This is a genomic window from Acinetobacter sp. YH12027 (genome assembly GCF_013420085.1).
GTDB classification, from domain to species: Bacteria; Pseudomonadota; Gammaproteobacteria; order Pseudomonadales; family Moraxellaceae; genus Acinetobacter; species Acinetobacter amyesii.
The window spans coordinates 1-115343 of the sequence record NZ_VOYW01000006.1; the positions used below are offsets into that span (position 1 = coordinate 1).

105 protein-coding genes, 6 tRNA genes, 1 pseudogene and 1 riboswitch (1 of these 113 running past the window's edge) are annotated in these 115343 nt (G+C 42.5%); of the genes and pseudogenes, 57 read left to right on the forward strand and 55 right to left on the reverse strand.

Annotated elements, in window-relative coordinates; genetic code table 11:
• Nucleotides 1-67 (reverse strand): annotated as a pseudogene (locus tag FTT94_RS16815) (helix-turn-helix domain-containing protein); the annotation flags it as partial.
• A gap of 276 nt (nt 68-343) precedes the next feature.
• Between FTT94_RS16815 and FTT94_RS02380 the strand changes: the two are divergent.
• The 3 genes from FTT94_RS02380 to FTT94_RS02390 all read left to right on the forward strand — a co-directional run bounded on the left by FTT94_RS02380 (nt 344) and on the right by FTT94_RS02390 (nt 4792).
• Complete coding sequence (locus tag FTT94_RS02380; protein ID WP_180170170.1) at nt 344-1174, forward strand: M48 family metallopeptidase; 831 nt, start codon at nt 344-346, stop codon at nt 1172-1174.
• A 229-nt stretch (nt 1175-1403) separates the two neighbouring features.
• A complete protein-coding gene (locus FTT94_RS02385; protein WP_180170171.1) occupies nt 1404-3815 on the forward strand; it encodes a YgiQ family radical SAM protein in 2412 nt (803 codons plus the stop codon).
• A 434-nt stretch (nt 3816-4249) separates the two neighbouring features.
• Nucleotides 4250-4792 (forward strand): DUF2726 domain-containing protein, encoded by a 543-nt coding sequence (locus FTT94_RS02390; RefSeq protein ID WP_078189487.1) that lies wholly within the window; start codon nt 4250-4252, stop codon nt 4790-4792.
• Between the two features lie 81 nt (nt 4793-4873).
• Here the strand turns inward: FTT94_RS02390 and FTT94_RS02395 are convergent, their stop codons facing one another.
• The 6 genes from FTT94_RS02395 to mdtD form a co-directional block, all read right to left on the reverse strand.
• Entirely contained in the window at nt 4874-5230 is a 357-nt protein-coding gene (locus FTT94_RS02395) for a RidA family protein (RefSeq protein WP_180005213.1), read from the reverse strand.
• A 29-nt stretch (nt 5231-5259) separates the two neighbouring features.
• Nucleotides 5260-6576, reverse strand: a complete 1317-nt coding sequence (gene shiA, locus FTT94_RS02400) for a shikimate transporter (protein ID WP_180170210.1) — start codon at nt 6574-6576, stop codon at nt 5260-5262.
• A gap of 235 nt (nt 6577-6811) precedes the next feature.
• Nucleotides 6812-7867 carry a DNA polymerase IV gene (gene dinB, locus FTT94_RS02405; protein ID WP_180170172.1) on the reverse strand — a complete coding sequence of 352 codons (1056 nt, stop codon included), beginning with the start codon at nt 7865-7867 and terminating at the stop codon, nt 6812-6814.
• A gap of 63 nt (nt 7868-7930) precedes the next feature.
• Complete coding sequence (locus FTT94_RS02410; protein WP_180170173.1) at nt 7931-8944, reverse strand: MBL fold metallo-hydrolase; 1014 nt, start codon at nt 8942-8944, stop codon at nt 7931-7933.
• A gap of 59 nt (nt 8945-9003) precedes the next feature.
• Nucleotides 9004-9789 (reverse strand): GH25 family lysozyme, encoded by a 786-nt coding sequence (locus tag FTT94_RS02415; protein ID WP_180170174.1) that lies wholly within the window; start codon nt 9787-9789, stop codon nt 9004-9006.
• Between the two features lie 77 nt (nt 9790-9866).
• The gene (mdtD, locus tag FTT94_RS02420; protein ID WP_180170175.1) at nt 9867-11258 is read right to left on the reverse strand and encodes a multidrug transporter subunit MdtD; all 1392 of its coding nucleotides are present in this window, start codon (nt 11256-11258) and stop codon (nt 9867-9869) included.
• A gap of 200 nt (nt 11259-11458) precedes the next feature.
• On the opposite strand from mdtD, the gene FTT94_RS02425 reads away from it, so the two are divergent.
• Both FTT94_RS02425 and FTT94_RS02430 read left to right on the forward strand, forming a co-directional pair.
• Nucleotides 11459-11596 carry a hypothetical protein gene (locus tag FTT94_RS02425; RefSeq protein WP_162689750.1) on the forward strand — a complete coding sequence of 46 codons (138 nt, stop codon included), beginning with the start codon at nt 11459-11461 and terminating at the stop codon, nt 11594-11596.
• A gap of 156 nt (nt 11597-11752) precedes the next feature.
• A complete protein-coding gene (locus tag FTT94_RS02430) occupies nt 11753-12718 on the forward strand; it encodes a hypothetical protein (protein WP_111884840.1) in 966 nt (321 codons plus the stop codon).
• Between the two features lie 84 nt (nt 12719-12802).
• On the opposite strand, the gene FTT94_RS02435 is transcribed toward FTT94_RS02430, so the two are convergent.
• On the reverse strand, nt 12803-13423 hold the full coding sequence (locus FTT94_RS02435; RefSeq protein WP_078189478.1) for a TIGR00730 family Rossman fold protein: 621 nt from the start codon (nt 13421-13423) through the stop codon (nt 12803-12805).
• Between the two features lie 320 nt (nt 13424-13743).
• Between FTT94_RS02435 and FTT94_RS02440 the strand changes: the two genes are divergently transcribed.
• From FTT94_RS02440 to FTT94_RS02465, 6 genes are all read left to right on the forward strand, one after another.
• Nucleotides 13744-15315, forward strand: coding sequence for a TerC family protein (locus FTT94_RS02440; RefSeq protein ID WP_180170176.1), 1572 nt, complete (start codon nt 13744-13746; stop codon nt 15313-15315).
• Nucleotides 15316-15704: 389 nt separating this feature from the next.
• Nucleotides 15705-16172 carry a YchJ family protein gene (locus FTT94_RS02445; protein WP_168378244.1) on the forward strand — a complete coding sequence of 156 codons (468 nt, stop codon included), beginning with the start codon at nt 15705-15707 and terminating at the stop codon, nt 16170-16172.
• Nucleotides 16173-16231: 59 nt separating this feature from the next.
• Entirely contained in the window at nt 16232-16876 is a 645-nt protein-coding gene (locus tag FTT94_RS02450; RefSeq protein ID WP_078189475.1) for a trimeric intracellular cation channel family protein, read from the forward strand.
• 144 nt (nt 16877-17020) lie between these two features.
• A complete protein-coding gene (locus FTT94_RS02455) occupies nt 17021-18340 on the forward strand; it encodes an MFS transporter (RefSeq protein ID WP_180005205.1) in 1320 nt (439 codons plus the stop codon).
• Between the two features lie 163 nt (nt 18341-18503).
• Nucleotides 18504-20723: a DNA topoisomerase IV subunit A gene (gene parC / locus FTT94_RS02460; protein ID WP_180170177.1), complete on the forward strand. Its 2220-nt coding sequence runs from the start codon at nt 18504-18506 to the stop codon at nt 20721-20723.
• Between the two features lie 149 nt (nt 20724-20872).
• The gene (locus FTT94_RS02465; RefSeq protein WP_168378241.1) at nt 20873-22552 is read left to right on the forward strand and encodes a long-chain-fatty-acid--CoA ligase; all 1680 of its coding nucleotides are present in this window, start codon (nt 20873-20875) and stop codon (nt 22550-22552) included.
• 58 nt (nt 22553-22610) lie between these two features.
• Here FTT94_RS02465 and FTT94_RS02470 read toward each other — a convergent pair whose 3' ends face one another.
• On the reverse strand, nt 22611-23000 hold the full coding sequence (locus FTT94_RS02470) for a hypothetical protein (RefSeq protein WP_180088837.1): 390 nt from the start codon (nt 22998-23000) through the stop codon (nt 22611-22613).
• A gap of 108 nt (nt 23001-23108) precedes the next feature.
• Here FTT94_RS02470 and FTT94_RS02475 point away from each other — a divergent pair, with 108 nt between their 5' ends.
• Together FTT94_RS02475 and ppa are read left to right on the forward strand one after the other, a co-directional pair.
• On the forward strand, nt 23109-23507 hold the full coding sequence (locus tag FTT94_RS02475) for an MAPEG family protein (RefSeq protein ID WP_078189470.1): 399 nt from the start codon (nt 23109-23111) through the stop codon (nt 23505-23507).
• Between the two features lie 114 nt (nt 23508-23621).
• The gene (gene ppa, locus FTT94_RS02480) at nt 23622-24158 is read left to right on the forward strand and encodes an inorganic diphosphatase (protein WP_168378239.1); all 537 of its coding nucleotides are present in this window, start codon (nt 23622-23624) and stop codon (nt 24156-24158) included.
• Nucleotides 24159-24260: 102 nt separating this feature from the next.
• Here the strand turns inward: ppa and FTT94_RS02485 are convergent, their stop codons facing one another.
• Nucleotides 24261-25556, reverse strand: a complete 1296-nt coding sequence (locus FTT94_RS02485; RefSeq protein ID WP_168378238.1) for an OprD family outer membrane porin — start codon at nt 25554-25556, stop codon at nt 24261-24263.
• Nucleotides 25557-26272: 716 nt separating this feature from the next.
• Between FTT94_RS02485 and FTT94_RS02490 the strand changes: the two genes are divergently transcribed.
• Complete coding sequence (locus FTT94_RS02490) at nt 26273-27049, forward strand: TorF family putative porin (RefSeq protein WP_180170178.1); 777 nt, start codon at nt 26273-26275, stop codon at nt 27047-27049.
• A 396-nt stretch (nt 27050-27445) separates the two neighbouring features.
• Entirely contained in the window at nt 27446-28180 is a 735-nt protein-coding gene (locus FTT94_RS02495) for a TorF family putative porin (RefSeq protein ID WP_180170179.1), read from the forward strand.
• Between the two features lie 43 nt (nt 28181-28223).
• On the opposite strand, the gene FTT94_RS02500 is transcribed toward FTT94_RS02495, so the two are convergent.
• Nucleotides 28224-29714 (reverse strand): YifB family Mg chelatase-like AAA ATPase, encoded by a 1491-nt coding sequence (locus FTT94_RS02500; RefSeq protein WP_180170180.1) that lies wholly within the window; start codon nt 29712-29714, stop codon nt 28224-28226.
• A 66-nt stretch (nt 29715-29780) separates the two neighbouring features.
• Nucleotides 29781-30008: an accessory factor UbiK family protein gene (locus FTT94_RS02505; RefSeq protein WP_078189551.1), complete on the reverse strand. Its 228-nt coding sequence runs from the start codon at nt 30006-30008 to the stop codon at nt 29781-29783.
• A 278-nt stretch (nt 30009-30286) separates the two neighbouring features.
• Here FTT94_RS02505 and glnK point away from each other — a divergent pair, with 278 nt between their 5' ends.
• The 7 genes from glnK (at nt 30287) to FTT94_RS02540 (ending at nt 36470) form a co-directional block, all read left to right on the forward strand.
• Nucleotides 30287-30625: a P-II family nitrogen regulator gene (gene glnK / locus FTT94_RS02510; RefSeq protein ID WP_067763174.1), complete on the forward strand. Its 339-nt coding sequence runs from the start codon at nt 30287-30289 to the stop codon at nt 30623-30625.
• A gap of 61 nt (nt 30626-30686) precedes the next feature.
• Entirely contained in the window at nt 30687-32093 is a 1407-nt protein-coding gene (locus FTT94_RS02515) for an ammonium transporter (protein ID WP_180062768.1), read from the forward strand.
• Nucleotides 32094-32231: 138 nt separating this feature from the next.
• Nucleotides 32232-32690 carry a transcriptional regulator NrdR gene (gene nrdR / locus FTT94_RS02520; RefSeq protein ID WP_067763170.1) on the forward strand — a complete coding sequence of 153 codons (459 nt, stop codon included), beginning with the start codon at nt 32232-32234 and terminating at the stop codon, nt 32688-32690.
• Between the two features lie 36 nt (nt 32691-32726).
• A complete protein-coding gene (gene ribD, locus FTT94_RS02525) occupies nt 32727-33830 on the forward strand; it encodes a bifunctional diaminohydroxyphosphoribosylaminopyrimidine deaminase/5-amino-6-(5-phosphoribosylamino)uracil reductase RibD (protein WP_180170181.1) in 1104 nt (367 codons plus the stop codon).
• Nucleotides 33827-35119 (forward strand): DNA adenine methylase, encoded by a 1293-nt coding sequence (locus FTT94_RS02530; protein ID WP_078189462.1) that lies wholly within the window; start codon nt 33827-33829, stop codon nt 35117-35119. The genes ribD and FTT94_RS02530 overlap by 4 nt, the downstream gene beginning before the upstream one ends.
• A gap of 33 nt (nt 35120-35152) precedes the next feature.
• A complete protein-coding gene (locus FTT94_RS02535) occupies nt 35153-35812 on the forward strand; it encodes a riboflavin synthase (RefSeq protein ID WP_078192598.1) in 660 nt (219 codons plus the stop codon).
• 112 nt (nt 35813-35924) lie between these two features.
• Nucleotides 35925-36470, forward strand: coding sequence for a VTT domain-containing protein (locus tag FTT94_RS02540; protein ID WP_078189460.1), 546 nt, complete (start codon nt 35925-35927; stop codon nt 36468-36470).
• A gap of 63 nt (nt 36471-36533) precedes the next feature.
• Here FTT94_RS02540 and FTT94_RS02545 read toward each other — a convergent pair whose 3' ends face one another.
• The 4 genes from FTT94_RS02545 to FTT94_RS02560 form a co-directional block, all read right to left on the reverse strand.
• Complete coding sequence (locus FTT94_RS02545; protein ID WP_180055472.1) at nt 36534-36752, reverse strand: hypothetical protein; 219 nt, start codon at nt 36750-36752, stop codon at nt 36534-36536.
• A 142-nt stretch (nt 36753-36894) separates the two neighbouring features.
• Complete coding sequence (locus FTT94_RS02550; protein WP_180170182.1) at nt 36895-37533, reverse strand: hypothetical protein; 639 nt, start codon at nt 37531-37533, stop codon at nt 36895-36897.
• A 39-nt stretch (nt 37534-37572) separates the two neighbouring features.
• The gene (locus FTT94_RS02555) at nt 37573-37980 is read right to left on the reverse strand and encodes a DNA polymerase III subunit chi (protein WP_078189457.1); all 408 of its coding nucleotides are present in this window, start codon (nt 37978-37980) and stop codon (nt 37573-37575) included.
• Entirely contained in the window at nt 37973-39421 is a 1449-nt protein-coding gene (locus tag FTT94_RS02560) for a leucyl aminopeptidase (RefSeq protein WP_180010689.1), read from the reverse strand. Before FTT94_RS02560 ends, FTT94_RS02555 begins: the two co-directional genes overlap by 8 nt.
• Before the next feature lie 159 nt (nt 39422-39580).
• Between FTT94_RS02560 and lptF the strand changes: the two genes are divergently transcribed.
• The 4 genes from lptF to FTT94_RS02580 all read left to right on the forward strand — a co-directional run bounded on the left by lptF (nt 39581) and on the right by FTT94_RS02580 (nt 44616).
• Nucleotides 39581-40681, forward strand: coding sequence for an LPS export ABC transporter permease LptF (gene lptF, locus FTT94_RS02565; protein ID WP_180004700.1), 1101 nt, complete (start codon nt 39581-39583; stop codon nt 40679-40681).
• A 1-nt stretch (nt 40682) separates the two neighbouring features.
• Nucleotides 40683-41753 carry an LPS export ABC transporter permease LptG gene (gene lptG / locus FTT94_RS02570; protein ID WP_180170183.1) on the forward strand — a complete coding sequence of 357 codons (1071 nt, stop codon included), beginning with the start codon at nt 40683-40685 and terminating at the stop codon, nt 41751-41753.
• A 122-nt stretch (nt 41754-41875) separates the two neighbouring features.
• The gene (gpmI, locus tag FTT94_RS02575; RefSeq protein ID WP_180084517.1) at nt 41876-43423 is read left to right on the forward strand and encodes a 2,3-bisphosphoglycerate-independent phosphoglycerate mutase; all 1548 of its coding nucleotides are present in this window, start codon (nt 41876-41878) and stop codon (nt 43421-43423) included.
• Nucleotides 43424-43440: 17 nt separating this feature from the next.
• The gene (locus tag FTT94_RS02580; protein ID WP_180035951.1) at nt 43441-44616 is read left to right on the forward strand and encodes a S41 family peptidase; all 1176 of its coding nucleotides are present in this window, start codon (nt 43441-43443) and stop codon (nt 44614-44616) included.
• A gap of 22 nt (nt 44617-44638) precedes the next feature.
• Here the strand turns inward: FTT94_RS02580 and FTT94_RS02585 are convergent, their stop codons facing one another.
• Genes FTT94_RS02585 through FTT94_RS02595 form a run of 3 tightly spaced genes read right to left on the reverse strand, consistent with a single transcriptional unit; the run spans nt 44639 to nt 48309 of the window.
• A complete protein-coding gene (locus tag FTT94_RS02585) occupies nt 44639-46066 on the reverse strand; it encodes a sigma-54 dependent transcriptional regulator (RefSeq protein ID WP_180116056.1) in 1428 nt (475 codons plus the stop codon).
• Between the two features lie 19 nt (nt 46067-46085).
• Nucleotides 46086-47651: a PAS domain-containing sensor histidine kinase gene (locus tag FTT94_RS02590; RefSeq protein WP_180110454.1), complete on the reverse strand. Its 1566-nt coding sequence runs from the start codon at nt 47649-47651 to the stop codon at nt 46086-46088.
• A 22-nt stretch (nt 47652-47673) separates the two neighbouring features.
• Nucleotides 47674-48309: a response regulator gene (locus FTT94_RS02595; protein ID WP_078189449.1), complete on the reverse strand. Its 636-nt coding sequence runs from the start codon at nt 48307-48309 to the stop codon at nt 47674-47676.
• Nucleotides 48310-48521: 212 nt separating this feature from the next.
• On the opposite strand from FTT94_RS02595, the gene FTT94_RS02600 reads away from it, so the two are divergent.
• Nucleotides 48522-49571: a serine hydrolase gene (locus FTT94_RS02600; protein WP_180004717.1), complete on the forward strand. Its 1050-nt coding sequence runs from the start codon at nt 48522-48524 to the stop codon at nt 49569-49571.
• Nucleotides 49572-49698: 127 nt separating this feature from the next.
• On the opposite strand, the gene thrC is transcribed toward FTT94_RS02600, so the two are convergent.
• The 4 genes from thrC to xerD form a co-directional block, all read right to left on the reverse strand.
• The gene (gene thrC / locus FTT94_RS02605; protein ID WP_180170184.1) at nt 49699-50838 is read right to left on the reverse strand and encodes a threonine synthase; all 1140 of its coding nucleotides are present in this window, start codon (nt 50836-50838) and stop codon (nt 49699-49701) included.
• A 62-nt stretch (nt 50839-50900) separates the two neighbouring features.
• Nucleotides 50901-52205: a homoserine dehydrogenase gene (locus FTT94_RS02610; RefSeq protein ID WP_078192857.1), complete on the reverse strand. Its 1305-nt coding sequence runs from the start codon at nt 52203-52205 to the stop codon at nt 50901-50903.
• 130 nt (nt 52206-52335) lie between these two features.
• Nucleotides 52336-53148 (reverse strand): DsbC family protein, encoded by an 813-nt coding sequence (locus FTT94_RS02615; RefSeq protein ID WP_180024244.1) that lies wholly within the window; start codon nt 53146-53148, stop codon nt 52336-52338.
• 96 nt (nt 53149-53244) lie between these two features.
• A complete protein-coding gene (xerD, locus tag FTT94_RS02620) occupies nt 53245-54162 on the reverse strand; it encodes a site-specific tyrosine recombinase XerD (protein WP_180170185.1) in 918 nt (305 codons plus the stop codon).
• 172 nt (nt 54163-54334) lie between these two features.
• On the opposite strand from xerD, the gene FTT94_RS02625 reads away from it, so the two are divergent.
• From FTT94_RS02625 to ftsW, 5 genes are all read left to right on the forward strand, one after another.
• A complete protein-coding gene (locus FTT94_RS02625) occupies nt 54335-54598 on the forward strand; it encodes a FeoA family protein (protein ID WP_111884859.1) in 264 nt (87 codons plus the stop codon).
• A complete protein-coding gene (feoB, locus tag FTT94_RS02630) occupies nt 54595-56460 on the forward strand; it encodes a ferrous iron transport protein B (protein WP_180170186.1) in 1866 nt (621 codons plus the stop codon). Before FTT94_RS02625 ends, feoB begins: the two co-directional genes overlap by 4 nt.
• 36 nt (nt 56461-56496) lie before the next feature.
• Nucleotides 56497-56748 carry a DUF6587 family protein gene (locus FTT94_RS02635; protein ID WP_180008057.1) on the forward strand — a complete coding sequence of 84 codons (252 nt, stop codon included), beginning with the start codon at nt 56497-56499 and terminating at the stop codon, nt 56746-56748.
• 158 nt (nt 56749-56906) lie between these two features.
• Complete coding sequence (gene murD / locus FTT94_RS02640; RefSeq protein ID WP_180049850.1) at nt 56907-58253, forward strand: UDP-N-acetylmuramoyl-L-alanine--D-glutamate ligase; 1347 nt, start codon at nt 56907-56909, stop codon at nt 58251-58253.
• 21 nt (nt 58254-58274) lie between these two features.
• Complete coding sequence (ftsW, locus tag FTT94_RS02645) at nt 58275-59471, forward strand: putative lipid II flippase FtsW (protein WP_078192579.1); 1197 nt, start codon at nt 58275-58277, stop codon at nt 59469-59471.
• Here the strand turns inward: ftsW and FTT94_RS02650 are convergent.
• The 7 genes from FTT94_RS02650 to FTT94_RS02680 form a co-directional block, all read right to left on the reverse strand.
• On the reverse strand, nt 59460-59720 hold the full coding sequence (locus FTT94_RS02650) for a zinc ribbon domain-containing protein (protein ID WP_180160393.1): 261 nt from the start codon (nt 59718-59720) through the stop codon (nt 59460-59462). The two genes, ftsW and FTT94_RS02650, sit on opposite strands and share 12 nt — an antisense overlap.
• An 85-nt stretch (nt 59721-59805) precedes the next feature.
• Nucleotides 59806-60723, reverse strand: coding sequence for a tRNA glutamyl-Q(34) synthetase GluQRS (gene gluQRS, locus FTT94_RS02655; protein WP_373686011.1), 918 nt, complete (start codon nt 60721-60723; stop codon nt 59806-59808).
• A 4-nt stretch (nt 60724-60727) separates the two neighbouring features.
• Nucleotides 60728-61255 (reverse strand): RNA polymerase-binding protein DksA, encoded by a 528-nt coding sequence (gene dksA, locus FTT94_RS02660; protein WP_078189438.1) that lies wholly within the window; start codon nt 61253-61255, stop codon nt 60728-60730.
• Nucleotides 61256-61464: 209 nt separating this feature from the next.
• Nucleotides 61465-62268, reverse strand: coding sequence for a 3',5'-cyclic-AMP phosphodiesterase (gene cpdA, locus FTT94_RS02665; RefSeq protein ID WP_180170188.1), 804 nt, complete (start codon nt 62266-62268; stop codon nt 61465-61467).
• Nucleotides 62269-62278: 10 nt separating this feature from the next.
• Nucleotides 62279-62899 carry an NUDIX domain-containing protein gene (locus FTT94_RS02670; RefSeq protein ID WP_180039952.1) on the reverse strand — a complete coding sequence of 207 codons (621 nt, stop codon included), beginning with the start codon at nt 62897-62899 and terminating at the stop codon, nt 62279-62281.
• A gap of 76 nt (nt 62900-62975) precedes the next feature.
• Complete coding sequence (thiC, locus tag FTT94_RS02675) at nt 62976-64871, reverse strand: phosphomethylpyrimidine synthase ThiC (protein ID WP_078189435.1); 1896 nt, start codon at nt 64869-64871, stop codon at nt 62976-62978.
• A gap of 116 nt (nt 64872-64987) precedes the next feature.
• Nucleotides 64988-65114: riboswitch (TPP riboswitch) on the reverse strand.
• 102 nt (nt 65115-65216) lie between these two features.
• Nucleotides 65217-66185, reverse strand: coding sequence for a hypothetical protein (locus tag FTT94_RS02680; RefSeq protein ID WP_257231084.1), 969 nt, complete (start codon nt 66183-66185; stop codon nt 65217-65219).
• Between the two features lie 332 nt (nt 66186-66517).
• Between FTT94_RS02680 and FTT94_RS02685 the strand changes: the two genes are divergently transcribed.
• Both FTT94_RS02685 and phoU read left to right on the forward strand, forming a co-directional pair.
• A complete protein-coding gene (locus tag FTT94_RS02685; RefSeq protein ID WP_078192574.1) occupies nt 66518-67873 on the forward strand; it encodes a TolC family outer membrane protein in 1356 nt (451 codons plus the stop codon).
• Between the two features lie 83 nt (nt 67874-67956).
• Nucleotides 67957-68673 carry a phosphate signaling complex protein PhoU gene (gene phoU / locus FTT94_RS02690; protein WP_180170190.1) on the forward strand — a complete coding sequence of 239 codons (717 nt, stop codon included), beginning with the start codon at nt 67957-67959 and terminating at the stop codon, nt 68671-68673.
• 59 nt (nt 68674-68732) lie between these two features.
• On the opposite strand, the gene FTT94_RS02695 is transcribed toward phoU, so the two are convergent.
• Nucleotides 68733-70529, reverse strand: coding sequence for an ABC transporter ATP-binding protein (locus FTT94_RS02695; RefSeq protein WP_078189432.1), 1797 nt, complete (start codon nt 70527-70529; stop codon nt 68733-68735).
• Nucleotides 70530-70701: 172 nt separating this feature from the next.
• Between FTT94_RS02695 and FTT94_RS02700 the strand changes: the two genes are divergently transcribed.
• A complete protein-coding gene (locus FTT94_RS02700) occupies nt 70702-71328 on the forward strand; it encodes an alpha-ketoglutarate-dependent dioxygenase AlkB (protein ID WP_180008049.1) in 627 nt (208 codons plus the stop codon).
• 230 nt (nt 71329-71558) lie between these two features.
• On the opposite strand, the gene FTT94_RS02705 is transcribed toward FTT94_RS02700, so the two are convergent.
• Nucleotides 71559-72335 carry an IclR family transcriptional regulator gene (locus FTT94_RS02705; RefSeq protein WP_168378212.1) on the reverse strand — a complete coding sequence of 259 codons (777 nt, stop codon included), beginning with the start codon at nt 72333-72335 and terminating at the stop codon, nt 71559-71561.
• A gap of 464 nt (nt 72336-72799) precedes the next feature.
• Here FTT94_RS02705 and FTT94_RS02710 point away from each other — a divergent pair, with 464 nt between their 5' ends.
• Genes FTT94_RS02710 through FTT94_RS02720 form a run of 3 tightly spaced genes read left to right on the forward strand, consistent with a single transcriptional unit; the run spans nt 72800 to nt 76136 of the window.
• On the forward strand, nt 72800-74899 hold the full coding sequence (locus tag FTT94_RS02710) for an FUSC family protein (protein WP_180170191.1): 2100 nt from the start codon (nt 72800-72802) through the stop codon (nt 74897-74899).
• Nucleotides 74892-75098 (forward strand): DUF1656 domain-containing protein, encoded by a 207-nt coding sequence (locus tag FTT94_RS02715; protein ID WP_180022052.1) that lies wholly within the window; start codon nt 74892-74894, stop codon nt 75096-75098. Before FTT94_RS02710 ends, FTT94_RS02715 begins: the two co-directional genes overlap by 8 nt.
• Before the next feature lie 33 nt (nt 75099-75131).
• Entirely contained in the window at nt 75132-76136 is a 1005-nt protein-coding gene (locus FTT94_RS02720) for an HlyD family secretion protein (RefSeq protein ID WP_180170192.1), read from the forward strand.
• Nucleotides 76137-76241: 105 nt separating this feature from the next.
• Here FTT94_RS02720 and ruvX read toward each other — a convergent pair whose 3' ends face one another.
• Both ruvX and FTT94_RS02730 read right to left on the reverse strand, forming a co-directional pair.
• Entirely contained in the window at nt 76242-76685 is a 444-nt protein-coding gene (ruvX, locus tag FTT94_RS02725) for a Holliday junction resolvase RuvX (protein WP_111884874.1), read from the reverse strand.
• On the reverse strand, nt 76678-77232 hold the full coding sequence (locus FTT94_RS02730) for a YqgE/AlgH family protein (RefSeq protein ID WP_078189425.1): 555 nt from the start codon (nt 77230-77232) through the stop codon (nt 76678-76680). Before FTT94_RS02730 ends, ruvX begins: the two co-directional genes overlap by 8 nt.
• A 308-nt stretch (nt 77233-77540) precedes the next feature.
• Here FTT94_RS02730 and FTT94_RS02735 point away from each other — a divergent pair, with 308 nt between their 5' ends.
• On the forward strand, nt 77541-78266 hold the full coding sequence (locus FTT94_RS02735) for a hypothetical protein (RefSeq protein ID WP_180170193.1): 726 nt from the start codon (nt 77541-77543) through the stop codon (nt 78264-78266).
• A gap of 61 nt (nt 78267-78327) precedes the next feature.
• Here FTT94_RS02735 and recN read toward each other — a convergent pair whose 3' ends face one another.
• Nucleotides 78328-79989: a DNA repair protein RecN gene (gene recN / locus FTT94_RS02740; RefSeq protein ID WP_180170194.1), complete on the reverse strand. Its 1662-nt coding sequence runs from the start codon at nt 79987-79989 to the stop codon at nt 78328-78330.
• Nucleotides 79990-80587: 598 nt separating this feature from the next.
• Between recN and FTT94_RS02745 the strand changes: the two genes are divergently transcribed.
• The 3 genes from FTT94_RS02745 (at nt 80588) to FTT94_RS02755 (ending at nt 82776) form a co-directional block, all read left to right on the forward strand.
• A complete protein-coding gene (locus tag FTT94_RS02745; RefSeq protein WP_067763086.1) occupies nt 80588-80911 on the forward strand; it encodes a pyrimidine/purine nucleoside phosphorylase in 324 nt (107 codons plus the stop codon).
• 177 nt (nt 80912-81088) lie between these two features.
• A complete protein-coding gene (rlmB, locus tag FTT94_RS02750) occupies nt 81089-81847 on the forward strand; it encodes a 23S rRNA (guanosine(2251)-2'-O)-methyltransferase RlmB (protein ID WP_078192567.1) in 759 nt (252 codons plus the stop codon).
• A gap of 8 nt (nt 81848-81855) precedes the next feature.
• Nucleotides 81856-82776 carry a DMT family transporter gene (locus FTT94_RS02755; RefSeq protein WP_373685427.1) on the forward strand — a complete coding sequence of 307 codons (921 nt, stop codon included), beginning with the start codon at nt 81856-81858 and terminating at the stop codon, nt 82774-82776.
• Nucleotides 82777-82790: 14 nt separating this feature from the next.
• Here the strand turns inward: FTT94_RS02755 and coaE are convergent, their stop codons facing one another.
• The 4 genes from coaE to pilB are packed head-to-tail and all read right to left on the reverse strand — an operon-like array spanning nt 82791 to nt 87231.
• Entirely contained in the window at nt 82791-83393 is a 603-nt protein-coding gene (coaE, locus tag FTT94_RS02760) for a dephospho-CoA kinase (protein WP_180074129.1), read from the reverse strand.
• 9 nt (nt 83394-83402) lie between these two features.
• Complete coding sequence (locus FTT94_RS02765) at nt 83403-84263, reverse strand: A24 family peptidase (RefSeq protein ID WP_180170195.1); 861 nt, start codon at nt 84261-84263, stop codon at nt 83403-83405.
• Nucleotides 84263-85489 carry a type II secretion system F family protein gene (locus FTT94_RS02770; protein WP_078192563.1) on the reverse strand — a complete coding sequence of 409 codons (1227 nt, stop codon included), beginning with the start codon at nt 85487-85489 and terminating at the stop codon, nt 84263-84265. The genes FTT94_RS02765 and FTT94_RS02770 overlap by 1 nt, the downstream gene beginning before the upstream one ends.
• A 32-nt stretch (nt 85490-85521) precedes the next feature.
• Nucleotides 85522-87231, reverse strand: a complete 1710-nt coding sequence (pilB, locus tag FTT94_RS02775; protein ID WP_180055454.1) for a type IV-A pilus assembly ATPase PilB — start codon at nt 87229-87231, stop codon at nt 85522-85524.
• Between the two features lie 275 nt (nt 87232-87506).
• Between pilB and tpiA the strand changes: the two genes are divergently transcribed.
• The 13 genes from tpiA (at nt 87507) to FTT94_RS02840 (ending at nt 95729) form a co-directional block, all read left to right on the forward strand.
• Nucleotides 87507-88298: a triose-phosphate isomerase gene (tpiA, locus tag FTT94_RS02780; protein ID WP_180170196.1), complete on the forward strand. Its 792-nt coding sequence runs from the start codon at nt 87507-87509 to the stop codon at nt 88296-88298.
• Nucleotides 88299-88311: 13 nt separating this feature from the next.
• Complete coding sequence (gene secG, locus FTT94_RS02785) at nt 88312-88641, forward strand: preprotein translocase subunit SecG (protein WP_078192560.1); 330 nt, start codon at nt 88312-88314, stop codon at nt 88639-88641.
• Nucleotides 88642-88693: 52 nt separating this feature from the next.
• Nucleotides 88694-88778 (forward strand) — tRNA-Leu (locus FTT94_RS02790).
• Nucleotides 88779-88826: 48 nt separating this feature from the next.
• Nucleotides 88827-88903, forward strand: a tRNA-Met gene (locus FTT94_RS02795).
• Nucleotides 88904-88976: 73 nt separating this feature from the next.
• Nucleotides 88977-89053, forward strand: a tRNA-Met gene (locus FTT94_RS02800).
• A gap of 58 nt (nt 89054-89111) precedes the next feature.
• A tRNA-Met gene (locus FTT94_RS02805) sits at nt 89112-89188 on the forward strand.
• 90 nt (nt 89189-89278) lie between these two features.
• A tRNA-Met gene (locus FTT94_RS02810) sits at nt 89279-89355 on the forward strand.
• A gap of 216 nt (nt 89356-89571) precedes the next feature.
• Nucleotides 89572-90096, forward strand: a complete 525-nt coding sequence (rimP, locus tag FTT94_RS02815; RefSeq protein ID WP_078192559.1) for a ribosome maturation factor RimP — start codon at nt 89572-89574, stop codon at nt 90094-90096.
• A gap of 35 nt (nt 90097-90131) precedes the next feature.
• The gene (nusA, locus tag FTT94_RS02820) at nt 90132-91616 is read left to right on the forward strand and encodes a transcription termination factor NusA (protein ID WP_078192558.1); all 1485 of its coding nucleotides are present in this window, start codon (nt 90132-90134) and stop codon (nt 91614-91616) included.
• Between the two features lie 10 nt (nt 91617-91626).
• Nucleotides 91627-94320 (forward strand): translation initiation factor IF-2, encoded by a 2694-nt coding sequence (gene infB, locus FTT94_RS02825; RefSeq protein ID WP_111884116.1) that lies wholly within the window; start codon nt 91627-91629, stop codon nt 94318-94320.
• Entirely contained in the window at nt 94320-94727 is a 408-nt protein-coding gene (locus FTT94_RS02830; RefSeq protein WP_078189413.1) for a ribosome-binding factor A, read from the forward strand. The genes infB and FTT94_RS02830 overlap by 1 nt, the downstream gene beginning before the upstream one ends.
• Nucleotides 94728-95019: 292 nt before the next feature.
• Nucleotides 95020-95319, forward strand: coding sequence for a tetratricopeptide repeat protein (locus FTT94_RS02835; protein WP_180026542.1), 300 nt, complete (start codon nt 95020-95022; stop codon nt 95317-95319).
• On the forward strand, nt 95277-95729 hold the full coding sequence (locus FTT94_RS02840) for a hypothetical protein (protein ID WP_218955976.1): 453 nt from the start codon (nt 95277-95279) through the stop codon (nt 95727-95729). The genes FTT94_RS02835 and FTT94_RS02840 overlap by 43 nt, the downstream gene beginning before the upstream one ends.
• Nucleotides 95730-95747: 18 nt before the next feature.
• Here the strand turns inward: FTT94_RS02840 and FTT94_RS02845 are convergent, their stop codons facing one another.
• The 12 genes from FTT94_RS02845 to FTT94_RS02900 form a co-directional block, all read right to left on the reverse strand.
• Nucleotides 95748-96149, reverse strand: coding sequence for a Na+/H+ antiporter subunit G (locus FTT94_RS02845; RefSeq protein ID WP_168378199.1), 402 nt, complete (start codon nt 96147-96149; stop codon nt 95748-95750).
• A gap of 12 nt (nt 96150-96161) precedes the next feature.
• Complete coding sequence (locus FTT94_RS02850; protein WP_078189410.1) at nt 96162-96437, reverse strand: monovalent cation/H+ antiporter subunit F; 276 nt, start codon at nt 96435-96437, stop codon at nt 96162-96164.
• On the reverse strand, nt 96434-96955 hold the full coding sequence (locus FTT94_RS02855; RefSeq protein WP_180170197.1) for a Na+/H+ antiporter subunit E: 522 nt from the start codon (nt 96953-96955) through the stop codon (nt 96434-96436). The genes FTT94_RS02850 and FTT94_RS02855 overlap by 4 nt, the downstream gene beginning before the upstream one ends.
• A 1-nt stretch (nt 96956) precedes the next feature.
• Entirely contained in the window at nt 96957-98765 is a 1809-nt protein-coding gene (locus FTT94_RS02860) for a monovalent cation/H+ antiporter subunit D (RefSeq protein WP_078189408.1), read from the reverse strand.
• Nucleotides 98765-99130 carry a Na+/H+ antiporter subunit C gene (locus FTT94_RS02865; protein WP_078189407.1) on the reverse strand — a complete coding sequence of 122 codons (366 nt, stop codon included), beginning with the start codon at nt 99128-99130 and terminating at the stop codon, nt 98765-98767. Before FTT94_RS02865 ends, FTT94_RS02860 begins: the two co-directional genes overlap by 1 nt.
• A gap of 1 nt (nt 99131) precedes the next feature.
• Nucleotides 99132-101972 (reverse strand): monovalent cation/H+ antiporter subunit A, encoded by a 2841-nt coding sequence (locus tag FTT94_RS02870; protein WP_180170211.1) that lies wholly within the window; start codon nt 101970-101972, stop codon nt 99132-99134.
• A gap of 344 nt (nt 101973-102316) precedes the next feature.
• On the reverse strand, nt 102317-103720 hold the full coding sequence (locus FTT94_RS02875; RefSeq protein ID WP_180170198.1) for an AAA family ATPase: 1404 nt from the start codon (nt 103718-103720) through the stop codon (nt 102317-102319).
• A gap of 46 nt (nt 103721-103766) precedes the next feature.
• Nucleotides 103767-105269: a UvrD-helicase domain-containing protein gene (locus FTT94_RS02880; protein WP_180009538.1), complete on the reverse strand. Its 1503-nt coding sequence runs from the start codon at nt 105267-105269 to the stop codon at nt 103767-103769.
• 9 nt (nt 105270-105278) lie between these two features.
• On the reverse strand, nt 105279-106061 hold the full coding sequence (gene hisIE, locus FTT94_RS02885) for a bifunctional phosphoribosyl-AMP cyclohydrolase/phosphoribosyl-ATP diphosphatase HisIE (RefSeq protein ID WP_180012102.1): 783 nt from the start codon (nt 106059-106061) through the stop codon (nt 105279-105281).
• 97 nt (nt 106062-106158) lie between these two features.
• Nucleotides 106159-107460: an NAD(P)/FAD-dependent oxidoreductase gene (locus tag FTT94_RS02890; protein ID WP_180021485.1), complete on the reverse strand. Its 1302-nt coding sequence runs from the start codon at nt 107458-107460 to the stop codon at nt 106159-106161.
• A gap of 102 nt (nt 107461-107562) precedes the next feature.
• Complete coding sequence (locus tag FTT94_RS02895) at nt 107563-108450, reverse strand: SDR family NAD(P)-dependent oxidoreductase (RefSeq protein ID WP_180114136.1); 888 nt, start codon at nt 108448-108450, stop codon at nt 107563-107565.
• 401 nt (nt 108451-108851) lie between these two features.
• Complete coding sequence (locus FTT94_RS02900) at nt 108852-110129, reverse strand: O-acetylhomoserine aminocarboxypropyltransferase/cysteine synthase family protein (protein WP_180005477.1); 1278 nt, start codon at nt 110127-110129, stop codon at nt 108852-108854.
• A gap of 319 nt (nt 110130-110448) precedes the next feature.
• Between FTT94_RS02900 and ettA the strand changes: the two genes are divergently transcribed.
• The gene (gene ettA, locus FTT94_RS02905) at nt 110449-112110 is read left to right on the forward strand and encodes an energy-dependent translational throttle protein EttA (RefSeq protein WP_180073466.1); all 1662 of its coding nucleotides are present in this window, start codon (nt 110449-110451) and stop codon (nt 112108-112110) included.
• A gap of 63 nt (nt 112111-112173) precedes the next feature.
• On the opposite strand, the gene FTT94_RS02910 is transcribed toward ettA, so the two are convergent.
• Nucleotides 112174-112584 carry an SEL1-like repeat protein gene (locus FTT94_RS02910; protein WP_180170199.1) on the reverse strand — a complete coding sequence of 137 codons (411 nt, stop codon included), beginning with the start codon at nt 112582-112584 and terminating at the stop codon, nt 112174-112176.
• Between the two features lie 353 nt (nt 112585-112937).
• Here FTT94_RS02910 and FTT94_RS02915 point away from each other — a divergent pair, with 353 nt between their 5' ends.
• Nucleotides 112938-113909, forward strand: coding sequence for a cation diffusion facilitator family transporter (locus tag FTT94_RS02915; protein WP_180170200.1), 972 nt, complete (start codon nt 112938-112940; stop codon nt 113907-113909).
• Nucleotides 113910-113934: 25 nt separating this feature from the next.
• Here the strand turns inward: FTT94_RS02915 and FTT94_RS02920 are convergent, their stop codons facing one another.
• The 3 genes from FTT94_RS02920 to gltX all read right to left on the reverse strand — a co-directional run.
• On the reverse strand, nt 113935-114276 hold the full coding sequence (locus tag FTT94_RS02920; protein ID WP_078189395.1) for a hypothetical protein: 342 nt from the start codon (nt 114274-114276) through the stop codon (nt 113935-113937).
• 154 nt (nt 114277-114430) lie between these two features.
• Nucleotides 114431-114506 (reverse strand) — tRNA-Glu (locus FTT94_RS02925).
• Nucleotides 114507-114597: 91 nt separating this feature from the next.
• A protein-coding gene (gltX, locus tag FTT94_RS02930; RefSeq protein WP_180064867.1) for a glutamate--tRNA ligase crosses the window boundary here: on the reverse strand, nt 114598-115343 show its final stretch. 763 nt of this gene lie beyond the right edge of the window; the window shows 746 of its 1509 coding nt (coding positions 764-1509); its start codon lies off the right edge, out of view — the gene reads right to left on this strand; the stop codon is at nt 114598-114600.

Consider the following 115343-nt stretch of genomic DNA (forward strand, 5'->3'; position numbering starts at 1 on the left):
GCTTGGCCAGAAAAATGAGTCGTTCTCGCTGTTCTAAACTAAGTGGTACAGAAACAATTCGAGGCATGTGTGAACATCTGTTAACTAAAAAAACTTTTTCGCATGATTAGTTATTTTTGTCAACTTACAATTTTGGTCTAATATGCCTTTTAAAAGGTGCCTCATAATAATGAAATACATCACAATATTATAAATAAATTATTTTTGGTTATCATTTTTAAAAGTTTGAAAAATAATAAATATATGATAAATATGAATTATTTGTTTTTTTGAATATTTTTGCATTTGTTTTTAGATAGAATTATATATATAGATCAATATTGGTATTAAAATTAAGGCGATTATGAAAAATATAACTATTTTAATGATGGCTTTGGTTTTTATCTTAATCTCAGCTTGTACAAGTACCACGAATTTAGGGACAGCAGGCGCAGAGCGAAAACAGTTTTTTATCGTTCCTCAAAAGTTATTAACTAAACAGGCGGATAGATCGTATCAACAATTTATTCATCAAGCGAAAGACAAACAACTTTTGATCATTGATCCGAAATTGGATCAGGTTTTAAATAAACTCAAAAAAAATGCGGAGTTTTACCGTCAAGGTTCGAGTCAATGGGATTGGCAAGTCAGTGGGAATTTAAATAAAGATTTAAATGTACATGGTTTTCCAAGTGGGAAAATTGTCATTAACACGGGTTTGTATTGGAGTTTAAAGCTGAATGAAGATGAATTGGCATTTGTGATGGCGCATGAAATGGCACATGCTCTGCGTGATCATCATCGTGAGAAGATTTCCCTGCTGTTTGCAAGTCAGGTGGCGATGATTTCTTCAACTGCGGGTATCGGTACGCTTGCTACTGCGGCCAGTAGTGTGACTGGGCAAGCTGTTTTTTTGCCTAAAGTTTCAAAATTTGAACTGGAAGCTGATGTCCTTGCACTTGATCTGATGTCGAAAGCGGGCTTTGATCCAAATGCAGCATTGAGTTTTTGGCAAAAATATCAGCAGGAAACGACACGCCGTCAAATGCTTGATGTAAAACCATTGATGACTCAAGACAGTATAGATAAGCGTAAGATTTATATTGAAAAATATTTACCTGAAATGCACATTCAATTTCAACAGGCACAGGCTGTAATGTTGAATAAAAATGCGATAACTCATGGCACATTCTAGATTGATTTAAACTAAAGCAAAGTTACAAATGATTTATTTAAATCTTGTTTTATAGTCGTGCTACAGCACTATTACATCTGATGGCTATATAAAACAATTCAATGATTCTGTAGCTATTGTATAAATTATAATCAAGCATGATGAATGGAATTCATGGTAAAATGATCGGCTTTCATCTTCTTTGATCTTTTTTCAGATCATTCCATCTGCCAGCCGAGAATTGCTAGCCATGTCTACTGCTTATACTATGCAGACTGCGCCAAAAGCGTTGTTTGATTACGACAAATATTGGGCGTCTTGTTTTGACCCTGCGCCATTTTTGCCGATGTCACGCGAAGAAATGGATCAACTCGGTTGGGACAGTTGCGACTTTATTTTGGTTTGTGGCGATGCGTATATCGATCATCCATCATTTTGTTCAGGCATTATCGGCCGTACCCTTGAAGCGCAGGGTTTCCGTGTCGGGATTATTGCTCAGCCGGACTGGACCAATGTAGAAGCATTTCGTGTGTTGGGTAAACCGAATATTGCTTGGGGCGTAACAGCCGGCAATATGGATTCGATGATCAACCGTTATACGGCTGACCGTAAAATCCGTTCGGATGATGCGTATTCTCCAGATAATCAACCGAATAAACGTCCAGACCGCGCAGCTACGGTATATTGCCAGCGTGTGCGTGAAGCTTATCCAGATGTGCCTGTATTATTGGGCGGTATTGAAGCCTCGCTGCGCCGTATTGCACATTATGATTATTGGTCAGATAAAGTCCGCCGTTCAGTATTGATGGACTCGAAAGCCGACCTATTGATGTATGGTAATGGTGAATGTTCAATCACGGAAATCATGCATCGTTTGGCCCGCGGTGAAAAAATCCAAGAGATTACGGATGTCCGCGGTACCGCATTTATTGTGAATAAAAATAACCGGGCTTCAAAAGCGAAGTTTGTTGAAATTGCTTCGAATGATGTCGATGCAATTGGCCGTGTCGATCCGATCATTAACCCTTATGTAATGACCGAAGACCTTGAAGGCTGTGAAATCGAAAAAGGCAAAGACAGCGTTACGCAATATCAAGGCTTCCAAAAAGAAGCGGTAGCAAATCCGATTGTCCGTGAAGGCGATAACTTAGACGCCGACACGCAAATCGTGCAGCTGCAGCCTGCATCAAAAGCCATTAAGCATAAATTGCCGCCGCGTGAATTGGCGGTGATTCGTTTACCTGCCTATGAAGATGTGGCGAATGATCCTGTACTGTATGCACATGCCAACCGTATTTTGCACTTGGAAACCAATCCGGGCAATGCGCGCGCGATGGTGCAAAAGCATGGTGAGCGTGATGTTTGGCTGAATGCGCCGCCGATTCCATTGACTACGGAAGAAATGGATTATGTGTTTGATTTGCCGTATGCACGTCTGCCGCATCCAGCTTATGGTGAAGCGCGTTTTCCTGCCTTTGACATGATTAAGTTCTCTGTGAACATTATGCGCGGCTGTTTTGGCGGCTGTACCTTCTGCTCAATTACAGAGCATGAAGGGCGTATCATTCAAAACCGTTCTGAAGAATCGATTTTGCGTGAAGTTGAAAAAATTCGTGATACCGCACCGGGCTTTACTGGAATTATCTCGGATTTAGGTGGTCCAACGGCCAATATGTACCGTTTGGCATGTAAAGATCCTGAGATTGAAAAGAACTGTCGTAAGCCTTCGTGTGTATTCCCGGGTGTATGTCAAAACTTACATACCGATCATGCGCCTTTAACCCAGTTATACCGTAAAGCGCGTTCATTGCCGGGGATTAAAAAGATTCTGATCGGTTCCGGTTTACGCTATGACCTTGCGGTGTTAAACCCTGAATATGTCAAAGAATTGGTGACACATCACGTTGGCGGTTACTTGAAGATTGCGCCTGAACATACCGAAAAAGGTCCATTATCGAAGATGATGAAACCGGGGATCGGGACCTATGACCGTTTCAAACAAATGTTTGATCGTTTCAGTAAGGAAGCAGGGAAAGAGCAGTATCTCATTCCTTACTTTATTGCAGCGCATCCGGGTACGACGGACTATGACATGATGAACTTAGCGATTTGGCTGAAGAAGAATGGTTTCCGTGCCGATCAGGTGCAAACCTTCTATCCATCACCAATGGCGACTGCAACGACCATGTATTACACCGGTAAAAACCCGCTGGCTAAAGTGGCGCGTTATACCGAAAATGTCGATATCGTGAAAGGTGAAAAACGCCGCCGTTTGCATAAAGCCTTCTTGCGTTATCATGATCCAAACAACTGGCCATTGCTACGTGAAGCGCTCAAAGAAATGGGGCGTCAGGATCTGATCGGGAACTCAAAACAGCATTTGATTCCGACGTATCAGCCTGCGGGTAGTGCTGAGGGCCAATACCAATCTGCACGTAAAAAGAACTCAAGCATTGCGGGTGATTCACAAAAACGTACAGGCGAACAAGGTAATCGGACGAAGGCTGCTCAATCGCGTCCTTCAAATACCAAGAAGCGTCCTGAGCGTGGTCAAATTTTGACGCAGCATACTGGTCTGCCGCCGCGTGAAACGGGTGAAGCGAAAAAACCTTTTGGCGGTTCGAAACCCAAAGGAAAATCGAAGCCTAAATCACGCGCTTAAAATGATGAAATAAAAAAAGACACTTCGGTGTCTTTTTTTATGGCTGATATGCTCGGCAGCATCAGACAGTTTGCATTTTTATATGTTGTTACAAGCTCAATGCCATATGTGCGTCGGTTATCTCAATGAAATACGAGCAAAATTTGACAGCTTATCGGAATTGTCAGACAGTGAGAGGAAATGCACTTGCTGTCGTTTTAGCGAATGATCTAAAGTATCAATATATAGCAATGGATGCTATTACTCTGAACGAAGTGGCATGTGATGTTTGACGCTTTAAGTTTGCAACTTTTTGTCAGTTTAAATACGTATTGTGTGAAAGTTAGAGTTATTTTTTTTAATAGGAAATTAAAAAAATAATACTGGTTGTATACTTCGTATTCATAAGAAGTATGTCAAAAACCAAAAATATAAGAAATATAAAGGATTATGAGATGACTATATACATAGTAATAGGGAGTATTTTACTCTTCTGTGTGCTCATAATGGCTTGGAAAAGTTTAGAAGGTGATTCTAAGCAACAAGATAGCGCATTGAAACAACGTGCTATTTTCAACATTAATGAGCAATTAACCTACACGCGTTTAAAAGAAATTTTGCCTAAGCATACAATCCTTGCGCATGTGTCTTTTGATGCACTGTTGACCACGAAATATTATCGGACGCGGAACAAGTATCGAAATATGGTGGCGGACTTTGTCGTCCTCGATGAACAGCACCAAATCTTAGCGATCGTCGCTTTAGATGATCCAATGGTACTCAAACGGATGCAGCAGTCGCAATATCAAGATGCTTTGCTCGCTTTGGCAGGCTATCGTGTCATTCGTTATGATGATGTGCCTGAGTACGTTCAATTACGCGAAGATTTCTTAAATGAGCAGCGTGTACAAGCGCCATTTGTACCGGTTAATGATTTGAAAAAATATCATTTATATTCAGATTTGGAACGTAAAAAGATCAAAATTATTGGATCTTAGGGATTCAAAGAGCAAAGCCTTTTGCAAAAAAAAGCGTGTCTTTAGACATGCTTTTTTTTAATGGTTATTTAGGCTTAATGATTATTCAGGCTTAACGGCTACGACGGTTAATTCTACCAGTACACGCGGGTCGTATAATTTGGCTTCAACACAAGTTCTGGGTAATGCTTCAATGTCTGACACCCACGCATCCCATACCTCATTGAATGCGGCATAATCCTGTTCAATATCTTTCAGATAAATGGTCACTGACATAATCTGGCTTTTATCTGTACCGGCATCTGCAAGAAATTGATCAATGATCTCAAATGTTTGCTGTGTTTGTCCTTTGATGTCTAAATCAAGGTCTGTTGCCAATTGACCTGCTAAATGGATCAATTGACCGGAAATAGCGATTTCGGAGAAGCGTTTTGAAACATGCAGGCGTTGGATGGTCATGCGGAATATCCTGAAAGCAAAAAGGTCACTTAATCTTGAGTTTTAGGCATTGTAGCTGCAACTAAGGCCGTCAATAAACAGCCGACAGCAAGGTAAATTGCCACATAATGCCATGAACCATCACCCCAAATCACCAAAGCTGCTGCAATCATTGGGGTAAAGCCACCACCGATAATACTGGCCACTTGATAGCCGACACCTGCGCCACTGTAGCGATAGGCGGTACCAAACAAGGAGGTAAAAATCGGCTGGTGTACACTCACCACCATATCATGGGCAATATTGGCAAGGAAAATTGCACCGACAATAATCAGCCAAGTATTTTGAGCATCAAGGGCCATGAAGAATGGAAAGGCAGAAAGCGCACCAATTAAGCCACCCAGCACACACATCTTACGATGATCAAATCGATCTGCTAACCACGCAAAGAAGGGAATGCTGAAGCAGCTAATTGCACCAATCATTAAGGTGATATTCAGGAAGAACTGTTTGTCCATGCCCAATTGAGCAGTGGAATAATTCAGTGCAAAGTTCGTCACCAAATACATGGTGAGTAACTCGGTTAAGCGCAGCGCAATAATGTAGAAAAAGGCTTTGGGGTGTTGGCTAATCGCTTGCAGAATCGGTAATTTTTGCGGCGTTTGCTGAGCTTTGACCACATGGTCGACAAATTCTTGTGATTCGTCTTGATCACGTCGAATCCACATTGCGATAGCCAGCAAGACAATACTGGCAATAAAGGGAATTCGCCACGCCCAATCGGCAAAAGCATCTTCACCCAAAGTGGCAATAATCAAAGACACAGCGCCTGTTGCCAGAACGAGTCCGACGCCATAGCCAATTTGTACACCACTACTGTAAAAGGCTTTTTTGCCTTTCGGGGCATTTTCTACAGCCATCAGGGCAGCGCCGCCCCATTCACCACCGACAGCAAAACCCTGTATTGCCCGAAGTGTTACGAGTAGGATCGGGGCCCACCAACCGATGGCCGCAAAATTGGGCAGTAAACCAATGCCGACCGTCGAAATCCCCATCAGGATGACGGTGAGCACCAACATTTTCTTACGACCCAGCTTGTCACCAAAATGTCCAAACACAATGCCGCCTAAGGGGCGGAACAAGAAGCCAACGCCAAAGGTCGCCAAGGCTGCCAAGGTTCCCATATTGTTGCCAATACTGGGGAAAAACTGATCTTTGAAAATGAGTGCGGCAACAATGCCATAAAGTAAAAAATCGTACCAATCGACTACGGCACCAATGAAGCTACTTAATGCGGCTTTACGAGCGCGTTGTTCTTGATTTTGTGAAATATTTTGAGGGTTTAGAGCAGATTTTGCAGAAGGCATACAGCGGGGTATTCCATGATTGACAACAGAGTTGCCCTGTAATATTCGGATTTGATCGTCACGCCAATCACAGGACAGCATGCTGAAAGTAAAGGTGATTTTCAGCATCTCAGCGCATACACGGATAATGTAGTGCGCTGATAGAGTACTCTAATTTTAGGCTTTGTGAATAGCAAATTGCTTTAATTTTGTTCTTCTGCCTAAATCTTAAGCAAATACGATCTTCTTGAAGTTTTTAGAGCAGCGAAAGTTGTGCTTCTTGGTTTTGTGCACTTAATTGATAGACACCTACGCCAATCAGACGAAATTGATCGTCCTCAGAAATATGCATTTCATGCAGTAATTGCTGCAATACCTGCGCAAGGTCTTCACGATGATTCAGTGACGTTTTAAAACTTTTACTGTGCTGTAGCACTTGGAAATTCTTCAGTTTTAATTTGGCCGATACACCGCGCGCACTTAACTGCTTTTTTTCTAAACTAGACCAAACTTGGTCAATCAGTTTGGGCCAATAGGGCTGACATTGGCTCAGGGTGAGATCATCATCAAAAGTGGTTTCTTTGGAAATCTGCTGACGCTCGCGGCTAGATTGGACCGGTCGTTCATCAATCCCTTGTGCATACAGATAAAGTTGTCGTCCATATTTACCGAAATGATGAATCAGAACGGCTTCTTCAATTTGTTGTAAATCACCCAATGTATTGAGTTGCATGGCTTTTAATTTTTCTTGAGTGACTTTTCCCACACCAGGAATTTTTTTCAGTGCCAAGTCATGGATGAAATGCAGAACTTGTGATGGTTTGATAATACAAATGCCATTGGGTTTGTTCCAATCAGAAGCGACTTTAGCCAAAAATTTGTTGGGCGCGACACCTGCGGAGGCAGTTAAACCAGTGCTTTGTAAAATCTCTGCCTGAATTCGCATAGCGACTTCGGTGGCGCTCGGAATGTGTTGTAAATTTTCTGTGACGTCCAAATAAGCTTCGTCTAAAGATAGCGGCTCAATCAGCGACGTATAGCGTTGAAAAATGGCATGAATTTGCGCCGAAACAGCACGATATTTTTCAAAATTAGGTTCGATCACCACGACCTGTGGGCAGAGTTTACGGGCCTGTGCCATCGACATTGCTGAGCGTAAACCAAACTCACGTGCAGGATAGGATGCGGCACAGATGACTGCACGAGGGTGATGTGAAGACACAACAACAGGAAGCTGCTTGAGTTCTGGACGTTCCCGCAGCTCTACTGATGCAAAGAATGCATCCATGTCGATATGTATGATTTTCCTCATACCTAGTTAGATCAGTGCCTAAAAATTGAATTTCAGTATCGCACAGTCAATCCAGCACTTTCCTCAATTTTTTAACTCGAACGACACAGGTTGACTGAGTAAAACCACCTTGGTGTTTTGAGCTGCTGCTGACTGTATCAATAGATTTAGGCTTTGATGGGTGTCATCGGCAAAGCGAGGCAAAAATTCGAGCTCTGGATTCAGTGGTTTGAAAAAATTATCCCAATGAATTGGAATCACGGTGCTGGGTTGAAGAGTCGCTAAGGTTTCTTTGAAATATTGCTGTTGAAACGCTGTCGTTTGCTTGGAAAGTTGGGCAATGCCTAAAAATAAAGTATCGACTTTTAGTTTTTGCAACTGTTTGGGCACAGCACCTGTACTGGCTTTGACTAAACTGTAATGCGGCCCATGTTGGATGAGATAATCATACGATCCACCTTCTTTAAACTGACTAAAATGTGTAGGGAGTTGCAGTGGCTGCGAAATTTCTCCCCCCAAATCATCATTAACGGCCGTTGGCGGAGTATGTTGCGAGGGGATGGCAGTAATGGTGAATTTACCGATTTGCATCGGCTGCCAAGCTTGAACTTCGTGTAATTGTGATTCAGCGACTGGCATCGACCGTGCGATATTTAATGTGCTTTTAGAGCCGACAATCATGGCCTTGGGGAGCTGGTGGGCCAACATTGGAATATCGAGTGCATGATCATAATGTGAATGAGTCACGAAAATAGCACGAGCGCGTTTTAAGTCGTATTGGTCGATATAGCTGTGTAATAAAGGCTGATCACTTTGAATCTGAGTGAATATGGTCTGACTGAGCGATGGACGAGTAAAGAAGCCATCGATGAGGAGTTGCTCTTGGCCATCGTCAAAAAGTAAGGTCGAAACACCAAAGAATTTGACGTGATAGGGCGCTGCTGAGTGTGTATATGTAGTGCTTTGTGCGGGATATTGATAATGCCACGTTTTAAACATTGCCAAGGTCCCTGAAGGTTGGATCAAGTAAGCCAATATCCCGATGGCGAGGATTATAAAGACTGAAAATATAATAAGAAAAATTTTTAAAATACGCATCCTGCGACTCAGTTTTCATGGATTATTTTGTTCGATGTTGTCCTGAGTCGGTGAATAAATCAACGGAGTTTGATCGGCGTAACGCCATTTTTGTCTAAAAAATCAGTCCATGCCTTGGCATCACCTGAAAATACATTTAAATCGACGCTGGTCGAGATGCCTTGAATTTGTCCTTGATTGGTATGTTGCCAAATCAGCCATTTCGGATTGTTTTTTAGATCGGGTGGGCCTTTATATTCGCGGACCCACAGCGGCGTCTGTTTAAACTCGCCAGCTAAGACAATATTATAAAAAGACTTCGAAGTATAAAAAATCGGTTGTTTGCCATAATGGCGGTGCAAGCGATCATGCATATAGCTGATTTCTTTGAGTAACTGCTCTTTGCTGTAGGTGTTAATGCAGTTGGTGTCATATTCCAAATCAATCACGGGAGGAAGGGCATCGGCTTTTTTCGGCACGGAAGCAATAAAATTTTCCGCCTGAATCTTGCCATCACGGCACAGACGGTAAAAATGATAGGCCCCAACTAAAAAGCCGTTTTCCCGTGCTTGTAACCAGTTGTCTTGAAATTTTCGATCTTTAAAATCGCCACCTTCTGTGGCTTTGAGATAAACGAATTGGTATTTTTTAGGTGAAATTTTTGACCATTGAATATCTTTTTGATGATGAGAAACATCAAAACCTTTGACGGGATATTCTTCTGCAGATGCAGGGCGATGCGGCATCACGGCTAAATAACCTAATCCAGCCACCACCATGACGCCGCTGATAGTGCTGAGTGCAATAATCGGGCTGTATTTTTTGAGTGAACTTTTAGAGGTACGTGATTTGGCTTTTTTAGGCATGAAAATGTATCCAAGTATCCATTTTATCATAACCCTTTAAGGGCTGATCTGTCATAGATTTGCCCGATGACACAGGTTTAGACATCCACATGTTTAGGAATCTGCCAAAAAATCGCTGCGGTAATCAGGTTAATGCAGCCGAGTAAAATCAAGGTGCTATGGAATGCTGTTTCGATTTGTGCAGGACCATAATAGGCCGTAAACACGTTGACTAAAGTCCCTGCCAAAGCCACACCAATACTCATGGATACCATCATAATCATCGACAAGAAACTGTTGCCACTGCTGGCATCTTGTTGGGGTAAATCTTTGAGGGTTAAGGTATTCATCGAAACGAATTGCAGCGAGTTTAAAATACCAAAAATAAAAAAGTGTAAGGCACGTAACCACGTGGGGGTTTCAGCCGTAGAGAGTGCAAAACTGCAAATACAGGCACCGACCAAGAAAGTATTTACCAATAACACTTTACGATAGCCAAAGCGTTGAATAATTTGACGAATAATCGGTTTGGATGCCAATGAACCGAGTACCGTCGGTATCATCAATAAACCTGTGATAAATGGCTCAAAGCCAAAAGCCACTTGTAGCATTAAGGGAATCAAAAATGGCATGGCATTGCCGCCAAGGCGGGCAAAGAAGTTGCCGATAATACCAATGGCATAGATCCGATTTTGAAATAATTTACTGCGAAACAGCGCATTGGCGTGGGTATGTGCATGAAAGGCATAGATCAAACTGGCGATGATGCCTGCTGCGACTAAAAGCAGGCTCCACCATAGCGGCAGATGCGGGCTGGCAAAGTTTTCAATGCCTAACGATAACCCCGCCATGGCGACGACCAATAAGACAAAACCCATAAAGTCGAAGCGTTGTACGCTCGGTTCGGTCACATTGGGCATGGCTTTAAAGGTAATAAGTACTCCTAACAGTCCCATTGGAATGTTTATTAAAAAGATCCAATGCCATGTTGCGACTTCCACCATCCAACCGCCAAGGGTAGGACCAATTAAGGGGCCCATTAAACCAGCAAGGCTCATCAGACTCATAGCCGATAAAAACTGTGTCCGAGGAATCACTTTGAGCATCGCCAAACGCCCAACAGGCAGCAGTAATGCGCCACCTATACCTTGAATTACCCGATAAACCAGCAGCTCATTCAGGCTATTGGCCATGCCGCAGCCTAGCGATGCTAACGTAAAAATAATAATGGCTGTGAAATACGTATTTCGTACACCAAAACGATCGGCCAACCAACCACTTAAAGGAATACACGCCGCAACGGACAAGACATAGGCCACGACCACACTATGCATTTGTAGCGGGTCTTCGCCCAAACTTCTTGCCATCGCTGGGATTGCTGTATTGACGATGGTCGTATCCAGGCCTTGCATAAAAAAGCCAATAGAGACCAAAAGCACTAGAAGTCTAAATTCGGGTTGTAAAGCCTGATGCGTTGGCGTGCTATTCATAAGTCAATAAAGCTGAGATTTTTAAACAGTTTAAATGAATATTGCCATTTGGATGTAGTAAAAGCTTTGCATAATTGAGCCAAAAAATTGCAAGAAAAATGCAATGAAAGTTTAATCTCTATGCAAACTAATGTTTATAACTTGGTCATATTTAAATAAAAGACGAATGAAAACATGAAACTACAAGTTTCGGCACTGATGTGATTAAACAAGGCGATGTGGGACCTGAAGATCTGATTTTTATTGCCGCCAAAGATTCGCCTAATGCTCAACCTTTGTTGGTGGTTAGAAATGAAGTGAACGGTAGCACTGCGGTTTATCAGATTAAATTGAAATAATTAAATTTTAAATTTTTGTTTTATTTAAAGTTTTTATTTTGATGTCGAGAAAAGCACGGCACAAAATTGTATGAACGCCAGATAAACTGTCATAATGCGCTCAAGTCCTTCATTTATTGGAGGGCTTTTTCTTTATGGCAAAGGTGTTTTGTTTTCATGACAATCGAAATTCTGATGGTCATAGGCTTCTGTCTCGCGGCCTATTCTATTGTCGGTAATGATGTGCCACAGACATTGGGAACCTTTATTTCATCCAATGCGCATCGCCCTTGGTGGCTGTTGTGGATCTATGTCAGCAGTATTCTAGCCATTGTATTGGTTTATGGTTGGTACAGTTCTGGCGTGGGGGATGCATCTTATGGTCGTTTAGAAACGATTCCATTTCCCGCAGAAGGGGTAACGTGGCTCTATATTGTGCCACCGATCTTACTGATCATTTTGACTCGCTACGGTATTCCAGTCAGTACCACATTCTTAGTGTTGACGATTTTCTCTCCGAGTAGTCTCGGGTCGATGTTAACCAAGTCGATGATGGGTTACGCGGTTGCTTTTGTTGTCGCGATTATTATTTACCGTTTTGTGATTAAAGGCATTTCGGTTTATTTCAGTAAAACACGTGATGAAACACCCTCGAATATTTGGGTGGGACTACAGTGGGTTTCGACTGCATTTTTATGGAGTCAGTGGCTGATTCAGGATTTGGCCAATATTTTTGTCTATGTCCCTCGTCAGGTACCGCTGGAGTTCCTGATTTTTGCAATTGTGGTGTTTATCGTACTGCTTGGGATCATTTTGTACCAACGTGGCGGGGCGATTCAGGGCATTATCGACACCAAAACGGGTGTGGCTGATATCCGCTCGGCAACCATTATCGACTTTATGTATGCCTTGATTTTATTGGTGTTCAAAGAGTGGAGTAATATTCCAATGAGTACCACTTGGGTATTCTTGGGCTTACTTGCAGGACGTGAATTTGCTATGTCCATGCATTTACATGAAGTGAATAAATATCGAACTTCACGAAATGTCAGCAAAGATGCGATGAAGTTGATGCTTGGTTTACTGATGAGTATTTTCTTAGCGACAACCTTGCCATGGTTCTATCGTGTGGTGTCAGGTTAAGTCGACACGATCTTGATTTGAAGTAACATCGAGCAATAAAAAAAGGGGAATACTTTATTCCCCTTTTTGACATCTAAAATACAGTTAGACCACGAAATTTTTTGGGCAATCTAAATTTTTTAGTGCACTAAAGATCTGCTTCGAAGAATTACATACGATCAGTTTGGCACGATGCTGCGGCGGCAAGAAACCTTCAGCGACCGCATGGTCTAATTGTGCAATTAGTGCATCATAGAAGCCATTGACGTTATAAAGCATCATCGGTTTTTGGTGTTGATTCAACTGTCCCCAAGTGGCGATTTCTAGAATTTCTTCGAATGTACCGAGACCACCGGGCAGGGCAACAAAGGCACTTGCACGTTCTGCCATCATGGCTTTACGCTCATGCATACTGCGCACGACGTGTAGTTCAGTCAAATGATTATGTGCAATTTCATAATCCAACATAAACTCAGGAATCACGCCAACGGCTTCGCCGCCATGTTCGACCACAGCGTCAGCGACTTGACCCATCAGGCCAATACTGGCGCCACCATAGACCAGACCAAAACCATGTTCAGCCAAGCCTTGCGCCAACGCGATGGCTTTTTCTTGATAAATTGGATTGTTCCCAGAGCGGGAGCCGCAATACAGTGCGATTAAAGGTTGTGTTGTAGCAGGAGAAGGATTACCACGTTTTTCTGTCATTTTTAATCCGCTATTCATTACGTTTTAATTTTACCTTAGCATGTTATTTTTTATGACACTACATTGGCAGCTAAATATGACAATTTAATGTCATCACTGGGTTTAAATTCTTCCATACTGAGATTGTACTTTGGTAAAAAAGGGTGAATTTTTACCTTAACTTGCTATACTTAAAACTTCATTTCAAGCTAAAGAACCGTCATGGGTAGTGGTTGTTGTCACTCAGCACACATCAAAATATTAGAAAGAACGCCATTAAAAGCGTTTGCGCATGTCCAATGCATTTCATCTTCAAATCAGCATGATCTACGTGTGAATAACATTCAGGAGATACAACCATGATCTTTGAATGGATGTCCGATCCTTCTGCATGGGTGGGTTTATTAACACTGGTGGTGCTTGAGATTGTTTTAGGTATCGATAACCTGGTTTTTATTGCGATTCTTGCGGAAAAATTACCGCCAGAACAGCGTAATACTGCACGGATTGTCGGCTTATTGCTTGCATTGTGTATGCGATTGGTCTTACTGGCCTCGATCGCATGGGTGGTGACTCTAACCAACCCACTGTTCCATATTTTCGACCATCCATTTTCCGGTCGAGATCTAATTTTACTGTTTGGTGGGGTGTTCTTACTGTTTAAAGGCACCATGGAACTGCGTGAACGTCTTGAAAACAAGCCCATGCTCAAGGAAGAAAATCCTGTGCATGCGACGTTTTGGATGGTGATTGTGCAGATTGTGGTGCTCGATGCCGTGTTCTCGCTCGATAGCGTGATTACCGCTGTCGGGATGGTGAAACACCTTTCTGTCATGATGATTGCGGTCATTATTGCTGTCGGCATTATGCTGTGGGCATCTAAACCACTGATGAACTTCGTGAACCGTCACCCAACGGTGGTGATTCTGTGTCTGTGTTTCTTGATGATGATCGGTTTCTCGCTCTTAGTCGAAGGCTTTGGTTTCCATATTCCAAAAGGTTACTTATACGCGGCCATTGGTTTCTCTGTCATGATTGAGTTCTTGAACCAAACCATGCGTCATAATCAGGAAAAAATGGTGACAACCACAGACTTACGTTATCGCACAGCCTCAGCGGTGATGCGTATGCTTGGTGGGAGAAATGTTGCAGACAATCAAAATGAAAATGAAGATGTGCTTGCAACACGTGCCTTTGCCGATGAAGTCTTTGATGAAGACAACGGGGTTTACCACAGTGTCATGGTACAAGGGGTACTGGGTTTATCTGAACGTCCAGTGAAGTCAGTGATGACACCTCGTCCTGAACTAGAATGGATTGACTTGGATGAAGCGCCTGAGGCGATTCGTGCTCAATTACTCAGTACCACGCATTCACGTTTGATTGTGGCACACGGCGAGTTAGACAATATCGCGGGTGCGGTACTGACTCATAAAGTCATGAATGACTATATTGAAACAGGCGTACTTGATTTTGAAAAGCATCTCCGTGAGCCTGTAGTGGTGCATGAAAATGCACAAGTCTTGATGGTGATGGAACAACTGCGTCAAGCGCCGTTGCAAATGGCCTTGGTGTTGAACGAATACGGTTCAATTGAAGGGATTGCAACACCAATTGATGTCTTAGAAGCGATTGCTGGTGAGTTTCCCGATGAAGATGAACCAGAGACAGCAGCAGAAAGTCTCGATGATGGTTCATTGTTACTCGATGGCTCAACCGACATTCGTCATGTGTCTTTATTGCTGGGTCGTGACTTGGTGGATGATGCTGAACAGTATTCGACATTGTCCGGATATATCTTATTTCATTTGGGCCGTTTACCAGCCAATGGTGAAAAATTCAAAGCGGATGAACACATTTTTGAAGTGGTTACGATGGATGGTCATAAGATTGAAAAAGTGCATGTCATTCCCATGCCAACTGAAGATTAAGTTGCGTATCGGGGGGTAATCTATATAGATCACTGATGTTACGCACGTAAAAGTAATTACGCATTTTTAAAATGATTTTTAAGTCTATTCGACGGAGTCTTACATCTAGGGTTTAAATAAAGGGATTAGCCTTCGGCTGGAGGTACTTTTGTTTCGGCAAAAGTACCCAAAACCATTGTCATCCGCAAAACTCGTTCACTACCGTCAAATTATTCAAAGCATTGCAAAAACATTTTTGATTAGAAGTAGTCCTGTCTCAAACACTTGCGGATGACCTTACCGTGTATCATTCTTTTATTTGAATCGATACGGATCTACTGATGAAAATTGTGTGGAAAGATCCGTTAAAATAGCCTGCATTGTCAGGCTATTTTTTTATGGAAACAAACATGTCACAAGTCCAATGTCCATGTGGCAAAGGTGAGTATGCCAACTGTTGTCAGCCCTTACATGCGGGGCGTGAAAATGCACAGAGCGCAGAGCAGTTGATGCGTTCACGTTATAGTGCTTTTGCACAGCATGAGATTGATTATATTGTACAAACAACTGCGCTTGGACAGCAGCAAGCCTTAGATGTCAGTGCCATTGCAGCGTGGAGTCAGGCCAATCAGTGGTTAAAGCTTGAGGTTGTCCAAGCCCAAGAAAAACTCGATAAAAACCATGCTCAAGTTGAATTTAAAGCCCATTATCACGATGGGCAGCAAGCGCAGGTACATCATGAAATTTCACACTTTGTGAAGTTCGAGCAACGCTGGTATTTCCTTGATCCGACCACAGAGATGCAAATCACCATGAAGCAGCCGTGTATTTGTGGTTCTGGACGAAAATTTAAACAATGTTGTGCGCAATTTTTATAACATTTGAGCAGATTTAGCTTAGAATAGCGCGCATCTCAACCCTCAGTGGAAGAAGGGCGATGTTACTTACCGTTATTTATATTATCGCAATCACGGCAGAAGCAATGACAGGTGCATTGTCTGCGGGTCGGCGGAGTATGGACTGGTTTGGGGTAACATTGATTGCCTGTGTCACGGCACTGGGGGGCGGTTCGGTTCGTGATGTGCTACTTGGGCACTATCCACTGACGTGGGTTAAGCATCCTGAATATCTCATGCTGACCTGCTTTGCTGCATTTGTCACCATCCTGATTGCAAAGTGGATGCGTCATCTGCGTAATATCTTCTTGGTTCTCGATGCCTTGGGTCTCATTGGTTTTACCATCATTGGCTGTCAAATCGCTTTAGAAATGGGACATGGTTTTGTCGTTTCTGCGGTAGCAGGGGTACTAACGGGCGTCTCTGGCGGTATTTTACGAGACATCCTGTGTAACGATGTCCCGCTGGTGTTCCGTCGTGAACTTTATGCCAGTATTTCTTTTGTGTCCGTGATTTGTTATTGGCTCTGCATTGAGATTGGCTTATCGCTAGAATTAACCGTCATTGCGACGCTCATTTTCGGTTTCACCTTACGTCTGATCGCCATTTACTTTGGCTTAGAAATGCCTAAATTTATTTATAAAGATGATGATGATCAGTCAGTATCTTCAAAAGATTTGTCGTAGCCGCGTTGCTATAACATCACATTAAAATGCTAAAAAGACGGATCAATGGTCGGTCTTTTGCATGGATCTATACTAAAAAACGCAAAATCATACATCCTGTTGGGAAAGCAGTGTTCATCCTTCCACCAGTTCAGAGATCTTGTTATGGACTTAGTCTCACGTATACAACGCTTACCCATCGGTAAGTTTCACTACACTTTACTTTGGGTTATTGGCCTTGGCTGGATGTTTGACGCCATGGATACGGGGCTCATTTCCTTTATCTTAGCGAAAATGGCTGAAGATTGGGCCATGACGCCAAATGATAAAAGTTGGGTGGTCTCGATTGGTTTTGTTGGGATGGCGATTGGCGCGGTGTTTTCTGGAGGACTGGCAGATCGCTTCGGCCGAAAAACAGTGTTTGCATGGACATTGGTGATTTATAGCTTAGCCACCGCTGCATGTGCGTTTGCACCTAATCTAACTTGGTTGTTGGTATTTCGTTTTATTGTCGGCTTAGGTTTAGGGGGGCAACTCCCTGTCGCGGTGACTTTGGTCAGTGAATATATTCCGGCGCAAGTGCGTGGCCGTTTTATTGTCTTACTAGAAAGTTTTTGGGGACTAGGCTGGTTGGTTGCTGCATTGGTCTCACGCTTTATTATTCCTGATTTTGGTTGGCATGCAGCGTTTCTAATTGGCGGTATTCCTGCATTATATGCAATCGTGATTTGGAAAATGGTGCCCGAATCGGTGCCTTATTTAATCAACCGTGGACGTTTTGATGAAGCGCATGCATTGGTGAAAAAGATTGAAGCCAAATGTGGTGTGCAAGTTGTTGAAATTTTTGAGGTCAAACCGGTTGCAGAAAAGCACAACATCAGTTTTTCACAGTTGTGGTCAGGCATTTTTGCACGTCGTACTTTAATGCTCTGGCTCATTTGGTTCGGTATCGTCTTTTCTTACTATGGCATTTTTACGTGGTTACCAAGTTTATTGGTCAAAGAGGGCTACACCATTGTTCAATCCTTTGAATATGTCTTGGTCATGATTTTGGCACAATTGCCAGGTTATATTGCAGCGGCATGGTTGGTCGAAAAATTGGGTCGTAAAGCTACTTTGGCTGGCTTCATTGGGATGTGTGCCATTTCGGCATATTTCTTCGGTCAGTCTGGCAGTGTGACAGAGATTGTGATTTGGGGCTGTTTAATGTCTTTCTTTAATCTCGGTGCTTGGGGCGTACTTTATACCTATACACCAGAACAATATCCGGCCAATATTCGTGCCTTTGGTTCGGGCTGGGCGGGTGCCATTGGTCGGATCGGGGGCATTGCCGCGCCTTTTGCTGTGACACATATGATGGATATGGATCATGGTTTTAGCTATGTCTTTATGATGTTTACTGCAGTCTTAATTGCAGTTGCAGTGGTGATTTTGGTTTTAGGTGAGGAAACCAAAGGCAAAACTTTAGAATCCATTGGTCTATAGAGACTGTTGAATTTTTAGTTGATCATGGTGAATAAAATGGATATTTTTACGCCATAAGACACAATTTGTCGCAGAGTGTTAGATCATCCCCTTGTATAGGGGACACCTGCGACATAGCATAAGAACCCAATAAAGAACGAACAATTTAGGATTACAGGTTGTTATGACAAGCCTTGCGCATCATGCGACAGAAAACCGTTCCGTAGCAGAATTTACCGAACAAGCATATCTCAACTACGCCATGTACGTGATTATGGATCGTGCATTGCCACATATCAGTGATGGTCTAAAACCCGTTCAGCGTCGTATCGTCTATGCGATGAGTGAACTCGGGTTAAAGCCAACGGGTAAGCCAAAAAAATCTGCACGTACGGTTGGTGATGTACTGGGTAAATACCATCCTCACGGTGACTTAGCTTGTTATGAAGCCATGGTCCTCATGGCGCAGCCGTTTAGTTATCGCTATCCATTTATTGAAGGTCAGGGAAACTGGGGCTCACCAGATGATCCGAAATCCTTCGCAGCGATGCGATATACCGAAGCAAAACTGTCTGCTTATAGTGATTTATTATTGTCTGAGTTAGGACAAGGGACTTGTGATTGGCAGGATAACTTTGATGGTTCGATGAAAGAGCCAGTGAATTTACCGGCACGTATTCCAAATATTTTACTCAACGGCACAACGGGTATTGCAGTGGGTATGGCAACCGATATTCCACCGCACAACTTACGTGAAGTGGTGAAGGGCACCATCGCCTTAATTCGCAATCCAAACTTAACCGATGAAAAAGTCGCAGAATATATTCCTGCACCTGATTTGCCTACACGTGCGGAAATTATTACTTCTCCAGAAGAATTACTCAAAATTCAAACCACGGGTCGCGGTAGTTATCGAACTCGTGCGGTGTACAGTATTGAGAAAAATGAAATCGTGATTACGGAGCTGCCGTATCAGGTTTCAGGTTCGAAAGTGATCACGCAGATTGCAGATCAAATGCAGGCGAAGAAGTTGCCATTGGTCACGGACTTACGTGATGAGTCAGATCATAAAAACCCAACACGTTTAGTGATTGTCCTACGTTCAAACCGTATTGATGCTGAATCGGTGATGAGTCATCTATTTGCAACCACCGATCTAGAGTCGAGCTATCGTGTCAATATGAACATGATTGGCGCCGATGGTCGTCCGCAAGTGAAATCGATCCGCCGTATTTTGTTGGAATGGATTGAAATCCGTAAAAATACCGTAACACGTCGTTTGACTTATCATCTGAATAAAATTGAAAAACGGTTACATATACTTGCAGGCTTAATCATTGCCTATCTGAATATTGATGAAGTGATTCGTATTATTCGTGAAGAAGATCAGCCTAAACCGGTGTTGATGACGCATTTTAATATCGATGAAATTCAAGCCGAAGCGATTTTAGAACTCAAGTTACGTCATTTGGCAAAACTTGAAGAAATGGAAATGCGCCGTGAACAAGAAGAATTGGAAGCCAAAGCTGCCATTATTCGTGAACAATTGGCGAATCCTGAATCATTAAAAGCATTGATCATTAATGAACTGAAAGAAGATGCGAAGAAATTTGGTGATGACCGCCGTTCTCCAATTGTGAAACGTGCAGAAGCCCATGCGATTAATGAACAAGATATGCTTCCTGCAGATCCTGTGACTGTGGTGTTGTCTGAAGCGGGTTGGATTCGCTCGGCGAAAGGTCATGAAGTCGATGCTGAGAACTTAAATTTCCGTGCAGGTGACCAATATCTCAGCCATGCGCAAGGTAAATCAAATCAACGCGTTTATGTCTTAGATGATGCCGGTCGAAGCTATGCTTTGGGCATCAATACCTTGCCATCCGCGCGTGGTTTAGGTGAGCCTCTGAGTTCTAAACTTGCACCTGCAAGTGGGGTCGGCTTTAAACAAGTGTTTATTGCCGAAGATGAAACAGAAGTCTTGGCGATGAGTAGTAAAGGCTATGGCTTTAAAACCCAAGCCAAAAACCTCGATACCAATGCAAAAGCAGGTAAAGCCTTCCTTAGCTTGTCCGAAGGGGCGGCAGTTATGAATTTAACGGCGATTGAGAATGCAACACATCTTGCACTCCTCAGTTCTGCGGGGCGTTTGCTGTTGGTTGAACTTGATGAATTACCAGTATTGAATAAGGGTAAAGGTAATAAATTGATACAACTTGAGGCAAAAGATCAAATTGTATCCATGACAACTTTGAATTTAGATGAAATAATTCAAGTGCTTGCAGGAAATCAACAATTAAAGCTTAAAGGCGACGATCTGCAAAAATATGTGGGTAAACGTGCATCGAAAGGCGTGTTGTTACCACGTGGATATCAAAAAGCAAATAAACTGTTCATTCAAAGATAATACTAGCATCCATGGAACGAAATACGTTATATATGCTGTTATTCGTGAAATGGATGCAATATTAAGCACAAACAAGTTAAATAATGACCGCTTAATATTGAAAAAAAACAGTTGGATTATTAAGGATTACGACAGGAGAATTGGGCGTTATGGAAAAGATTTGGTTCGCTGAATACCAAAAGACAGGGATTCCAGAAACTGTAGAATTACCCGCAGAAAATACCTCATTGGTCGATATTTTTGAGCGTAATTTCCAGAAGTTTGGCTCAAGAGATGCCTTTATCTTTATGGATAAAGTCTTAACTTTTAAAGAACTTGATGAAGCTAGCCGTAAATTTGCAACTTATTTGCAAAGCTTAGGTTTGGCTAAAGGTTCACGCGTTGCAGTCATGATGCCGAACGTTCTTCAATATCCTGTTGTCGCATTGGGTGTATTCCGTGCTGGCTTGGTATTGGTCAACGTGAATCCACTGTATACCTCTCGTGAACTTGAGCATCAATTGAATGACTCTGGAACAGAAGCTCTTGTTATTATTGAAAACTTTGCATCTGTTTACCAAGCGATTATTGGTAAAACCCCAGTAAAACACGTGATCGTGGCATCTGTGGGTGACATGCTTGGTACGCTGAAAGGTACATTGGTTAACTTTGTATTACGTTCAGTACGTAAACAAATTCCAGCTTGGAACATTCCAGGTCATATTCGCTTTAATGCAGCAATGTCTAAAGTGAGTGCAAACAATTACAAACGTCCAAACTTAACTTTAAGTGATACTGCGGTACTTCAGTATACCGGTGGTACAACTGGCGTATCTAAAGGCGCAGAATTGACCCATCGTAACCTTGTGTCAAACATGTTGCAGTGTGATGGTATTTTCCAAAGTAAATTTGGTCAGAAAGATGGTCAGCCAGATGATCGTATCTTCTGTGCATTACCGCTGTATCACATCTTTGCATTTATGGTGTGCGCACTTTACGGTATGTACAAAGGTCAGGCGAACGTATTGATTCCTAACCCGCGTGATCTACCTGCGGTAATGAAAGAATTACGTAAATACCAACCTTCATTCTTCCCAGCAGTGAACACTTTGTTTAATGCTTTGGTGAACAATGAAGAGTTCAAGCAGCTTGACCATAGCAAGCTAAAAATGGCGATGGGTGGTGGTATGGCAGTACTTCCTTCGACGGCAGAAGCGTGGAAGAAAGTTACCGGTACCAATATTATCGAAGGTTATGGTTTATCAGAAACTTCACCTGTTGCAACCGCAAACCCTCCAGCATCAATGGAATTCAGCGGTACGATTGGTATTCCATTGCCACTGACTGAAGTTGCTATTTTAGATGATGATGGCAATGAAGTTGCTCAAGGTGAGCAAGGTGAAATTTCGATTCGTGGTCCTCAAGTCATGAAAGGCTATTGGAACCGTCCAGATGAAACTGCCAAAGTAATGACGGCGGACGGTTTCTTCCGTACAGGTGACATTGGTGTCATGGATCCACGCGGTTATGTGAAGATTGTAGACCGTAAAAAAGACATGATTTTGGTGTCTGGCTTCAACGTTTATCCTTCTGAAATTGAAGAAGTTGTTGCAAAACATCCAAAAGTGCTAGAAGTTGCTGCGATTGGTGTTCCTGATGAAAAATCAGGTGAAGTACCTAAATTATTCGTTGTGAAAAAAGATCCATCTTTAACGACTGAAGAAGTTTTGGCATTCGCAAAAGAAAACTTAACTGGCTATAAACGCCCACGTTATGTTGAATTTATGGATGAATTACCAAAATCAAACGTTGGTAAAATTCTACGTAAAGATTTGCGTAAAACCGCATAATACGATGCATAAAAAAAGCGCCTTCGGGCGCTTTTTTTATCGCTTTAAATTTAGCTCATTAAAGCTTGCCTTTATTCATCGACCAGCGATCAAAGTAGCGACGTCCTACTCCAAAAACACCTAAGAAAATAAACATCGCACCGAACTGACGACTAAAGCCGGATTGGTTATAGCTGCCATAGGTTAAAATATTGTCGACTAAACAATATAGTGCAATGACAATGACCCAATGCCAAAGGGGAAGTTGCTTGATGGAAACTGCATAGAATGCAATCCACATGATGACAAAGCTGAAAACAGTCGACCAGACATTTAAGTTGGCGCAGATCACAGCTAGTAAAAATGCAGTCACAGGAATGACGATTTTTAAGACACGATCGACGCGAAGCTGATGGCGTTTTTGCTCTTCAAGAACTTCAAATAATTGATCTCGATCAGAAGTGCTCATAGAGGATCCTTTCATCTGCCGATTATAAAAACACTATATTTAACAAAAATTATTCACGAAATGCCATGGTATTATAGCAGCCATAAAAATCTTCCTGAGAAAAAACACATGCACAGCATCAGTGGGATCATCTATCTCATTTTGGCCGCTTGTTTATTGCCATATGTATTTACATTTATTGCGAAGCGAGCTGCAGGTTTTAAGTCGAGTGATAATCAAAATCCACGTGAAGTTTTAGCGCGCTCTACAGGATTGGCGAGCCGCGCACATGCAGTGCAGCAAAATAGTTTTGAAAGTTTACCTTTATTTATTGCGGCTATTCTAATGGCTGAATACATGGTGATTCATCAGCAATACATCATGACCTTTGGGATTGCCTATCTCGTTTTACGCGTTATTTATGGGCTATGTTATTTAGCGAATTGGGCAACTTTACGTTCAATCATTTGGACCTTGTCGATGTTATGCCCAATTTGCCTGATGTTATTGGTCATTAAATTAAGCTAAATGTTCAGCTTGATGATTAAATTATCAGCATGATCGCTAAAATCACAAAAAAAGCGATAAAACCGTTATAATTGTGCCGGATTAAAAGATTTAACTTGTTTAAAGAGTGATGCTATGAGCTACAGCAATATCCCAGCGGGTAAAGATGCACCAAACGACATCTATGTCATTATTGAAATTCCTGCAAATGCAGCACCAATCAAATACGAAATCGATAAAGATTCTGATGCGTTATTTGTAGACCGTTTCATGGGTACTGCAATGTTCTACCCAGCGAACTATGGTTATGTTCCAAATACATTATCTTTGGATGGTGACCCATTAGACGTACTTGTGGTAACTCCACATCCAGTAGAGCCAGGTTCTGTAATTCGTTGCCGTCCTGTTGGTAAATTGAACATGGAAGATGACGGTGGTGTTGACGCAAAACTTGTTGCTGTTCCACACGACAAATTGACTCCGCTTTATAAAGATGTTCAAGAATATACCGATCTTCCTGCATTGTTGATCAATCAAATTGAGCATTTCTTCCAACACTACAAAGACTTAGAGCCTGGTAAATGGGTTAAGTTAAGTGGTTGGGAAGGTGCTGATGTTGCGAAACAAGAAGTACTGAGCTCAATTGAAGCTTACCAAGCTGCGAACAAATAATATTGTTTTAAGCTGAGCATCGCTTTTATATGAAAACGATGCTCATAAAAAAACCTGCACAGTGTGCAGGTTTTTTTTCGCTATCTTAGACTAGCTGCGAAATTAAAATAATTTCACAGGGATGTCTAAGAATACACGTAATTCATTGGTGTCAGCCATATATACGTCATTGTATGCTTGGTCTGCACGGTAGTGTGAATAACGTAAACGAAGGCTAGCATCTTTAGCAAAACCTGATTGAACAGTATATTTCACTTGGTTAAAGAATTCGCTTTCTTTAGCATCGTCTGATGTCTCTACACCATTTTTAATAGTTTTGATATCCCAGCCGTATACATAAGCAGTCGTCCAATTTAAACCTGGCACGCCGTAATCAGCAAAGTTTAAGTTGTATTGAATTTGTGCCGATTTCTCATGGTTACCAATAAAGTCAGAAAGGTACGAGTTGGCTACATAAATAGATTGCGCACCGTCAGCATTGCTACCATAGTCATAACCTGTGTTACCAGTGTTTTGTTGGTAAGCCAGCATGACTGAGTGAGCGCCTTGATTTAATGTACCTGCCAATGACCATAGATTGTTGCTTCGGCCATCTACATTTGTATCACCAAGTGATGAAGAATAGGTTGAAGCTGCTTTGTCCCATTCTGTGTGATAACCACTAAAGTCTAAATTTAAAGAGCGTTTTTCAGCTAACGGAATAGTGTAATTAGCATTAATGTAATGACGATCCAACGCATTTTTGCTATCTAAGCCATAGTAAGATGCATTAAGTTGGTCGTTAAACTTATATTTTGCACCCCAAACCACAGCACGATCTAGATCGTTACCGTCAGAATTAATTTGGTCTGAATATTGGTTTTTAGTGAATTTACCCGCAATAACTTCTAGATTTTCAACTTCATGGCTTGTCGCTAAAACGCCTGTGAAGTATTCAGGTACCATACGTGCTGTATTAGATGCAAGCACTGGAATATCAAGAACTTGGGTACCGTATTCAACAGTAGTATTTGATACTCGAGCTTTAACACTTGCGCCACCACGTGCCCAGTGATCATACGCTGAGCCGTCGTTATGTTGTGGAATCATGCCATTACCAGCATGTTTGTTTTCACCGATTTTAAATGAACCATCGCCTACAACATTGGCACCAAAGCCAACAACACCTTGAGTGAAGCCTGACTCTAATTTCACGATTGCTGATTGTGCAAAAGAACTTGTATCGTCACCGCGATTTACATCTTGTTTATCGCGTTTAATGTAACCTGTACGGAACAATACAGAGCCTTCGGCATCTTCCACAAAGCCTTTAGATTCGCTTTGTTCGCTAGCAAAAGCAGTAGAAATAAGAGCAGCGTTTACTAATACTGCAAGTGTTAGTTGTTGAGCTTTAAGCATTGGGAGAGAGCCTCATGCAAATTTGGTTAATATGTAGTGCGATTGTATATTTTTTCTTAAAAAAATCACTATTTTTAATGCGCTTATTACACTAAAGTTAGAAAACATTCAGACAATCGGTCAATCTGTAATAAGCAAATGTTTCGTATGTTATTGTTGTTTAACAAATAGTTTATTTAAATTGAATATATATTAATCTAAAGAGAAGTTTATTCATTGCTTATCATAAAAAAATATAAAAAATGGTAAAAACTTTCATTTAACTTGCTGATTTATCATTACTCTTCGCGACAATTTGTGCTGAATTTAAATTGGTATTTTGATCAAAAAGTATAAAAACTGCTGAGGTGCATGGCATCTATATTCAGGCACAGTAAGCACCGTTGGCGTGTTTTTTGTAAATAGAGAATGACTTTTAGCGAAGTCGTCAGAAATGTTTTCCTTAAAAATCTAGCTTAATAAAAGATGATATTAATCGTGATAAATACATATAAATGAAAACATTAAATCATTGTTAAAGACTTGAACGTTATAAAAGATATTTTATGAATCAAAAGCTTGGTTTTTACTGTTTTATATAATCTTACCTTTGTTTTTAAATGATTTAATTTATCAAAATAAGAAAAAAGGGGCTATACAGTGCGGTAAAATCGATTAAAATCGGCGCTAAATTTTACTCAACCCAATCCACGATCGATCCGATGTGGGGACTAAACATGATTCAATTTTATAAAAAAGCAATTTTAAGTATTTTAGTGACCCTAGGTACAGTCCCTGTATTTGCAGAACAAACTGAGCAAGCTACAACGGCACAAGGGAATTGGTCTGGAAGTGTGGGCGTGGTAAACAAATATGTGTACCGTGCGAGTGAAGAAAATGATCAAGCAGCATTACAAGCCGGACTTGAATATGCACACAACAGTGGGCTGTTCGCGGGTTATTGGGGTTCTACACTCAACTATGACCCTACGGACGATAGTCAGTCACATGGTTTTGAACATGATTTCTATGTCGGATATGGACGTGAAGTGAATGAAGATTGGAGCTATAAGTCACAAGTGATGGCTTATGTCTATCAAGGTGGCGGTTCAGTGTATAACGATGACCGATCTGAAAAGCGTCGCACGACGGGCGTCGAATTTATTCAGGACATTAGTTATAAAGATTTAACTGCAAGCATGGCTGTATTGTTGTCTGATGTTAATTATGGCAACGCAGGTGATGTATATCTGAATGCTGCTTATAGCTATGCATTACCTTATGATGTTTCATTAAATTCATCGCTCGGCGTTTCTGTTTTTAATGACAGTCGTGATGACAGCCTATTAACAACCACAGAAGATGTGGTGTTCACTGAAGCACGTTTAGGCTTGAGTAAGCCGATTGCTGATACTGGATTTGAAATTGCTGCTGACTATGTATGGGGCGGTAAAGATCGTGAAGGTGAGCAATTAGACGATAACGTTGTGGTTGGATTGACCTATTCTTTCTAACATTAACGAGTTGATCGTATTCGGTCATATTCTTGAAAGTGCATAATGGTGATTGTGCACTTTTTTTATGCATTTTTGAGATCGGTGTTGAAAAAATATACTCAAAAAAGCGCATTTTTAAAATCCTATTACAACTATCAACCCGAAGATTTAAATAATCTAAATAGATGAAAATCTGCATTCTAAAATAAATTAAAGAGAAAAAAGGTCAAATAGAATAATTAAAAAATAATAAATAAAAACAGTAATATATTGGTTTTTGATAAACCAAAATGGTGGCTATTATAAAAAAAATATGCGCTTATTTTTAAACATGGCACAGCGCTTGCTAATACCTCATTGAGTTCAACGAAATAACCAAAAAATACGTCGTCGCACGATGTGGGGGAACAAACCATGAAATTTGCACTTAAAGCTTTATCAATCGCTGTACTAGGAGCAGCATCGACGTTTACATTTGCTGAAGCACCTGCTTCAGAGCATTCTGTATCTGGAAATATCGGCGTACTGTCTAGCTATAATTTACGTGGTATTACCAATGTGCCTGAAAATAAAGATGTGACAATCCAAGGTGGTTTGGATTATAGCCATGCATCAGGCTTCTATGCAGGTTGGTGGGGTTCAACATTAAACTATGGTGATGACCCGAATGGTTTTGAAAATGATTTTTATGCGGGCTATAACGGTTCAATTAATGATGATCTTGGTTACACAGCAGGTCTAACTTACTACTATTACTATGATATTGATACAAGTGATGCAAACGGTTTAGAAACAATGCTTGGGCTAAGCTATAAAGATTTTGGCTTAACAGCGCAAACTTTGCTTGAAGATGTTTCATGGGGTAATGCAGGTGATACTTATATCAAAGCATCATATAGCTATGCACTTCCTAAAGACTTCAGTCTAGATACCGCGCTTGGTTTATATGCATATCAAGATTCAGGTGATTTTGAAGATATTTTAGGAACAACAGAAAGCTTTGGTTTCCGTCACTTTGATATTGGTCTAAGCAAGCCTTTAGCAGATACAGGTGTTACCGCAAGCATGAATTACACAGTTGGTGGTTATGACCGTGCGGATGAAAAACAAAAGAATAAAGTCGTATTTGGTTTGAAATACGAATTCTAATGTTAAAAAGCATTAAAAATGGCGACCTTAGGTCGCCATTTTTTTAAGCATTGAGTTGGCTTCGATAGGACAGCGCTTCAGAAACGTGTTGAGCTTGAATGTGTTCACTTTGAGCCAAGTCGGCAATGGTTCTGGCAACACGTAACACCCGATGATAGGCACGCGCAGATAAATTCATTCTCTGCTGGGCTAACTGTAAAATATTCTGTGCAGTAGCATCCAAAACTGCTTGTTGCTCCAATTGCGTCGGCGTCAGTGCCATATTGGATTTTTGCTGGCGATCTATTTGTAACTCATAGGCACGAATGACACGATGCCTAACCGTACTTGAGCTTTCAACCTCTTGCGAACTTTGTAATTCATGCGCTGCTAGTGGCGGGACATCTATATGTAAATCAATACGATCTAATAATGGACCTGAAATACGGTTTTGATAGCGTTTAATACTTTCAGCACTACATTGACAGCGGCAGTCTTGGTTAAAGGCATAGCCACATGGGCAAGGATTCATTGCTGCGATCAATTGAAAATTCGCAGGGAAGGTGATTTGACGAGAAGCCCGTGAAATCACAATTTCTTTGGATTCGAGTGGTTGCCGTAATACCTCCAACACCTTTCGATCAAATTCAGGCAGCTCATCTAAAAATAAAACTCCTAAATGTGCCAAGGTGATTTCACCCGGTTTAGGATTTGATCCGCCTCCGACGAGGGCGATCGCAGACGCAGTATGGTGCGGCGCACGAAATGGACGCTGCCCAAAATGATGATTTGCACCTGCAATGGAATAAATACTCGCGACTTGCAAATTTTCTTGCATATCTAAGGGCGGAAGAATGCTGGCTAAACGCGAGGCGAGTAGAGTTTTACCTGTGCCTGGAGGGCCACGAAATAGCAGGGAATGACCGCCAGCCGCCGCAATTTCTAAAGCACGACGTGGTCTCAGTTGACCTTTCACATCAGATAAATCAAAGGGATAACTGTGTTGATTGGCTGACGATGTCGAGGGGTGGCTGCTGATTAAGGCTGAACGACTCAAATGTTCACATACATCCTTAAGATGCTGAGCAGGAAAGACTTGGAACTCCGGCAGTTGCGCCGCTTCATCGGCATTGAGTGCCGGTAGAATCAGATGATGCCCGATATGCTGACAGGCAATGGCTATACTTAAGATGCCACTGACAGGTCGTAAATAACCATCAAGTGCCAATTCTCCAATAAATTCAAAACCATCTGCTGCATTTTCAGGAAGTTGTCCCGACGCGATCAGAATCCCTAAAGCAATGGCGAGATCTAAACGTGAACCATCTTTGGGTAAATCTGCGGGTGCTAGATTAATGGTCAGACGTTTGGTCGGAAACTGAAAGCCGCTATTAATAATCGCAGAGCGGACACGGTCTTTACTTTCACGGACGGCGGCCTCAGGTAGGCCCACAATGGTCAATGACGGTAGGCCTTGGCTGACATGAACTTCAACTTCAATTTGGGGTGCATTTAAGCCGAGCAAACCCCGAGTATAGATTTTGGCAAAAGACATATTATTGTTCCGTTATGGTGCATTATTTTTAATCGTTATGCGTCTTTTGTTGCACTAAAAAGGTGCTTATTTTTTGTTCTGAATTTTTTGTTCGAGTTCTTCGACGTGTTTCAACAATTCATTTAAACGTAAATTGGCATTATTCAGTGCAGTACGTTGGCGTTCGATTTCTTCTTTCGACACGAGATCCATTTTGCTCACAGCTTCATTGAGTAAGCTGCGAAGATTATGTTCGACGTCTTTTTTCGGCTGATCGATTTGTTCTAATATCGCTTGTAATAAGGTTTCAATCATTGTTTTGACCATCCTCAGTGAATTGGTGGCAGCAGTTTAACATCGCCACATTCATGACCATAGTGCTTTTATTTAAATATGCGTTTAATCGATCAGTAAAATCGTAATTCTTCTAGTAAAAACGTCTATTTTTATAAGCATACGCAAGATTATCCGTATAAAATAGGTTATAAAGAAATCTCATGCTGGGCTGACTATTTTCCCCCGACTGTAGTCATATTGGCATGAAAATTGAACATAAAACCTTACAGGTGAAATAAGCCGAAGGAAAACAAAACATGAAGCTCGTAACTGCAATTGTAAAACCTTTTAAATTAGATGACGTGCGTGAAGCACTCTCTGAAAATGGTGTTCAAGGGATCACTGTCACTGAAGTTAAAGGCTTCGGTCGCCAGAAAGGTCACACTGAACTTTATCGTGGTGCTGAATATGTGGTTGATTTCTTACCAAAAGTAAAAATCGAAATCGCAATCAGTGATGAAATGGTCGATACCGTAATTGAATCAATTACTCGTGTTGCAAGCACAGGAAAAATTGGCGACGGTAAAATTTTTGTAAGCAATCTGGAACAAGTCATCCGTATCCGTACTGGTGAAACAGGTGCAGATGCCGTTTAAAAAATTGGCATGAAGTTTGCTGAGTAGCTAATAACTCAGAAAATCAGGTCGGGGGATACGAATGAAAAAAATGCTAATTGCACTCGGCTTGTCCAGTGCACTTTTAGGTGGTTCTGTTGCGTGGGCTGAAGAAAGCGCAACAGCACCTACAGAAGAAGTCACAGTAGTTGATACTGCAAATACAACAACGCTAAATACAACAGAAGCTGCAGTTCCAGTTGAAGCAGCGCCAGCACCTGCAGAACCAGCACCTACAGAAGAAGAACCTAAGCTCGATACAGGTGATACAGCATGGATTTTAGTATCCACTGCACTTGTTCTACTTATGACAATTCCCGGTTTAGCATTGTTTTACGGCGGTATGGTCCGTAAGAAAAATGTACTCAGCACCATGGCACACAGTTTCGTTGCGGCAGGTGTCGTGAGCTTAACGTGGGTGATTGTGGGTTATACCTTAGCATTTGGTGAAGGTAATGCCTTTATTGGTAGCTTAGACAAATTTATGTTGTCGGGTATCACCACAGAAGCCTTGTCCGGTACGATTCCAGAGATTCTTTTTGTTATTTTCCAAATGACATTTGCCATCATTACCGTTGCCATTATTAGCGGTTCGATTGCAGAACGTATGAAATTCGGTGCTTTCGTTGCGTTCATCGCAATTTGGAGTATCGTGGTTTATGCACCAATTACCCACTGGGTATGGGGCGGTGGTTGGTTAGGTAACGACGGTGCGCTTGATTTTGCGGGTGGTACGGTTGTTCACATCAACTCAGGTGTTGCGGGTCTCGTTGCAGCGTACATGCTTGGTAAACGTATGGGGCTTGGCCGTGAATCTATGGCACCACATAATCTAACGCTAACTGTCATCGGTGCAAGCCTTGTATGGGTAGGTTGGTTCGGTTTCAACGGTGGTTCTGCACTAGGTGCAAATGGTTCCGCTGGTTATGCATTGGTGGTAACACAAGTTGCAGCAGCAGCAGCAGCAGTGGCATGGTTAATTACTGAAAAAGTGGTTCGTGGTAAAGCGTCTGTCTTGGGCGGTGCTTCTGGTGCAGTAGCAGGTCTTGTGGTGATTACACCTGCGGCAGGTTTCGTAACAGTTGGTGGTGCTTTAGCGATGGGTCTGATCGGTGGTGTGGTTTGCTTCTGGGGGATTACTGCGCTGAAACGTGCGTTGAAAGCGGATGACTCTTTGGATGCGTTTGGTCTACATGGTGTCGGTGGTATCGTGGGTGCGATCCTTACAGCATTCTTTGCCAGCGAATTCATCATGGGTGATAAAGCACCGAGCGACTTAATGCATCAATTATGGGTTCAAGTCGAAGGCGTACTAGCGACTATTGCTTACTCAGCAGTGATGACATTCATTATCTTGAAAGTGATTGATCTAGTGATTGGCATCCGTGTTGAAGCTGATGACGAACGTATGGGTCTAGACTTAAGTCAACATGGTGAACGTGTAGAATAATAAGATCACAGTAAATCAATATATTGTGTAAAACAGCCCGAAAGGGCTGTTTTTTTTCCATATCTAGCGTAAAGCTCTACAAATTTCAAAATTTTTGCTACACTCTAAATCCATTCGGATTTGTTCAATTTAACCGCTATGCATTGTCCATTTTGCAACGCTGAAGACAGTAAAGTGATTGACTCACGTCTTGCTGCTGAAGGCTGTCAGATACGCCGCCGCCGTGAATGTATTAGTTGCGGTGAACGTTTTACAACTTTTGAAAGCTATGAAGTGGTGATGCCGCGTGTCATCAAGTCTGATTCAAAGAGCGAACCTTTTGATGAAGCCAAGCTCCGCCGCTCGCTCATGCATGCCTTGCAAAAGCGTCCAGTAACGCAAGAGCAAATTGAAACGGTACTCAGTGATATTCAATTGCAAATTCGCCGTTTGGGTGAACGTGACGTGAAATCACGCACCATTGGTGAAATTGTCATGCAGTCTTTGTTTGCTTTAGATCATGTGGCTTATGTACGTTTTGCTTCTGTGTATCAAGACTTCCAAGATGTAGAAGCTTTTCGTCGTCAAATTGAACAAATGCAGCAGCGTGAGCACTAATGCACATCTGCTTCCATTTTTATCATGAGTGATTACATGTCTGAGTTAGATCAAGTGACTTTGCAGCAGCATCAACAGTGGATGCGGCGTGCAATTGCATTGGCACAGCAGGGGCAATACAGCACTCGTCCCAATCCCAATGTGGGCTGTGTGATTGTCAAAGATGGTCAATTGGTTGGTGAAGGCTTTCATCCCAAAGCGGGTCAGCCGCATGCAGAAGTCTTTGCAATGCGTGATGCAGGTGAGTCCGCACGTGGCGCAACCGCTTATGTGACTTTGGAGCCTTGCGCACACTATGGACGTACGCCACCTTGTGCCAAAGGCTTGGTGGAAGCAGGTGTTGCTCAAGTCGTTGTGGCCTGTCCCGATCCGAATCCATTGGTTGCGGGTAAAGGTGTACAAATCCTACGTGATGCTGGCATTGAAGTGATTACGGGTATTTGTGAAGCAGAAGCGCATCAATTGAACTTGGGCTTTTTAAAAGCCATGGCGACGGGCATGCCTTATGTCCGCCTCAAAGTCGCATCGAGCCTTGATGGACGCACAGCGATGGCCTCGGGTGAGTCTAAATGGATTACCGGTGCAATGGCGCGACAAGATGTACAACATTGGCGTGCGATATCAGGTGCTGTGATTACTGGGATTGAAACAGTATTAGCAGATGATTGCTTACTCAACGTACGTCAACTCGATGATGCTGTTGATATGCGAAGCGTGGTTCAGCCGAAACGTATCGTGCTAGATCGCCAAGGCCGCTTGCCATTAAGCGCAAAAATATTGCAGCAACCTGAAACCGTGATGGTCATGGGGCCATATCGTCAGGAACTTGCTGACTTGGGCGTGGTACAATTTGAAATTCAGCCTTTGGTCGATCTGTTAGCAGCATGCGTTCAACAGTTCCAAATTTATGATGTCCTTGTGGAAGCCGGTGCGACACTTTCGACCGCTTTCTTACAAGAACATTTGATCGATGAAATGATCAGTTATGTTGCACCGACCTTGTTGGGTCAGTCAGCACGTGCGATGTTTAATGCGGAATTTGACCGCATGGCAGAGCAGCTTCGATTTAAGCTGAAAGATGTCACTCAATTGGGTGATGACATTCGCTTAAGGTTAATCCCTTCTCAAGAGACGCTATGAATTCAGAGTCTACGGTTTATCACAAACGTCGTCATGCGGCTCGTACCACAGACGAATATCTTTTCCATCAGTTGGTTCCTTATTTGGGAAACAAACGCCGCCTATTACATCTGATTTTAGAAGCACTTGAGCAAACGGGAACCTTAAAACGCGAAGATGGTCGTGCGCCGATATTTGCAGACTTTTTTGCAGGTTCGGGTGTGGTATCACGGTTGGCTCGTCAAAACGGCTATCGTGTTATTGCCAATGACTGGGAACCCTACAGCCATGCCTTGAACAGCGCGATTCTCTCTTGCGTTGAAGCACCTGCTTTTAAAGAGTTGGGTGGCTATCAGAAAGCGATTGATTATCTGAACCGTTTGCCAGAAGTTAAAGGTTGGGTGACCCATAACTTGTGTCCACGTAATGATGAAATCTACGATCCTGCACGTGACCGTTTATTCTTTAAACGTCGTAACGGCATGCGCATCGATGCGATTCGTCAGCAAATTGCAACTTGGCAAGCTCAAGGCGCAATTGATGATGTGGAAATGAGTGCTTTATTAGCACCGTTATTGTATTCAGCAAGTTTTGTCAGCAATACCAGCGGTGTATTTAAAAGCTTCCATCATGGTTGGGGCGGTAAAACCCAAGCGGCCTTGGATCGTATCGGTTCTTTGTTATGGCTGACTCCAAGTCGTTTTTGTGAAATTGGTGATCCGAAAAAACCCGCCGCTGAAATGTGGTGTGTCGACGCACAGCATTTGGCTAATCAAATGAGTGGCTTTGAAGTGGATGTGGCTTATCTCGATCCACCGTATAACCAGCACGCTTACAGCAGTAACTACCATGTGTTGAATGCTTTAACGTTATGGGATCAGGTGGATTTACCAACACCAGACACCAAGGGTTTTAAGAGCGGAATCGATCGTGCATGGCGTAAAGAACGTCCAAGTCCATATAATTCTTCGAAGCATGCGAAAGAAGCTTATGAAAAATTATTAGAAACCATCAATGCACGTTACATCCTGACGAGCTATTCAACCGATGGTAATATCAGCGCCACAGATTTGTTACAAGCCAATTTAAAACGTGGCCGAGTAAGCTTATTGACGCAAGATGTACCACGTTACCGCGTGAGTAAGCAGCGTCAGTCTGAACGTGCACGCGTACTAGAGTTTATTGTCATCACGGATACGCATGCCAAATCAGGTCCACCAATCCGTCAGTTGTTGAGTCAATTGCACCATTTTGCAGAATTAGGTGGTGTCGATACCTCTGGCGTGAGCACGCAACTTGATTTGTGGTAAAAATCATCGCCCCATATTTTTCAGGGATTGAACATGTTTACAGGCATTATTGAAAGTCTAGGTAAAGTTGAAAGCATTCAAAACGTGGGTGGCGATGTCCGCTTGCGTATCCAGACAGATTTAGACATGTCGGATGTGCATTTGGGGGATTCTATTGCCACCAATGGCATTTGCTTAACCGTGATTGACTTTGGTAGCAATTGGTATGCAGCTGATGTATCACGTGAAAGTTTAAATCGGACCACTTTGGAACACTGGAAAGCAGGGCAGGCAGTAAATGTGGAAAAAGCCATGTTGCCGACCACGCGTTTTGGTGGACATATTGTCAGTGGTCATGTCGATGCAGTGGGTGAAATCACTCAAGTTCGTTCAGATGCACGTTCAATTTATTTTGAAGTGACCGCACCGAAAGAAATTGCACGCTATTTAGCAGAAAAAGGCTCTGTGACCGTGGATGGTATTAGCCTGACGATTAACCATTTACGTGGCAATGTGCTGAGCTTAAATTTAATTCCGCACACGGCTGAACGAACCAATATCGGTACGTGGAAAGCTGGGGCTAAAGTGAACTTGGAAGTGGATGTTTTAGCACGTTATATTGAGCGTTTATTGCTCGGAGATAAAGCCGCTGAGACCACGGCGCAATCTAAAATTAGCTTAGATTTTCTCGCTGAAAATGGCTTCTTGAAATAAGTTGATACCGAAGAAAACCAAACAGTCTGATTGAAAAATTAGACTGTTTTTTTATTTTTGGTGATAATGCGTCGCGGTATTTCAAATACGATGAATAATCAGACAGGTGATAATGATTGATTTCTTACTGAATCTGGAACAGTGGTTACCCATGTTATTGGAAAATTATGGTGTGTGGATTTATGCCATTTTATTTCTGGTGATATTTTCAGAAACGGGTTCAGTATTTATGTTCTTCCTGCCAGGAGACAGCCTGTTGCTTGCCATCGGCGCATTATGCTCAACAACGGAAGTGGTGCATTTACACACCATGGGGCTGATGTTATTTGTCGCATCGGTCTTGGGCTACTGCGTCAATTACTATACGGGCAGCGTGTTAGGTATTAAGTACTTTAATAAGCACACACGTTACTTTAAGCCCGAATATATGGTCAAAACCAATAAATATTTTATGAAGCATGGCGGTAAAACGATTTTAGTCGCACGCTTTGTACCCTTTGTGCGTTCTTTTGCGCCTTTTGCCGCTGGGTCTGCGCGCATGAGCCTCGGTACATTTATGTTTTATAACGTGCTGGGTGGTTTCATCTGGATTGGATTACTACTCGGTATCGGTTATTTCCTAGGACATACTGTTTCTGCAGTTGCAGATTTGGTCTAAGCCAAACTTAGACATAAAAAAAGCCCACTGTTGTGGGCTTTTTTTTATGGAGTCGATGACGATTTAGTGTTTTGTAACGGTCACCACATCAAGGGTTTGAAAAAGCGAGCTGCGGGGCAGGTGCTGAATGCTAAAACCGCCTTTTTCTGATTCTCGGCTGAGATAAACCGAAATACTGTGAAAGTCTGAATGACTCAGCCAAAGATCTTTGGCACGAATGTCCCATTGTTCTCCAGCAGATAGAGAGGATATTTTCTGGGTAATCTGGTGAATGATGTCCATATTGAATTCCCATCTGGATGCATGATTATATCTTTAGGATGCCTGAAGCATTGTGTTTTGAGGGACAATGCTTCAGCCATATGAACATCATGTTGCAAATACATGTCAGTTTAATGACAGTGACCAGACTTCGATCGACAGCTTACGATGCTTGGGACGATGTAGATTCTGTCGAAAAATTGGAGTTTTCTAAGATATAGTCAATTTCTTCTTGTGCAGCAGCTTTCAATTTTGCACGGAAATCACTGACGGCTATTTCGATTTGCGTTTCTGCCTCAAGTTCCAAACGCACGCGTACACTTTCAAGTTCTGACAACATTTGTCCTTCGCTAACCGATAAGCTTTGGCTTAATCCCGCTAAACCCGTTTCAGGGTTTTTATGATAGCGAGCGGCATAGTGTTGTACTTCACGATCAAGATTATGCTGCATCATGGTGAGCGCTTGCGTTTGTGCAGCAAAGCGTAACTCTTCGTCACGTTTCAGTTGTTCTGCATAGGCTTGTTCAGCTTCACGTTTTTCTTCTAAGGCTTTTTCTAAAGCCAATTGTTTACGAATGCGAGCATCTTCAATCAGCTGTGCTTTCAAATCTGCATAGGCAGACTCAATTTTGTCAAAAGACATTTGCTGTTGCTGTTGGTCATTGACCAGCCAGTGTTGAATGTCTGTACTGGGATTGAGTACATCGCAAACGCGACCAAGGTCATCAATAAAGGTCTGACGAATAGCTTCAGGTACTTTTAACCAGCGCTGTTTAAAGTCTGGACCGACATTCAATGCCATGGTGCATCTCCTTGCAAATAGGGTAAAACCAATATCACGTTAAAGTTTATGGGTCTGTGGTTGAACGCCCAAACGTCGATATTGTTTATATTTTTCACGCCCGATAATTTTAGCGGGTTCGTTATTTTCAATAATTTCGATAATGTGACTAAAACTTGCGAACTGTTCAAGTGCTTGATCGTTAAAATTAAACACAATCCAGTCGGCTTGCTCAGGCAATTGGGCAGAAATACAGACCGTTGCCTCGGCTTGATCGATACCATGGGGAATGAAACCTGTGTGATCGAAACTCCACAGGCGTTCATCAAGTTGTTGCTGTAAGTCTGGGTCAGCACAATGTAGCCAAATACGTACAGGCTGACGCAGAATCTTACGGCATAAACGACAAGTGCTTTCGACTTGTCGTTCAGGACTTTTTTCAAATAAATAAAAGCTAACTTTAGCCATTCGATTGAGCACGATTCGCTAAGAATTGCATTAATAATGGTACAGGACGACCTGTTGCGCCTTTATTTGCACCAGAGTTCCATGCAGTCCCAGCAATGTCTAAATGCGCCCAACGGTATTCACGCGTAAAGCGTTGAAGGAAACATGCAGCGGTCACAGAGCCTGCTTTTGGACCACCAATGTTGGCAATATCTGCAAATGGAGAATCAAGTTGTTCTTGATAATCTTCAATCACGGGCATGCGCCATACGCGGTCAAAGCTATGTTGACCCGCAGCAGTCAATTCAGCCGCAAGTTCATCATCAGGGGTGAACATACCGGTAAGGACTGAACCTAATGCCACAACACATGCACCAGTGAGGGTTGCAATATCAATCACCAGTGCAGGGTTAAAGCGTTTTACATAGGTCAAGGTATCGCACAGCACCAAACGACCTTCGGCATCGGTATTTAAAATTTCAACGGTTTGACCGCTCATGGTAGTTACGATGTCACCCGGGCGAGTGGCATGACCAGACGGCATGTTTTCTGCAGCAGCAATTGCGCCGACTACATGAATTGGTAATTTCGCTTCACACAGCGCACGGATGGTACCCAAAACTGATGCAGAACCGCACATGTCGAATTTCATTTCGTCCATGCCTGCACCCGGTTTAAGTGAGATACCACCCGTATCAAAAGTCACGCCTTTACCAACAAGCACCACAGGTGCTTCTTCACGATTTGAAAGGTATTCGATGGTAATAATACGGCCTGGACGGTCAGAACCTTTGCTCACAGCAAGGAAAGCACCCATACCGAGATCAGCCATTTGCTGTTCATCGAGTACAGTCACTTTGAGTTGATCCGGAAATTCAGCTGCAAGTGCTTGAGCTTGTTCGGCCAAATATTCAGGGAAGCAGATATTGCCCGGACGGTTACCTAAGTCACGAGTAAAACTTTGACCTGATTGCACTGCAGAAATTAATTCAAGCTGTGCAGTGGTTAATGGACTTTCAGCAGCGATTAAATGGATCTGCTCCAAAACAAATTCATTTTTTTTAGACTTGTATTCATCAAATGCATAAGCCGCTTGGGTCAGGCTAAGTGCAAATAAATAATGTTGTTCTTGTGGTAGAGCAGAGATATCGACACTGATCTGTTTGAATTTTTTTTGTGACGCTTTAATAATGGTTTGTGCAATTTTTGCAAATTTATTGACCTGTAATTCAGCAACTTTGCCGAGGCCTAAAAGAGCGCTATTGCGACAAGCGGCAATGTTCGCCACCAAAGGCAGGCTTTCATTGAGTGCTGCTTTAAATTGAGTTGCTTCAATTAAATTATCTAAATCATTGATTTGATATGAAGTAGCTGCATTTGTAACGTGCTCAGAATCTACTAATATCAACAAATATTGGCTGGACGCATTCGCTTGGAATGACGTATTAATAGAAAGTTTCATGTGCGGTATTTATACCTTTTTAAATTTATAAACCATTAAACCATTGAAACATTTATATGAATAGAGTTTCAATGAGCAACAAGGGTATAGGTTTTATATTTTCTACATTCGGGTAAACTAACGCTAGTTTTTATTGGCCCTATTTTTGGAAGAATTAATTTGATTATTCGGCGTTATCTGGTCAAGCAAGTGGTGTCGACATCACTGGTTGTGATTGCCTTATTGACCTTGATCATGATGGGTGGTCGTTTGATCAAGTACTTTGGTGTGGCGGCTCAGGGCCGTTTAGATGCAAGTATTTTATTTAGCATCATTGGCTACCGTTTGCCTGAATTTTTAACCTTAATTCTTCCGCTCGGTTTCTTTATTGGTCTGATGTTGGTCTTTGGTCGTCTGTATGTCGATCATGAAATGGCTGTGCTCAATGGTAGTGGTGTCAGTCGTAATCAATTGTCACGTTTATTGGTGCCGATGACCGTGGTCTTTATGGCTGTTCAAGCATTTTTGATGCTGTGGGCGTCACCTTGGGGCATCCGTCAGTTTGAAGCATTAACGACTTCACAAGCTGTACGAACTGGCTTTGATTTGGTTCGACCGAAAGAGTTTATTTCCTCTGGGCCCTATACCATTTATGCAGGGGACTTGTCAGAAGACCGTAAAAACTTAAAAGATATTTTCTTCTATCAGCGTGCAGAAAAAGAGGGCAAGCCTGATGTCATTATTTTGGCAAAAGAAGCGACCCGCGTCGAAGTGCCCGATGACAATGCCAATGTGGTTGATTTAGTTGAAGGCCGCCGTTACGAAATCTATCCGGGGCAACCGCGTTATTCTCAAGCTGAATTCCAAAGTTATCGTTTACGTTTAGAAAATGATAAAGAAGCAAAATTTGAAAGTACCGAAGTAGAAGCTTTACCAACCTCGAAGTTATGGGATAACCGTCATGATCCTGTGGTTGCCAGTGAACTTGGTTGGCGAATCTTTGTGCCGTTCGCTATTTTGGTGGCGTTATTGCTTGCCACTGCTTTGTCTGAGGTAAGTCCTCGTCAAGGGCGTTACCTAAAACTGTTCCCAGCCTTACTTATTTTTGCCAGTTTAATCGTGGCTTTAATGGCGATCAAAACGCGGATCAGTAAAGAAGAAATGGGCATCTGGGCTTATCCACTTGTTTTGGTAATTTACGGCATTGCAGCGGCATTGTTCTCGCGTAAACAAAAATTAGCGCCCAAAATTAAGAAACAAATTCAGCGAGTGAGGTCTTAAAATGTTGGCACGTCGTATAGTTGCAAAACATGTGACCAAAACTACTGCTTTAGCCATGCTTGGTGCGACCGCGGTATTGGCTGGCTTACAAGTGCTTTTTACTTATTTAGGTGAATTGGGCTCGCTGAAAGAAGGCTATAACGCATGGAATGCTTTGCAGTATGTGTTATGGAGTTCACCGAATTATTTATATGAAATTTTGCCGATTTCAGCCTTGATTGGTGCAGTACTGGGTTTAGGGACTCTAGCTTCAAACAGTGAATTGATTGTGATGCGTTCGGTCGGCATCAGCCTATGGCGGATTGTGGGCTGGGTGATTCGTTCGGCACTCATTTTGGTGGTTTTATCCTTTGCATTAAGCGAATGGGTCATTCCCTATACCAATGAACAAGCCAAAAGCGTCAGAAGTCACCGCACTGCGGCTGAACTGGGCGAAGTCAAAGGCTATTGGTCACGTGAAGGCCAGCGCTTTATTTATATTGACTATGCCAATTCACAAGGTCAAATTAAAGATGTTCAGGTTGTTGATTTTGATGAAAAATATCGTTTGCGAGGCACTTTGGATGCGGAGCAAGGGAATTTTGTCAAAAATGGCTCTTGGTCGCTGCAAAATTCAACCCAAGTGGATCTATTAGCGACGGGTGATGCCGTGGCGAAGCAAAATGCTGAACAGCCGCTTTCATTGGCCTTGCAACCTAAATATGTGCATATGGTTACCATTGACCCTGAAGATTTATCACCGAGTCAATTGGTGAGCTTTATGAGCTATATGCATGAATATAGCCAAGTCCCGAAAACTTACCAATTGGCGTTTTGGCAAAAGTTTGGTTCGCCCTTTGCTTTAATTGCCTTGGTGGTAATTGCGTGTTCATTTATTTTTGGACCTTTACGTCAACAGTCGATGGGTTTCCGCTTGGTGATTGCCTTATTTGCTGGACTGGGTTTTTACTACTTACAAGATTTCTTAGGTTATGCAAGTTTGGTGTACGCGCCATCGCCTGCATGGTTCGTCTTTATACCAATTATTTTGATGTTTGTAGCGGGTGGCTACCTGCTGCACCGCGCACGTTAAGTGCATGCAAGATTGAGTAAAACAATGTTGATGACCTAGATAAACCATGGTTGTCACATAGAGTCTTCACCGAAAATTCGGTAAGATAGTATGATTAATTTATAAACGAAAGAGTGTTCATTATGACGGATGCAACTGCTGGCAAAATCCCACACGTATTAGTAATTATGGATGGTGTGGGTCATCGCGAAGCGGTCGAGGACAATGCCTTTTTAGCAGCAAAACGACCAAACTTGACTGCAATGCAGGAAAAGCATCCGCATGGATTGATTTCAGGCTCTGGCGAAGACGTTGGTTTACCTGATGGTCAAATGGGTAACTCTGAAGTGGGCCACATGAACCTTGGTGCAGGACGTGTGCTGTATCAAGACTTTACTCGTATTACCAAAGATATTCGTACCGGTGCCTTCTTTGAACATGATGTATTAGTCGATGCGGTTGAAAAAGCCAAAGCTGCAAACCGTGCTGTACATATTATGGGCTTGTTGTCTGAAGGTGGTGTGCATTCACATGAAGATCACATTGTGGCGATGGCTGAATTGGCATTAAAACGTGGTGCAAAAGTGTATCTTCATGCATTCCTTGATGGTCGTGATACACCGCCAAAAAGCGCACAACCTTCGCTTGAAAAATTAGATGCGCTGTTTGCTCAGTATCCGGGTCAAGGTCGTATTGCAACCATGATTGGTCGCTACTTTGCAATGGATCGTGACAACCGTTGGGATCGTGTTGAGCAAGCCTATCGTCTTTTAACTGAAGGTGAAGCTGTGCGTACAGCAGCGACTGCTGTTGAAGGTCTAGAGCAGGCTTATGCTGCTGAAGAATCAGATGAATTTGTGAAAGCGACGCGTATTGGTGATTTAGCACCGATCCAAGATGGTGATAGCGTTGTCTTCATGAACTTCCGTGCTGACCGTGCGCGTGAAATTACCAAAGCTTTTGTGGAAAAAGATTTTGCAGGTTTTGAACGTAAAGTGGTTCCAGCTTTATCAAAATTTGTCATGTTGACACGTTACCAAGCAACAATTGATGCACCTGTGGCTTATATGCCAGAAGCGTTGCATAACTCGATTGGTGAATACCTGTCTAATTTGGGTAAAACACAACTGCGTATTGCTGAAACTGAAAAATATGCACACGTTACTTTCTTCTTCAGTGGTGGTCGTGAAGATGAATATCCGGGTGAAAAACGTATTTTAATTCCATCACCAAACGTTGCGACTTATGACTTAAAACCAGAAATGAGTGCTTATGAAGTCACTGATGAGTTGGTTGCCGCAATTAACTCAGGTGAGTACGACTTACTCGTGGTGAACTATGCCAATGGTGATATGGTTGGTCATACTGGTGTGTTTGATGCAGCAGTCAAAGCAGTTGAGGCCGTAGACACGTGCTTAGGTCGTGTATATGAAGCTGTGATGGCAAATAAAGGTCACATGTTAGTGACCGCCGATCATGGTAACGTAGAGCAAATGCAAGATTACCAAAGTGGTCAGGTGCATACTCAACATACCACTGAACTTGTGCCGTTTATCTATGTTGGCCCGACCAATGCAACAATTGCAGAAGGTGGTGTTTTGGCTGACGTAGCACCGACACTTTTAACGCTTATGCACATTCCTGTACCAACAGAAATGCAAGGTCGTAACTTGATTACTCTTGAAGCTTAAAATGTAAGGAAGCATGAATGACTAAAGCACACTGGACGTCAGTTGTAAGCCTTACAGCCTTGCTGCTGTGTTCTAGTCATTCGACATGGGGAGCCGACAAAGCAAAGTCGGCTTTCGATGAATTTGATGGCAGCTATGAACAAAGTTATGCCGAAGTACCTGTCGAATCGATCCAACAATTTGTTCAGATCTATGGCATTGTCAAAGAAAATTATGTCGTTGAAAAAAATGACGATGCATTATTCCAACAAGCCATCAAAGGCATGGTCAGTGGTTTAGACCGTTATTCACGATATCTTTCACCTGAAGACTATAAGCAGCTTTTGCAATACACCGAAGGGGATATTGCGAGTGTCGATTTCAATTTGCGCTTTGATGTAGGTTTACAGCAATGGGTCATCACCAATTTAAAGCCTGATGCCGATTCAGCGAAGCTAGGTCTGAAAAATGGCGCAGCGGTGTTTAAAATTGATGATCAAGAACTCAAAAAACTCAATCAAGATCAAGTGCGACACCTGCTTACCGGCAGTATCGGCTCGACGCTGAATCTACAGTTGATAACTGCAAGTCAACCGATCAATTTGGTCAGAAACACTAAAGTTGAAACAGATATAGAATCTAAATTATTAAATAATCAGGTTTTAGTTTTACACGTTAAAGTTTTTCAACAAGATACAGCCAATGAAATAAAGCGTTTGATTGAAAGTCATGGTTCGCGTGTCAAAGCGGTATTGTTTGATTTAAGAAATAACCCTGGGGGGTTACTGTCCGCAGCAGTAGAGTCTGCCGATTTATTTTTGAATCAGGGCATTATTGTGTCGACTCGAAGTCGATCTGAGGGTGACCAACAATTTCAGGCTTTACCAAGTTTTGAATTTCAAAATATGAAAGTCGGCATCTTAATCAACAATCGTTCTGCTTCTGCCGCAGAGGTCTTTACCGCAGCATTAAAAGAGCATAAACGTGCATGGGTAGCGGGTGAGAAAAGTTATGGTAAAGGTGTGGTTCAAAAACTATTTCCATTGAGTAATGGTGCGGCTTTACAAATGACTGTGTCGCAATATCTGACACCGAATGGCAAAATGATTGAAGGAATTGGGGTGCAGCCAGACTATAACTATCCGCTGCAACATGATGCACGTGAAGATCACTATGTCGATCATGTTGCAGAGTTATTGCTGAATCAAAAATAAACAGCAATACGCTGGAAAGCTTTTACTCTTCGTCTTCGGTATCTAAACCGAATTTTTTCAAACGATAGCGCAATGAGCGGAATGACATACCTAATTTTTTTGCGGCAAGGGTTCGGTTCCAATGGGTGAGATTCAACGCATTCATGAGCACTTCTTTTTCGATATTTTCTAAAAAGAGTTCTAAACCTTCTTCAGGTAGTTTACGAGGAACCACACTCTGTTCGTTGCTGTTTGCAGCAAGCTGAGCAGAATCATTCGTTGTTGGAGCGGAATTGAACTGAGCACTCGGTTGTCTTAATGGCGCACTTTGCAGATGTTGAAGATCAATTTGCTCATCATCGCAGAGGGTCATGGCACGTTCGATAATATTGCGGAGTTCACGGACATTACCCGGATAATATTGGTTGAGTAGGAAGTTTTTCGCTCGTTCAGTCAGAGGCTTAGTGGCAATTTCCCATTCATGGCTAATTTTTTGAATAAAATGTTGTGCCAATAAGAGGATGTCGTCGCCACGTTCACGTAAGGCAGGCAACACTAAATCCATCACATGGATACGGAAGAATAAATCTTGGCGGAATCTACCTTGTTGGACGAGAGCTTCTAAGTCCTGATGACTGGCACTGATCACACGGAAATCAACATCAATTTCACAGTCTGAACCTACGGGGCGAATACGTTTTTCCTGTACCGCACGTAGCAGTTTAACTTGCATGGCTAAAGGTAATTCGGCAATTTCATCCAGAAATAAGCTACCACCATGTGCAGATTGAATCAGACCTTGTTTGTCTTGGGTGGCACCACTAAAGCTGCCTTTTTTATGGCCAAAAAGTTCACTCTCCATTAACTCTGTGGGAATTGCCCCACAGTTAATAGCAATAAAGGGCCCTTCATTACGGTTGCTTAAACGGTGAACCAGATTGGCCACGACCTCTTTACCGGTACCAGATTCACCCGTAATAAAAACAGGTGCTTGTGAACGCGCAATTTTCTTTAGAGTTCGACGCAATTGCTGGATTGGGAGTGATTCACCAATCAACATTTTATGTTCTAAAGCATCTTGCGAAGTAATGTCTTCGGCCAAAGGCTTATTCAGGGCTTTTTGTAGCAGTTGTTCAAGATGTTTTGGATTGATCGGTTTGCTGACAAAATCGAAAGCTCCCGCCTTTAATGCGGCAATGGCAATGTCCATGTTGCCATAGGCTGTTAGCACAGCAACGGGTAGGGCAGGACAGTGTTCATTCATCCAATCTAAGAGCTGTAGACCATTACCATCCGGTAAGTTGAGATCGGTTAGGCAGGCATCGTAGCTATAGGTAGACAAGGCTTTTTTAGCTTCGTCGAGGCGATGTGCAACATGCGTTTTAACCCCCATCCTTGATAAAGACATTTGCATTAGCATACATAAGTCTTCTTCGTCATCAACTAATAATACCAGTGGTTGTGAATCCACAGTTTCCCCCTAAAAACAATTAAATAACAGCTTGTAAGCACTCAATCCTAAAGCAAGCTCCCTGTTTTTGTTCTACATAGGAAAGCTGTGCTTGATTCGCTTCACAGAAGCTATGAGCAAGATATAATCCTAAACCAGTTCCAGTGATTTCGGTACTAAAAAATGGCTGAAATAACTGTGCGCGGTTTTGTAAAGCAACCCCATGACCGAAATCTCGGACATCGATCTGGACTTTTTTCTGATCCGTACGCGCCACCACTTCGATATACGACATGTCCGGATTGTTATGGCGAATCGCATTACGAATTAGGTTGATTAAAATTTGTCTGAACTGTGCCTCATCAAAATCGATCAAAGTTTTGGCTTGTACATTGAGCCGAATGTTCTGTTGAATATCTGCCAGATCTTCTTGCAGGAACAACGGTAAAAATTTTTCTAGATTCAGACGAGTCGGATGGGTTTCCTTATTGCGCACCATATTTAGGGTGTCTTGAATAATTCGGTCAATCCGCACTGCTTGACGTGAAATCATATGATTCAACATGTGCTGTTGTTCGGTATCACTTTGCGGATACAAATCATTGGCATGCACAATTGCCGCTAAAGGATTGCGAATTTCGTGGGCAATACTGGCGGAGAGTTGACCTAAAGCGGCTAATTTTAGTTGTTGCACTTGCTGATTGAGTTTTTGTGCATCTTGTAAAATCAGCAAGGTCAACATTTGATGCGGCACAACGAGTTTTTGTACCAGTACCTGAATATGGTATTGGCTTTGCTGGGATTCAAATTGGAATTTTTCCCCGCTTTTTAAATCTTCAAACTTGAGTAATTCAAATAAGTCGGGCTGCGTGGTATACAGTGGATATTGATCATGATGATAAGAATTTGGCATGCCGAGTAAATGGCAAGCAGCAGGATTACTCAGCACCACATGACAGTTTTCATCTAACACCAAATAGCCCGTATCAATCTGTTCTAAAATATAGCGGTTAATGTTTTGTAGCCGATGGAGCTCTAAGGATTGCGAAAAATTCAGATTTTCTAATAACTGGAAACGTTTCACGGCAATTTGCGCACTGCCATACACTACACAAAATAAAAAAGCCAAAATCGCACTGTTGGTTAAATTTTTAAGTGAGGTAAATTCAAGAATTGAACCTAAAAACAGTTGATATACCACACAGATCACAGCGATGAGGGTGATGACCAAGGCTTTTTGGGCATCTAATAACAGGGATGCTGCAAAAATCGTAATCACAAACAGTAAACTCAAATGTAAATTGGGTCCATCGATGGCTAAGGTCAGTAAGCTCAGCGAAATGACATCTACAATGAATAACAGCAGTAACTGGTTTGGAATACGGACTTTGAAGCGTCCAAGTGACATGAATTGAATGCTGGTAAACAGCAAATAAATCGTCAATACATATAGGTATAAACGTGGGTATTCATAATCTGAAGTGAATTGAGTGTAGGTCAGTAAAAAGACCAGTAACAGACAGGCACTGATGATAAAGCGATAAGCACTGTACCAAAGACCCAAATGATACTGGTTCAATTCACTATGAATTGAACGCTGTGTCATAAGTAACAGGATGTACGTTGTGTTAAGGTTTGATTAACCCGTAGCGAATCGCCAAGTGAGTTAGTTTGACATCACTATCAATATTCAGTTTTTCAAAAATGCGGTAACGGTAGGTATTCACTGTTTTAACACTAACGAATAATTTATCAGAAATTTCTTGTGCGCTAATACAATTGACCACCATCATGGCAACTTGCATTTCACGCTCAGACAGGGCGTCAAAAGGTGATTGTTGTGTATCAGACAAATATGAGCTAGCCAGTTGTTCCGCAATGTCTGCACTGAAATATTTGCCACCTTGCATCACTTTATTAATCGCACGGACCATTTCAGTAACTGGTGCACCTTTGGTGATATAGCCTTTGGCACCTGCTTTTAACAATAAAGACGGGTAGGGTTCTTCAGCAAGTCCACTGACTGCGAGGACTTTTGTATCTGGCGCTGTTTGAAGTAGGCGACGTGTGGTTTCTACACCTCCGATCCCCGGCATATTGACATCTAATAGAACGACATTTGGATGGTGTTGGCGAACAAGTGTAATCGCATCTTCACCCGATTCGGCTTGTCCAATGACTTGGACATCTGCATGGTCTTCGAGCATACGGCAAATACCAGTACGGACTAATTCATGGTCATCTACCACCAAAACTGTGATCACCTACACTCTCCCTCAAATCAAAATCTGTTTTTTTTGTTACATAAAGCAAAATAAGCTTGCAATGAAACGACAAAATTAGCAATCCTATTCTTATATGAAATGAAAAACTTCATACACAATGTGTGAGCAAAAAATGTTCGTAGTTGTGACCAATGTACGGCATATTGCTGGTCTTGCGCAAATGTTTAGTATCCTGAGTTGAGTGAGCAATGGTGAAAAAATTAAATAAATCCTTCATGCACGTTTTGGGCATGTCAATTTTATTCAGTATGAGCAGTTTCAGTTCTGCTGAAATTGTGATGAATAGTGCTGCAAATCAGCAGTCAAATATTAGCTGGTCATCTGAAGATGCAAACCAGTTACTCAACGGTGACGTGTCTTATAGCGCTGAAGAGCCATCTCCTCAAGGGTCAACTAAAGTGACTACTTCTGTACGTAGTACAGGCGGTGTGGTACAGACAGCACCATCGAAAACGGTCCGTATTATTGATACCAATCAATACGCAGGACAGCCCTCTGTAAATGCGCGTGCAGCACTGGTTATGGATGGTCAAACTGGTGAAGTGCTATATAGCAAAAATAGCAATACCGCTTTACCGATTGCATCAATTACCAAACTCATGACAGCAGTAGTGATTTCAGATGCCCGATTAAACATGTCTGAAAAGATTACCTTACAACAGTCTGATTTCTCATGTTCAGGCTGTAAAAGCTCAAGTTCAACGCTGCGTGCTGGCGACAGTATGAACCGCGCAGAAGCTTTGCTATTTGCTTTGATGAAATCTGAAAACCCAGCGGCTTCGGCATTAGCACGTACTTATCCAGGTGGTCGTTCTGCATTTATTTCAGCGATGAATGCGAAAGCACGCTCATTAGGGATGAACTCGACTCATTATATGGAATCGACTGGCTTGCACCCAGGCAATGTCGCTTCGGCACGTGACTTGGGGATTTTGGTGAATACCGCTTCGCAGTATGGTTTGATTCGTCAATTTTCAACCACACCAAGTTATGACTTTAATTTGGGCTACCGCGTGTTGAAATCAAACAATACTAATGCTTTAGTGCGTAATGGTGGTTGGAATATTAATATTTCAAAAACAGGATTTATTAATGAAGCAGGGCGCTGTGTTGTGATGCATACCACACTGAATAACCGTCCAGCGGTGGTGGTGTTATTGGGTGCGGATTCTTCAGTGGCACGAACCAATGATGCGACTCGTTTAATGAACTGGGCGAGCCAGTTACCAAAACGTATTTAACAAGATTTCAGATTTTTCATTCTTTCAGTATTTAGATTTACTCAACGTTTAAATGCTGAAGTGAATGCAAGATATAAAAAAAGCCCTGCAAGAGCAGGGCTTTTTTTTTATTCAGTCAGCATATAAATTACATATTTGACAGAATTGAATCACGAACTTGATCCATAGTTGCATCAATCGACAACATTACGGCATCTTGGCATTGCTTGATGGCAGTGTCAGGATCTTTTAAACCGTTACCTGTTACAGTACATACGATCACAGAACCTTCAGCAATTTTACCTGCTTTGATGTCACGAATCGCGCCACCGATAGAAGCTGCAGAAGCAGGTTCTACGAATACACCTTCGTACATAGATAGTAGACGCTGTGCTTCTAAGATTTCAGCATCTTGCAGTTCGTCAAACCAACCTTCTGAGTCGCGGACTACGGCTTTAGCATGGTTCCAGCTTTGTGGATTACCAATACGGATCGCAGTTGCTACAGTTTCAGGGTTTTCTACAGGTGCGCCGCGTAGGAATGGTGCCGCGCCAGCAGCTTGGTAACCCACCATTGTTGGTAGACCCGCAGGTTTTGGACCTGTGAATTGATCAGTTTCAGGATCATAAACTACTTGTACAAATTCTTCTTTAGGCTGATTCGCCACAGCTTCGGTATAACCCATCCAATGTGCTGTGATGTTACCCGCATTACCTACAGGTAAGCAGTGGTAATCTGGCGCACGACCTAATTCGTCAATGATTTCGTAAGCAATGGTTTTTTGACCTTGCAGACGGTATGGGTTGATTGAGTTTACAATCGTAACTGGTGCTTGATCTGCAACTTCTTTTACAAGACGCATACCGTCATCGAAGTTACCGTGAATTTGCATTGTTACCGCGCCATACATCATCGCTTGTGCCATTTTACCCATGGCAATTTTGCCTTCTGGGATGAGCACAAAGGCTTTAATGCCTGCACGTGCAGCATAAGCAGCCGCTGCAGCAGATGTATTACCTGTAGATGCACAGATAATTGCTTTAGAGCCTTCTTCAACTGCTTTTGTTACAGCCATGGTCATACCACGGTCTTTAAATGAACCAGTCGGGTTTAAGCCCTCGTACTTCACATAAATTTCAACATTTTTGCCAATAATGCGTGGAATATTCTCAAGCTTAATCAGTGGCGTATTACCTTCGCCCAAAGAAATTGCGCGAGTAGTTGCAGATACGGGTAAACGGTCGCGATAGCGGTCAACTAAACCAGTATAACGATTGGCATTAGACATGATGATGTTCCAATTGTGTGTAGAGCTTGGCGAGAGGAACTGAAATATTCCCCTCGACCCGATTAATTATCAAGCGATTCTAAACGAATTCGTACAATTTCGCCATGAATGACAGGCAATGCTTGAATTTGTTGAAGTGCTTCATCCATTTTAGATTCTTTGACTGGATCAGTCAGAATCACGATAGGAATAAGATCTTTTAAGCGCGGTTGTTGCATGATCGCATCGATGCTGATTCCCGCACGGCTTAAAATTGTAGTGACATCAGCAAGAACGCCAGTTTGATCTTCGGCATTAATACGGATGTAGTATCCTGTGGTCATTTCTTCACGCGGAAGAATCGGTAAATCAGTTAGTGCTTCAAAAGCAAGCTGTGGAATTGTACCTGCGCCATCTTCGGTATATGAGATGTCACGGACAATATCGACAACGTCGGCAACCACCGCTGATGCGGTCGGGCCTGCACCTGCACCTGCGCCATAGTAAAGCGTTGGACCAACGGCATTGGCTTGAACCAATACGGCATTTTTAACGCCATTTACATTGGCAATCAGCTGGTCTTCAGGGATCAGCGTTGGATGCACACGAAGTTCAATACCTGTTGCAGCACGACGTGCAATACCTAGATGCTTAATACGGAAGCCAAGGTCTTCAGCATATTTGACATCTTGCGCAGTCACTTTGCTGATGCCTTCAGTGAAGACTTTGTCAAACTGGAGTGGGATACCAAAAGCAATAGAAGCCAGCAATGTTAACTTGTGCGCTGCATCGATCCCTTCGACGTCGAAGGTTGGATCTGCTTCGGCATAACCGAGTTCTTGCGCTTCTTTGAGAACATCTGCAAAGGCACGACCTTTTTCACGCATTTCAGTCAGGATAAAGTTCCCTGTACCGTTAATAATACCAGCCAACCAGTCAATTTTATTGGCTGCCAAACCTTCACGGAGGACTTTAATAATTGGGATACCGCCTGCGACAGCTGCTTCATAAGCAATCTGAACGTGATGATCATCTGCCAATTTAAATAATTCATTGCCGTGTTCAGCCAATAAAGCTTTGTTGGCTGTAACCACTTGTTTGCCATGAACGATTGCTTCACGAATCACTTCATACGCAGGGTGAATGCCGCCCATAACTTCAACCACAACGTCTACATCGGGTTGACGGACGATATCCAATAAATCAGCACTTTGCTTCACTGAAGCAGGCAGTTCTAAATCAGGACGAGGGCGACGCGTACCCACATGGGTAATTTCAATTTCACGACCGGTGCGACGTTTAATCTCAGCAGCATTTTCTTTTAGTAGTTTAAGGGCACCACCACCCACAGTACCAAGACCGAGGATTGCCAGACGAACTGGTTTCACGTCACACTCCATTTATTTCATCATTGCTTTAAGTGAGTTTAGATCATAGCTAAAAAAACGTTCGGACTCTAGGGTAGAAATCACTTTATTCCCACCCATAAAAAACATTCATTTAGCCTATAAAAATTAGTTATTTAAGCGCACTTTCAAGTTCGGAAGCCGACATGTAAGCACCGATGTGTTTGCCTTCTGCGTTATAGATCGCTGGCGTACCATTCACACCAATATTTAGACCCATTTCATACATGCTACGCACAGGGTTTTGACATGATGCTGGCTCGATTTGCTCACCGGCAATGGCTTTATCAAATGCGGCACGACGGTCTTTGCTACACCAGATAGTTTCCATCATTGGCATGTGTTGTTCACCACGTGGCCAAGCGATATAACGGACTTCAATGCCACGGGCATTAATATCATCCATTTGTTCATGTAATTTGTGGCAATAAGGACAGCTAACATCGGTAAACACATAAACCACGTGTTTGGTTTTACCTTTGGCTTTATAAATCAGTAGGTCTTCAGTTTTTAATTGATCAAATAATTTTTTGTTGGCCTCTGCTTGTAGGGTATCGCCAACATTAAAGAGTTGTTTTTCACCTAAACGAACCACGTCGCCTTGGAAAATGTATTTACCATCAGCTGTAGCATAGACCGCAGGCATGCCTTCAAAGCTTACCCAAAACAAATTAGGAACTTCAGTCGCTTTCACCCCAGTGACTTTGGCATTGATATTGGCTTTTTGCAGATTGGATTGCAAAGTATCAATTAAACGCTGCTGAGCATTACGTTCAGATAAATTCGAAGCTTCACCAGTTGCAGGCGTACTTGCCGTTAATGTCGCATCTTTCTTTTCGTCATTATTTGAATTAGAACAAGCCACTAACGCCATACTGGCAACAAGTGTCGATGCGAGAAAAATTTTTGAACGGGTAAATAACATAAACAACCCTTTTCTTTTAGCTTTATCAAACAGGTGAGTAAGCATAGCAAAAAATATCGGGCACAATAGAACTTCTTGGTCTGATATTTCCTGCCGTTAAGCTCTCGGATGATAATCTGAATGTAATTTTTGCATACGAATCTGCGCGACATGGGTATAAATTTGCGTGGTAGACAAGTCACTGTGGCCGAGCAGCATCTGCACTACACGTAAGTCGGCACCGTGGTTGAGCAAATGCGTGGCAAAGGCGTGGCGTAAGGTATGTGGTGATAATTCGGCTTGAATGCCTGCAATGAGCGCATAGCGTTTAATCGCGTACCAAAAGTTTTGGCGACTCATCATTCCACCGAGTTGAGTGAGAAATAAAGCATCGGTTGCGCTTTTGTATAAGACGGGACGTGCTTCAGCTAAATACTTCTCGATCCATTCCACCGCCATTTGACCTAAAGGAACTAAGCGTTCTTTATTGCCTTTACCGGTAATTCGTAAATAGCCTTGTTTAAGATTGATCAGTTCTAATCTTAAATTTAATAACTCAGAGACACGTAAACCACAGGCATACAGCACTTCGAGCATGGCACGATCACGTAGACCCAATGCGGTGCTGAGGTCTGGGGCATTAATCAGGGCTTCAACATCTGCTTCAGATAAATCCTTTGGTAGGGCACGACCCAATTTGGGTGTTTTATGGATTGCAACAGGATTGTCACTGCGTATTTTTTGTTCACGCAAGAACTTGAAAAATGAACGCAGTGCAGAAAGTGAGCGGGCGATCGAGCGAGGGCTTTTTCCTTGTTTAGTCAGGCTAAGCAAGACATCTGAAATGTCGTCACTGCTCCAATCAGTCATGACATGCGTATGACACTCACTGCATTGAATTAAATCAGATAAATATGCATTTCGAGTGTGTGGACTGACGGTTTGAGCTATTAAATCATCACGATATCCGTGTAAAAAACTGAGTGTTTCTGGAATTTGGACTGGGGTTGGAATACGTGGTTTTTTATTTAACATGTGCCGCTCATTTTCGAAATTAAACCAAGAAATCACAATGGTTTAATGCAATGTAATTTAAAAAAATAGTCGTGTCGATGCTAGATTGTTAAATGAGAATTGAAATCGAATCCGATTTGTTAATTATTCTCATTTGTTTGTATAATGTTCAAAATTTTTTAGGGTTAGTTGCGTGCGATTATCTGATTTGAAAGTGAAACAAAGCGCAGTCATTCATAAGGTACATCGTAACCAGAATGGCAACAATGCTCCGGCTGATTTAGTCGCTAGCCGTTTAGAGACTTTGGGTTTTGTTCCCGGAACAAAAGTACAGGTGATTACCAAAGGTATTTTTGGTGGTGACCCGATTTTAATTCAAGTTGGGTTTACTCGTTTCGCACTGCGAAAAATAGAAGCTGAAAAAGTGGAAATAGCAATGGAAGGGGCATCAGCATGAGTGATGCGTTACGTATTGCCCTCGTTGGTAATCCAAACTGTGGTAAAACTTCATTATTCAATCATTTAACGGGTACACGTCAGAAAGTTGCGAACTATGCTGGGGTAACGGTTGAGCGCAAGGTTGGTCAATTTACGTTGCCATCGGGTAAATCTGTTCGAGTTTTGGATTTGCCGGGGACGTATAGCTTAGAAGCGACGAGTCCTGATGAAGCCATTACGCGTGATGTCGTGCAAGGTAAAATTGCAGAAGAAGGGCATCAAGATGTCTTTTTATGTGTAGTTGATGCGACAAACTTAAAATTGCACCTCGGTTTGGTCATGGAAATGATCGATTTGGGTCGACCAATTTTACTTGTCCTCAATATGATGGATGAAGCACGCCGTCGTGGCATGCAAATCAATACCCAAAAGCTGTCTCAGCGTTTGGGTGTGCCTGTCGTAGAAACCGTTGCTGTACGTAATGCGGGTATTGAAAACTTAATGGGTGCTTTGGATGCTGAAGGTTTCAGAAAACCAGATGCGTCATTAAGTGATACCAATCTTTCTGGGACTAACCACGAAAAAATTGAACAAATTTTAAAAGACGTGGTGATGTTTGTTGATCATGAAGATAAACGCTCAGACTTCCTCGATAAAATTTTTCTACATCCAGTCTTTGGTTTAATTACCTTAGCGGTGATGATGTTTATTATCTTCCAAGCGGTGTTTGCATGGGCTGCGCCGTTTATGGACGGTATTGAAACCTTCTTCGGTTGGTTCGGTGAATTGGTTGGTGAACACATTTCACATCCACTACTGAACAGCTTGGTGGTTGATGGGATCATTGCGGGTGCAGGTGGTGTGGTGGTGTTCTTGCCGCAGATTTTAATTTTATTCTTCTTTATTTTGGTTTTAGAAGAATCAGGTTATTTACCACGTGCAGCGTTCTTACTAGATAAGCTGATGTTTAAAGCGGGTCTGAGTGGTCGTGCTTTTATTCCTCTGTTATCGAGCTTTGCCTGTGCTGTACCGGGCATTATGGCAACTCGGAGTATTCAAGATCCTCGAGATCGTCTAGTAACGATTTTAGTTGCGCCGTTGATGACGTGTTCGGCACGTTTACCGGTTTATGCTTTGTTGATCTCGGCATTTATTCCAGAGCAAATAGTCTGGGGCGTCTTTAACTTACAAGGCTTGGTACTATTTGCATTATATGCAGCAGGGATTGTGAGTGCCTTAATTGTGGCAACAGTCCTGAAATTCTTCCAAAAAGATAAATCACAGCATGCCTTATTGATGGAACTTCCAAGCTACCGTTTCCCAGATATTAAGAGTGTTTGGATTGGTTTACTGGACCGTGCCAAGATTTTCTTGAAACGTGTCGGTGGCATCATTTTCGCTTTATCGATTTTGTTATGGTTCTTGTGTACTTTCCCGCAACCGCCAGAAGGCGCAACCTTGCCGGATATTGATTATTCATTGGCAGGTATGCTTGGGCATGTATTACAACCGATTTTTGCACCATTAGGGTTTAACTGGCAGATCTGTATTGCCTTAATTCCAGCGATGGCGGCACGTGAAGTCGTTGTGGCGGCATTGGGTACGGTGTATGCCTTGTCTGCAACAGATGACGATGCCATGTCTCAAGGCCTGGCAAATTTAATTAGTAGTGATGGGTCATTGGGTTGGTCATTGGCAACCGGTTTATCATTATTGGTGTGGTTTATTTATGCGCCACATTGCTTGGCGACACTGGCGACAGTTAAACGTGAAACTGGCTCCTTGAAAACGGTGAGTTTCATGACCATCTATTTATTTGGTTTGGCTTATTTAATGGCATTCATCACGTATCAATTTGCAACACGCTATTTTGGATTCTGAATTGTGAATGGCAAAAGCTGAACAAAGGAGAGAGACATGCTTGAATCAATAATTATTGCGGTATTGGTGATTTGGAGTGCTGTCGTGGTGTTTAAGAAGGTATTTCCAAAAACATCGAACTCAGTCTTCACAACTTTATCTGAGCACTGTGCAAACCGTGGTTGGAACAGTCTAGCCAAATGGTTAAAGCCAAAAATGGCAGCAGGCTGTGCAGGCGGTTGTGGATGTTCAGCTTCGGATAATTCATCTGCAAAAAAAGCTGAAGTACAAGCGGTGAAGTGGAAATAAGCTCACCGCCCGTTGCGTGAAGAAACCGCCCGAGATGGGCGGTTTTTTACGAGCGGACACAAAAAAACTGCGAGAAAGTGAAAACATAAAAAGCATTCAAAACAGCAAAGTGCTAACATTTTGTCAGATTTAAAAACCGACCAAAAAATGGGGCGAAAATGTTAATACAGCGTGGTGGATTGAAGGTTGTTGCCGGATTAGGGATTTCTGGTGTTTCCGCAGTGAATTTCTTACATAGCCATGGCTACCGCGTTGCAGTCACCGATTCACGAGCAGTCCCACCGGGTCATGATCAAATTCCAAGTGATGTACAAACCAGTTTTGGTCAGTTGGATCAAGATTTATTACTCCAAGCAGAAGAAATTATTATCAGCCCGGGGCTAGATCCAAAATTACCGCAAATTCAGGCGGCCATTGCAGCCAACATTCCTGTGGTTTCAGAAATTCAAATTTTACGTCGTGCGACGGATAAGCCAATTGTCGCGATTACAGGTTCGAATGCGAAAAGTACCGTAACGACTTTATTTGGTCTTATGGCAGCAGATGCAGGCAAAAAAGTGGCAGTGGGTGGCAACCTGGGTCGACCGGCTTTGGATCTCACCAAAGATGATCCTGAGCTTTATGTTTTAGAGCTTTCAAGTTTTCAATTAGAAACCACGTCGAACTTGGCAGCAGAGGTTGCTGTTGTATTGAACATGAGCGAAGACCATTTGGACCGTCATGGCGATATGATGGGCTATCACACTGCGAAGCATCGTATTTTCCAAGCGGTGAAAAAAGTGGTGTATAACCGTGATGACTCATTAACACGTCCATTGGTTCCAGATGTCACCCCAATGCAAAGCTTTGGCCTAAATGCTCCAGATATGAATCAGTTTGGTATTTTACGCGATACTGATGGCACAATTTGGTTGGCACGTGGTCGTGAGCGTTTACTGAAAAGTGCAGATATGTATATCCAAGGGACACATAATGTGGCAAACGCCTTGGCATGTTTAGCTTTGGGTGAAGCGATTGGTTTGCCACTAGCAGGCATGTTGGAAACTTTGAAAACATTTAAAGGTTTAGAGCACCGCTGTGAATTTGTCAAAGAAGTGCATGGTGTTCGTTATTATAATGACTCTAAAGGCACCAATATTGGTGCGACTTTAGCTGCGATTGATGGTCTAGGTGCTGCGATTGAAGCTAAAGGCGGTAAAGTTGCGATTATTTTAGGTGGTCAAGGCAAAGGGCAGGACTTTACTGCGCTGCGTGATTCACTTTCAAAATATGCCAAAGTTGCGGTATTGATTGGTGAAGATCGTCCAATTATTGAAAAAGCGATTGAAGGGACAACCACGCTGATTCATGCTGAAAGTTTGAAACAAGCGGTTGAGCTGTGCCAACAAAATGCGGTAGCCAATGATGTGGTGTTATTGTCTCCAGCGTGCGCAAGTTTTGATATGTTTAAAGGCTACAGTGAGCGTGGACACCAATTTGTTGATTGTGTGAATGCACTCGTTTAAAAGAACGATAAGGAAAGTTGTATGGCTGGGTTGGCTCAGACGACCATAAATAGAATAAATGAAGTTGTAGAGCGTTGGCTTCCTCGGTTACCTGCCGAGGTCAACGTGCGCAATGTTCTGGTGTTCTGTGTTTTGGCATTGTTGTGTATTGGTTCGATCATGGTGGCATCTGCATCTATGCCCTATGCAGAACGCATGCATGAAAATGCCTTTCATTACATTTCACGACACGGTATTTCGATTGCCGCCGCCGCCGCCGCCGCCTATATCGCCTATAAAGTGCCGTTGAATGTTTGGTTTAATAACACTTTCTTTTTATGGATTATCACGATTATCTTACTGGCTGCCGTATTGGCTGTCGGGACAGAAGTCAATGGTTCTAAACGTTGGATTCGGATCGCTGGTTTCACCTTACAGGCTTCGGAGGTCGCCAAAGTCATGATGGCGATATTTACCGCGGACTATGTGGTACGACGTGCTGAAGAAGTCCGCAATAATATCAAGGGCTTGGTACGATTGGCAGTGATTATGGCTGCAACTGTCGGTTTAGTCATGGCAGAGCCCGATTTAGGGGCGACTGTGGTGATTGCCTTAACTATGCTAGGGGTATTCTTCCTCGCAGGTGCACCGTTGATTCAGTTCGCAATTGCCTTTGGTGCGATCATCATGGCCTTTGTGTTCTTGATTTTATTTGAACCTTATCGTTTAGAACGTTTGATGTCCTTCTCAAATCCATGGAATGATCCATTAGGCGCAGGCTACCAGTTGTCGAATGCATTAATGGCTTTTGGTCGCGGTGAATGGTTTGGTGTCGGCTTGGGTCATAGTATTCAAAAAATGTCGTATTTACCTGAGGCACATACCGACTTCATGTTGGCGGTTTTGGGCGAAGAATTTGGCTTCTTTGGAATTTTGACCGTATTGACGCTGTCATTTGTGATGTTGATCTGCTGTATTCGCATTGGTCATCGTGCTTTACGTCATCAATACCTACGTGCAGGCTACTTGGCTTATGGCATTAGTATTATCTTCTTGCTGCAAATTTTGGTGAATGCCGGCATGAACATGGGCATGCTTCCTACCAAGGGTCTGACCTTACCGTTTATTAGTTATGGGGGGTCTTCTTTGATTATCTGTGCGGTTATGGTGAGTCTGATATTAAAGATCGATGCTACGACCAAAGAAGTAAACCCAAGTAAAGAAGAATCAAGCTTCTAAATTGGTATCTTGTTGCGGATCGGGAGATGCATGGTGGAGGACACTGGCTGGCATCTCCGTTCCACAATGGAGACATTTGACAAAGCTCGCCTTGGCTTTAGAAAGGGGAATCAATGGAATAAAAAATAAAGAAAAATAATTACGTTGCTGTTTCAACTCATACTGAGTTCTGCTGCGGCAGACAGGGCAAGTAAATTGGCTCTTTTCAATGACTTTGGTTTTCGGACCAACTCCAAAAATAAAAAACATTAGGCTCTCCAATGGTCGATTGATCACTTTATTAAAGCATAATTCAATTGAATATCGAGTGATTGGCTTAGATCAATATTTGGGTTTATTGATAGATTTGAGGCAATGCTGTGCCATGGGGAATATGTTGAATATCCCACTGCGCAATCGCCTGTTGCAGCATAATATGTGGCGTGTCTAAGTCGACTGGCGGTTGATGTAGCGCCTGCAATGCTTGTTGCAATAAAGGTGCTGCTTGGTTTAAATCAAGAGCTTGAGCCATATTCTGTTTTGACAGCTTTTGTCCCTGATTATTCATTGCTAATGGCAAGTGCATGTATTCAAGGCGCGGATAACCCAAAACCTGTCCGAGCCAAATTTGACGTTCGGTATTGTCCAAAAGATCAGCTCCACGTACGACATGGGTCATCCCTTGCAGGTAGTCATCCACCACGACAGCAAGTTGATAATTGATAATGCCATCACGGCGTTTTAAGACGAAGTCGCCCAAATCTTGTTGCAGATTGGAGCAATGCGTCCCTTGTAAGCGGTCGGTAAAACAAATGTTCTGTGCATCGACTTTGATTCGAATGGCCTGATCCTGAAGGGGAAGGCCAAGATTACGACATGTGCCTTGATAGATATGATTTGAACCAAGCATTTTTCGGGTGCATTGACAGGCATAGATCAAGTCTTGGGAATACAAATGTGCAATGACTTCCTCATAGATTTCTAAGCGGTCTTTTTGGAAAATGATCTCGGCATCTGGTTCGAATTGAAATGCATCAATACAACGTAAGATGTGTTCTTCGCTACCGGGAAATATACGTGGAATGTCGGTATCTTCGATACGAACCACCCATTGCCCTTGATGGGCACGGGCATCGCAGTAGCTTGCAACTGCTGTAATTAAAGAGCCAAAATGCAAAGGGCCGGTTGGCGATGGCGCAAACCGACCCACGTAATGCTCTGCAGCTTTCCCTCCCTTTTTTAAAGGTAGGGCTAGAGAGGAATTACTCAACACAGAATTAACCGTTATTTTGCTTCTCTTTGATCTCTGCAAGTGTTTTGCAGTCGATACATAAAGTCGCTGTTGGACGTGCTTCTAGGCGACGTAAACCAATTTCGATACCACACGTTTCACAGAAACCGTAGTCATCATTTTTGATCGCTTCAATTGATTGTTCAATTTTACGGATCAGTTTACGTTCACGGTCACGTGTACGAAGTTCAATCGCAAATTCTTCTTCTTGCGTTGCACGGTCGTTCACATCTGGAAGCGCAGTATTTTCGTCTTGCATGGTATTCAAAGTACGGTCTACTTCAGACATTAACTCAGCTTTCCACGCCAATAAGATGTGGCGGAAATGCTCAAGTTGCCCTTCAGACATGTATTCTTCATTCTTTTTAGGCTGATAAGGTTCAATACCAAATAAGCTTGCAGTAGAACCACCTTCAGTCGCCTTTGGCTTTGATTTGCGCACGCGTTTGGTAGACTTTTCGTCTACTACATCAGTTTGTTCGTCTAAGACTTGATTTTGGTTGTCATTCGCCATATAGGGCATTCCTCATCATATGCATATATCTATACGCAAAAAATATGGTGATATGCAAGTTTTTTATCCACCCAACACAGAGTTTCCTTCTGTGGGGGTCGTCATCATATAGACTTTTTCTGCTTATTGATAGTCTTTGATGTTTGGATTCTAACTATCACTTTTCCTTTAGAAGGCATAAAGTAAAGCAAAAAAATCAAATTGAAAAGTTAATAACCTGAAATTTCAACATTAATTTGAGGTTGTTTCAATTTGACCCGAACAACTTCTGTTTTAAATTCACCATTATCATTCAGATAGAGTACACGATACCCCGGTAAAGCTTCATCTAAGGCAAAATTTTCACTATGTGGTTTGAACTGAACACTGGTCGAAGGTGTCGATAAAAACTGAATATTGTGCCATTGATTAGATGAGTCTTGATGCACATGTCCGCACAGTACAATTTTGACATTATCATGGCGCGAAAGCACATCCATCAGATGTTCAGCATTTTTTAATTTGTGCTGATCTATCCAATGCGATTGCATGGCAAAAGGGTGGTGGTGGCATGCCACAATGATGTGTTGCTGTGGGTGTGTTGTGAGCAACTGGTCTAATTGTTCCAACTGCTGTTGTGATACCCAACCATCCACTTTTCCCTTGACCGCACTGTTCAGTAAAATCAGACACCAGTTGCCTAATTCGATGCAGTGTGCCCGATCTTGCTGTTGATGAAATGGGAAGCAAGATGCTTCGTCATGGTTACCCGGAATCTGATAAAATGGAAACGGCTGCTGTTGCATATATTCGCGATAACGCGCATAGGTGCGCTCTACCGGCACTTGTGCAAGATCGCCAGTATGGACAAGCGTATCGATGTGATGATGGTTCAACTGAATTTGTTGAATCACATCGTGAAAACTCTGCTCTGGATTCATGCGGACAAACTCAAGATCTTCCTGATCCATTAAATGTGTGTCCGAGATCTGGATCAGTGTCCAGTCGTATTGTGGTGTATCCCTTAAAGTCATGTCCTTCCCCTTAGACATTCCTTGTAGTATGTATTTGTTGTTGTAACCATTGCAAGGCCATAATGACAGGTGCGTTTTTTAGCCGACCATTGGTTAATAATTCAGGAATATCAGCATAGTTTAAGATATGCAATTGAATATTTTCTCCTTCATCAGGCATGCCAAAGACTCCACCATGTTCAGGCAGTTCAGCTTCAGCACTATAAAGGTGGAATAATTCCGCGCAGGCACCCGCAGAAGGATAAAAACTAAATAAATGCTGTAGCGCATCTAATTCACAGCCTGATTCTTCCAAACTTTCCCGGCGGATACAGCTTTCAGCGGATTCATCACCATCGAGCACGCCGGCAATAATCTCTAGTTGCCATGGCGAAGTTTCATCATCAATCGCCCCAATGCGGAATTGTTCAATTAAAGCAAATTTTTGTTGTTGATGACTATAGATCAGCACACCTGCTGCTTCAGGACGATGAATCAATTCACGCTGAATGGTTGGAATCATGCTGTCTTGATGGAATAAGCGGTGTCGAAGCAGAACTTTTTCAACTTGAATAAAGCCTTTATAAAGATGTTCACGCCCTTCAATGCTGTAATCTTTTTTGTTATATGTGGCCTGTTTAATAATATTCATAAGCGCTAATTAGGATGAAATCTTCCATTTCATCCTAACCGAGATTTTGTTGAATACAAAAGATTTTTTTTAAGCTTTACACTTTGTGGTACAACTTTTGACCATGTTCATGATAGGCCGCTTTCATGCTCTGTAAACCTGTTTCAATTTCAGGATTAGATTCTGAAGAAAGCTGCATATCTTGCTGATTTTTTGCATAATCTCTCACATTTTGTGTGATTTTCATCGAGCAAAATTTAGGTCCACACATCGAACAAAAATGGGCCGATTTATGTGCTTCTTTCGGCATGGTTTCATCATGCATGCTGCGCGCTGTATCAGGGTCTAAGCTCAGATTAAATTGGTCTTCCCAGCGGAATTCAAAGCGTGCTTTCGACAATGCATTATCACGGGCCTGCGCACCGGGATGACCTTTAGCAAGGTCTGCGGCATGGGCTGCAATTTTGTAGGTGATAATGCCATCTTTGACGTCTTTTTTATCTGGTAGACCTAGATGCTCTTTCGGGGTCACATAACACAGCATAGCCGTGCCGTACCAACCAATCATTGCCGCACCAATCGCAGAGGTAATGTGGTCATAGCCTGGTGCAATGTCAGTGGTGAGCGGTCCAAGCGTGTAGAAGGGCGCTTCTTTGCAAACCTCAAGTTGTAGATCCATATTTTCTTTGATCATGTGCATAGGGACATGGCCTGGACCTTCAATCATGACTTGTACATCATGCTCCCATGCACGGTGAGTCAATTCACCTAAGGTGCGTAATTCACTAAATTGAGCTTCATCGTTGGCATCTTGAATACAGCCCGGACGTAAACCATCACCTAAACTGAATGACACATCATAGGCTTTCATGATTTCGCAGATTTCATCAAAATGCGTATACAGGAAGTTTTCTTCATGATGTGCTAAGCACCACTGCGCCATGATGGATCCGCCACGTGACACAATCCCTGTTAAACGGTTGGCTGTGAGTGGAACATAACGAAGCAGTACACCTGCATGGATGGTAAAGTAATCGACACCTTGTTCGGCTTGTTCAATCAGTGTGTCTTTGAAAATTTCCCAGGTTAAGTCTTCTGCGACACCATCAACTTTTTCTAAAGCTTGGTAAATCGGTACGGTGCCAATCGGTACAGGTGAGTTGCGAATAATCCATTCGCGGGTCTCATGGATATTTTTACCTGTCGATAAATCCATGATGGTGTCAGCGCCCCAACGAGTTGCCCAGGTCATTTTTGCCACTTCTTCATCAATACTTGAGCCGAGCGCTGAGTTACCAATGTTGGCATTGATTTTCACCAAGAAGTTACGACCAATAATCATCGGTTCACATTCAGGGTGGTTAATGTTGGCAGGGATAATGGCACGACCTTCAGCCACTTCTTGACGTACAAATTCAGGCGTGATTTCAGTTAAATTACGTGCGCCAAAATTTTGACCGGCATGTTGGCGCATATCTACACCTTCACGCTGACGCTGATTTTCACGAATCGCAATGTATTCCATTTCAGGGGTGATGATGCCTTGTTTGGCATAGTGCATTTGAGAGACATTATGTCCACGACGAGCACGACGCGGTTTTGAAATATGCGCAAAACGGATCTCTGCAGTGCGGATGTCTCGAAGACGCTCTTGCCCAAATTTTGAAGTTAAGGTATCGAGTATTTCCGTATCATTTCGTGACTCAATCCAAGATTCACGGACATTGGGTAGACCTTGATTCAGGTCAATTTGAATATTGGGGTCGGTATAAGCACCAGAGGTGTCATAGACCATAATGGGTAGATTTTTTTCTCCACCCAGACCTGTAGGCGTATCTGTAAGGCTGATCTCACGCATTGGTACGCGAATATCTGGACGTGAGCCTTGGATATAGACTTTTTTTGACGCGGGGAGAATACGGGTGAGATCTTTAGCATCTTGTTCATGTTGAGCAGCGCGATCTGAAGCGGTGAGATTCGTTAATTGGTTCATTGCAATGATCCTTATGAATGACATCAACGAATCAAGCACGACCAAAAACGTGGCAGTTTATCTGATGGATTCACCTGAAAATAATGGCGTAAAACCAAGAGATAAGAAGGGCTTAAGTTTTTAGATGGCTTGATTCCTACGCAGGTATTAACCTGATCAGGTTCAACGGTACTCATCCTTAAATTTAGCGAACTAAATTTAGATGATCTCAGCAGGAAATTACCTGCGCTCCGTCAAGCTTTGTGCGGATATTAGCATGAAGGCTGTTTTAAAACAGTGTTATTTTTCATCGATTTTGCAGTGCAGAATTTTGGCTAGGCCCGTGTGCAATTGAACTTGCATTGGCTAAGTAGAGGACTGATTTACACAGATGGCGTCACTAAAACAGTCTTTCTTATAATGCGGATCAGGATTGCGGACACCAATTAAATTCAACAGCTGCGCTTCTGATCGCTGATTAGATGCAGCAGTATTTTGATCTAATAATTTTAAAAATAAACGCGCCTGATCTGCCAATTTGGAGTTTTTTAGTTGAGCCAAGCGTTCAATTTCTTCTAAAGAACTGGCTTGAATACTGAGGCGGTCTGAAAAATCATTGGAAACTGGACTATGTGCTGAACCAATAAATAACAACTGGCTATATTGATATAGCAATTGTTGTGCATCTTTTTTGTAGGGGCTATCTGGATATTGTTTGAGATAGTCTTCCCAAAAAATTGCACGTGTAGCAATCTCTTGCGGCTCAATGGCTAAACTTTGTTGCAACAAGGCAGGTTGTGCATTTTGTTCAGCCAGTTTTTCAATAAAGACTTGCTCAGATTCTTCCATATACGGCGCAAAAATTTTGGCTAAATATTCAGGACTGCGGCGATAGCGTAACTGTCCTTCACCTGCATCGAACAATTCCACATAGGCTTGGCCTTTATGTTTCAGTAAATACTGATCGCGGGCAGTGAGCTGCTCATAATGATTTTGTTGAATGGTGGGATGCTGAGCCATATCAAAGGCAAATTGTTCGAACGCCATTTGCTGTTGAGCCGTACGTTCAACATGTAAAAAGTTGCGATACATTTGATTGGACAAACGCAGTAATTTTTTTTGTTCGTCCGCTTTTAACAGCGGCAAGCAGACTTTGAGATCTTGGTTGATTTGTTCTAAAGCGAAAGTTGTTCGTTGATCGTCTATTTCCAGCATGTTTTTTTCAAGTTTTTTGCACAGCAAAGACAAATCGACTGCTTCTTTTTGAACAGTCTTATTGTTGGAAAACTCTGGTGCAGGTTGTGGTTCAGGCTGTTGTTGGCATCCATTCAACATACTGAAACATAAAAACATTGCACTAAACTTTACAGGCAGCTGAAAAAAATTTGACACAGGAACTCGATGCGCTATAGAAGTGGTATTGTCCGATGGAATGTCGACTATTCTATAGATGAAACACGTGCAATATGTGTACTATTGTACAGTTCTTTGTTATAGCGTTGTGAGTAATGTCCGAAAACGACTGAAATTATCTGATTTTGTCGCATTTGATATAAAAAATTAATAAAAATCATACGGAAATTTGTAAGGATATGATTAGTATCTGCTTAGTTTTAGGCTTGAATATTCAATCTCGGGTATTTGAATATTAGGAATTTACAAAAAAAATGAACAAAAAAGTTGTGGTGGGTCTTTGTTTGCTTTTCACGAGTCAATGGGCGTGTGCGCTAGACCTTGTGCAAGCTTATGAACGTGCAAAACAAGAAGACCCCAATTGGCAAGCCAATAAACTACAATATGAAGCGGATAAATTGAATTTGGGGATTGCCAATGGGAACTTACTTCCAACGGTAACAATCTCCGGAAATGTGACCCGAAAAAATCAAAATTCCAACCAAAGTGGCGCTCAAGCCGGGCTGATCATGCCAGACAGCACCACAACAAGACAAATTGCGCTTACTGCCCGTCAGCCCATTTTTCGTTGGGATGCATGGGAAGGGCTGAAGCAAGTCAAGACCTCGATTAATTTAAGTGAAATTAATTTGCGGATTCAAAAACAAGATCATATTTTAAATGTTTCTGAAGCTTATTTTAATGTCCTACGTCAGCAAGCATTGACGGTTGCCAACTTACAAGAAGAACAGGCGCTATCTGAACAGCTGCGCATGATGAATGCTAAATTAAAAGAAGGCTTGGTGGCAAAAAGTGATGTCAGCGAAGCCAATGCTCAATATCAAAATGCTCGGGCCAACCGCATGGCAACCAATGTTCAATTGGTTTTGGCGCAGGAACAATTACAACAGTTGATTGGGCCATATCGAGAAAATTTGGCGGTGTTACGTGAAGATTTTCAGTTTGAAAAACCGATTCCAAACAATGTACAAGCGTGGGAAGAACTGGCTCAGGAGCAGAACCTAGGCATTTTACAAGCGCGTATGCAACAACGTTATGCGGAAGATGGTAAACGTGTCGAAAAAGCCGCCTTATATCCTCAGATTGAAGCGGTAGGGACCTATGGGTATAACAAGCAAAGTCCACAATCCATCATGTCGCAAGATGGTCAATTTGATCAGGTGGGGATTGAAATGAACTGGAATGTGTTTAATGGTGGACGGACACAGAAATCCATTAAGCAAGCGGCGATCAATGTTGAAAAAAGCCAAGCACTGGTGGATGCAGCGATTCGAAAAGCACAAACTGATGTAAAAAAATCATATATGCAAGTCGAAACGGATCAAAGTAAATTACAGGCACGTAAAGCTGCAATGGATTCTTCCGCGCAAGTGTCTTTGGCCTCACAAGCCCAGTACCAAGAAGGTCTGAAAACTATGGTTGATGTGCTACTGGCACAGCGTAATGCCTTTTCAGCCCGTCAAGATTATTTAAATTCCAAGTACGATTATTTAATACATGTACTGCAACTCAAAGCCTCCGTTGGGAAATTAACGGAAGCTGATTTAGTGGAAATGAATGCATGGTTGGTCGATCAGAAAAATCAGCCATCGATCCTACTAAAGAAATAATCCATGGTCATAAAAGTTTCATAATCAATATGCTTTAATATGGCACTAAAATCTGCCGATTCACGTTGTAGTGGAGACTCGCTTTGCCTAATAATCCTGTTTTAAATCATCACATTTCTTCGCAATTCAATGAAGAGTTGCAGGATGTGCATACCAAATTTATGACCATGGGTGGTTTGGTGGAGCAACAGGTTGCAAATGCCATTCATGCCTTATTGGATACGGATGCAACAATGGCGATTGATGTTCAATTTCAAGACAATACGGTGAACCGTATGGAATCTGAAATTGATGAAGCGCTTACCCTAATTTTGGCGCGTCGTCATCCTGCTGCGATTGATCTACGCATGGTGATTGCGATGTCGAAAGCCAACACCGATTTAGAACGGATTGGTGATGAAGCGGCAAAAATTGCCCGTATTGCACAAAGCTTGTGTGAAGAGGGTGGTTCACCGCGTGGTTATATGGAAACACGTCATATTGGCAACCAAGTCCGCGTGATGATTCATGATGCGCTCGATGCCTTTGCACGTTTGGATGTAGATCAGGCTTTACGTGTCCTTTTGGCCGATGCTGATATTGACCGCGAGTACCAATCGGCAACCCGTACCCTCATGACGTATATGATAGAAGATCCACGCCACATTACTCGGGTCATGAATGTACTTTGGGTGCTGCGTTCACTTGAACGTATTGGTGACCATGCTCGAAATATCTCTGAACAAGTGATTTATATGGTGAAAGGTCTAGATGTCCGTCACACCAGTGTTGAAGAAATTGAGCAAAAAGTTCAGCGTTAATTGATTTAAAACTAATATAAATGAAGCCCATCCAACGATGGGCTTTTTTCGGTCTAAAATTAACTATGTGTTTCTTCGTCTTCCTCAAAAGTCCGGGCGATTTTGTCAATATTTAAACTTTTCGCCATCGCATCGAAGATTTGCTTATAGGCACCTTCTTGATGGTACAAATCATGATGCTCCCCGTGTTCTACGATTTGTCCGTCTTTCATCACATAGGTGTAATCGGCATCGATAATTTGCGACAAACTATGCGAAATCATGATGACGGTACGCCCTTGCTTAATTTGATCCAGACTATTTTTAATTTGTTCAGCAGCGATAGCATCTAAACTTGCAGTCGGTTCATCCAAGAAAATAATCGGCGGATTTTTCAAGAACATGCGTGCCAAGGCAATGCGCTGTTGCTGTCCACCTGAGAGCAGTAAAGCATCGGCTTCATAGGCATGCGGAAGTTTTAAGATCTGATCATGGATCGAGGCTTTCCGTGCTGCATCGAAGACTTCTTGCTCTGTAGCTGTACTTTTTCCATAGCGAATATTTTCAAAAATTGAACCTGGGAAAATATGATTTTTTTGTAAAACCAAACCAATATTTTCACGTAAATACTGCGTATCAATCTGTTCTAAATCGATGCCATCGAGTTTGATATTGCCCGCTTGAGGATGATAAAACTTATCCAGTAAGCTAATTAATGTCGATTTACCAGCGCCAGATAAACCAACCAAGGCGGTAATTTTATTTGGTTGGATGGTCATATTGATACGGTGTAATGCCTGAAAACCATTGGGATAACTAAAGTCGACATTGCTCAATTCAAATTGACCTTGAATCGGAGGTTGGGCAGTACCACTGGTTTCAATTTCATGATCCGCTTCTAAGATGTTAAAGAAGCTTTCTGAATAAATCATCGCAGAGTTAATTTCATCATAGATACGATGCAGCGAGCGAATCGGGGCAGAGACATTATTAAATAACAACACGTGATACATAATCATCCCGATACTCATTTGCCCATCCAAAACAAAATAGGCCGTCAGAATGATGATCAGCACTACACCGACCTGTTCAATAAAGGTTTTGAGTCCGTCAAAGATATAACTGGTTTGCCGTGTCTGCATCTGGTTTTCAGTCAGTGACTTTTGCAGATTTAATTGCTTTTTCGATTCGACGGCTTCTTTGTTAAAAGATTTAATGACCGTTATCGAATTGATAATACTCAGAATACCTTGATTTTTCTTTTCAAAATTATCGCGTAGGGCACGGCGTTTGCCTGCCAGTTTTTGTGATTGTTTAAAGGTCAGCCAAAAATAAATCGGCACGATAATTGTGGCCACCACGCCAACCCAAACATTGGCATAATACATTAAGCCCAGTGCAATAATCGCACTGGTAAAAAGCGGTAAAATATCAATAAAAAAGATTTGAACTAGTCGTGTGAGCGAGCTGACACCCCGATCAATTCGAGTTTGGAGCTTACCTGCTTGGTTGTCTTGTTGATCGAAGAATGCCAATCGATAGGTGATAAATTTTTCAATAATGCCTTGGGACAAATCCTGAGAAATTAAAATACGTAACTTTTCACCAAACGATTTTTGTCCAAATTGCACGATGGCATTGATGACTTCTTTTCCCAGTAAGACTACGGTGATGGTGATTAATATATGCCAACCATTGGCTAGACCGAGGCCTTGTTGTAAAAGCTGATTGATGCTGTCTACGGCATATTTGAGTGTCAGGGCATTCACCTGTGCCGTAAGTGAGCCAATTAAGGTCAAGATCAGCGTCACGACCACCAGCCAGCGGTATGGCTGTACGAATGGACGTAATTTTTGGAAAAGCTGCCACAAGTTCATAAGCAATTATTTTTATTGTGAATATGAGCTTTAGTCTAAGACTGAAAATTCTATGCGACAAGTAATGACAATGTTTTGATTTGTGACGAGCGTTTTTCGGCTAAGATATTTTTTAAATGTGCTCACGACATCAGCATCACGCTGCTGTGCCAAACAGTGTTGAGTTGAACCGATGAATTTTGAATTATTTACGCCTGAACCGCATGCAAATCTGTTGCCCTATGATGGTGAAGTTGAAGATTATGGATTGATCTTCAATGCTGAAGACAGTGAAAAATATTTACGCTATTTCCTCACGCAGTTGGCTTGGCAGCATGATGAAGTTATTTTGCATGGACAGTATTTTCAAACGGAACGAAAAGTGGTTTGGTATGGAGATGCTCATTATGAGTATCACTATTCAGGCATGCAAAAGCAGGCATTGATCTGGAATCCAGCTTTACTGCGCTTAAAGCAACATATTGAGCAACGGGTGGGTCAGACGTTTAATTCCTGTTTGGCCAATTTATACGAAAATGGTACGCAAGCGGTGGGGTGGCATAGTGATGATGAGCCATCTTTGCTTTCACCCACACAGCAGGTGGTGATTGCATCCTTGAGTTTTGGGGCAAGCCGAAAGTTTTGCTTTAAACATAAAAGCACTCAAGAGAAAGTACAGCTTTTACTGCAAAGTGGACAGTTGATCGTGATGCGTGGGAAAACCCAACGGTATTGGAAACATGCCCTAATGAAGTCGATGAAAGTGACCGAGCCGAGGGTGAATTTAACCTTTCGTTATTTCTATGATCAACAGCCATAAAAAAAGCCCATATCTAGATGAGCTTTTTTCTTTCTCTGAGGAAGAGTATAGCGACAATCAACTGAAATCATGGAACACATGGTTGAGATGGCTGCTAAAGAACAATAATCATATTATGATAATCTTTCTGGAATTTATAATTAATAAATTCAATTAACAACATGGATTTATCAGATTAATTAAATAGCATCTTTACAATATTGCATCAGTTATGCGCAAACAGATCAGGCTTAAATGGCGTCCGATTCTTCCATCATACTGCTGTATTTTTTCTCAATACGCGCTGTACAGTCTTGCAGCATTTCTACAACTTTCTGAAAATTCATAAAATCAAAACGATTTTTAGACGCCAATAGGGTCAAAGCAAGTGGGGGTTCTTTACTGGAGAATTTAATCGGAATCGATAGGCTCGACATATTCGGGTCAACTTCACCATTGGAAAAATAATAACCCTGCTTTTTAATCTTTTTCATTTGCAGCATAAATTCTTCTTCATTATGCGCAAAACCAACTTGAGATAATTCATCTGCAAAACGGTGGTAATAATCTAAAATCCGTTGCTTGGGTAACTGGGACAAAATCACTTTAGATGATGAGCCTTTATACATCGGACGCGGGCTACCTCGACCATAAGCCAAGGCAGTATAGTCTTTGTAAAGTTCATGATGCACATCAATACAAGAGTCGATATTCAGATGCGTCAATAAGCAACAAGACTCTGTGCGTTCCACAATTTCTTTCATGAAGGGAATGCTAATTTGCACCAATGGATCGGTGGTGCGAGAAATAAAATCAAGCACAGCAATTTTTGAACCCAGTGTGTAATCGCCAGAAGTCCCACTGAGGCGCTGCAATAATTCAGCAGAAACCAGTTCTTTTAAATAGCGATAGCTCGTTGGTTTAGATAAGCCTAATTCTTCACTAATAATGTCGACATTGATGATGGGACGAGCAACTGAAAATAAGTCGAGTACGGTGAGAATTTTACCAAAACTGGAAAGCGCCATAAGAACCTGCTTGGTCACAATAAAAAATGAATCGTTAAGTTACTTTATAACAAATTGCTCGGCCTGATGTTGCGATTTTCTACACTGGAAATGAAACAAATCTGAAATATCACAGGGTTTCTTGGGTCATCCTGATAAAAGCATAGTAAAAACCTGAAATACTTATTTAAAATATAGTTGAATTATCAAAATAAGATATTTTTATTGACTTCGGTTTGTTTTTTTAGCAAAATTGCTATGAAAATATCCTATATTGAATAAATATTGCCCATCTGTTCGATGCGCAGGCAATGTTGCACATTACTTTTTGTATTCAAATGGTTTGAAATACGATTTGAATCGCTTCTTTACTTATTGAAATTTCTAGTCATTCCTGTGCCGTGATACAGGTTGTGCTGTCGAATGTTTAAGCATTCGATACGAGGTCGTTTTCACTAAAAAGAAGCAAACCACCGAGATCCATCATGCTGCTGACGAAAAAAATACTCGCTTTTCGGCCCAATAAAATGGACTGGATTTTTGCGACCAAAACGTTCATCGCGGGCATGTTGGCATTGTATGTGGCCTTTGTACTGAATTTGGCTTATCCGATTTGGGCGATTGGCACCGTTTTCGTGATCGCGAATCCATATTCAGGGATGACGTCTTCAAAAAGTTTGTATCGTGTATTAGGGACGTTCTTAGGGGCGGCCGTGTCGGTGGTGGCACTGCCACATCTCATTCACATGCCTGTACTGTTTACGGTGTTTTTAGCGGTTTGGGTTGGGTTTTGCCTGTATTTGTCACTGCTAGACCGTACGCCTCGTAGTTATGTTTCCATGTTGGCGGGTTATACCACGGTCATTATCTGTTTTAACGTCTTGTATTTTATTGATACCGCTTCGATCTTCGATATGGCCTTGGGGCGTTTTCTCGAAATTACGGTGGGTGTGGTCTGTAGTGCCATCGTGACCACGACATTATTTCCAATGCATATTGGCCCTGCCGTCGAAACACGGGTGAGCAAAACCTTTGCCGATACCAAAGAAATTTTTGATCAGATTTTATTAGAGCCTGCCGAGCTAAAAAATTATTCTAAAAATCTCGGCAATATTGCACGAGATATCGCCGATATACATGTCATGGCGGTGCATTTGTCTTATGAAAAATCCACCTTAAAAGGCATGACACGCCCGTTGCAGGAAATCTTGCATCAGTTGAGTTTGTTGGTCAGCAACTTGGTGGCCATGTCTGAACGGATGAAACAATTAGATGGTCTGGATGCAAATTATCGGACGGCACTCAAGCAAGCCCATGAACATATTGCCGCGTTTTTATTAGATCAACATCAGATTGAGGAAAGTGAACTCAATCAATTGCCTGAACAGTTTGAGCAAGATTTTCAACACATTCAGGCACAGGCATTGCCATCACAACAGGTGATTTTAGGTAGTCTAAAAATGGATATTCAGCATTTTATTCAGAATATTCGTGCGATTCGCTTGCTTTGGCAGCGGGTACAGCAAGGCGACTCCACTTTACCTGCCACACTGACCGCCTTGGGCAATAGTCATTATCCGACTTTGCATCGAGATGCGGGGGTTGCCATTCGTGGCGGGGTGTCTGCGTGTTTGATTATCTTAATTTCCACGGGGTTTTGGATTGTCAGTGGTTGGAAAGCTGGATTTATGATGGCCGAAATGGCTGCGATCAGTGCTTGTATTTTAACTGCGATGGATAACCCCGTTCCTGCATTGAAAATGTTTATTCGCGCCAATATGTATGCGGCGTTCATGGTGTTTATCTACGCCTATGGCATTTTCCCGCATGTGACCGCTTTTTGGCAGTTGATCGTGGTGTTAGCACCATTTGTGATGTTCTGTTTGATGCTGTTTTTACATCCGCCTTTGATTGGGATCAGCTTGCCGCTTTTGATGGGCACCATCATGGGACTGAATTTTCAAAACCGCTTTAGCCTCGATCAGGTGTTTTTCTTTGATGCATCGATTGGGACGGTTTTGGGACCCATTATCTCGGTATTTATTATTCATTTAGTACGTGCAATGTCACCAGATATGACGGCCCAACGCATACTTTCACAGCACTACAAAGCACTGCGTCAGGCTTTATATCTGCCGTACGGCTTACCGTTTCGGGTGCATTTACGCAGTATGTTGGACCGAATCGGCATCCTAAACAGCAAAATGGTGCAATCAGGGAATTTGAAACAACAGATCGAGTGGGCTTTGGTGGAAGCCAGTGCCGTGATTGATTTGACCCGCTTGCAAGAACTCATGAATAAACTCGATCCGAATGATGCACTGGTCAGTGAACTTGAAGAGTTACAACAAGATTTAGATGACTATTTCCGTGCCATGGAACAAGGGCAAAAGAATGTGTATATGAGTTTGAAACAGCAAATTGTAGAGCGAATTCAACGATTGAATCAGGCCGTTCAGGGTCTTGAAAACGACGATGTTATGCATCGAATTCAGTATTCACTGAACAATATTCAAAGCAGTTTGTGTCATGTCCTAACACAGCAGACTCCAAATAATTTACAGGTCGAGGCACAACATGGGTGAGCTAAATGTGTATGGCGTCTATGTGCCCATTCTATTGATTCAAGCGGTATTGGCCTATCTGTTATTGCGGGTCATCATGAGTTTGCTTGACCGATGGATGGCGCCAGATTGGGTGCCGATGCCCAATATTTTTTATTTGGGTGTATTTGTGATGTTGCTTTGGCTGGTGCATGAAATCTTTATTTTCTGCCAGTTCTAAGCCCCTAAAAAATGAAATGATTGAGGTAATCGTATGACCAATTTGAATGTCCGAAAATATGTTCGGCCTGTATTGTTGATAATCGTGCTATGTGGCGCATTACTTGCGCTGAAACATATTTGGGACTACTACAATTCGGAACCATGGACGCGTGATGGACGGGTACGTGGTGACGTGATTCAAGTGTCATCGGATGTTTCAGGTTTGGTCACAGACGTTTTAGTTCAAGACAACCAACAAGTGAAAAAAGGCCAAGTGCTGTTTCGTATAGATGTGGCACGTCAAGCTTTGGATGTTGAGCAAGCCAAATCTGACCTGGCGAAAGCCAACGCAGGACTGGCAGGGGCTGAAGCGCAGCTTGCTGAAGCCAAAGCCAATCTAGTGAAGTCACAAGCCAATATTAATCTTGCAGATAAAAATGCAAATCGTTATGCAAGTTTGATGGACGGTGCGATTTCAAAGCAAGAACAAGATCAAATGTTTGCAGTACGTGATCAATCCCATGCAGAGCATGAGCAAACTCAGGCAGCGATTGAACAAGCCAAAGCCAGTGTGGTGCAGCAAAAAGCCCTAATTGAAGCGGCAAATAGCAGTTTGCATTTGGCTGAATTGAATTTAAACCGTTCGGAAGTGGTTGCACCGACTGATGGAACATTGTCTAACTTTGAGCTCAAAGCAGGGAATTACGTCAAAGTCGGCCAAGCCGTAGCGGCCTTAATTGACCGTCAACAATTGTATGTTGTGGGATATTTTGAAGAAACCAAACTGGATAAAATCTATGTTGGCGCACCTGCAACAATCCAACTGATGGGAAGTTCTGAAGTTTATAAAGGCCATGTACAAGGCGTTGCTACGGGGATTGAAGACCGTGAACGTACATCGACTGATGGCTTACTTGCCAATGTCAATCCAACCTTTAGTTGGGTCCGTTTGGCACAGCGTGTACCAGTGAAAATTGTACTGGATGAAGTGCCGCATGATCAGTTGGCTTTTGTCGCGGGTCGAACCACCACGATTCATATTGTGGATAAAAACTAAGTTATCCCCAATCATTTCATTTGCGCAGCATTGAGTGATCAATCTTGCGCATAAAAAAGCATCCTCTTTTGGATGCTTTTTTATTTGCCTGTTTGTTGAAAGCGCTTAAGGTTTCAGTCCAACTGGATTTCGATACCAACTTTCAATAAACAATGCTGCAGCAAGGCTGTCGGCAGAAAGATTCTTCGCACGGCCTTGGGCTTGATAATGATCTAATTCATCACGCGCTTCACGTGTCGTTAATCGTTCATCGACCATCAAAGTTTCAATATTGGTTTGGTGGCGAAGGCGTCGTGCAAATTTACGCGCACGTGTGGAGAGTTCAGATTCGCTATCATCCATATTGAGCGGTAGACCCACGATAAACAAATCCGGCTGATACTGTTTCACAATCTTGAGTAGATTATCCCAATTGGGAATGCCATCTTTCATGGGAAAGAGTGGTAGGGGATTTGCACTTTCAATCAGGGCTTGTCCAACAGCTATTCCTGTTTTTTGTGTGCCAAAGTCAAAGGCCATAATCATTTGATATTGTGGTAAATCAGGCATGTCCAATCTCAGATGATAACCACATGCGGTCAACGCCCATTTTTTTATAGGCAGCATCCCAACGGTCGTCATAAGGTAAGTTAAATATTAAATCCATGTCTGAGTCACAAATGAGCCAATCACCCCGAGCAATTTCTTCTTCCAATTGGCTTTTACCCCAACTGGCATAGCCTAGAGCCACCTGATAACGACCCACACCTTCATTGTGTGCAATCGCATCTAAAATATCTTTAGACGTGGTAATACAGACATTTTCACCCACAGCAATAGACGAATGCCATGTCGGTTGACCGGTATGAAGAACAAAACCTGCCTCTGGGCGCAAAGGTCCACCTTGCAACACTTCATGAGGATGCACATTATCTGCCTCAATTTCCAAATCATTCAAGAGTTCTTTGATCTGTAAACCTGATGGACGATTAATAATGATGCCTTGAGCGCCATCTTCATCATGTCGAGCCAAATAAATCACCGTATTGGCAAAGAATTCATCGTTCATTTCGGGTGGAGCAATCAGGCAGCGGTGTGTGAGGTATTGTTTAGTCACCTAATGGCTTCTCCTTATTGGGGTAAGTTTCATTCTTGGGGTGAATTGCATTCGAATAACGTTGTATTTATCAACATACTAGACTCATAAGTTTTCAACAATGAGTTTTTCTGCAAATTCAATATTTGTCATGCTCGACCAGTGAGGGACATGCTAAAAACCGTCATCGTGCAGGCAGGTCTGCAATGTGGTGAATTGTGAAGCGATGATTGGTGATTTGAACAACAGCAGTACAAAAGTGAGGAGAAGATATACGTGATGGATGACTGAGATTGCTTAAAATAGCAGGATAAACTGAGGGTAAAACAATGACACATTATTCAAAAATAATAGGGATGGCACTCTGTGCAAGCCTACCTATTTCAGGCTTTGCAGGAAGCGCTGACTTACAAAAACATGAATCTCAGGTGATTAAAAAATATAAAAACTTGAATTTTTATGAGGTCAATGAAGCGATAGAACGTGAAATTGTGGATGTCATTGCGGCAGATCCGAGCAGTTTTCACTACGGATTTACGCAACTCGAAAAGCAAGGTTTTGTTCATGTGCAATATTCACCAGATAAAAAACTAAAATTTTATAGTTTTGATGTGTCTGGCGGAGGCACCATGGGGGAGTGGAGCAGCTATGTGCAATATGCAACGGGAAAAACGCAACATTTAGATCAATTTGACTCAGGCTATATCAATCAAATTTTGCCGGTCAACATCCAAAATAAAACCGTATATTTGGTGAAGAGTTATTATAAAGGTGATAATTGCAGTGGACTACATCATCTAAGAGCTGTTGAAGTTGGACCAAAACAGTTACTTAAATCTTATGTATTTCAAACTAAGCAAAAGAAACTAGATCAAATCTCGGTAGATTATGACTGCCATTATGAAACCGATCGTCGTAGCAGTAATGAATATCTCAAAATCAGTCCGAAACACGTGGATGTAATGTTGCTCAATCAACAACATCAGCCGCAGTATAAATATTTACGCTATAGCTTAGGCTCGAAAGCCTTTGTGTATCAGGGGACTGTCAAATAGTGTGTTTAAGAAAAAAGCCTGTGTACTTTGAATCCACAGGCTTTTTTGAACACATCAAAAATTAACTATGTTGAAATTTTAATTGTCGCAACTGTTTTGCGTGTTGTAAGGTCGTTTGACTAATCTCCACACCACCAGTCATTCGAGCCAGCTCTTGAATCCGATCATCTTCTTCTAATTCGATAATGGTACTGCTTGCAGGACCCGTTTGGCGTTTTTTCACTAAAAGATGTTGGTCAGATTGGGCAGCGACTTGGGCTTGGTGAGTAATACATAAAATTTGAACATGCTGTGCCAAATCAGCCAATAAGCGCCCGACAATTTCTGCCGTTCCGCCACTGATCCCGACATCAATTTCATCAAAGACTAAGACTTCGGATTCAGTTTTTTCAGCATTCATTACTTGCATGACTAAGGCGATACGTGACAATTCACCCCCCGATGCCACGCGTGCTAAAGGCTGAGCAGGAATCCCTTTGTTTGCGGTGAACAGCAGTTGAATAAAGCTTAAACCTTCACTTGAAGCTTGTTCTAGAGGCTCAAATTTAAATTCAAAATGAGCCTCTGGGAGCGCGAGCTGCTTCACTTGTTCAGTCAACTGCTTCGCCAATGGGGTAGACGCTTCACGACGAATATCATCCAAATGCTGTGCTTTGGCTAAAAAGTCTTGATGAGACACTTCTACTTGTTCAGCTAAGGTTTCAGGATCTTCAAGTTGATGTAATTGTTCTAGCTCAAGTTGCCACGCATCATAATCATTTTTTAAATCTTCAGGCTGAGTACGATATTTACGCGCTAAGCGATGAAAAACTTCGAGTTTAGTGTTTAATTCGTCCATACGTTCAGGATCGAAACTTTGACGATCAATAAACTGACGTAAATTTGCTGTCGCATCTTCAATTTCACTTTGAGCGTTCAGTAGCGACGTATAAATTTCAGAAAGTTGTTCACTACGTCCTGCATGCGATTCAATCCGACGAATGATCGCGCCCATTTCTTGATTGATATTTTGCTCGGCGTCATCGAGGGCATTTAGACCATAGCTACAATCCTGCATGATATGTTCATGATGACTGAGACGGTCAAATTCTTGCTCGATTTCTTTGTAGTCCGTTTGCACAACGTCTTCAAGTTCTTCCAATTGAAGTTCAAGCGTTTCTATCCGTTGCTTACGTGTGGCTTGGGCGTCGAGTGCTGCTTGGTGCTGACGAATGTCCTTTTGCCACTTGCTATAAGCATCACGCACGGCTTGAGCCGGCTGATAAAAATTGTAATAACGATCCAGCCAATGTTTTGGGTAGGGTGGTTCTAAAAGTTGTTGTTGGCTGTGTTGGCTATAGAGTTGTACCAATAAACGGCCAATTTCTTTTAACTCGGACAAGCTGCTCGGACGTCCATTAATCCATGCCTTACTACGACCTGTTGCAAAAATTACGCGACGTAAATGGATTTCGCCAGACTCATCATCCAATTCGTGTTCTTTGAGCCAAAGCGCTTCAGGACTGTGCTCTTGGTAGCTAAAGGTCGCTGTCACATCGGCTTTGTCTGATCCATAGCGCACGTAGTTGGTGTCTGTACGTTCACCTAAGCAAGCTGATAATGCGTCTAGAAGTAAAGATTTACCTGCACCCGTTTCACCCGTCAGGACATTAAAGCCTTGTTCAATGTCGATGGCTAAATGGTCGGCTAATGCAAAATTGATCAGAGTTAAATGTGTCAGCATAAACGCATCCGAGCTGCGAAAAGTTCTAGTTAAAGATAATTAAGTTTTGTTTTAGTCACAAGATAAGTTTTATTTTAAGATGACGAAAAACCTCATAATTCTATCTTAAATTTCAGTTTAATAAGAAATTAGTTTCGTATCCGCTGTATGCACGCAGTGTTGTGATGCAAAGAGTGGATGATCTTGCATAACGTGAGCTTAAACCACCAACGTCCTGCCATGTCCTCACAAAACACGTTTGTATATGTATTCTTGTATTTAATCTAGCGTGTTATTGCCATAAAACGTCATGATTTGGTCTCTTAAATCCGTCCATATAATTCATTATCCATGTATATCTGTGAAATGATTTTGCAGCGTTTCTATAGACCCTAACTAGGACTTTAGTGGATGAAATAAAAAAAGTATTTTGTACAAAAGTACAGTTTGTTTTAGATTCTCAATGTCAAGATAGTGAGATGGTATTGGGACATATCCACTTCTCAGATTTTTGTAATTATCTATCTCAAAATTTTCAACACTGATTGATTAGTTTTTGCAGCACAATTAAACTACTTCGATCAAAATATTATAAATATGCTTTATCTGGAGAAAACGCATGTCAGCACAGTTTGATCATGTATCAGTCATCAAAAAATCAAATGTTTATTTTGGCGGTCTATGTATCAGCCACACTGTGCAATTTGAAGATGGAACCAAGAAAACACTGGGTGTGTTGCTTCCAACTGAACAAGCGCTGACTTTTGAAACCCATGTACCTGAACGTATGGAAATTATTTCAGGTGAATGTCGTGTTCAAATTGCAGATAGCGAAGAAAGCGAATTATTCCGTGCGGGTCAATCATTCTACGTGCCAGGTAATAGCCGATTTAAAATTGAAACAGACGAAGTGTTGGATTATGTGTGCCACTTAGAAGGCTAATGATTCAATCAATTTAGGCACAGTTTTTTAACCTCAAATCGGTTAAACTATGTGTCATAGCATAAATCCTGTAAAGCTTGCTTTGCAGGATTTTTCTTTTTGGCAGCCTATGCTGTGCTCTAGGGATATCATACCCTGTTCAAAAGTTTATCGAAGTTTGCAATTTAGAGGTCGTTCATGGCGAAACCGGAATATTATTATGGCGTTCATTCAGTGGAGTCATTACTGGAACTTGAGCCAGAACGCGTTTTAACTTTATTTGCGTTAAAAGGACGTGATGATCAGCGTTTAAAACGTATTTTTGAGCTTGCAGAACCGTTTGGTGTCAGCATTCAAAAAGCTAGTCGTGATAGTTTGGAAAAACTTGCGGGACAACCGTTCCATCAAGGTGTGGTTGCTGCTGTACGTCCACATCCAGTTTTGAACGAAAAAGATTTAGAGGCTTTATTACAAGCCAATCCAAATGCGTTGCTATTGGCATTAGATCATATTACAGATCCACATAACCTTGGTGCATGCATTCGTACAGCGGCAGCCATGGGTGTTGAAGCTGTGATTGCACCGCGTGATCGTTCAGCGACGCTTACCCCAACAGCCCGTAAAGTTGCTGCAGGTGGTGCTGAAAAAGTGAAGTTTATTCAGGTGACGAACTTGGCACGTACCTTGGCTCAAATCAAAGAAGACTTTAATGTACGTGTGGTCGGCACTATGCTAGATGAAAAAGCATTGCCGATTCAAAAATTTGACTTCACTGGTACGGGTGTATGTGTGGTGATGGGCGCTGAAGATACAGGTTTGCGTCCTATTACGCAGGCGCAATGTGATCAAACTGTTTATATTCCAATGGCTGGAAACTTGCAAAGCTTAAATGTCAGTGTCGCAACCGGTATGGCATTGTATGAAGCATGTCGTCAACGTAATAATGAATTGAAATAGAAGTGATGATGTCTCCCCAAAAGCAAGGTTATTTATATGTTTTCATTACCATGTGTATTTGGGGCGGATTCACCTTAACAGCACGTTTAAGCGCCAATTGGGGAATCAGTGCTTGGGACATTACCGCACTTCGGTTTGCTTTGGCATTTTGTATATTAATGCCAATTTTGATTTATAAAAAAGATACGGCTTTTTTATGGAAGAAAGAGCCTTTTATCCTTGCCATGCTTGGCGGGGTGACATATTGCTTAACGGCCTATAGTGCGTTTCATTATGCTCCTGCGGCCCATGCTGCAATTTTCCTCAATGGTTGTATTCCCTTATGTACGGCCATAGCCGCGTTTCTGATCTTCAAACAGCCGCTCGATAAGCATACCTGGATCAGTGTGGTGATTATGATCTCTGCCATTAGCTTAATGAGCTATTTAATGTACGTCGAGACTGGTGTGGCATTTGGTTTAGGTGATTTGCTATTTTTTATCAGTGCCATTTGGTGGGGGATATTTACGGTATTGCTTAAGCAATGGAGGCTCTCTGCTTGGCATGCCATGGCGGGGGTTGCGGTTTGGTCTGCCGTGGTATTCGTGCCTATTTATCTACTATTTTTCCCTAAACATTGGTCTGACCCAGAGCCATTGCAACTCATTGGACAAGTTATCTTTCACGGTATTTTTGTGGTGATTATTGCGACTTTAACGTATGTAGAGGCGATCAAGCGCCTGGGTGCATTTAAAGCCGGAAGTATCGTAACTTTGGCACCTTTTATTGCTGCAATTTTAGCGGTACCGCTGCTGAATGAACCCTTAAGTTTTGCAATTGTGTGTGGATTGGTCGGGATGGGGATTGGAGCGATTCAACCGTGGAAATGGTTGGGACGAAAGGATAGTCTAGAGCAGCAACTCGAACAACAAAAAAAGCAGTCTGAGTAAGACTGATTTTTTATTTAGCTTTTTTCAGCGTGCGCTAAGTACTTGAGATGCAACGGTCGAAGCTGTGCATAAAGATGATCTAAATGACCATCATTCAGCACGATATCATCTGCAATTTTTTGCTTTTCCTGACGCGACATTTGCACTTGAATGATTTTTTGGATTTGCTCGATATTTTGACCATCGCGCTGTGATGCACGCTGAATTTGCAATTGTTCCGTGGCATCAATAAGCAAGGTGTGATTGGTTAATTCATGTTGATTGGTTTCAAATAACAGCGGCGAAACCAAGATGACATAGGGGCTGGTGGCTTCATTTAACTGTTGGATAATGGACTGACGTATTGCAGGATGGGTAATGGCTTCAAGTGCTTGACGTGCTGTAGGATCTTTAAAGATATATTCACGTAAAGCGCGCCGATTTAACTCACCATTCGCAAGTAAAACCCAATCACCAAATTGTTGTTGAATCTGAATCAGTGCGGGTTGCCCCGGCTCGACAACCTCGCGAGCAACGATATCAGCATCGACGACTTGAATGCCTTGGAGTTCAAACCAATTGCTTGCAGCAGATTTTCCGCTACCGATACCACCTGTTAAACCCAAGACAAATGTCATACAACGACCTTACTGACCCAAATAAATTTTCATAATTTGATCACCCCATAAAAAGGCGATCCATCCGGCGATGGCAATATAGGGACCAAATGCAAAAGGTTGGTTATCTTTACGAACTTTGAGCAAAATAATGCCAATGATTGCACCCACTAGTGAAGAGAATAATACAATCAGTGGAAGCAGGAAAGGGCCCATCCATGCACCCAAGGCAGCTAAAAGCTTAAAGTCGCCATAGCCCATGCCTTCTTTACCAGTGATGATTTTAAATAAATAGTAAACAATCCATAGGCATAAGAAGCCGATGATATATCCCCAAATGGCTGAGGTTGCAGAGGTATAAATGGCATAGCTATTCACGCCAAGCCCGAGTGCAGCCAAAGGAAGGGTATAACGGTCAGGTAAAAGTTGGGTGTCAAAGTCAATAAATGTTAAGGCAATCAAGACATAAGTCAGCACCAGACCAAACAGCATTTGGATGGTTGGGCCAAAAACTGCAACAACAATCAGCGCACAGATCATGGTGAGTAATTCGATCAGTGGATAACGGCTACTGATCGGGTTTTGGCAACTTCCACATTTTCCGCGTAACACGATCCAACTGATGACTGGAATGTTTTGATACCAACGTATAGGTGTTTTGCATTTTGGACACGTTGAAGCAGGTGTACTCAGGGTGATCTTTGTTTCATCAATAATCGGTTGGTCTGGATGTAAAAACAGTTGGCAATCCGTGCGCCATTCTTGTTCCATCATCTTTGGCGTACGGTAAATCACCACATTTAAAAAACTACCGATGCAAAGACTAAAAATCCCAACTGCGATATACATCGCAATTGGGGTATTGATTAAATATGTTATTAATTCTTGCATTAAACCACAGAACCCATTTGGAAGATTGGAAGATACATTGCAATCACAAGACCACCAACGAGGACACCCAGTACCGCCATAATTAAGGGTTCCATCATCGAGGTTAAACCATCTACGGCGTTATCTACTTCGTTTTCATAATGCGTTGCCACTTTATCTAGCATGGCATCTAGAGCACCAGACTCTTCACCAATAGCCACCATTTGAATCGCCATAGATGGGAATTTATCGGTGACACGCATAGCAAATTGCAGTTGTTGACCAGTCGCGACATCTTCACGAATTTTCATGACCGCTGTTTCATAGACCACGTTGTTGGTTGCACCTGCAGTTGATTCAAGCGCATCAATTAAGGGTACACCTGCGGCAAAGGTTGTTGCTAAGGTACGGCTATAGCGGGCAATAATTGCTTTATAAACCAAATCACCAAAAATTGGTGCTTTCAGTGCAGCTTTGTCCAAGAAGTCACGGAAAGCCTTGCTACGTTTTTTCGCTTCCATGAAACCAGCAATCACAGCTCCAATTCCAATGATGAGGAAGAACCAATATTTTTGCATCCATTCCGACATGTTGACCACCATTTTGGTAAAGGCAGGTAAGTCTGCACCAAATGATGAAAACAAGTCTTGGAATACGGGAACCACTTTTACCATCAAAATAATCGTCACAATAACAGCGACAACGATGACCGCTGCTGGGTATTTCATGGCTTTTTTGATTTTTTGCTTAAGCAATTCACTTTTTTCTTTGTAAATGGCAACACGGTCTAGCATGGTTTCCAATGCACCCGACTGTTCACCTGATTCAACCAAGGAGCAAAATAGGTTATCGAAATACTGCGGATATTTGCGCAGCGCACCAGCAAAGGTATTACCGCCTTCAACTTCACCTTTGATCCCCAAGACCACTTCACGCATGGCTGGGTTTTCTAGGCCTTCCGCCACGATTTCAAAACCCTGAACGAGCGGTACACCGGCTTTCATCATGGTTGCAAGTTGGCGCGTGAATACCGTGATATCCAAAGTGGATACTTTCTTTTTCATCAAGCCTTCGAGAATATTTTTGCGTTTTTCTCGAATGGTTTTAATGGTGATGCCTTGCTTACGTAAAGTGACTTTGGCTAAAGCCATATTACGCGAAGGCATTTCCCCTTTGATTTTCGCCCCTTTGCGATCCACGCCTTCATAACTGAAGGTTGGCATCATCTGCGCTTTTTTTACAGCCATGAATTTATCCTTATTTTTAAATACTAATTCACTTACTCACTGGTCACACGATTGACTTCTTGAAGTGAAGTCACCCCCTGCATGACCTTAATTAAGCCTGAACGGCGTAAATTGTTAAAACCTGCTTGATTTGAAGCTTCGGCAATTTGTAAGGCATTGCCATCTTCCATAATAATTCTTGAAATTTCAGGTGTCACTTTCATGACTTCATATATACCGACACGACCTTTATAGCCTTCACGGCATTCGGCACAACCAACAGGTTGGTATATTTGAAATTCTGGTGTATTTAAATCGTCTTCAGTAAAACCAAGTTCCAGTAGACTTTGTTTTGGTACCTCTACTGTTTCTTTACATTGTGAACATAGGCGACGCGCAAGTCGCTGCGCAATGACAAGGTTCACGGATGTCGCAATGTTAAATGAGGGCACGCCCATATTGCGTAAGCGTGTCAATGTTTCAGGTGCACTATTGGTATGTAGTGTAGACATCACCATATGACCCGTTTGAGCTGCTTTAATGGCAATTTCAGCCGTTTCTAAATCTCGAATCTCACCGACCATCACAATATCAGGGTCTTGACGTAAGAATGACTTCAATGCTGCAGAGAAGGTGAGGCCGACTTTATTATTTACGTTGACCTGATTGATCCCTTCTAAGTTAATTTCCACAGGGTCTTCGGCCGTTGAAATGTTGGTATCTTCACGGTTAAGAATGTTTAGACCTGTATATAAAGATACGGTTTTACCGGAACCCGTTGGACCGGTAATGAGCAACATGCCTTGCGGTTTTTCTAAAGCCTGCATGAACAGTTCTTTTTGATCCGGTTCATAACCCAACGCATCAATCCCTAACATCGCACTAGAAGGGTCAAGGATACGCAGTACAAGTTTTTCACCAAACAAGGTCGGCAAAGAGTTCACACGGAAGTCGATGGCTTTGTTCTTTGACAGCTTTAACTTAATACGACCGTCTTGAGGTATACGTTTTTCAGAGATGTCCATTTGTGACATGACTTTTAAACGCGAAGCAAGTCGAGTAGCGAGCTGCAAGGGCGGATTGGTAATTGTTCTTAATACGCCATCGACACGGTAGCGGACGCGGTAAGACTTTTCATAGGGTTCGAAATGTAAGTCGGATGCACCCATGCGAATGGCGTCGACTAGTAGTTTATTGATGTACTTAACAATCGGTGCTTCATCACCCGTTGCTTCATCTTCATCTTCTTGAGATGGATCGGGTGTTTCACTATCTAAATCAAGATCAAAGTCATCATCAAAGTCAAAAGTACTTTCTTCAGCGAAGTTCTGTTCAATTAACTTTTCAAGTTTGTCATGTTCAACAATAATGGTTTCGGTATTGAGCTTACTACCAAATCGGATAGCATCTACAGCTTCAATATTGGTGGGATTACTGATCGCAACGAATAACAAATTGCCATGTTTAAAAATGGGCAAAATACGATGCTTGGTAATTAACTTATCTTCAAACTCATCACGAATGATTAAAGACGTGTCATAAGTTGAAATATCAAAAACCGGTTCACCGAACTCTATCGAGATGGTTTCTGCAATCAGGCGTGCTGAAAGTTGATATTCCTGAATCAAATGCGGCACGATATCTTGATGAGCCTTTTTTGAATTTTGCAGCGCTGTTTGCATTTTTTCGGCAGACAGATGCCCTTCGTCAACTAAGCGACGAATAAACCCCGTAAATCTTGAAGAACCTTGAACTGCTGTCATGCTTTTACTTGCCTATGCTTCAGTCTGTTTATAATTGGTATAGCAAAATTATACTTTTGTTGCACAAAAATACCATATCTTAAAGTGTTGTCACTAGCTAAGAATTGGTAAAAAGCATGAACCAGTCCTTAAATCTGCTTAATTTTTTTACAGAAAAGTGAAGATCTTGGAATGACTAGAGTCATTCGAACACGCAAATGTGTTGAAATTTATCTTCAAAATTATGAATTACGTGTAGAATGTGCCCGATTTCATCTTTGTCATGTGGGATAAATATGTCGGGTTCGACGATTACGCCTTGGGTAGTGGGTAACTGGAAAATGAACCCATTGCAAGCCGATGCTGGCGCACTTCTTAAGAATTTTAAGCAATTATTAGATGAACAAAATATTGCTGAAGCGGCATGCCATATTGGGGTTGCACCAACAGCTATTGCTCTGACCACGGTGCAAAATGAATTAGCACAAGCAAGCCGTTACATCATGACTGTTGCACAAGATGTTTCTCGCGTCGCAGGTACAGGTGCATATACGGGTGAGCTCAGTGCTGAGCTATTAAAAGATTATGGTGTTGAATTTGTACTGATTGGTCATTCAGAACGCCGTGAAATTTTTGCTGATCAACCGCATATCATTAATGAAAAAGTAAAAAATGCATTAAACGCGGGTTTGACTGTGATTTATTGCGTGGGTGAAAGCTTAGAACAACGTGAAAGCGGCCAAGCAGAACAAGTTGTGTTACAACAAATATGTGATATTGCTGCTGTCGTACAAGCAGAGCAGTGGAAACAAATTGTGGTGGCTTATGAGCCAATTTGGGCCATTGGCACAGGGAAAACAGCGTCACCTGAAGATGCGCAAGCGATGCATGCTAAAATTCGTGAAGGTTTAAGCCAAATCACCCCGATGGGACTTCATACTGCGATTCTTTATGGTGGTAGTGTAAAACCTGAAAATGCAGTAGAGTTGGCAGCCTGTCCGGATATCAATGGTGCGCTGGTCGGTGGTGCATCATTAAATGCAGAGTCGTTTTATAAAATTGCTCAAGCATTTGCAAATACAAAATAATTAGGAGTTCAGCATGCATACGTTTGTGCTGGTGGTACATATTATCTTAGCGATTTTAATGATCGTGCTGATTTTAGTTCAGCATGGTAAAGGCGCAGATGCGGGTGCATCTTTTGGTGGCGGCGGTGCTGCAACTGTATTTGGTGCATCGGGTTCGGGTAACTTTATGACCCGTTTGACTGCGATTTTAACGGCTTTGTTCTTCGTTACGAGCTTGACACTTGCTGTGTTTGCAAAGAAACAAACGACAGATGCTTATAGTCTGAATGCGATTTCTTCAGTACCGACTGCGCCTGCAAAATCGGCTGAAACTTCGCCAACTGCACCAAAAAGCGCTGAATAATTTATTTAGCACTTTCTTTTTTGACGTGTTGCGACTAGAATGCGTCACAGCTGCGGTGGTGGTGGAATTGGTAGACACGCTACCTTGAGGTGGTAGTGCTTTCGGGCGTGGGGGTTCAAGTCCCCCCTTCCGCACCAACTTATAATCCAGAACATAAGTTGGTGTATGCAGCAAAACTCTGTTGATGCGGGATGGAGCAGTCTGGTAGCTCGTCGGGCTCATAACCCGAAGGTCGTTGGTTCAAATCCAGCTCCCGCTACCAATCAATTCTATTTTTAAGATGCAAACTTTTAAATGGACAGCTTTTAAAGCTGAGAAAACTATTTGCATATTGATGCGGGGTGGAGCAGTCTGGTAGCTCGTCGGGCTCATAACCCGAAGGTCGTTGGTTCAAATCCAGCCCCCGCTACCAATCTTATATAGCACACAATCTATATAAGCAGTTTATCTGAAAGTCATTGTGATGTTGATGCGGGATGGAGCAGTCTGGTAGCTCGTCGGGCTCATAACCCGAAGGTCGTTGGTTCAAATCCAGCTCCCGCTACCAATCCTCTGAGATGCAACTCAGTAGGGCAATTCTTCAGGTTGTTTTAGATTGAAAATGACCAAGAAATTGTATATAATTTTTGCATGTTGATGCGGGATGGAGCAGTCTGGTAGCTCGTCGGGCTCATAACCCGAAGGTCGTTGGTTCAAATCCAGCTCCCGCTACCAAGTTTCTAAAAGAGGCTCACAACTAGGTGGGCCTTTTTGCACAGTGGACTATGGTTTTCTGTGTAATAATGGGGCGATTTACGCCCTTTTTTATTGGCTATCGTGTAGTGTCGACAGTATTTTGGTCAAACCGTCATGTTTCACTACTACTATAGTTTCGCATTGGTCTGTAGTGGTCATTTCGACCATCGAATCGCACAAATTTGACGAGAGTAAATGAAGCTATCAAATAAAACTCAAGCACTTCAGGACTTAATTGCCCCAGCGGTGCAAGCATGTGATGTAGAACTTTGGGGGATTGATTTCCAACCTCAAGGAAAACGTTCACTGTTACGTATTTATATCGACCGTGAAGTTGATGAAAATGCAGAACCTGTCATCAATGAAGATGGCGAAGTTGAGCAAGGCCGTGGTATCGGCGTGCAGGACTGTGTTCGTGTCACTCAGCAAGTGGGTGCGATGTTGGATGTACATGATCCAATTTCAGGCGAATATGCATTGGAAGTGTCATCTCCAGGTTGGGATCGTCAGTTCTTTAAATTGGAACAAATGACGGCATACATTGGTCAGCAAGTCGCTTTGCGTTTGATCAGTGCTGTGGATAATCGTCGTAAATTCCAAGCCAAACTTGTTAACGTAGACCTTGAGAACGAAATGATTCAGGTTGAAGTTGAAAAGCAACAAGTGTTGGATATTGACAGCCACAATATTGATAAAGCAAATCTGGTTTTCCAAGATTAATTTAATAAATAAGAATCTGAACGAATAGGTGACTTATGGCTCGTGAAATTCTTACCGTAGTAGAAACGGTTAGTAACGAAAAAGGTGTAAGTCGTGATGCAATTTTTGAAGCGCTTGAACAAGCTTTAGTTGCAGCGACTAAGAAGAAATTCTACGAGGGAACTCACTCGGAAGAAGCTCGTCTACGTGTAGAAATCGACCGTCGTACTGGTGATTACCGTACTTTCCGTCAATGGGAAGTGGTTGCCGACGAAGATCACGAAATGCCAGCATGCCAAGATGCGATCTCTGATGTAGATCCTGCAAAATGGGCAATTGGGGATATCCGTGAACTCGAAGTTGAATCGATTGATTTTGGTCGTATTGCGGCACAAATTGCGAAACAAGTGATTGTTCAAAAAATTCGTGAAGCAGAGCGAGCGCTAATTGCAGATGCTTACGAATCTAAAGTTGGTGAACTCATCTACGGTGAAGTGAAAAAACAAACCAAAGATGGCTTTATCATTGATTTAGGTGACAATGCAGAAGCATATCTTGCGCGTGAAGAAATGATCGCTAAAGAAATTCTACGTCCTAAACAACGTGTAAACGCGATTTTGTTTAACGTAAACCGTGAAGGCCGTGGTGCTCAGTTATTACTTTCTCGTTCTAAACCAGAAATGCTCATTGCATTGATGAAGAAAGAAATTCCTGAAATTGCTGAAGAAATCATTGAGATTAAGGCTGCTGCACGCCAACCTGGCGTTCGTGCTAAAATCGCTGTGAAAACAAACGATCACCGTATTGATCCTGTAGGTGCATGTATTGGTATGCGTGGTACACGTATCCAAGCAGTTCAATCAGAGTTAAATGGTGAGCGTATTGATGTAGTCGTTTGGTCTGATGACGCGGCACAGTACATTGCAAGTGCTTTAGAGCCTGCTGATGTATCAGGTATCGTGATTGATGAAGAAGAACGTACTGCAGATATTATTTTTGCAACGAGTGATCAGTTAGCACGTGCAATTGGCTCTCAAGGTCAAAACGTACGCTTAGCATCTGAATTGACTGGTTACAAGCTCAATATGATGCTTGAAGAAGAATATCACGCACGCCAACAAAACGAAGCGCAACAATATTTAGATATGTTTGTTACACGTCTAGATATTGATGAAGACTTAGCGATGGCGTTAGTTGAAATGGGTTTCACATCATTAGAAGAAATCGCGTATGTTCCTGCGGAAACATTCGATGAGATCGAACTTGATGCTGAAACTGTTGAAATGCTACAAGGTCGTGCAAAAGAAATTGCATTGGCTGATGCATTGAAGCAACAAGAAAACATCCAAGAGCCAAGCGAAGAGCTTGCTGCAATGGAAGGCGTGACTAAAGAAATCGCATATGCGCTTGCCGCTCGCGGTGTGGTAACTGTAGATGATCTTGCAGATCAAGCCACTGACGATATCTCTGATATCGAAGGTTTAGGTGCTGAAAAAGCAGGTCAACTTATTATGAAAGCGCGCGAATCATGGTTTAACTAGGAGGTAATATATGACGGACAAGTCGATTAAGGAGTTAGCTCTCAGCGTGGGTCGTCCAGTTGAGAAGCTGCTGGAACAGGTTCGTGATGCGGGTTTACCACAAACTAAACCTGACGATATTATCTCCACTGAACAACAAAATGCCCTCGTTAACCATTTGAAAAAAGTTCATGGTCAGGATGCGGGCAATGCAGGACAAATCACGTTGAAACGTAAAACTACCAGTACTGCTAAAGTGGCGAGTACATCGGGCAAGGCAAAAACGATTAATGTAGAAGTTCGTAAGAAACATACATTTGTTAAACCGGATCCTGAGCAAATTAAAGCTGAAGCATTAGCGAAAGCACAAGCTGACCAACAAGCACGTAAACAGGAACCTAAGGTTGAAGCGAAAGCTGAAGAACCGAAGCAACAACCAGTATCTAAAGCGAAACAAGCTTTAGAAGCAATGCGCGCTGCTGCGAAGCAAGAACATGCGAAGCAAGAAACACCGAAAGCTGCGGTTGTTGTAAAACGTAAGTCAAACAACAAGCCAATTACAAAACCTGTTGAAACTCTAGAACAGAAAAAAGCACGTGAAGCTCAAGCAGCACAATTGAAAGCTGTAGAAGAAGCGGCGCGTCGTAAAGCCGCTGAAGAAGCGCAACAACGTACGCTTGAGCAAATGCGTCAAATGGCGTCTAAGTATTCTAACGAAGACACTACTGCGACCATTCGTGTTGTAGATGATTCTCCGCTTGCTGCCGGCCTTGTAGGTCAGGCATATGAAGATTCATTTGCGAAAGAAGACCGTGAAATTAAACGTGGTACCAATACCAACAATTCACGTTCACCTAAAAAAGGTGGTCGTCGTGGCGAAGAGCAATCTTTCCGTGATAACTCACATAAACGTGGTTTAAAAACAAGTCAAGCGAACAAGCATGGCTTTGAAAAACCAGTTAAAAAACAAGTTTATGATGTTGAAATTGGTGAAACAATTGTTGTTGCTGACTTGGCTGCGAAAATGGCGGTTAAAGTTCGCGAAGTTATCAAATCACTCATGAAAATGGGCGAATTGGTTACTCAAAACCAAGCGATTGATCAAGAAATTGCAGCACTTGTTGTTGAAGAAATGGGTCACAATCCAGTACTTGTTTCGGATACACAAGCAGAAGACAACTTACTTGAAGCAGCTGAAGAAGCGCGTGGTGTCCAAACCACTCGTCCGCCAGTTGTGACAATTATGGGTCACGTTGACCATGGTAAAACATCACTTCTTGACCGTATTCGTCGCTCTAAAGTGGCTGCAGGTGAAGCAGGTGGTATCACACAGCATATTGGTGCTTACCATGTGAAAACTGAAAAAGGTATTATTACTTTCTTAGATACACCGGGACACGCAGCATTTACTGCAATGCGTTCACGTGGTGCGAAATCTACAGATATCGTAGTGTTGGTTGTTGCAGCGGATGATGGTGTTATGCCACAAACTGCGGAAGCGATTGACCATGCACGTGCAGCAGGTACGCCAATTATTGTTGCTATCAACAAAATGGATAAAGAGTCTGCTGATCCAGATCGCGTATTGAATGAGTTGACGACGAAAGAAATCGTACCTGAGCAATGGGGCGGTGACGTTCCAGTGGCAATGGTTTCTGCGCACAGCGGTGCAGGTATCGACGAACTTCTTGACTTGATCTCAATTCAAGCCGAACTTCTTGAGCTTAAAGCATCTGAAGAGGGTGCGGCACAAGGTGTTGTAATTGAAGCACGTGTAGACAAAGGGCGTGGTGCGGTAACATCGATTCTTGTTCAAAACGGTACATTGAAAGTGGGTGACCTTGTTCTTGCAGGTTCGTCATACGGTCGTGTACGTGCAATGACAGATGAAAATGGTCAACGTATTAAATCTGCTGGTCCTTCGATTCCTGTGGAAATCTTGGGTCTACCAGAAGCGCCAATGGCGGGTGATGAAGTTCTTGTTGTAAATGACGAGAAAAAAGCACGTGAAGTTGCTGATGCGCGTATGGATCGTGAACGTCAAAAACGTCTTGAGCGTCAATCTGCGATGCGTCTTGAAAATATCATGGCGTCTATGGGCAAGAAAGATGTGCCTATTGTCAACGTGGTATTGAAAACAGACGTACGTGGTACTTTGGAAGCATTACACGTTGCACTTGCTGAACTTGCAACTGATGAAGTGAAAGTACGTATTATTGGTTCAGGTGTTGGTGCAATCACTGAGTCTGACGTAACACTTGCTGAATCATCAGAAGCGGTTCTTCTCGGCTTTAACGTACGTGCTGATAATACTGCACGTCAAAAAGCTGATGCTGATGGTATCGACATTCGTTACTACTCGATCATCTATCAATTAATTGATGATGTGAAAGATGCGATGAGCGGTAAATTGGCGCCTGAACACCGTGAAACAATTCTGGGTGTTGCTGAAGTACGTGAAGTGTTCCACTCAAGTAAATTCGGTGCTGCTGCAGGTTGTATGGTACTTGAAGGTACATTACACCGTAATAAACCGATTCGCGTATTACGTGATGACGTGGTGGTATTCCAAGGCGAGCTTGAATCTCTTCGTCGCTACAAAGATGTGGTTGAAGAAGTTCGTGCCGGTATGGAATGTGGTCTTGCGGTGAAAGGCTATAAAGACATCAAAGCACAAGATAAGATCGAAGTGTACGATGTTCAATTGATTAAACGGAGTCTTTAATGGCGGGTAGTCAACGTCTGAAGCGTATGGCGGATACAGTACAACGTGAGTTGTCAGAACTGATCCGTCAGGAGCTGAAAGATCCACGCTTAGGTGGTCTTGTGACCATCTCTGCCGTGAAGGTGAGCCCAGACTTAGGATATGCCGAAGTTTATGTGACTGTAATGGGGCGTGAGCTAGGCGATGAGCAAAGTGAAGCTGCAAATAAAGAAACTTTAGATGTCTTGAATAAAGCATCTGGTTTCTTGCGTCATGAACTGAGTCGTCGTATCAAAACACGTATTACGCCACGTTTGCGTTTCCATTACGACAAAACAAATGCTTATGGCAACTATATGTTTGGTCTAATTGCGGAAGCGGTCAAGGACTTACCTCCTACTGACGAAGCAAAAAAAGATGATGAATAATTCAGTTCGCTGAATGAAAAAAGCCACCTTCGGGTGGCTTTTTTATGTTTGAATAGCAGTAACTTAAAAACTCAATCACTTTAAAATTATAATGTGCTAATGAGAGACAGGTCGAACATGATATTCAATCCGCCTATCTGTAAAAACAATGAAATGAAAAAAAATCATGCTATTGAGCAGCATATTACTCATCACTATGCCAAGTTGGGCATGTTTAAATACCTATGTAGAAGATTTTTATACATCTGATTCATAAAAAGAAAATCAACTTGAAGAAGATCATGATGAGAAATTGAATAACTTTGTATCAAGGCATCCTAGCCCAATAGACTATCAAGCAGAAATTGATTTTGCCGTACATCAGATCCACGCAGGTCGTCACGATTTAGCCATTAAGGTTTTAAGTGAAATTGAAAAAGAGCATCCAGGTTTACCGAAGATGGCAGTGAATTTAGGCACAGCTTATGAGTTGATCGGCAATATTAAACTAGCCAAAAATTGGATTGCAGAAGGTATGAAGCATGATCCATCGATACATCTTAGCAGTGAATGGATTCATCTGAATATTTTAACAGCCAAAGAAAAAGTGTGACAGCAAAATATTTTCATGAATATCTATTGTTGAATGTATATTATGGAACAGGTTATGTACCCGATGCACACTGGAAGAATCAGCGAAAACTCACAACAGCAGAATATGATGCTATACGAGAGCAGGCTAGTTTACAGATTAATGAGCAGAAAAATTTTGTTTCAAGACAGGATGCCGTGATGGTACAGCTGTTTTATGAATTGGCGAATCTTGAGATGAGTCAATATCAGCCTAAATGGTCTGATCATTTTCAAAGTAGTTATGAAACAAATATGCTGATTGATTTAGCTGAAAAATATGGTTTGAAAACGACGCCATATAATCAAAAGCGTTTGCAATATATGGCTCAAAGTAGCGTATTTGAAAAAATGTGGATGCGAATCAAAGATTTTTTTAGCTCGAAGACATAAACAAAACTGGATCTGGAATTAATCCAGATCTTCCGGTTTTGAATGGACTTTAGAGTGAAAGGCACGGCGGCGAGTTCGTTGCCAAGGAAGAGGGCGATTGAGAGCTTCTGGTGCATCACCACTCATCGAGCGAAGTCGTAAATGTAATGCCGCTTGCGCCATAAGGTTTGCAGAAACCGGTGCTGTAATAAAGGCAAAGAGCGTGATCAAGATCTCTGCAAAACCAAAACGGCCTTGAAATGCCGCATAAATAATTGCAGCTATTAGAAAACTTCCTAAGCCTAAGGTGCTCGATTTGGTCGGTGCGTGCAGACGCATAAATAAGTCGGGTAGGCGAACCATGCCAATACCGCCGACCAACATGAAAAAAGCGCCAATAACCAAAAAAATCGAGACCAAAATTTCCATGACTAATTGCATATTAATGTACTCCTAGTCGATGACGTGGCCAGTGGTGAAATAGCGTGCTAAAGCGGCTGTAGACACAAACCCCAGCATGGCAACCAATAAAGCCCCTTCAAACATCGATGTACTTGCCCAATAAATACCTAAAATGACAATTAAACAGGTAGCATTTAAAAATAAGGTATCTAAAGCAAGTAGCCGGTCTACGATTGAGGGTCCCATCACCAAGCGAATGAGACACAGTAACATCGAGATCGTCACAGCAACTAAACAGATGCCAAGCGCATACGGTAAAATTGTCATGCGGATTCTCCTGTATCAGCGCCAAAAATGAGGATGAGAGGGCGTTCATAGCGCTCTTTAATGGTTTGAATTTCCGCTTCAGGGTCATCCGTGCTCAGCGCATGGACCAAAATATCACCACGGTCTTGGTCAATCCCAGCAGACACCGTACCGGGTGTGGTGGTGATGATCATCGCAAGTAAAGAATTGACTTCCTCATGCTGTGTATCGAGAGGAACACGGAACCATTTCGGATGAAGTTTATGTGTTGGCCCAAGGACTAATTTTGCAACATGGATATTACTGACAATAATATCCCACAGCACCACAAAGAATAATTTACATGCCGCCAGCCAGTTGATATTCGGCGTTCGGTCAATAAAAGGGCGAACCAATCGCGGAATAACAATGGCTAAAACCAAGGCCATGCAGAGTGTGGCTGCATCTAAACTGTGCGCTAACATTACCCAGCTCAGACCAACCATGACTGATACCAATGGATGCGGAAACCAGCTATTTAATACAGATGTTTTCGCCATGTTAAGGTGCCTCCATCGGTTTCAGTTGGGTCTCTTCAGGCAGTTTTTCTTCTTGTTGCTGTCCCTGAATTTGGCGTTGCTTATACTCAGAAATATGCTCGCCATGTAGAGTTTCAGGCGCGATCAATGCAGGAATGAGGTGTGCATTTGGATCGGCTGATTCACCACCATATTTAGTTTCAGGTAAATTTTCAGGATCATAAGGTTGAACACTGATGATTTGACCTTCTTCATCCTTTTTCAGCAGCAATGATTCATATAATGGATTGTCTTGAATTTGCTGTGCAGTTTTGTAGGTATAGTCATAGATCGGTGCAGCAAAAACCATATATCCTACAAGCGCTGTTAACAGCAAATAAATGGTTTTGTCATTACGAAGCGGTGCCTTATTCGGCAAAGCTTGATATCGCTGATATTCTTCAGTATCAATATCATCTTCTGGGCGAGATGAACGCCAGAAAAGCACAAAACCAACTCGGGTGAATGCGATAATACTGAGTAAACTCACCAATAATACGATCAAAATAATCATGATTTGGTAAGGTGAATTGGCCGTTGCTTGCAAGAGAAATACTTTACCCAAAAATCCACTAAATGGTGGTAGACCAGCCATCATCAAAGCAATGATGAAATAGCAGACAGCAACGGTATTATGCTGTTTCATACGGGGCGCAATTTTAAAATGATCTTTAAATTCGCCGCGTTGTGAGGTAATCCAACCCGAGAGAATATAAAAAGCTGCACCAATGATGGTACTGTGAATCAGGTAATAAAGACCCGCAGCCCATGCATCCGTATTAAAGAGTGAAATCGCAACCAATATTGTCCCGATAGAAGACAAAATCATAAAACCGACAAAACGACGTAAACGATCCGTTCCGATAGCACCATAAGCACCATAGAGCGAGGTTACTAATCCAATCGGTAACAGCCACTGTTGTAAGATTTCACGGCTAATCCCATCGTCAAACACAGTACCATTGACACGGAGAATGGCATAGATGCCGACCTTAGTCATGATGGTGAATAAGGCTGCGACAGGCGTGGTTGCCACAGCATAGGTCTTTGGTAACCAGAACCCTACAGGCAGCATTGCAGCTTTGATGCCAAAGACGGTAAACAGTAACAATGCACCAGCCACTGCGATACGATGTTGATCCGCTTCAAGCAAAGGCATAAGTCGTGCAACATCAGCCATATTTAAGCTACCTACACTGCCGTAAATCATCCCGAGTCCAATCAGGAAAAGGGCAGAGGCAAATAGGTTAATGGTGACGTAATGAATACCAAGCTGAAAACGTGCTTTGCCTTGACCATGTAAGAGCAAAACATATGATGCCATCAACAGGATTTCAAAGAACACAAACAGGTTAAATAAATCGCCTGTCAGGAACGCACCACACAAACCCATCAGTAAGAAATGGCACATGGCATGGAAATAACGACCACGTTCGTCCCATTCTTTGCTAGCAAACCACATCACTGGCACAGCAAGTCCATAGGTTAGCACCAACATGAAAGCAGAGAGTCGATCTAAGACTAAAACGATGCCGAATGGTGCGGCCCATTCACTCAAGTTATAAACCAAAACTTGACCAGAGCTGGCAATCATCAAATAACTGATGGATGTGATCAGTCCGAGGATACCAGAGACATAACTGATTCCGCGACGCCAAGGTTGTCGCCAGTCATGCGCCAACGAGCCAGAACCGGGGTTGCCCAGCAGGACTAAAATAAATGCAGTAATTGCAGGAATTAAAATACTGAAAATCGGGCTATGCGTAGTCCAAAATTGGATGAAGTCATGCATTATGGCTCATCCTCCCGCGGGTCAATTTGCGGTATTTCTTCTTTGGAGTCCACATGATCTGTTCCAGTTTCATAGCGGCTACGCAGAGCCAATTGTACGATAAAGGCAGTGGTCGCAAAGCCAATCACAATGGCTGTCAGGACCAAGGCTTGTGGTAAAGGATCGGTCGCTTTGGTGGTTTCAGTTAACACGGCAGGTGCGTTGACATGAATACGCCCCATGACAAATAAAAATAAGTTCACGGCATAGCCAATCATGGCTAAACCCAGTACGACAGGAAAGGTACGTGCCCGCAAAATCAGGTAGACCCCTGTTGCAGTCAGTAAGCCAATGGCTGAAGCGAGTAAAAATTCTAAACTAATCATCTTATTCGCCTCTTGGAACTGGACCAGACATACTCGAGTGACGCGAGTCGCCTAAGACGGAAATCATTAACATCGTCGCGCCCACAACGGTGATGTAGACACCTGTGTCGAAGACGGCAGCGGAGGCAAGGTGCATTTCACCTAAAATGGGTGGCGATACATAGATATGAGCACTGGTCAGGAATGGACGCCCCCATAGCCAAGCCGCGATACCTGTCAGCCCCGCAATGGTTAAACCAATACCAATCCAAACTTCATATAAGCGACCTGATTTTGCACCAATCAGTTGTTCAGCACGGTCTTGGCCGAGCGCAATATATTGAATCACTAAGGCTAAAGAGGTAATTAAGCCTGCAATAAAGCCACCGCCTGGTAAATTATGACCCCGTAGGAAAATATATAAGCTGATGACGAGTGCTAAAGGCAAAATCCATGATGATGTAATACGGAACATCAGTGGTGACGGATTAAAACGATAGGTCAGACCTTGCGTAATGGTGGTACCATGAGCACGCATACCATCCATCATGCACAGCGTACCAATTGCGGCAATTCCCAGTACGGTAATTTCACCAAAGGTATCGAAGCCACGGAAGTCGACCAAGATCACGTTGACCACATTGGTACCACCACCAAGTGGGATAGACTGCTGCATGAAGAACCATGAAATGGAGTTGTGATCACGGGTCATGATCAACCATGAAATCCATGCGATCCCTAGACCTGCAATAATCGCAATCAATGCATCTCGCCAACGACGTGACACGCTCGACTCATAAGGGGTGAGCTGTGGTAATAACGATAAGCTCATGAGTAAGAGCACGGTGGTCACCACGTCAACAGTAATCTGCGTGAGCGCCAAATCTGGAGCGGAGAAACAGATAAACACCATAGTCACAACCAGACCGACTGCACCACTGATGAGGACGGCTTTAATCCGTTCATGGTGGAACCAAAGCATCATCCAACATGCAGAGAATAATAATAGCCACAGAACGATTGCGATGATTGGTGCATGTATCAGTTCACGGCTGCCTGTGCCGATACCTTGCAGCCAAAATGGAACAATGACGATGGCTACACTAAAGATTAAAATCCACAATAAATAGCTTTGTAATTTGCCATTTTCAGTAAAGCGACGGAACTTTCTTGAGCTGAGTAAAAGATGCTTTAAAAATAAGTCGAACAGGATTTTGCCTTGCAAACGGCCCAAAAGAGGATCCAAATCGATACGGCGTAATTTGCCGCCCTTTGCCAATGCGAAATAGAAAACTAAACCACCTAAAAGTGCAATCACACTCATCAAAAGGGGTGCATTTAAACCATGCCAAATCGCTAAATGTGTACCTTCAAACGCAGTATTTTGAATACTCGCACGCGCGGTACTATTGACAATATGCTCAACCAATAATGCAGGGAAGAGTCCAACTAAAATACATAAAGCAGCCAGTAAGGTTGCTGGTGCGCGCATGCCAAACGGTGGTTCATGCGCTTCTTTATTGGGAACATCTTTCCCTAGTGGACCATCAAAAAATACCCCATGAACCAAACGTACCGAATACGCGACAGCAAAGATACCGGCAAAGGTGGCAATGATGGCTGACACGATCATCACTGGCCCAGTCAGGTTGGCCAAAAGTTCAGTAAAGAACATCTCTTTAGAAAGGAAACCATTGGTTAATGGTACACCTGCCATAGAGGCCGCAGTGATCATGGTCAGCGTTGCTGTAAACGGAAGTAATTGCCATAAACCAGAGAGTTTTCGTAAATCACGTGTACCTGATTCGTGGTCAATAATCCCTGCGATCATAAACAAGGCTGCTTTGAAGGTCGCATGGTTAATGATATGGAAAATGGCAGCCGCAACTGCGAGGGGAGAGCCGATCCCGAGTAAGCAAACAATCAGACCTAAATGGCTGATGGTGGAATAGGCCAAAAGCCCTTTTAAATCTTCTTTGAAAATGGCAAAAAAGGCCGCCATACATAAGGTAAATAAGCCAATAAAGGTGACCAAGTTGTGATACAACGTAGCGCCTGCAAAAATCGGTAATAAGCGTGCAAGCAGGAAAATTCCGGCTTTGACCATCGTGGCAGAGTGTAGATAAGCCGAGACGGGGGTCGGTGCCGCCATGGCATTTGGCAACCAAAAATGGAAAGGGAACTGCGCACTTTTAGTAAAGGCCCCCATTAAAATTAATAGCAGTGTGGGTACAAAAAGCGGATGCTGCTGAATTTGGCTACTCATCGTCAGGATTTGGTCAATCTGATAGGTACCCGTGATTTGAGCCAATAGGACAAAACCACCCAGCATACATAAACCACCCATGCCTGTAATGGTCAAAGCCATTCGAGAGCCACGTTGAGCAGCGTCGTAGTTGCTCCAGTAACCGACCAACAGGAAGGATGAAATACTGGTGAGTTCCCAGAAAATGAGTAATAAAATTAAATTATTAGACAATGAAATGCCGAGCATGGCAGCCATGAATAGCATCAATAAAACATACAGTTTACTGAGCGAGTTCTTTGGACTTAAATAATAGTAGGCATAGATATAAATTAAGGTGCCTATTCCCGTAATGAGCAGGGAAAACAACAAGCCCAGTGCGTCGAGACGGAAACTGAAATCAATGCCAACTTGAGTGAGCCACGGCCAAGTTTGAATGATGGTTTTGCCATTAAAGACATCTGGGGCCTGACTCAATAATAAAACTAAACTGCTGAGGCTGACGCCAATCGCCCCTAAAGCTGTTACCCCGCGAGAGAATTGCTTCAACCACGAGACAAGTGTTGTGCCTAGTATTAACGGTAACAATATAATAATCGGTAGCACACTCGTATCCATTGTCATGATTAGGCGGTGAAACCTAGGTGTATTTCATCTTTCAAGGATTACAGGACAGCAAAGAGCAGTCCAAAAATTCAATCTTGAAAGCCATGTGTGTCAAAAAAAAATTAAAAACAAGCTGTGTTGCGCAACTCGTGAAGCGATAGCAATTTCCGATGTTACTATGAAAATTGCAAATAAAACCGATCATATTACATGCGTAAAACAACATCAATCTTTTTTATGAACCACTTACACATTATACGCCTGACGAAACTGTCTAGACATCTATTGCGGCCTTGTTGCTGAATATTTAAACATCGAGTCGGTGTATTATACTCAGCCAATCAGCCTCAGTATTTTTAACTCAGTGGTTGGATTGTAACGTCCTGATCACCTCGCTGTGATAAAGCCCTAACCAATTCTTGTTGCTGTTGCTCGGTCAGTTGTGTCTGAATTAATTGTAACAAGTGCTGGATGGTATCCGGATTGTTTAGCGGCTCATTTAATTCAGTCTCTTCAGTTTTAGGTGGAAGCGATGGTTTAGATCCGAGTTGCAACTGCTGATAAATTTGATCATAGGTTTCTTGTAGTTTTTCAGGCTGAATCTCACTGAGCTTTTTATTCTGTAGTTTTAAGCACTGAAAGCGAGAAGCCTGTTCCAGCAGTTCGGGACGGTTGCCGCTGGCAATGATTTGGAGTCGTGGAAACGCTTGATTTAAACGGGTCAAAATCACTTGAGTCATGTTTTGATCGAGTTGGTGGTCTATGGCGTCGATCAATAAAATACCGTCACCTTCTTGGCAAGGATATAAGCTATGAGGATTGAGTAGACACAGGCGACGTACAATATCACCAATTAAGGCCACAAGGTTGCGCACACTATTCGACAGCTGTTGAAATAACATGTCTTTGCCTTGATAGCAGACCATTAACTGTAATTTGGGGTGATATTGCAGATAAATATTGGTCACATCGGGCAACACGGTCTCTAAAGCTTGTTTTAATGATCTGAGTGACGGCGCGTGTAGGTCGGCCTGAGCTTGTGCTAGTTTATGCCCAAAAAGAGGCGTGTCTGATGCGTTGGGTATATCGGCTTGGGTTTTAGGATGTAATAAATTTTGAATTAATTCGGCACTTTGTGCATTTTCAATGTCGGATATTTCTCGAAACCACTCAAAAAAACGAATAAACGTGGTAAAGGGAATGGCCGATATTTCATAAGCATGCGAAGGCTGAAAAATAGCAGGATTATTTTTATTGAGAATATTCACATCGTTGACGAAACGTTCAGCAGGGTAATAGGCAATGAGTGGCAACCCTTGTAACGGATCGGCTTTGAGGGCTTTTTGATACAGCGCAACCATCGATTCTAATTGCTGTGTTTCGGCCTTACTGAGGCCGACGCCTTGACTGTTTAAGGTTTTGTACAATTGCCATGAACAACATTGTGGGTCTTGGTCTTGTTGATCACTTGAAAGCTGAAATGAGCCAATGTCTTCGGGAAAACTGACTTGAATATCAAGTTTCGATTGCAAGCGATTTAACATGATGTCTTGATCGAGCATTACCACGCCTGCGGTGCGTAAATCTTTATAACGTGCAGCGAACCAAGTGAGGGCCTGATAACTAAATCGTAGTAGGGAGGTTTTTCCAGAACTTTGATCACCCAAAATTAAGGTAATCGGCAGATCGTGGTAATTAAAATTGAGGGTGATATCAGTAAAATGAAGGGTGTGCTTGAGTTGAATCGATTGTATTTTCATGGTGCACCTTTTACTGATTTATTGTTTATTCACCTTTTTCATCATACTAGCTGACCGCTTGCGCCAAAGATTTGGGCATTTGACGTTTTAAATGCTGCATCAAGTCATAAATATGATGGATATTTAAACTTACTTTAGCACGTGTGCAGGCCACGTAAAGTAACCGTAACTCTTCGTCACTAATTTTATAATCTTTATCGTTGAGCTTAAATTGGTAGTCATCTTCAATATGTACCCGATCCCATTCTAAACCTTTGGCTTTATGGGCGGTGGAGATGATGTAGTCGGCTTGATCAATCGGGGTGATTTTTGCCAGCGCCTTTTTCAGTGGGTCAGTACCGTGGTCATCGACCAACTTCACTAGCGGTTTAATATCGCTGCCGTCATTGGTTTCACAATATTCATGCACATCATGCCATGAGTTAAACCACGCAAGCTCTGGGACATCGACTACGCGTTTGCCTTGCTTGAGCATGGCTGCTGCATCGACAAAACGATTGAGTCGCGCATGATCTGCTTGCAGGCTGACCTTTTCGCCCTTAACCAAACCCGCCAATAACAGTTCCATCGCGCGTGCATTAGTACGACATAAAATGGCATCGCGCATCTTGGTATGAGGCTTATTAACCACTTTAGAGTTGAGTTGTGGATTACCCAATAACGGTACGGTTTCATTCAATGCGCCCAGCAGAGCATTGGCGTTCAAGGCAATTTCTTCACCAAAACGGAAAGACGTGGTTAAACGTGATTCAGGTAATGGGAGTTGCTGCATGGCATTGACTGCACCACGCCATGCATAAATTTGTTGATGCGCATCGCCAACATAGATGACTTGGGTATTCCGCTGTTTCAGTAAAATCCCTAGCATTAGTGGGTCAGCATCTTGAGCCTCATCGAACAGCACATAATCCGCAGGAATATTTGGTTCAGACAAAGCCCAAAGTTTTAAATAAATATCGTGTCCAATCCCTGCTGCATGGTTCGGATCAATCGACTCTAACCAACGACGTTCAATCGCAGGATATAAATGCTTTTGTAAGCTTTCGATATCGTCAGGATGCAACCAACTCGGCGCTTGTAGATGTCGTGGGGCAGGGTACTGTGAACTGGTCGAACAGAAATAACTGACAGCGTTTGCTACCAGACTCGCCAAGCGCGAAGGCATGAGTACATATTTTTCATAACGACCTCCCATCATACGGCGTAAGGTAATCGGTTCTAGTCGATATTCTTTGGCAATAAAACTCGGACTTAAACGTGGTAGACGCAGTTTGTCAGTCACTCCACGTGGAACACTACGATAGGCCAATGAGTGAAAGGTTCGACAGTCGACATTTTGATGAAAACGATTCTGTGCTTCGGTGGCAATGGCTTTGTTAAAGGCCAAGTACATGCCACGCCGCTGAGGCATGGCATCACTGATCATTTGGAGTGTGGTGGTTTTACCTGTGCCAGCATAGGCAATCACTTTAAATGATTTGCCAAGACGTGCGTTATCTATGGCAGTGGCCTGCTCATAGGTCGCGGTCGGTTTTTTAAGCTCTGGCACGGTTGCGTCTTAGTGCTGACGGTTGGCTTTTTCAACCAAACCGGAAAGGCCTTGACGACGAGCGAGTTCGTTAAGTACCAATTGAGGATCAATATCGAAATAACCTAGCATTACAATGGTATGGAACCAAAGATCTGCCACTTCGTAAATCAAATCGTTTTTGTTGTCTTCATTGGCTTCGATTTTAAAATCTTTAGCGGCAATGATGGTTTCAACGCTTTCTTCACCGATTTTTTCTAAAATTTTATTCAGACCTTTATGGTAAAGCTTCGCCACATAAGAGGACTCAGGATCAGCTTGTTTGCGTTCAGCCATCATTTTACCTAAGTAGTCGAGTACTTCGACTTGCTCAGATTGTGCATTGGATGCATTCATCGCAAGGGTATGTGGATTTGCTGATTTTTCACCATAAATTGCAGCTGGATCTTTTAATTGCGCATCGACAATTTCCCAGCCATTGGCAGTAAGTTTGCGGTAGAAACACGACTCACGACCAGTATGGCAGGCAATGCCGCCATGTTGTTCAATTTGTAGCACAATCACGTCAGCATCACAGTCCAAACGGATTTCATGCACGGTTTGGAAATGGCCAGATTCTTCACCTTTATGCCATAACTTATTGCGTGAACGTGAAAAGTACACCGCTTGATTTTTTTCTGCAGTTTGCGCCAACGCTTCACGGTTCATCCATGCCACCATCAAAACGCGTCCGCTTTGATGATGCTGTGCAATAGCAGGCACTAAGCCTTGTTCGTTAAATTTTACTTCATCGAGCCATTGCAGGTTGTTCATGAGGATTTCACCAATTCAAAAATCAAAAAAATAAATGCCGCAGCATTTGAGCAGCATCATAGTGTAAGCCATCAAGAGAATGATGGGGAGTTAATTCTTAATCAAATTTTAAATTGCGCAGTTCAGCCGCAGAATCATCTGCAGGCTTACGGGCTATGTCGGCATAATTCATTTGCCCAAACGCACCTGTTTTTAAGCCAGAAATCGTGATGGCCATTTCTTTGCGGAAAAACGGCAGCTGATACATGGAACGAAATGAAATATCACGCAGCGGCGCTGTCCAGCGATGATGTGATTGATAAAAAGGAGTCAGCAGGCGGCTAAAAAATTGGTAAAACCGCACGGACGGCAACCGCAGTTGATGATACTGCTGCCAGAGGTTTTGCAGTGAGGAATCCTGTTGATGTTGAAGTAGGGCCTGACTGATGGCCCATGCATCGAGCAGCGCCATATTGGCGCCTTGACCAAGCTGTGGACTCATGGCATGAGCCGCATCTCCTAAGATGCCGATACGGCCTTCACCGAGTTTGCTCAGCACCACATCACGATAGTTGGCAGACAGCCATTGTTGCGGATCATCAGGATGTGGAATCACATGCGCTAACCATTCTGCAACACTAGGCCAGCGTTTTGAAACCTCAAGCAGCCATTGCTGCTGCGCGCTCTTGGTTTTTAAGAATCCCGCTAAATCTGCTGTAGGTAAGCTCCAGAAAATGCTCGAAAGTCGCTGTTCAGGCTGTGTTGGAATTGCTCCTGTTGGCATCACACCCATCATGATATTGGAACGGTCATAGAACTGATGCAAGATTTGTGGATTGAGCACTTCGCATTCAGGCACGATAATCCACTTTGCACCCCAAGGATAGGCTTGGTTGAGCTTTTCCCATGCTTTAGGGCGTAAATGGCTGCGTGCACCATTGGCGATCAGCACGAGATCAAATTGACGTTGAAAGGTTTGATCTGTGGATTGCCCAATCACGTTTATACCGTCACTGGATTCTTGAAGTTCATGCACCTCATGCGCCATGCACCACTCAACGTGTTGAGGATACTCATGGACTTTGGATGCGAGGACATGACAGAGTGTGGCACGGTGAATGCCGAGTCCATATGAACGGTCATCGGCTTGTCGATAATGACTGTTAATCAGCAAGTCGCCGCCAGCCAGTTGACCTTCAAGACCGGTTACCACAGCACCTAGGCTTAAGGCATGTTCCAAAATGCCTAAATGTTCGAAAACTGCCAGTCCGGCAGGTTGTAATAATAATCCTGCACCCACAGGTTCAAGTTGTGAGACTTTTTCATATAAGCAGATCTGATGGCCTTGAGCAGCAAGCATTGCTGCAGCAGCCAATCCCGCAGTACCCGCACCGATGATGGCAATGTTTTGAGTTTTCATTGTTATAAAAGTTGATTTTATCTCAGCCCAATGTAGCAAAGTTGCTGCATAAAACCCCCTAAAAAAGCCCTCTAAAGGGCTTTTTTAGGGGGGAATCAGGTCTTACCAGTGTTCACCAGGGAATAGGCGAGCATATGCTTTTTGTACCCAATTGAGTTTTTCTTGCTTACCAATAGACGCTGAAGAACTTGGGAACAAGTTATAACCAATCGACATGAGTTTGTTATTAATGTCAGGTGCAATGGAGTAGGTGATCGAAGCTAGACGGCCCAAATTGGTTGCCACTTTTTTCGGACGTTTCACGATGGCATAGGCAATCAGGTCAGTTGCTTGTTCTGGAGAAAGCGTTGGAACGTATTTATATATTTTGGTTGGGGCGATCATTGGCGTGCGCACCAATGGCATGTAGACCGACGTGATGGAAATATTATGTGAGTGAACTTCAGCGCTCAGGCAACGGCTAAAAGCATCTAATGCGGCTTTAGATGCAACATATGCAGAGAAGCGCGTTGCATTGGCCAATACACCAATCGAGCTGATGTTGATGATATGACCTTCACGACGAATCATCATTTTCGGCAGTAAATTCATCACCAAACGTACCGCGCCAAAATAGTTCAACTGCATAGTACGTTCAAAATCATGGAAACGATCGGTTGATTCATGTACGGCACGACGAATAGAACGGCCAGCGTTATTAATTAAGATATCAATATGATCGACGGAAGCGAGGATTTGTTGTGCCACAGCATCAATGGAGTCCATATCATTGAGGTCACATGGGAAAACATCGGCTTTACCGCCAGTGGCTTCAATTTCAGCTTTTACGGCATCAAGAGTTTCTTTGGTACGTGCAACCAGTAGAACATGTGCGCCTGCGTTGGCAAGGCGATGCGCTGTGGTTAAACCGATACCACTTGATGCACCGGTGATTAAAATGGTCTTACCGTTGACACGGTCAACGAAACGTTTCTCAAGTCTTGAATTCACGATGAGGTTCCCTGTTAAATCAGTTTTATTGTATTCATTTATCGGCCCGACAACGCTATGTGCAGGGCTGTTTTAAGTCAGCGGTATGATAGCGTTTTATTCAAAAAAATCCATATGATAAGTAATTGATAATAAAATAATATTTAGAGTTTTTACTCTAAATTAAAATCCCTATTTACTCAATTTTTAACACATAAATATGTGAAAGAGAAGTGCTTTTATCAACATCGTTGCAACCTAAAAAAGTCGATTTTCAAGATAAATAAAATTGTAAATAAATATAGAAGCAGGGCCATAGATGCCCAAAGTTGGAAGGCGGATTATGTGGGAGTGGTTATTTAAATGAAATGGAAATAAAAACAGGCCTTAAAAATAAGACCTGTGGATTGTGCAATTATGGTTTAAACAGCAGCTAAGGCTTGCTCTAAGTCTGCAATCAAGTCATCCGCATGTTCGATCCCAATCGATAAACGAACCATATCAATGCTGACCCCCGCTGCTTTGAGTTCATCTTCATTGAGCTGACGATGTGTCGTGGTCGCAGGATGGCAGGCTAAACTTTTGGCATCACCAATATTCACAAGGCGAGTAAACAACTGCAAGGCATCGATGAAACGTGTGCCACCTGCAAGGCCATCTTGAACGCCGAATGAAAGAATCGCAGATGGTTTGCCTTTGACATATTTTTGCGCCAAAGCATGTTGTGGGTGGTCTTTTAGGCCAGCGTAGTTAACCCATTTTACTTTTGGATGCGCCTGTAAATATTCAGCCACTTTTTGCGCATTTTCGGTATGGCGTTCCATGCGCAGGCTTAAGGTTTCCAAACCTTGTAAGATCAAAAACACATTGTGCGGGCTGATCGCAGCGCCCGTATTACGCAGTGGTACCACGCGCGCACGAGCAATGTAGGCTGCTTCACCTAAGGCTTCGACATAATTCACCCCGTGGTAGCTTGGATCAGCGGTATTCAGTGATTTAAAGCGTTCAGGATATTTGCCCCAAGGGAACTTGCCGCTATCGACGATGATGCCGCCGATCGAATTACCATGACCACCAATATATTTGGTCAATGAATGCACCACAATGTCGGCACCAAATTCAAATGATTTTTGCAGGACAGGAGTAGCAACGGTATTGTCGACCACCACAGGTATGCCATATTCGTGCGCAATTTTCGAAATTGCTTCGAGGTCAATAATATTGCCCAATGGGTTACCAATAGATTCGACAAAGACCAACTTGGTTTTGTCATCGATGAGGCTACGCAGCGCTTCAGGGTTTTGATAATCAAAGAAGCGAACTTCAATGCCTTGTTTCGGCAGGGTGTGGGCAAACAGATTATATGTGCCGCCATATAGGGTCGAAACGGAAGCGATATTGTCGCCTGCTTCAGCAATAGTTTGAATCGCATATGTAATGGCTGCCATACCAGAGGCTAAGGCCAAAGCGCCAATACCGCCTTCGAGCGCTGCAACACGCTGTTCAAGTACCGCTGTGGTTGGATTCATAATGCGGGTATAAATATTACCCTGAACTTTTAAGTCAAATAAATCAGCACCATGCTGCGTGTTATCAAAGGAATATGAGGTGGTTTGATAAATTGGAACGGCAACCGCTTTGGTGGTTGGCTCCGGTGTATACCCCGCGTGAATTGCTAAAGTTTCGTCTTTATAGGTCATGATTACTTCATCTAAGTGAGCTAGTTTTTTAAACAGTCTATCATTTATACATATGAATAAAAGTGCTTTATTTCTAAAATTAATATCATAATTATTCATATTGTTGAAAAAATTTCAGCTAAAGATGAGCGAAATCATGCCTAAAACCGCATGTTTAAATTTTGTTCGCCATTAAACTTGTAACAATGCATTGAAGCCGTGTGCGAAACCTTATTTTTTCACGACTTTATGCGTATAATAGCCGATTATTTTTTCGCTCAATTGAGCAGGGGCAACTTTGTGTTGTTCCGTATATGTTTTGACTATTGAGGAGTCCTAAGTGGCCCAATATATTTACACGATGAACCGTGTGTCGAAGATGGTTCCGCCTAAGCGCGAAATCCTGAAAGACATCTCTTTATCATTTTTCCCAGGCGCAAAAATTGGTGTGCTTGGTCTAAACGGTGCAGGTAAATCTACCTTGCTTCGTATTATGGCGGGCGTAGATAAAGATTTCTCAGGTGAAGCACGTGCTCAACCGGGTATCAAAATTGGTTACCTTGAACAAGAGCCGCCATTGGATGAAAGCAAAGACGTTCGTGGTAACGTTGAAGACGGTTTACGTGAACCGTTGGATGCTTTGGCGCGTCTTGATGAAGTATTTGCAGAATATGCAGCAGAAGATGCTGACTTTGATGCACTTGCAAAAGAACAAGAGAAGTTAGAAGCAATTATCCATTCATGGGATGCACATAACATTGTCAACCAAATGGATCAGGCTGCTGCTGCGTTGAACCTTCCAGCTTGGGATGCAGATGTATCTAAGTTGTCTGGTGGTGAGCGCCGTCGTGTTGCACTTTGCCGTTTGTTATTGTCTAAACCAGACATGCTGCTTCTAGACGAACCGACGAACCATTTGGATGCTTCATCAGTCTCTTGGTTAGAACGTTTCTTGAAAGACTTCCCAGGCACCATCGTTGCGATTACCCATGACCGTTACTTCTTGGATAACGTGGCAGAGTGGATTCTTGAGCTTGACCGCGGCATGGGTATTCCATACCAAGGCAACTATTCTTCTTGGTTAGAGCAGAAAAATGCTCGTTTAGAGCAAGAACAGAAGCAAGAAGAATCTTTTGCTAAAGCATTGAAAAAAGAGCTTGAATGGGTTCGTTCAAATGCTAAAGGTCAGCAAAAGAAAAACAAAGCGCGTATGGAGCGTTTTGAAGAGCTTAACTCACGCGAATTCCAACAGCGTAATGAAACGTCTGAAATCTACATTCCACCTGGTCCACGTCTAGGCAACAAGGTTGTAGAAGTTGAAGGCATCAGCAAATCGTTTGGTGATCGTACGCTTTATAAAGACTTATCATTCGTTGTACCACCTTGTGCCATTGTGGGTATCGTGGGTGAGAACGGTGCGGGTAAAACCACATTGTTCCGTATGATGACAGGCGAACAACAACCAGATACAGGTACAGTTACACTGGGTGAGTCTGTTAAAGTGGCTTATGTTGGTCAGATTCGTGACACCTTAGATGACAACAAAACTGTTTGGGAAGAAGTTTCTGGCGGTTTAGATATCTTGAAAATTGGTGAATACGAAATCGCATCTCGTGCGTATATCGGTCGCTTTAACTTCAAAGGTCAAGATCAGCAAAAACGTGTAGGTCAATTGTCAGGTGGTGAACGTAACCGTTTACAACTTGCGAAAATCCTGCAAATGGGTGCAAACGTCATCTTACTCGATGAACCGTCAAACGACTTGGATATTGAAACTTTACGTGCGCTTGAAGATGCCATTCTGGTATTCCCAGGTACTGTCATGGTGATCTCGCATGACCGTTGGTTCCTCGACCGTATTGCAACGCACATTTTGTCATTTGAAGGTGAAACCCCTGAATTCTTCACAGGTAACTACCATGAGTTTGAAGAATATCGTCGTAAACGTGATGGTGATGACCTTGTTGCAAAGCGTCAAAAATACCGCAAAATTGGTAACTAAGTTCCAGTTTTAAAATAAAAAACCAGCCTGCGGGCTGGTTTTTTATTACTTAGGATGCAATGACTATACGACAATGTCTTCATAGGCATGATGTAAGACGTAGTCTGCATGTTCATGGCCTTGTGCAGCGGCTTTACTGAGCCAAAGTTCTGCAAGTTCATAATTACGGTCCAAGCCGAGTTCTCCACGTAAATAACCGAGACCTAAGCGATATTGGGCATCTTTATGACCTTTTAATGCGGCACTTAAAAAATTCCACATGGCATTGCGATAGTCAGTAGGGGATTGGTCTGCTGAATCCATAGTATGGTGACTGAGAAAGTCTTGATGGTGTTGAGCCGCAAGACTTTCAAAATAAGTCCCTTGGGCGTAATCACCTTCGGCTTCTGGAATCGAAAGATGCATTCCTTGCAACTTTGGATTCATCTGTTGTGACAACAGTGCATAGATTTTTTTCAGAGCTTGTATCATCATTGTTAAACTCCTTGTTTCTAAATATAACCACTTGATTAATAAAAATATTAATTGCAGTCATTCGTGCGCTGCGATGAATGATTTAATTGTTTTAAACAGATCACACTTAAGATGAAAATTAGCATGCTTGTCATGATATGTGAATAGGTATTAAAAAAATATTTATAAGTAATTTCAGTTATCTAGATCGAGAAAATTAATTTGAATAAACTGAAAGAGGATGCTGAAAAAGCAGTTTTTAAGCTTGAAAGTAAAACGTAATACTGAAGGTTGAATGATGTAATTTTATTACGTTTACTGCACCTGTTAAGCTCAAGGCTGAAGAACATATAATTTATAAAGGTCAGAAAATAATGAGTGAGCATTATGGGCATGACCACAGCCATGCCGTTGTCACAGAAGGGAATGTCAAAAAATTAAGTTTTGCCTTAGCACTGACCACGACATTTTTGATTATTGAAGTCATTGCTGGATTTATGACGCAAAGTTTGGCGCTATTGTCAGATGCGGCACATATGTTCACCGATGCTGCAGCCCTTGCTATAGCATTGGTCGCGATCAAAATTGGCAAGCTTCCTGCTGATAACAAACGTACCTTTGGCTATCAGCGTTTTGAAATTTTGGCAGCCTTGTTTAATGCCTTGATGCTATTTGTGGTTGCGATTTATATTTTGTATGAGGCCTATCAGCGCTTTTCAACGCCGCCGGAAATTCAAAGTATGGGCATGATGATTGTGGCCGTCATCGGTCTAATCATTAACTTAATCTCGATGCGTATTTTATTTTCCAGTTCACAAGAAAGCTTGAATGTGAAAGGGGCGTATCTAGAGGTGTTAAGTGATGCCTTAGGTTCGGTCGGTGTGATTATTGGCGCAGCGATTATTTATTTTACCGGCTGGATGTGGGTCGATACGCTTATTGCGGTGCTCATTGGCTTTTGGGTCTTACCAAGGACTTGGATTTTACTCAAACAAAGTATCAATATTTTATTGGAAGGTGTGCCTGAAGAAATCGACATAGAAAAATTACGCAATGATTTATTGGCACTCAAAGGGGTGGAGAGTATTCACCAGTTAAAGGTCTGGGCAATTACGTCAAAGAATGTGCATTTGACGGTTCATCTCTTTGCACCTGAAGCCGATCGTAATGCCTTGTATTTTGAGGCGATTGAAATGTTGCAACATGAACATGGAATCACGGAGATGACATTGCAAATCGAAGAAGATGAATGTGTGGTACACCAACACACCCAAAAGTCTGATCATGCACATGAGCACCTTCAAGATGATCACGCGCATTCTTATGATGAACCACATCAGCACTAATGCTGATGTGATTTAAATGGCCTGTTTAGATTTCCCACTCATGATTACATTCGCGGCATTTCCATTTTTTCTGTGATTGCATAAAACCTTGCATTGAGATTTTAAAATCTGGCAGGTCGCGATAGAACATGAAGCCTGCAATCAAGCAAGCAATAAATACAACAACAGTCGCAGTTTGTAATGTAGTACCTGCACCGTCACCAAAAATCCACATTGCGATGCTGATAATCACCAACAGTAAAAGAATAAATACCGCAGGGATGAGGATAATCAGGCTTTTTGGCACGACAGGACGAGCAACAGGCTGGCCTGCTTGCGCAAGGGGCATAATTTTAGGGCTTTGACATTTTGGGCAACGGTATTGCATTGCAACTCCATAATTTTAATCTATGGTTTATTTTAATCAGAATGACGCAGAAAGCAAAAATACCGTAAATTTAAATCAGATAAAATTTAGGCAATAAAAAACCCAAGTCATAATGCTTGGGTTTTTTATAAGATGATTTGCATCACCTTGAATATGGCGTCCCTACGGGGATTCGAACCCCGGTTACCGCCGTGAAAGGGCGATGTCCTAGGCCTCTAGACGATAGGGACAATTTGAGGCAACTTAGAGTTGGTTGACACCATCTCTTGGTATGGGCGCTATATTAGGGGGATAACGCCCATCCGTCAACTAAAAAATCAATTAAGCTTCATCAACTGCATCATTTTTCGGCAGTTTTAAGCTTTCATTGAGTTTTTCCCATGCTTTTGTTTCTTTTTTACTCGGGCTGCCCACAATTTCAAGTGCATGACGTAAGCGAGCAAAGGTTAAATCAGGACCAATGGTTACCATTGATTGCATAACCGGTGTCGAAGATGTCGAACCAGCAATAGCAATAAAGAAGGTTGGCATGAAGTCACGAAGTTTAATGTCCATTTGGTTCGCTAAATCCATAAGCGTTTGGCTGACGGTGTCATTGTTCCAAGTGAACATGCTTTCTAGACGCCAAATGGCAAATTGAAGGCTTTGACGCACTTGTTCTTCAGTCAATTTTTTGCTTTCAAACTGTTCTTTGCTGAGTGTTGGGAATTGGTTGAAATAAAAACCTGCCCAATTCACTGCTTCAGATAATAAATTAATACGCGGTTGAATCGCAGCAGCAATTTCTTCCAAGGTATTACGATCTGATTTCCAAGCCAGTAGGGTATCGAGCAATTGACCCGGTGTTAAACCTTTAATCCATTGACCATTTAACCAGTTTAGCTTTTCAACATCAAAGATTGGACCGCCTAGTGATACACGTTGAATGTCAAAGTGTTCAATCATTTCAGCCAAAGTGAATTTTTCACTTTCATCCGGCATTGACCAGCCCATACGGCCTAAATAGTTCAATAATGCTTCAGGTAAAACGCCGATGTCTTTGTAGTAGTTAATTGACGTTGGGTTTT

Bases quoted from the DNA above. Each gene is read 5' to 3' on its own strand.
- FTT94_RS02380 (WP_180170170.1), top strand. From the start codon at position 344: ATGAAAAATATAACTATTTTAATGATGGCTTTGGTTTTTATCTTAATC.
- FTT94_RS02385 (WP_180170171.1), top strand. From the start codon at position 1,404: ATGTCTACTGCTTATACTATGCAGACTGCGCCAAAAGCGTTGTTTGAT.
- FTT94_RS02390 (WP_078189487.1), top strand. From the start codon at position 4,250: ATGACTATATACATAGTAATAGGGAGTATTTTACTCTTCTGTGTGCTC.
- FTT94_RS02395 (WP_180005213.1), bottom strand. From the start codon at position 5,230: ATGACCATCCAACGCCTGCATGTTTCAAAACGCTTCTCCGAAATCGCT.
- shiA (WP_180170210.1), bottom strand. From the start codon at position 6,576: ATGCCTTCTGCAAAATCTGCTCTAAACCCTCAAAATATTTCACAAAAT.
- dinB (WP_180170172.1), bottom strand. From the start codon at position 7,867: ATGAGGAAAATCATACATATCGACATGGATGCATTCTTTGCATCAGTA.
- FTT94_RS02410 (WP_180170173.1), bottom strand. From the start codon at position 8,944: ATGCGTATTTTAAAAATTTTTCTTATTATATTTTCAGTCTTTATAATC.
- FTT94_RS02415 (WP_180170174.1), bottom strand. From the start codon at position 9,789: ATGCCTAAAAAAGCCAAATCACGTACCTCTAAAAGTTCACTCAAAAAA.
- mdtD (WP_180170175.1), bottom strand. From the start codon at position 11,258: ATGAATAGCACGCCAACGCATCAGGCTTTACAACCCGAATTTAGACTT.
- FTT94_RS02430 (WP_111884840.1), top strand. From the start codon at position 11,753: ATGACAATCGAAATTCTGATGGTCATAGGCTTCTGTCTCGCGGCCTAT.
- FTT94_RS02435 (WP_078189478.1), bottom strand. From the start codon at position 13,423: ATGAATAGCGGATTAAAAATGACAGAAAAACGTGGTAATCCTTCTCCT.
- FTT94_RS02440 (WP_180170176.1), top strand. From the start codon at position 13,744: ATGATCTTTGAATGGATGTCCGATCCTTCTGCATGGGTGGGTTTATTA.
- FTT94_RS02445 (WP_168378244.1), top strand. From the start codon at position 15,705: ATGTCACAAGTCCAATGTCCATGTGGCAAAGGTGAGTATGCCAACTGT.
- FTT94_RS02450 (WP_078189475.1), top strand. From the start codon at position 16,232: ATGTTACTTACCGTTATTTATATTATCGCAATCACGGCAGAAGCAATG.
- FTT94_RS02455 (WP_180005205.1), top strand. From the start codon at position 17,021: ATGGACTTAGTCTCACGTATACAACGCTTACCCATCGGTAAGTTTCAC.
- parC (WP_180170177.1), top strand. From the start codon at position 18,504: ATGACAAGCCTTGCGCATCATGCGACAGAAAACCGTTCCGTAGCAGAA.
- FTT94_RS02465 (WP_168378241.1), top strand. From the start codon at position 20,873: ATGGAAAAGATTTGGTTCGCTGAATACCAAAAGACAGGGATTCCAGAA.
- FTT94_RS02470 (WP_180088837.1), bottom strand. From the start codon at position 23,000: ATGAGCACTTCTGATCGAGATCAATTATTTGAAGTTCTTGAAGAGCAA.
- FTT94_RS02475 (WP_078189470.1), top strand. From the start codon at position 23,109: ATGCACAGCATCAGTGGGATCATCTATCTCATTTTGGCCGCTTGTTTA.
- ppa (WP_168378239.1), top strand. From the start codon at position 23,622: ATGAGCTACAGCAATATCCCAGCGGGTAAAGATGCACCAAACGACATC.
- FTT94_RS02485 (WP_168378238.1), bottom strand. From the start codon at position 25,556: ATGCTTAAAGCTCAACAACTAACACTTGCAGTATTAGTAAACGCTGCT.
- FTT94_RS02490 (WP_180170178.1), top strand. From the start codon at position 26,273: ATGATTCAATTTTATAAAAAAGCAATTTTAAGTATTTTAGTGACCCTA.
- FTT94_RS02495 (WP_180170179.1), top strand. From the start codon at position 27,446: ATGAAATTTGCACTTAAAGCTTTATCAATCGCTGTACTAGGAGCAGCA.
- FTT94_RS02500 (WP_180170180.1), bottom strand. From the start codon at position 29,714: ATGTCTTTTGCCAAAATCTATACTCGGGGTTTGCTCGGCTTAAATGCA.
- FTT94_RS02505 (WP_078189551.1), bottom strand. From the start codon at position 30,008: ATGATTGAAACCTTATTACAAGCGATATTAGAACAAATCGATCAGCCG.
- glnK (WP_067763174.1), top strand. From the start codon at position 30,287: ATGAAGCTCGTAACTGCAATTGTAAAACCTTTTAAATTAGATGACGTG.
- FTT94_RS02515 (WP_180062768.1), top strand. From the start codon at position 30,687: ATGAAAAAAATGCTAATTGCACTCGGCTTGTCCAGTGCACTTTTAGGT.
- nrdR (WP_067763170.1), top strand. From the start codon at position 32,232: ATGCATTGTCCATTTTGCAACGCTGAAGACAGTAAAGTGATTGACTCA.
- ribD (WP_180170181.1), top strand. From the start codon at position 32,727: ATGTCTGAGTTAGATCAAGTGACTTTGCAGCAGCATCAACAGTGGATG.
- FTT94_RS02530 (WP_078189462.1), top strand. From the start codon at position 33,827: ATGAATTCAGAGTCTACGGTTTATCACAAACGTCGTCATGCGGCTCGT.
- FTT94_RS02535 (WP_078192598.1), top strand. From the start codon at position 35,153: ATGTTTACAGGCATTATTGAAAGTCTAGGTAAAGTTGAAAGCATTCAA.
- FTT94_RS02540 (WP_078189460.1), top strand. From the start codon at position 35,925: ATGATTGATTTCTTACTGAATCTGGAACAGTGGTTACCCATGTTATTG.
- FTT94_RS02545 (WP_180055472.1), bottom strand. From the start codon at position 36,752: ATGGACATCATTCACCAGATTACCCAGAAAATATCCTCTCTATCTGCT.
- FTT94_RS02550 (WP_180170182.1), bottom strand. From the start codon at position 37,533: ATGGCATTGAATGTCGGTCCAGACTTTAAACAGCGCTGGTTAAAAGTA.
- FTT94_RS02555 (WP_078189457.1), bottom strand. From the start codon at position 37,980: ATGGCTAAAGTTAGCTTTTATTTATTTGAAAAAAGTCCTGAACGACAA.
- FTT94_RS02560 (WP_180010689.1), bottom strand. From the start codon at position 39,421: ATGAAACTTTCTATTAATACGTCATTCCAAGCGAATGCGTCCAGCCAA.
- lptG (WP_180170183.1), top strand. From the start codon at position 40,683: ATGTTGGCACGTCGTATAGTTGCAAAACATGTGACCAAAACTACTGCT.
- gpmI (WP_180084517.1), top strand. From the start codon at position 41,876: ATGACGGATGCAACTGCTGGCAAAATCCCACACGTATTAGTAATTATG.
- FTT94_RS02580 (WP_180035951.1), top strand. From the start codon at position 43,441: ATGACTAAAGCACACTGGACGTCAGTTGTAAGCCTTACAGCCTTGCTG.
- FTT94_RS02590 (WP_180110454.1), bottom strand. From the start codon at position 47,651: ATGACACAGCGTTCAATTCATAGTGAATTGAACCAGTATCATTTGGGT.
- thrC (WP_180170184.1), bottom strand. From the start codon at position 50,838: ATGTCTAATGCCAATCGTTATACTGGTTTAGTTGACCGCTATCGCGAC.
- FTT94_RS02615 (WP_180024244.1), bottom strand. From the start codon at position 53,148: ATGTTATTTACCCGTTCAAAAATTTTTCTCGCATCGACACTTGTTGCC.
- xerD (WP_180170185.1), bottom strand. From the start codon at position 54,162: ATGTTAAATAAAAAACCACGTATTCCAACCCCAGTCCAAATTCCAGAA.
- feoB (WP_180170186.1), top strand. From the start codon at position 54,595: ATGAGTGATGCGTTACGTATTGCCCTCGTTGGTAATCCAAACTGTGGT.
- FTT94_RS02635 (WP_180008057.1), top strand. From the start codon at position 56,497: ATGCTTGAATCAATAATTATTGCGGTATTGGTGATTTGGAGTGCTGTC.
- murD (WP_180049850.1), top strand. From the start codon at position 56,907: ATGTTAATACAGCGTGGTGGATTGAAGGTTGTTGCCGGATTAGGGATT.
- ftsW (WP_078192579.1), top strand. From the start codon at position 58,275: ATGGCTGGGTTGGCTCAGACGACCATAAATAGAATAAATGAAGTTGTA.
- FTT94_RS02650 (WP_180160393.1), bottom strand. From the start codon at position 59,720: ATGTTTTTTATTTTTGGAGTTGGTCCGAAAACCAAAGTCATTGAAAAG.
- dksA (WP_078189438.1), bottom strand. From the start codon at position 61,255: ATGGCGAATGACAACCAAAATCAAGTCTTAGACGAACAAACTGATGTA.
- cpdA (WP_180170188.1), bottom strand. From the start codon at position 62,268: ATGACTTTAAGGGATACACCACAATACGACTGGACACTGATCCAGATC.
- FTT94_RS02670 (WP_180039952.1), bottom strand. From the start codon at position 62,899: ATGAATATTATTAAACAGGCCACATATAACAAAAAAGATTACAGCATT.
- thiC (WP_078189435.1), bottom strand. From the start codon at position 64,871: ATGAACCAATTAACGAATCTCACCGCTTCAGATCGCGCTGCTCAACAT.
- FTT94_RS02680 (WP_257231084.1), bottom strand. From the start codon at position 66,185: ATGTTGAATGGATGCCAACAACAGCCTGAACCACAACCTGCACCAGAG.
- FTT94_RS02685 (WP_078192574.1), top strand. From the start codon at position 66,518: ATGAACAAAAAAGTTGTGGTGGGTCTTTGTTTGCTTTTCACGAGTCAA.
- FTT94_RS02695 (WP_078189432.1), bottom strand. From the start codon at position 70,529: ATGAACTTGTGGCAGCTTTTCCAAAAATTACGTCCATTCGTACAGCCA.
- FTT94_RS02700 (WP_180008049.1), top strand. From the start codon at position 70,702: ATGAATTTTGAATTATTTACGCCTGAACCGCATGCAAATCTGTTGCCC.
- FTT94_RS02705 (WP_168378212.1), bottom strand. From the start codon at position 72,335: ATGGCGCTTTCCAGTTTTGGTAAAATTCTCACCGTACTCGACTTATTT.
- FTT94_RS02710 (WP_180170191.1), top strand. From the start codon at position 72,800: ATGCTGCTGACGAAAAAAATACTCGCTTTTCGGCCCAATAAAATGGAC.
- FTT94_RS02715 (WP_180022052.1), top strand. From the start codon at position 74,892: ATGGGTGAGCTAAATGTGTATGGCGTCTATGTGCCCATTCTATTGATT.
- FTT94_RS02720 (WP_180170192.1), top strand. From the start codon at position 75,132: ATGACCAATTTGAATGTCCGAAAATATGTTCGGCCTGTATTGTTGATA.
- ruvX (WP_111884874.1), bottom strand. From the start codon at position 76,685: ATGCCTGATTTACCACAATATCAAATGATTATGGCCTTTGACTTTGGC.
- FTT94_RS02735 (WP_180170193.1), top strand. From the start codon at position 77,541: ATGACACATTATTCAAAAATAATAGGGATGGCACTCTGTGCAAGCCTA.
- recN (WP_180170194.1), bottom strand. From the start codon at position 79,989: ATGCTGACACATTTAACTCTGATCAATTTTGCATTAGCCGACCATTTA.
- FTT94_RS02745 (WP_067763086.1), top strand. From the start codon at position 80,588: ATGTCAGCACAGTTTGATCATGTATCAGTCATCAAAAAATCAAATGTT.
- rlmB (WP_078192567.1), top strand. From the start codon at position 81,089: ATGGCGAAACCGGAATATTATTATGGCGTTCATTCAGTGGAGTCATTA.
- FTT94_RS02755 (WP_373685427.1), top strand. From the start codon at position 81,856: ATGTCTCCCCAAAAGCAAGGTTATTTATATGTTTTCATTACCATGTGT.
- coaE (WP_180074129.1), bottom strand. From the start codon at position 83,393: ATGACATTTGTCTTGGGTTTAACAGGTGGTATCGGTAGCGGAAAATCT.
- FTT94_RS02765 (WP_180170195.1), bottom strand. From the start codon at position 84,263: ATGCAAGAATTAATAACATATTTAATCAATACCCCAATTGCGATGTAT.
- FTT94_RS02770 (WP_078192563.1), bottom strand. From the start codon at position 85,489: ATGGCTGTAAAAAAAGCGCAGATGATGCCAACCTTCAGTTATGAAGGC.
- pilB (WP_180055454.1), bottom strand. From the start codon at position 87,231: ATGACAGCAGTTCAAGGTTCTTCAAGATTTACGGGGTTTATTCGTCGC.
- tpiA (WP_180170196.1), top strand. From the start codon at position 87,507: ATGTCGGGTTCGACGATTACGCCTTGGGTAGTGGGTAACTGGAAAATG.
- secG (WP_078192560.1), top strand. From the start codon at position 88,312: ATGCATACGTTTGTGCTGGTGGTACATATTATCTTAGCGATTTTAATG.
- rimP (WP_078192559.1), top strand. From the start codon at position 89,572: ATGAAGCTATCAAATAAAACTCAAGCACTTCAGGACTTAATTGCCCCA.
- nusA (WP_078192558.1), top strand. From the start codon at position 90,132: ATGGCTCGTGAAATTCTTACCGTAGTAGAAACGGTTAGTAACGAAAAA.
- infB (WP_111884116.1), top strand. From the start codon at position 91,627: ATGACGGACAAGTCGATTAAGGAGTTAGCTCTCAGCGTGGGTCGTCCA.
- FTT94_RS02830 (WP_078189413.1), top strand. From the start codon at position 94,320: ATGGCGGGTAGTCAACGTCTGAAGCGTATGGCGGATACAGTACAACGT.
- FTT94_RS02840 (WP_218955976.1), top strand. From the start codon at position 95,277: ATGGATTCATCTGAATATTTTAACAGCCAAAGAAAAAGTGTGACAGCA.
- FTT94_RS02845 (WP_168378199.1), bottom strand. From the start codon at position 96,149: ATGCAATTAGTCATGGAAATTTTGGTCTCGATTTTTTTGGTTATTGGC.
- FTT94_RS02850 (WP_078189410.1), bottom strand. From the start codon at position 96,437: ATGACAATTTTACCGTATGCGCTTGGCATCTGTTTAGTTGCTGTGACG.
- FTT94_RS02855 (WP_180170197.1), bottom strand. From the start codon at position 96,955: ATGGCGAAAACATCTGTATTAAATAGCTGGTTTCCGCATCCATTGGTA.
- FTT94_RS02860 (WP_078189408.1), bottom strand. From the start codon at position 98,765: ATGCATGACTTCATCCAATTTTGGACTACGCATAGCCCGATTTTCAGT.
- FTT94_RS02865 (WP_078189407.1), bottom strand. From the start codon at position 99,130: ATGATTAGTTTAGAATTTTTACTCGCTTCAGCCATTGGCTTACTGACT.
- FTT94_RS02870 (WP_180170211.1), bottom strand. From the start codon at position 101,972: ATGGATACGAGTGTGCTACCGATTATTATATTGTTACCGTTAATACTA.
- FTT94_RS02875 (WP_180170198.1), bottom strand. From the start codon at position 103,720: ATGAAAATACAATCGATTCAACTCAAGCACACCCTTCATTTTACTGAT.
- hisIE (WP_180012102.1), bottom strand. From the start codon at position 106,061: ATGAACAACCTGCAATGGCTCGATGAAGTAAAATTTAACGAACAAGGC.
- FTT94_RS02890 (WP_180021485.1), bottom strand. From the start codon at position 107,460: ATGAAAACTCAAAACATTGCCATCATCGGTGCGGGTACTGCGGGATTG.
- FTT94_RS02900 (WP_180005477.1), bottom strand. From the start codon at position 110,129: ATGACCTATAAAGACGAAACTTTAGCAATTCACGCGGGGTATACACCG.
- FTT94_RS02910 (WP_180170199.1), bottom strand. From the start codon at position 112,584: ATGATGATACAAGCTCTGAAAAAAATCTATGCACTGTTGTCACAACAG.
- FTT94_RS02915 (WP_180170200.1), top strand. From the start codon at position 112,938: ATGAGTGAGCATTATGGGCATGACCACAGCCATGCCGTTGTCACAGAA.
- FTT94_RS02920 (WP_078189395.1), bottom strand. From the start codon at position 114,276: ATGCAATACCGTTGCCCAAAATGTCAAAGCCCTAAAATTATGCCCCTT.